Raw genomic sequence first — 94522 nt, 5'->3', positions numbered from 1 at the left:
AACATCCGTCGCCGGAGGCCCTGCCAATACTAATTAGTAACTTTTAGCTGGAAGCCATGTTAGCCGCAGTGCCAGCGGCCTAAAGTTGTGGTTCAAATGCCTCAATGCAGAGCAGTCAGTGCGAGAAGGCCGTTCTCGGACACCCTGTCCTTATTCGGGCTTCCAGCATCCGCACTCTAGGTGGTGGGCAATAGCGGTTTGGCAGTAAGCCCCGCTATTGCCAAACCCTTCCTCAATCGCGTGTCTGACCTGTGCCATTGACCAGGAATTTCTCCGTGGTCAATGACTCCAGTCCCATGGGGCCGTAGGCATGGAGCTTAGTGGTGGCGATACCGATTTCGGCACCGAGCCCAAGCTCGCTGCCGTCGCTGAAGCGCGATGAGGCGTTGACCATCACCACAGAGGCATCGACCCCTTGCTGAAACTGTTGCGCCGCTTGCTGGCTTTCGGTGCAGATCACCTCGGTATGGTGGCTGCCGAAGCGGGCGATATGCTCCATGGCATCCGCCAGCGAGTCGACCTGGCGTACGGCGATTTCCAGGCTCAGGTATTCCTGGCCGAACTCCTCTTCCGTCAGCACAGTGGCCTGGTCGAAGAAGGGCGCCGCCTTCTCATCGGCATTGATCTTCACCCCCTTGTCGGCCAAGGCCTGAGCGGCGATAGGCAGCCATACTTTGGCGATATCCTTGTGTACCAACAGGCCCTCCAGGGCATTACAGACACCGGTGCGCTGGGTCTTGCCGTTGAGCAGCAGGTTGAGCGCCTTTTCCACATCGGCATCTCTGTCGACATAGAGGTGACAAACGCCTTTAAAGTGCTGGATAACCGGGATTTTAGAGTTGTCGCTGACAAAGTTGATCAGGCCTTCGCCGCCTCTTGGGATCACCAGGTCGATGTAGTCGCGCTGCTGCAACAGTTCCAGCATCAAGGCTCGGTCGGGATCCGGTACCACGGATACCAGCGCGGTCGGCAGTTTGAACTCCTGCAGTACTTTGTGCAGCACTTTGGCTATCGCCAGGCTGGAGTTGAGCGCCTCTTTACCGCCGCGCAGTATTACCGCGTTGCCCGATTTGAAACACAGCGCTGCGGCATCCGCGGTCACATTGGGGCGCGCCTCATAGATCATACAGACTACCCCGAGCGGCACTCTGAGCTTGCTTATCTGAATACCGTTGGGGCGGCGGCCCAGCTCGCGGCGCTGACCCACAGGGTCATCCAGCTCGACTATGGTGTCAATGCCACTGGCCATGGCGGCGATCCGCTCTGGCGTCAGGGTCAGACGGTCGAGCATGGCTTCGCTGAGACCTGCGTTACGGGCCGCAAGGAGATCTTCCTCATTGGCCTTGAGAATATTGTCATTTTCAGCGAGAAGCGCCTGGGCCATCGCCTTCAGCACCTGATTTTTGGTTTGGGTATCTATGAGTGCCAGCTCCCTGGCCGCCTTGGCCGCTGAGCTTGCCAGTGTGGTTATCAGACTCATTTGGGTCCTCCTTTGTTCGTTGCGCTACTCTGGTGGCAGGCCGCTGCTATTTTTCCAGTTGCGGCGTTTTACTGAGTAGGGCGATATCTTTTTCCGAGACTATGCCGCCCAGGCTGTCGGTGAAGCTGTCGGCCAGTTCAGGGTTTTCCTGCTCGGCGATAAAACTCAGCAGGCTGCTGCTGTAGTTGCTGCGGGCCTTGGCCAGACGGGTGCCGTCGTCGCTGCGCAGCAGTATGGTATCGCCGGCGGCAAAGTTACCTTTGACCTCAAGTACTTCATTACTGGAAAGCTCGGCGCAATTCTTGGCGCTGTCCATCTCCTCATCGGCGGCGACTATTACTTCCCCTTGAGCCCTGACAGTGTGGGTCAGCCAATGCATCCGCTCCTGCAACGGAGTTTCGGATGCCCGGAACAGGGTGCCGGGATTGCGACCCGACAACAGGGCATTGAAGCTCTCCTCTTTGAAGCCGTTGACTATATAGGTATCAATGCCGTGGGAGCTGGCCTTTTCCGCCGCTTCTATCTTGGTGCGCATGCCGCCGGTGCCGACATCGCTGTGACTGCCGCCGGCCATGGCATAGATGGCGGCATCGATTTTATTGACCTCGGGCAGCAGCTCGGCATCGCTGTGCAGATGCGGGTTCTTGTTGTAGAGGCCATCAATATCCGAGCAGATCACTAAGGTATCAGCGTCGGCCGCGGCTGCCACCATGGCCGATAGGTTATCGTTGTCACCCACCTTGAGTGCATCTGTGGTGACGGTATCGTTTTCGTTGAGGATCGGCAGTATGTCGTGATCCAGCAGGGTAAACACGGTTTCCCTTATCGACAGGTAACGCTCTCTGTCGCGCAGATCGCCATGGGTCAGCAGAATTTGCGCCGTGGGAAAGTCGAAAAACTTATCCCAGGTCGCCATCATCTCAGTCTGCCCGGCGGCGGCCATGGCTTTTTTCAGTACCACCTGGGCCTCAGGGCTATTGGCTTCACTGCCCGGTTTGAGCGGAAATCTGTGGGCTCCGGCGGCAATTGAGCCGGAAGAAACCAGTATGGTTTGAATGCCTTTAGCGCGGCAGCGCACAATGAATTGGGCTATGGCCAGCAGATAGCGCGAGCTACAGCCCTGTCTGTCAGGGGCAATCAGGGCGCTGCCGACTTTTAAAACAATTCGTTGCCTTGGTTGCTTATTCATAACTTCCTTAACCTGTTTGAGGTGTTACTTCGAAGCGGATTGGGGATTGAAGCTAGACCCGGCATCTGCCACCGGGTCTATAACGGGATTTGTACTATCCAGCTATCAGCCGACCTGCTGCAGCTTTTCCCGGGTAGCGTGGAAGGTCTTCTGCACTGAGTGTGAGGGATCCTGGCTAAAGTGGCTGACCAGCACTATGGCCGTAGAGCTTATGATAAAGCCGGGAACTATCTCGTAGATCACGCTGGAGAGTGTCTTGCCATCGGGCAAGACAGGCAGCAGGATCCACAGCAGCACAGTGATGGCGCCGGTGAGGATACCGGCGACGGCACCCGAGTGGGTCATCTTCGACCAGAACAGACTGAACAGCACCAGTGGCCCGAAGGCGGCACCGAAACCGGCCCAGGCGTTACTCACCAGTGACAATATGCTGCTGTCGCTGTCCAGTGCCAGTAAAGTGGCCACGGCAGCAACGGCAAACACCCCGAGGCGACCTATGTTAACCAGCTTCTTCTCGTCTATGTCCTTGTGGAACACGGCGCGGTAGACATCCTCTGTCAGTGAACTGGATGACACCAGCAGCTGTGAGGAGATGGTGCTCATGATGGCCGCCAGAATCGCCGCCAGCAGGAAGCCACTCACCAGAGGGTGGAACAGAATTTCCGAGAACAGAATAAAGATGGTTTCCGGGTCCTGCAGCCCAGGGTGGAACTTGTTGACATAGGCGACACCGATAAGGCCTGTGGCCAGGGCGCCGAGTATGGTCACCAACATCCAGCTCATGCCTATGTTGCGGGCCGTCTTGATATCTTTCACCGAACGAATTGCCATAAAGCGCACTATGATATGTGGCTGGCCGAAATAACCCAGTCCCCAGGCCATGCTGGAAACAATCGCCAGCAGGCTCATTTTCTCCACAGATTCAGACAGAGGCACTATGGTGTGATTGGCCTGCGCCATCATCTCAGTGCCATTGTTGAACTCCTGAAAAGCCACTATAGGCACCATCACCAGGGCGACAAACATAATACAGCCCTGCACAAAGTCGGTCATACTGACGGCCAGAAAGCCCCCCAGCAGGGTGTAGGCCACCACCACTGAAACAGTGATCACCAGGCCTAGCTGGTAACTCAGGCCGAAGGCGGATTCAAACAGTTTGCCCCCGGCGACCAGACCGGCAGAGGTGTAGAGAGTAAAGAAGAGTATGATCACCGCTGCAGAAATCATCCGCACCGAGCCGTTTTTCTTCTCGAAGCGCTTGCTGAAAAAGTCCGGCAGTGTCAGGGCGTCATCGGCTTCCTGGGTATAAACCCTGAGCCTGGGCGCTACCAGCAGATAGTTGAACCAAGCGCCGATAAGCAGGCCAAGCGCAATCCAGATGGTGTCGAAGCCGATAACAAACATGGCGCCCGGCAGACCCATCAGCATCCAACCACTCATATCGGAAGCGCCGGCCGACAGCGCCGTGACCTGAGGGCTGACCTGACGGCCGCCGAGAATATAGCCCGAAATATCATCGGTAGAATTGCGATAGGCAAACAGGCCTATCGCCAGCATGACCACAAAGTAGATGGCCAAAGAGATATAACTCGAATAATCCATAGATTAGTGCCCGTTATTGCCAGTGAAGGCTTGATTGAGTTTTTGTTTGCAGAATGGGTACAGGTAGGTTGAGAGTACGAGCCAGAAACACCCTAATTGGATCAGGTACTTGGCTTTATCTCTGAGGCTGATTTGGTAGCGTGAAAGATGACTGTCAGACTCCTGTGAGCTGTTGGCATTCATCGTGATTCTCCTTCCTTAAGTTTCATCTGAAGTTGGGCTAACGAAAAACCACTTGAAGGCTAACCAATCTATTGATTAGTGTTCAAATGGTTTTGGTTCGAACGATATTATTCATGTTTATCAGAAAATGATCAAGTTTATATCTGAGTTGAATACTAGGTTTTAAACTGGATTTAAATGAGTATTTTCATTTAAATCAGTTGTTTGTGTTGTGGTTTTTTTAGTTTTCTCAATTTTTAATATATTGCATACAATTATAAGGCAAGCGATAGGTTCTATATTTGAGCTATAACAATTTTCTGATTTGGTTCTGAAATAAACCGGAAATAATTAGGGTTTAAAATTAATTTACGATAGCGTCGGCTTCTGCCAAGCGAACCACTGCAAACCCGTGTAACCACTGGGCCAGATCTCCAGTCCCAATCCGATAGACTCCTCAAAATAGCGCTTGAACTATAGGCGTTTTTATATATGATTTAGCACATATCTGTTTATCCATATATCCTCCAGATTACTGAAGGTGCTCATTTGAGTGGCCAACTGAAATGGCAGATGTATGGCTGGCCGATCATTGGCCTTAAGGAGTGGCATTTATCATGGAACTAACCATTTTTTTCAAAGCCTTGGCCGATGAAACCCGGCTGCGCAGCCTGCTGTTGATCCTGCAGCAGGGAGAGCTTTGTGTCTGCGAGTTGACTGAGGCCCTGGCCTTGAGTCAACCGAAGATCTCCCGTCATTTGGCGCAGCTGCGAACTCAGGGGCTGCTGCAGGATAGACGCCGGGGCCAATGGGTGTTTTATCGTCTCAGCCCCGAGCTGGCACCCTGGTGCGAGCAGTTGCTGCGGGACACATTGACGGCCAACCCTGGCTTTATTGCTGATGAGCTGACTCGGCTGGAGGCCATGGCCTCGAGGCCGCAAGCTTGCTGTTGAAACCGGCCGGGATCTATCACTTGAGCGCCGGAAGTTAACCGCCGGGGGACCGGAGAGGGGGATGTATGGGAATTTTTGAACGTTGGCTCAGCCTGTGGGTAGGGCTGTGCATTTTAGCTGGGATAGCACTGGGTTATCTGGCGCCTAATGTATTTGCCGCGGTGGCGGCGCTGGAATACGCCCATGTCAATCTGGTGATCGCCGTACTTATCTGGGTGATGATCTATCCCATGATGGTGCAAATTGACTTTTCCGCTATCAAGGATGTTGGCCGAAATCCTAAGGGATTGCTGCTGACGCTGGTGATCAACTGGTTGGTGAAGCCTTTTACCATGGCGCTGCTCGGCTGGCTCTTTTTCCGTTTTCTGTTTGCCCCTTGGGTGGAGCCGCAAACGGCGCAGGAGTATATCGCCGGGATGATCCTTCTCGGAGTCGCTCCTTGTACCGCCATGGTGTTTGTCTGGAGTCAACTGACCCGGGGCGATGCCAACTACACTCTGGTGCAGGTATCGGTCAATGATGTGATCATGATTTTTGCCTTTGCACCACTGTCGGCACTGCTGCTGGGGGTGAGCGATATTCAGGTACCATGGGAAACCTTGATTCTGTCTGTGGCTTTGTATGTGTTGCTGCCTCTATTGGCGGGGATCTGGACCCGCAAACACCTCAATAGCCGGCCAGAGGCGATTACGGCCTTGCTGTCCAGACTCAAGCCCTGGTCGATATTGGGGCTGCTGCTGACTGTGGTATTGCTGTTTGCATTGCAAGCCGAAACCATAGTGGCCCAGCCGCAAAATATTGTGCTGATAGCCATTCCACTGTTACTGCAGACTTACGGTATTTTCCTGCTGACCTGGTGGTTGGCGAAGCGTTTGCGCCTGCCCCACAACATAGCCGCTCCGGCCTGCATGATAGGGGCATCCAACTTTTTCGAACTGGCGGTTGCCGTGGCTATCTCCCTCTTTGGTCTGCACTCGGGAGCGGCGCTGGCTACAGTCGTCGGGGTACTGGTGGAAGTGCCTGTGATGCTATCCCTGGTGGCGTTTGCCAATCGCCGCCGCGGTAACTGGCCAGCGGCCAATAAATTAACGGAGAACTGAGATGACAATAAAGGTGGGAATTAACGGCTTTGGCCGCATGGGACGGCTGGCCTTGAGGGCTGCCTGGGATTGGCCGGAACTCGAATTTGTGCAGATCAACGACCCTGCCGGCGATGCCGCCACCCTGGCGCACCTGTTGGAGTTTGACTCGGTTCATGGCCGTTGGTCGCACCCAGTCGAGCATGAGGGCAGTACCATAGTTATAGCCGGGCGGCGGATAGCGACCAGTCGCAATCAGGCCATTGCAGACAGCGATTGGTCTCAATGCGATCTGGTGATTGAGGCCTCGGGCAAGATGAAAACCAAGGCGCTGCTGCAGGCCTATCTTGATCAAGGGGTCAAACGAGTGGTGGTGACAGCGCCTGTGAAAGAGGACGGCGTCGCCAATCTGGTGATGGGGGTGAATCATCAGTGTTACGACCCGGCCAGGCATCCGATAGTAACAGCCGCATCCTGTACCACTAATTGTCTGGCGCCTGTGGTCAAGGTCATCCATGAGAACTTCGGTATTCGTCATGGCTCCATGACCACAATTCACGACATCACCAATACCCAGACCATATTGGATGCGCCCCATAAGGATCTGCGCCGTGCCCGCTCCTGTGGCCAGAGTCTGATCCCGACCACCACAGGCAGTGCCACCGCCATTACCCATATCTTCCCTGAGCTGAAAGGCCGCCTCAACGGCCATGCGGTCAGGGTGCCACTGGCCAACGCCTCGCTGACCGACTGTGTGTTTGAACTGGAGCAAACAGTGACAGAGCAACAGGTCAACGACTTGCTGCAACAGGCGGCCGAGACTGAGCTCAAGGGCATTCTCGGCTTCGAGTCGCGGCCGCTGGTGTCGGTGGACTACAAGACAGATCCCCGCTCCTGCATAGTGGATGGGCTGTCTACCATGGTGATCAACGGCACTCAGCTCAAACTCTACTGTTGGTATGACAACGAATGGGGCTATGCCAATCGCACCGCCGAATTGGCTCTGATGGTAGGCCGTTTGGACCGGGATGCCTGAAGGACAACACCATGGCTGAAATGAGTCCGGCGCTGCGCCAATATCTGCTGATCACCGGCAACTACTGGGCCTTTACCCTGACAGATGGTGCGCTACGCATGCTGGTGGTGCTCTATTTCTATCAGTTGGGTTACGGTGCGCTGGCCATTGCCATGCTGTTTCTCTTCTATGAGTTTTTCGGTGTGGTCACCAATCTGTTGGGCGGCTGGCTCGGTGCCCGTTTGGGGCTCAACCGCACCATGAGTATCGGCCTTGGGCTGCAGATAGTGGCGCTGGCCATGCTGTTGGTGCCTCAGGCCTGGCTGACCATTCCCTGGGTAATGGCGGCCCAGGCGCTGTCGGGGATTGCCAAAGATCTCAACAAGATGAGTGCCAAGAGTGCCATCAAGACCCTGGTACCCAAGGATGCGGCCCAAGCGGGGCAGACCCTGTATCGCTATGTGGCGCTGCTGACCGGTTCCAAGAACGCCCTCAAGGGGATAGGTTTCTTCCTCGGCGGCGCCCTGCTTAGCCTGCTGGGGTTTGCCGGTGCCATTGCCGCCATGGCCGCTGTTTTGACCTTGGTGTGGCTGAGCTCGCTGCTGTTTCTCAAGGCGGAACTGGGCCAGGCCAAGAATAAGCCCAAGTTCAGTGAGCTTTTTTCCAAGAGCCGGGCAGTGAACATTCTCTCTGCGGCCAGGCTGTTTCTGTTTGCCGCCAGGGATATCTGGTTTGTGGTGGCCTTGCCCGTGTATCTGGCCAGCCAATTTGGCTGGGATCACTGGCAGGTGGGGGGCTTTCTGGCCGGCTGGATTATCGCCTACGGCTTGGTGCAGGCCCTGGCGCCCAGGCTGACCGCCAAGGCTGACGGCAAGACAGTCGGCAAGCATAAAGGCTCGGCCTTGCCGGGACGGGCGGCGGCGCTCTTCTGGTGCGGCCTGCTCGCTCTGGTGCCCGCACTTATCGCCCTTGGGCTTGGCAGCCAATACTCGCACGCCTGGCTAATCGGCGGCCTGTTGCTGTTCGGCGCCTTGTTTGCGGTGAACTCTTCGCTGCACAGTTTTCTGATTGTCAGTTATGCCCGTGAGGATGGGGTATCCCTGGATGTGGGGTTCTACTACATGGCCAACGCCGCCGGGCGCTTGCTGGGCACAGTGCTTTCCGGTGCGCTGTTTCAGTGGTGGGGGCTGGAGGCTTGTCTTTGGGTTTCCAGCGCCATGTTACTGCTGACATTGGTTATCTCCCGTGGTCTGCCGGAAGAGCATGAGGCGCAATGATCCACTGCAAAATTAGACTATAAGGGAGTGTCACTTTTTTCCATAAGGGCATAGGCTTAGGGAAGGTGCGAACAAGTCCCATGCGTGCTCTGCGTTGGCTTACAGGCCTGTATGCAAGGCGTGGTTCGCAGCAAATGGCTAGTCCTTTACAAGAAGCACAACATAGCAGACAGGTTTGTAAGCCACGCCCTTCGGGGCTTTCACAGCAACCGGCTCTCTGCGTTATCCGACTTCGACAGGCCCCGGTATGCCTTCAGTCAGATGCCTTGAACGCCAATTGCTGTGCAAGCCAGAGTGCCACGAGGACTTATTCGCACCTTCCTTAGGAAGATGCGGCAGAGTTTTCCCGAGATTCTGGCTTAATAGCGTTGGGAGGATTATCCGCAGCTGTATTGGCCGAATTGTTTCAAAGAGGGAAGTGTCATGTCCATGAGTTTGCAGTTTTGGGGCGCCACCCAAGAAGTCACAGGTTCCTGCCATCTGTTGCGGGTCAACGGCGAAAGCTTGCTGTTGGATTGTGGTCTTATTCAGGGAGGGCGGCAGGATGAACTGCGTAACCATGAAGCCTTTCCCTTTGCTCCTGAATCCCTGACTGCCGTGGTGTTGAGCCACGCTCATATTGACCATTCGGGGCGCTTGCCCCTGCTGGTGAAGCAGGGTTTTAGCGGCCCCATCTACACTCATAAGGCTACCATGGAGCTGTGCGCCATCATGCTCAAGGATGCCGCCATGCTGCAGCAGCGTGATGCCGAGCGGCAGAACCGCAAACGTGCCAAGCAAGATCTCGAACCGATAGAGCCGCTATTCACCGAAGAAGATGTCGAACTGGCACTGACCCGTTTTATTCCACTGGACTATGGCACCAAGCTGGATCCCATTCCCGGTGTGACCCTGTGTTTGAGTGATGCCGGCCATATTCTGGGTTCGGCGCTACTGGAGCTGTGGATCAATGATGGCAACACCCAGAAAAAACTGGTGTTCAGTGGCGATCTCGGCCGTGCCGGTATGCCGATTCTGAGAGACCCGACGCTGATCCAGCAGGCCGATCTGGTGCTGATGGAAAGTACCTATGGCGATAGGTTGCACCGTAGTTGGGAGGCGACCCTGGAAGAACTCAAGGGGATCTTCGCTACAGCCATCAGTGAGAGCCGCGGCAATATCCTGATCCCTGCCTTCTCGGTTGGCCGGGCGCAGGAGCTTTTGTATCTGTTTCACCTCTATGCCGGGGAGTGGGATCTGTCACGCTGGAAAATCTGCCTCGACAGCCCCATGGCCATAGAGGCCACCAAGGTGTATATCAATAACTATCCCTTGATGGACGAGGACTTCAAGCGCTTCGTGCATCAACACCCGGGGCAGCACCCGCTGCTGTCTGGAATAGAGTTTATCCAAAGTACCGAAGAGTCGATGGAACTCAACGACGTACACCAGGGGCTTATCATTATTGCCGGCAGCGGCATGTGTAACGGCGGTCGTATCCGCTGTCATCTGGAACACAACCTGTGGCGGCCCGAGTGCGACATTATTATCTGTGGTTTTCAGGCACTGGGAACCCCGGGGCGGCTGTTGGTCGATGGCGCCAGTGAGCTCACCATCAACGGCAATTCGGTGAATGTCGCCGCCAGAATTCACACAGTCGGCGGGCTGTCGGCCCATGCGGATCAGGCCGAACTGCTGCGCTGGTACCGTGAGTTTGAGGGGGCGCCGCCACTCATTCTGGTTCATGGTGAGCCGGATGCCCAGCGGCAACTCCTGAGTGTGCTGGAACATGCCGATGGCGTGCAGCCCAAGCCCAGACCCCAGGCCTCGGCCATAGCGACCGAAGGCGACAAGCTGGATCTCAGCCGTTTACCCGAACTGAGCTGGGTTGTGGGCTAAATTTTAGTGGGAAGTCATAAACTTAACTTTTTGGTTCATTCCCTATGGTAGGCCGAGCGCTATGACGTTGAATCAAAAGAGAATTAACCTGGGCTATTTTTATCTTTGCTATTAACAACAAATAAAGACGCCCCTTGATAAAGGAGCGTTTTTACTGTTGGCGCAAACTTGGCTTTAGCCCTGGTGCTGCCAGAGGATCTCCAGCTCATCGGCTTCGCCCATGGCCGTTTCCAACAGGTTGACGAGCTCGGCATCAGCACCGCTGGCCTTGAAGGTTTCTATTTGAGTGCGGTTCAGCCAGTAATCCTGGTCGGCATCATGCTCTTCTACCAGGTTGTCGATCAGATACTGCAGCTGCTGCTCAGAGATATGGCCGATAAAAGCGCCGGTTTCTTTATTGCTGAGTTTGATCATTCTCTCTCCTTGGGTTGATGTGGCCTCAGTGGCCGGAAATCACAGCTCGCACTATATCTTGTTCAGTAAGTGCGTTGAATCCCATGTTTTGTCATAAAGCTCTCCTCATAAACGACCCCGGCCAGGGTGGCGATAGCCAGGCCAAGTACCAGTGCCAGCAGTAGAGGCTTGCAAACCCCCATGGGCACCAGCCAGATCAGCAGCAGCGCCAATACGCAGATGCCACCGCTTATGGGGTTAAACAGCAGTTCCATGCTGATATCGAAGGCACCCAAGGATTCGGCGTCCTGATAGCGTCGGAAATGGAGCAGGAAATAGAGGGCGGCGCAAAGCAAACTGACACTGGAAAATGCCAACAGCCCGCTGAGGCTGAAAGTTTCTTTGAAGTATAAAGTGGCCTGGTAACCCGCCACAGTCAGTATTGCCAGCCAGATAACAAGCAATGGCGCCAGGATAAATCCCATTACAGTCCCTTGATTAGACGTCCATGTTTACAGGTGACTGTAACCTAAAAGCATTTGCACAACAAATCGCCTGAGGGGATTTGTGGCTTGGTTCGCTTCTCGGCCAGGGTTTGTTTGTGCAGGCGGTTTCAAGAAGGCTATTTCAATCTCTAACGACTTGGTTACTTTTTGGTCTGCTTGCAGGATATACTCAGGCAAGTAATTGTTGTCGGAAGAAAACTTGTTTGGAGAATCCTTATGCGTTTTATCAAGACACTGTTTATCCTGTTGGCACTGATAGTGGCTGTGCCGCTGATTGCCGCCCTGTTTGTCAAAAGCGACTACCAGGTGACCACCAATGTGGTGATAAACCGCCCGGTGGCTGAGGTCTATGACTATGTGAAATATCTGAAAAATCAAGATAACTTCAGCGTCTGGTCCAAGATGGATCCGGCGATGAAACGCAGCTATCGCGGCGTTGACGGCACTGTCGGTTTTGTCTCTGCCTGGAAGAGTGATAACCCGGAGGTGGGCCAAGGCGAGCAGGAGATAGTCGCCATGGAAACTAACAAGCGTATCGATTATGAGCTCAGGTTTCTGACTCCCTTCGAGGCCACTGAACCTGCCTACATGCTATTTGAACCCTATGAAGGCAATAGAACCAACCTCAGTTGGAGCTTTAAGGGGCACCTGGATTACCCGACGAATCTGATGTTTCTGTTTGTTGACTTTGAAACCATGATCGCCACGGATCTGCTGCGCGGGCTCAGCAATCTCAAGATGTTACTCGAATCTGAACCCACGCCGCAGGAACAGATTCAGAGCCCGTAAATCCAGGCCACCCATTGACGGTAAAGATTAAGCCCTATCAACAGGTTAATCGGAAAGGTGACCCCCAGCGAGGCCAGCATGGCCACGCCGATATTGGCCGATGGAATGGCCGCGCGGATCGCCGCCGGTGCTGCAATGTAGGAGGCGCTGGCGCAGAGGCCGGCCAGTACCAGTGCCGAACCGGCGGGCAGCCCCAGGGCGTGACCTGTAATGATCCCCACCCAGGCGAGTACGAAAGGCGTGACGGCAGCGAATGCCAACAGGCGCCAGTGACTCAAGGGCAGCGGAGCACAAACCCTGGCGGTACACAATCCCATCTCCAGCAGGAACAGCGCCAGCAAGGTCTTGAATCCCTGCATCAGCACAGGGCTCAAAGAGGCCAAGCCCTCAGAGCCGTAGCCCCATCCGATAAGCACGCCGCCCCCCAGCAATATCACCCCACGGCTGGTAAGCGCTTCCATCAGGATATTACCGCCGCGTCCCGGCTTATCCCGGTTCAGGCGTCGATAGAGCCACAACATGACTATGATGGATGGCAGCTCCAGCAGTACCAGATAGAGAGTGGTTTCGGGCTTGAGTGGCCAGCCCAGCTGCTCTGTCATGGCGTAGACAACGGCAAAAGTCCCGGCACTGACCGAACCGTAGTGGGCGGCAATACTGATGGCATCGCTCTGTGGCAGGCGAACCACTTTTTTCAATATGGGATACAGCGCCAGCGGGATAGCCAGTCCCAGACCTATCACTAACCCCAGCTCGGCAAAGGACAGCTGATCTGTGTGGCCGTGCAGCGCCATGCCGCCCTTGAGGCCCAGGGTCAGCATTAACAGGATGGAAAGGGTTTCGTAGGTGGATTCGGGGACTCTGAGATCCGATTTGAGCAGACCGGCCAACAGGCCTAGACCGAAAAAGGCAATAACAACATCAGGCATGGGGTTCTCCTTGTTAGACGGCTGGAGATTGTGCTCGCCCGGCGCTATATTGGAAAATAAATTATTCACTACATATATATAGATAATTATCTATGGATCTTCGCCATCTCAGCCTGCGCTTGTTGCAGGTGTATATCGAAGTGGTCCGGCGGCAGAATATTTCCGCCGCTGCCAGACACCTGTATCTGACTCAGCCGACCGTATCGCTGCAATTGAAAAAACTGGCCGAGCTGGTGGGTGAGCCCTTGCTGGAAACCGGCCCGGGGGGACTGAGGCCGACTCAGGTTGGGCAGGAGCTGTACCGGGCCGCCGTCGACGTGATGACCCGTTTGGAAGACTTCAACGGCATGCTGGCCAAGGTGCGGGAAGGGGAGAGCGGCCACATCAATATCGGCCTGGTGACCACGGCCAAGTACGTGGTGCCGCGGATCCTCGGCGCCTTCTATCGTCGTTTCCCCGGTGTCCGAGTCACACTGAACATAGGTAACCGTGCCCATGTGCTGAATCGCTTTGAGCATCTGGAAGACGATCTCTACCTCTTCAGCCATCCTCCCAGGGGCGAAACTGTGCAATCGGCACGGATCATCCGTAACCCACTGCAGCTGATTGCCCCCAGAGATCATTGGGCCGCCGGGCAGAGTGAACTCAAGTTTGAGCAGCTCAGTCGCGAGCGCTTTCTCATCCGTGAGCCGGGGTCGGCTACTCGGTTAATGTTTGAATCCTGGCTCAGCGGTCAGGGGATGGAACTGGGCGACTGTATGCAGATAGAGAGCAATGAGGCCATTCGTCTGGGGGTCGCCTCGGGGCTGGGGTTATCTGTTATCTCGGCCCATACCCTGGAGGAAGGGCGCGAGCGCCCGGCTATTCTGGATGTGAAAGGCTTCCCGCTGGAAAGCAATTGGTATCTGGTGAGCCGTAAAGACAGGCGTATGCCCTATGCGGCGCGGCAATTGGTGCACTTTATGGCAGAGCATCTGCAGCAGTGCATAGAGGCCGAATGGGTGGCCGGTGATATAGCCAAGTTGCCGGCCAACCTGGGATTGGTCGACTGAGTCTTATCCTAATTAATCCAGCTCGCGTTCGCGCCCTTTCTCATAAGGGGGCGTGGACGTTGAGTGTTTTCGCTTCCCGGCGGGAGGTTTAACAGTAGGTTTCCAATTGTTAATCTTTCGTTGTAATCTGGGTGTTCCTTATGCAGTTTTTGCCATCACAGATGGAAACTGCAGCGATAACAATAACTACACGAGGTTGGAATGGAAACAATAATGGAGTGGGTTAGCCAGCTCAACAGCCTGGTTTGGGGTGTGCCCATGCTGGTGATGATCCTGGGGGTAGGACTGTTTCTGTCCATAGGTTTGCGCTTTATGCAGCTTCTCAAGCTGGGGAGAGGCTTCCGTTTACTTTGGTCCGGGCGGATCCCGGATAAAGACACCAATATAAAAGGGGAGATCAGCCCCTTCAATGCGCTGATGACGTCCCTGTCGGCCACCATAGGTACAGGAAATATCGCCGGGGTGGCGACGGCAATATTTCTTGGCGGCCCGGGGGCACTGTTCTGGATGTGGTGCACCGCGCTGGTGGGAATGGCCACCAAGTTTTCTGAAGCCGTGCTGGCGGTCAAGTATCGCGAGGTCGATGATAGTGGCAACCACATAGGCGGCCCCATGTACTACATCAAGAATGGTCTCGGCCAGAAATGGGCCTGGTTGGGAACGCTATTCGCCTTATTTGGTGGTTTTGCCGGTTTTGGTATAGGCAACACAGTGCAGGCCAACTCGGTGGCCGATGCCTTGGACAGCAACTTTGGTGTTCCAGCCTGGGCAACCGGCTTGGCTATGATGATTTTGGTGGGTGCTGTCTTAATGGGCGGCATCAAGCGGATTGCCGACGTTGCCGGTAAGTTGGTACCCCTGATGACTGTGTTTTATATCACCTCAGGTTTGGCTGTGATTGTGGTCTATTTCGATCAGATCCCGGCGGCGCTGGAGCTGGTATTCGAGAGCGCCTTCAATCCAGTGGCGGCCCAGGGCGGTTTCGCAGGTGCGGCAGTGTGGGCCGCCATACGTTTCGGGGTGGCCCGAGGGGTGTTTTCCAATGAGGCAGGTCTTGGCAGTGCGCCGATTGCTCATGCAGCAGCCCAGACCAATAACCCTGTGGCTCAAGGACTGGTGGCCATGTTGGGTACCTTTATCGATACCATAGTGGTCTGCTCCATCACAGGTTTGGCGATTATCGTGTCCGGTGCCTGGACCTCGGGGGAAACCGGCGCAGCCTTAACCTCCTACGCTTTCAGCCATGCCTTGCCCATAGGGCAGTACATAGTGGCCGTGGCACTGGCTATCTTCGCCTTTACCACCATTCTCGGCTGGAGCTTTTACAGTGAAAAATGCGTGCAGTACCTATTTGGTACCAAGGCTATAGTGCCGTTTCGCCTGGTCTGGACTCTGATGGTGCCCGTGGGAGCCATGGCGTCTTTGGACTTTATCTGGCTGGTGGCCGATACCCTGAATGCCATGATGGCGATCCCCAACCTGATAGCCCTGTTACTGCTCAGCCCAGTGGTCTTTGCTTTGACTCGGGAATACTTTATCAAGCAGCGCCAGGCCGAGTTGCAAAAATAGCGAGCCAATTGGTTTAGAACCAAAAACAGGGCAACTCGAGTTGCCCTGTTTCTTTATCAGTCGGCGTTGCTGTCAAACTCAGTGTCTTCCAATAACTCGAACATAGGTTCGGCATTGGGTAACTGTTTGAACAGGCGGCTGAAGTGCCTCTGCACCCCCTTGAGGTCTATCCCGGCCATCCCAGAGGCGAAACCAAACCAGGCGTAGAGGCCACTGAAGTTGTCAAACATGGGCGGCAGATACTTGGGGGCGGCAATAAGCCCCTCCCTGTGGGCTTGATAAAGCACGGGGATATCCTCAATGGCCAGCTTGCCGACAAACAGCATAGGGATAATCTCCGGGATCCCGGCTGTGATGGCGGAGCGGATAAAGTTAATGTTTTCCACATAGCCACGCACATAGGAGATATCCTTGGTGAAGTAGCTGCCACCCTGTACCATGCCGCCGCGAAACACCCGCTGAGTTACCCGGTAACTGTCTCGTTTGCTGAGATTCTGGCCGCAGAAATAGTTGAATACTTCAACAAAGTCGGCACCTTGCTCGGCCATATCGACCGCAGTGATCCTGTCGCTGATACGTCTGGCCCGCCCTGGGTTGGAGCTCAGGGTAATGGTTTCCATCAATACGGCCAGCCCTTCCTGGGCTGCTGCTACTCTGGGAGAGCCGACGCTGAGCCAGGTGGCCCAGGGTTGGGCCCGGCCATTGAGGGTGGTGCCCACGTGCACCCAGCCCTCATGCACCTCGTAGACATCAAGATCCGATTGGCTGAACAGCGCCTTGCTGTTGAGCTTGACCGTATCGCCGCCCACGGCGGCATCCGAGACTATGCCATCACTGAGACGCACCCGAATATCGTCGCTGTGAAAGTAATCTTTCAGGCGGCGGCCGAGTATATCCACCGCCTCAGGCGCGGCGATTTCTTTGGGGTGATGACGATTGCTGCGCAGCGCTGCCGGTAGCGAGAAGATGTAACTCAAACGGTCGCCGAGCTGTCTGAGATTGTGTCTATCACCATGGAGTTTATGGTTGGCGCTGCCGTAGAGGCGACGGCTGAATTCGCCGAAGTCGGCCTTGCCGCGGTGTTGCAGCATGTCGATAACCTGAAGATATTGCTCGATATTGGCTATCAATATCTTGCCCAGCTTGTCGTATCTTCCCAGGCACTTGCGGGTCTGCAGGCGCAGTTCGGATAACTCTTGGCGGGTCTTGTCCGGGTCAAAAGGCAGCGGCAGACGCTGGTAAAACTCGGCGTCTATGGCGGGTAATTGCTTGCCGTTACTCTCGAGAAAACGGGCTTCCATCTCTCTCGGCCACTTGATGGCATCGAGGATTTTTATCGGCGTCTGCAACCGGATCAGCTCGTCCGAGAGGCGCCGCAGATCCTCTTTATAGGCACTTGTGTCTGGCATCAATAGTCTCCTCGGAAGACACAGGTTATTGGCGGCTATCATCTTGGATAACGCGCTGTCTGGCAACAGAATTTATCTTTGCCAGATCTTGGTGCAACCGCTTGGTTATTGAGCATAGTCGTCCCAGATGATTTAAGCTAATTAATTGATATTCATCATGTTGCATTGTTGGCATTCAAGCTGCTTACCTGAGATAGATGGCCGGAATTTCAGGAGCAGTTATGGCAAACATGAGTTACTTGAGTGTGATTGAACGTTTTCATGAGTATCAGCCGCTAATCGATGAACTATTGCAATCGATTCTGACCGGAATGGCCGACTCTCAGCTCTTTGACGACACAGGGCGGGCCATCAGGGTGTTTTCTGAAGTGGCAGCCTGCTATCCCTTCGTGGAATTGATGTATTTACTCGACGAAAATGGTCACCAAGTGAGCCCGAATCTGGCGCTTATCAAGCAAAAGATCAAACTGCTGGCTGTGGGTGAATACCCGGATCGCAGCCAGCGCCCCTATTTTCTCAATGCCAGCGACAAGAGCGGGGTACAGATAACTTCACCTTATCTTTCCAATGCGTCCGGGCAATTATGTCTGTCGGCGTCCCTGGGAGTGAGTCGTTTGGATGCCAGTCGCGGCTTTGTGGTAGTGGATATCAATCTGACCCGGCTGATTGAATTTATGATGGGCGACAGTCACAGGCGCAAGGTGACGCCTTTGTTCAAGGCGGTTTATCTCACTCTGGTAACAGGGTTATTCATTATAGTCGGGGTACTGGTGCTGATTTCGGCCAGGGATATCTGGCACTTGTTGGCGCTGGGGCCGCAGTTGGCTCATGACTCACTCAAGCCGTTCGGGATCATCATCTATATCACCCTGGCGTTGGCGATATTCGATCTCGGCAAGACCATACTGGAAGAGGAGGTGTTGATGCATAAAGACATCTTCCGCCACAGCTCCACCAGGCGCACCATTACCCGGTTTGTTTCCACCATATTGATCGCCATCTCTATTGAGGCCTTGCTGACCATGTTCAAGGCATCACTCGGGCAGGTGGAATATATTCAGGGAGCGATTTTGATGATGCTGGCAGTGGTTGGTTTATTGGTGGCTTTGGGATTATACGTCTGGCTGGGGGCCAAAGCCGAGGCCTTGCTTATCCAAACGCAGTCTTTGCGGGGGCGGCAAGGATAAGGAGGATGTTGCTGACATCCTCCCACATCTGCAAGCCGACGCAGAGCACATGGGACTTGTTCGCACCTTCCCTAAAACATATCGTCATCATCGAGCCCCATGGCTCGTCTGAGTTCCAGGCGCTCCAGGTAATCTTCCAAGCGGCGTTTTACCTGGCGTTTGTGCTGCAGTGCCTTCTCGGCCTGACGGTTTTTGGGGGTGGTCATCGCTTCAATTTCAGCATCGTTGGGCACGAGTTCAACAATATGGGCCATAACGAATTCCTCACGGTTTATCCAAGGATTTTCTAGCCAAAAAAGCATTGGCTGAAAAGCAAAAATTTTTGTCTAACAAAGCAAATGATTCTGTCCGTCCCTCTACTCAATATTAGCCTTGGTTAAACTGAAATCTAGCACTGAGTCGCAACAGGAAGTGAGATCGAGACAACATTTTGACGATCTTTTCCAAGGACCTAAAACTTGGGGATTTTTTGCTGTTTTTGACTTGTTTTTTTCATGATCCTGACCAGAATTAACCTCATAGCATTCGCTTTATTGGCTAAGGACTAGGCTGTTTATGATCCAGGACGATCGTCTCACCGCATCATCCTCCCCTGCAAAAAGCTTCGGTTTTTCCACTCCGGCCTCGGTTTGGCTGATCATGTTGGTGGCGCTTCTGTTCACCTGCCTGGGTTGGTATCTGTTCAATCAATATGCGGAGCAGCGCGGACGTGAGCGCTTTGAGTATCAGGCCATGCTGGTCAAAGATGCCATAAGAGATCGTCTGTTGACCTATGAGCAGGTGCTGCGGGGCGGTGTGGGCCTGTTTATGGCATCCGATGGAGTGACTCGTGAGGAGTGGCATGAGTATGTGACCAACGCCAAGATGGAAAGCTTTTATCCCGGGATCCAGGGGATAGGCTATAGCGTTATTTTGCACCCGGAGCAACTGGCGGCCCATGAGGAGGCCATCAGGGCTGAAGGCTTTGATGAGTATCGGGTGTACCCGTCCGGCGAGCGCGACACTTATCAGGCCATCATCTATCTGGAACCTTTCGATTGGCGTAATCGGCGGGCATTTGGCTATGACATGTATTCCGAGCCGACTCGCCGTGAAGCGATAGACAGAGCCATCAACACAGGGGAGGCGGCGATCTCCGGCAAAATCACCCTGGTACAGGAAACCCAACAGGATATCCAGGCCGGTTTTTTGATGTATTTGGCGCTTTATGATGAATCTGCCGCCGGCCCCAAGGCCGCCAAGGGCGTGGTCTATGCCGCCTTTCGGATGAACAACCTGATGCAAGGCATTTTGGCGGATAAGTTTCCCTCCCTGATTCTGCAGGTATTTGATGGCGATACCGCCTCTGACACTTCGCTGCTGTACAGCACTGAGGAGGAAGGCCAGGCTACCAAAACCTACAACCATGTGTTGCCGCTTAAAGTCGGTAGTCATCAATGGTTGCTGAAAATCGGCGCCGACAAGAGTTTTGTCTCCGAAACCGAGAAGCTGCAAAGCAAGCTGATGCTTGGCATAGGCGTGCTGTTTATCATGGTGTTGTTCTATTTCTTGCTCAATAACGCCAGAGCCAGGTATCAGGAAGGCTTGCTAGCCAATGAGATCCTTGCCAATGAGAAACGCTTCCGTCTGGTTATTGAGGCCTCGCCATCGGCGCTGATCATGGTAGATGGTCATGGACTCATCACTCTGGTGAATGCCCATACAGAGCAACTGTTCGGTTACGCCCGGGACGAACTATTGGGCCGCAGCGTGAATATACTGCTGCCGGAAAGTCTGCATAAGTCGCACAATCGGCACATGGGCGGTTATCTGCAGCAGCCGATTGCCAAGAATATGTCCCAGCGCGATGATCTGTTCGGCCGCGCCAAAGACGGTTCTTTGGTGGCGGTCGAAGTGGGGTTGACCCCAATCCATTTCACCAATGGCCAGTCGATTCTGGCCACTATCAACGATGTGTCGGATCGCAAACGGATTGAAGCCGAAAAAGCCCGCCACACAGAGGAGCTGGAGAAGATCAACCGTGAGCTGGACAGTTTTGCCTACATAGCCTCTCACGATCTCAAGTCGCCGCTGCGTGGCATAGAGCAGTTATCCGAGTGGTTGGCAGAAGATCTCAGCGACAACAGCAGTGAACAGGTGCAAAAGTATCTGCGACTGATCAAGAGCCGGGTACAGCGAATGGTACTCTTGCTGGACGGCCTGCTGACTTTCTCGCGCATAGGCAGGGTGGATACTGAGTTGACGGAAGTGGACAGCAAGCAATTGGTGCAGGATACCTTCAGCCTGGTGGCGCCGCCAACCGGGTTCAAGCTGACTATCCTGTCTGATATGCCGTTGCTGACCACGGCCAGAGTACCGCTGGAGTTGGTTTTCCGAAACCTGTTCAGCAACGCCATCAAACACCACGACAAGGGTGAGGGGGTACTCAGCGTCAGCAGCGAGCGCCAGGGCGACTATTATTGTTTTTGTGTCACGGATGACGGCCCAGGGATAGCTGCCAAGTTTCATCATAAAATTTTCGCAATATTCCAAACGCTTAAGCCAAGAGATGAAGTTGAAGGCAGTGGCCTTGGTCTCTCTTTGGTGAAAAAGTCGGTGGAAAACATGGGCGGCAAGATCTGGGTGAAATCGGAAGGGCGTGGTTGCAGCTTTTACTTCACCTGGCCGGCCCACTTCAAGGAGGAGTCATGAGTCAAACAGCCAGATACAAGGAAGTGACTATTCTGTTGGTGGACGACGACGATGTCGACTTCATGGCGGTGCAGCGGGCGATGCAGCAGCTCAGGCTGCTCAACCCCTTGGTCAGAGCCAGAGATGGGCTGGAGGCCTTGGAGATGTTGGGCGACGGTCGGGTGCGCTGCCCCTATCTTATCTTGCTGGATCTCAATATGCCGCGGATGAATGGCCTGGAGTTTCTCAGCCATATCCGCAATGACCCTGTGCTGTCTCTCTCCGTGGTCTTTGTGTTGACCACCTCAAGCGCCGATGAAGACAAGGTTGAGGCTTATAAGCATCATGTGGCCGGCTATATGGTCAAACATGAAATAAGCGATGGTTTTTATAATATTTTCAATATGCTGGAAAGCTATTGGCGTATTGTTGAGTTGCCGGAAGCCTGAGGGATGGAAAGCATGAATCTGCTGTTGATCGATGATGATGAGATAGACAGAGCCGCTATCATCCGCGCCCTGGATCAATCGTCACTGGCGTTCAAGGTGATGGAGGCCAACTGTGCCCAGAGTGGCTTGGAGTTCGCCTGCCAGCAGCGTTTCGACGGCATACTGCTCGACTATATGTTGCCCGATGCCAATGGTCTGGAAGTATTGAGCCGCCTCAATGAATCGGCCGGAGAGCAAACCGCAGTAGTGATGATCTCCCGTTATGAAGACGACAAGCTGGCGCAGCGTTGCATCGAGTTGGGGGCGCAGGATTTTTTGCTCAAGGATGAAGTGAATACCAGCCGCTTGACCCGTGCTATCCGCAATGCCAAGCAAAGGGCTTCCATGGCGTTGGCATTGCGCCAAAGCCACGAGAAACTCAAAGAGCTGGCCGAACATGATTCCCTGACCAAGCTGGTCAATCGTTACGGTTTTGAGCTCTGTCTGAACCGTACCTTGAGTCAGGTCAAGCGTCATCAGGACATGCTGGCGGTGATCCTCTTGGATCTGGATGATTTCAAGGGTATCAACGACACCTTAGGGCACCAGGTGGGGGATATCCTACTGGTGGAAGTGGCCAACCGTCTCAGTGCGGCGCTCAGGGAAGGGGATCTCATTGCCCGTCTCGGCGGCGATGAATTTGTAGTGCTGGTTACCGAGTCGGAGAACCGTTACTTCCCAATGGCGGTGGCCAACAGGCTGCAAAGGGCCTTTGAAGAGCCTTTCCCTCTGGGGGAACATGATGTGCTTATCGGCGCCAGTATTGGCATTGCAGTGTACAGCGATTCTGTCTGTGACAGCTCTGAGCTGCTCAAGTGTGCCGACATTGCCATGTATCGCGCCAAGAAGGTGGGCCGCAACCAGATCCAGTTCTATTCCGAAGAGTTGGCCAGAGAAGTCAGGTTTCGCAACCGCATCGAGATGGGCCTGAGAACCGCGCTGGAGCGCGATGAATTCAGGGTCTTTTATCAGGGGAAATTCGATGCGATTTCCGGTGAGCTATTGGGAATGGAGGCCTTGCTGCGCTGGCAACATCCGGAAGATGGCCTGCTGGCGCCGGACAGTTTCCTGCCGATAGCCGAAGAGATAGGCCTGGTAGATGAGATAGGCGAGTGGGTGTTGGCACAGGCCTGCGCGCAAACCGTCGAGTGGCTGGCCATGCTGGCTCCGGTAGGCAAGCAGTTATCTGTGGCGGTTAACCTGTCACCGTCGCAGATCATTCGTGAAACCCTGTATCAGACCATAGTCAGGGTATTGCAGCAAACCGGGCTGCCGGCTTCGCTGCTGGAGTTGGAGCTCACCGAAAATGCCTTGATAGAGGAACCGCTGGAGCTGGCCAAGGTACTGGAGCGGATAGCTGCACTGGGAGTTGTTTTCTCTCTGGATGATTTTGGCACCGGCTTTTCATCCCTCGAGCACATCAAGTACTTTCCCATCAATGTGCTGAAAATCGACAAGAGTTTTGTGGCTTCGGTCGAACAGGATGAACGCGGCAAGCGTCTGTTGTCGGCCTTGATCAACTTTGCCAACGGCTTTAACGTGGTGTCAGTGGCCGAGGGCATAGAAACCGAGGCGCAGGCGCAGTTTTGCCGTGAACGGGGCTGTAACCTGCTGCAGGGATATCTCTATTGTCGGCCGATTCAGCCCCAGGATTTTGAAACCCAGCATATTTTACCTTTGCTGGCCGAGGGGGATGTTTGATTTTACTTGCCTATTGGCAAGGGATAGTCAAAGATGCCACTTCTTTTGCTGGGCCATAACTCTTTGGCGGATCACTCAAACATGAAAATCGGTATTCTCTCTCAATTTCCCGAGCTCTATTCTACCCGCAGGCTGGTGGAAGCCTGTGAGGGACGTGGTCATCAGGCCAGGGTGATCAATCCACTCAACTGTTATATGAACATCAACTCGGTGCAGCCCAGTATTCATCTTGAAGGTGAGGAACTCAGCGGTTTTGATGCCATTATCCCGAGGATCCATGCCAGTGTGACTTTCTATGGCTGTGCCCTGGTGCGCCAGTTCGAGATGATGGGGGTGTATGCTGCCAATGACTCTATCTCCATAGCCCGCTCAAGGGATAAGCTGCGGGCACTGCAGTTGCTCTCCCGTAAAGGGGTGGGTATGCCGGTCACAGGTTTTGCCAGCAAGCCGGATGATATTCCTGATCTCATCGCCATGGTGGGTGGTGCGCCGCTGGTGATAAAGCTTTTGGAAGGCACCCAGGGGATAGGCGTGGTGCTGGCCGAAACTAAAAAGGCCGCCGAGAGCGTTATTGAAGCCTTTCTGGGGCTTAAGGCCAATATTCTGGTGCAGGAATATATCAAAGAAGCCAACGGCAGTGATATCCGCTGCTTTGTGGTGGGCGACAAGGTGGTTGCGGCCATGAAACGTCAGGGCCCGGAGGGGGATTTTCGATCCAATCTGCATTTGGGCGGCAGCGCCGAGAAAATCAAGATTACCCCTCAGGAGCGCAAGACAGCCATTGATGCGGTCAAGGCGATGGGGCTGGCTGTTGCCGGGGTGGATATTCTTCGCTCCGAGCGTGGCGCCTTGGTGCTTGAAGTCAATTCAGCTCCGGGTATTGAAGGTATAGAGTTGACCACAGGTATCAAGGTGGCCGAGCCGATAGTGGAGCATATCGAAAAAATGGTTGCCGCCCGTAAACGCAATCGTCCTGTCATCGCCTGATTGCGCCTCGGGCTTTCCCATCCTTAGAATTCGAACTCATAGACATAGCTGAGCACTATCTTGGCATCGTCGTCCGGCAGATCCGTATCGGCCACCATAAAGGAGACTGAGCCTATGCCGGTTTCCTTGCTGATGGCCAAGTGGTAGTCGGCGTAGTCGGAAACCCCGAACCAACTCTGCACCACATCACCGTCTGAATAACCATAGTGTGCCGTCAGCGTCACGGTTTCCGTGATGGGATAGCTGAACCCGGCGTGGATATAGCTCAAATCCTTGTTATCCAGTGGCGCAGCGGCCACGTCATCACCGGCGTTAACCACCTTGGCATAACCCAACTCAAACCACTTCCAGCTGAGAGTCAGAGCCAGCTCACCAAAGTCGATATCGCCTTCGGCATCCGGGTAGCCATAGTAGAGATAGCTGATGTCATAGCCAAAGTCTTCGCCTATGCTGCCGGAGTAACCACCGTAAAAATCGAGCTCGTAACTGGTATCGTCACCAAAGTCGACATTGGAGGCCCAGGTTCCCAGGTAAAAACCCGAGTCGTGGCTATAGTCTATACCGCCTTGAATGGCGACAGAGTCATCCGTCTGGGTGGTGCCGCGCCACAGATAGTTGGAGGCGGCACCTATATTCCCCGATACAGCGGCCTGGGCTTCGCCGGCCACCAACAACAGACCTGCAATAACTGACAGTGAAAACTTGGTGTGTTTCATTCTCATCCCCTCGATGGTTTGGGTTCTGGAGCCGGGCAAGCTTGACCGGTGCAGATACTCATTATTGTCTGTGCGGAATGAGCGAATCCTGTGCCAAGTTTAAATAGGCATTAAATACATGTGGTTAGCTTTTGAGTGTGATGCAGGTTAAGGAAATGTTGCATTTAGCTGGGGCGGGCTGCACTTTTTTTGTGCAATGGAGTGTTGGGAACCTCAGGCAATAAAAAACGCCTCAATATGAGGCGCTTTCATCCGTGAAAAGCGGCTTAGTTGACGCTGTCACGCAGTGCCTTGCCGGCCTTGAACTTGGGAATAGTGGCGGCAGGGATTTGGATCTCTTTACCGGTTTGCGGGTTACGACCAGTGCGGGCTGCACGGGTTGAAGTTTCGAAAGAGCCAAAGCCTACGATGGAGATTTTAGTTCCTTCTTTCATGGCATCGGTCACTGCTACTTCGAACGACTTGAGTGCGCGGGCAGCTTCTGCCTTGGACAGGTTGGCGTGTTCTGCCATTTTAGCGATCAGTTCAGTTTTGTTCATCTGGAGCGTCTCTTCTTTCCGTCGATAAGTTATTATTGCCCATCTAACATGCCATAAGGTTTTTGGCTTGAAAAGGCCTTTCAGCGGGCTTCTTGGGCTTTATCCGCTATTTTTTAACCAAAAAGACACAAAATTGTGAGCCGGTCGCCGATTTCCTTAAATTCAGTGCGATCTAGTCAGACTTTTCCTGCTGCAAAAAGCGCTTGGTCCTGCCGGAAAAAGCCACCCAATACTGGAATAACAGCAAGGCCAGCAACACAGCAGCCAGCGGCAGCAAGGGGATATTTCGCCCAGCCAGCTCCAGTTTGACATCCTGCGGCGTAATCTGCAGTGCAACCAAAGCCGTAGTGGCAAATGCCATGAGTCCCAGAGTCTGAATAAAGAGATAGATACGCAATGCCCACAATGACCAGGATGTGCGCATTACTATGCCTACCAATACAGGGATGACTCCCAAGGTAAACAGATCCACAGCGCCGGTGCTGATGGTGCGCCACAGTGCTACCACAGCCAGTACCAGGTAGAGGATACAAAGCAGTACCAATGGTATTGGTCTTGAAATGGACATAAATGACTCCTGTGAGAAATTGGCCTAAGTCTATGGAAAGCCCTGGGGGGAGTCCAGCCGGATTTTAATCGCTTTTTGCGGTAAAATAACCGCCGACATTTTTGGCAGGATAACACTCAATGACAGAAGAGCAGTTTTGGGAGCTGGTCAGCCGCGACTATCCCGAACAGGACCAACAGCAACTCCAGGCGCGTTTGACCGAAAAACTGCAAGGTCTTAGCGATGATGAACTGGCAGAGTTTGATAAACACTTTGCTCGGCAGCTCAGGCTGAGTTACAGCTGGGATCTCTGGGGAGCTGCTTACATCATCGCCGGAGTCGATTCAGATTATGGCTTTGCCGAGTTTCGCAACTTCCTGGTGACTCTGGGTAAGGAGCGTTATCAGGCGGCCTGCAATGCAGCGGATTCGCTGGGGGAACTGGAAGTTTGGCCGCAGCTGAATGGCTATGCTTATCCTTTTGTTGAGGAGATAGATCTGCTGGCCGGCCAGCTATACGAGACCCGTACCGGGAAAGAGTTGCCTTTTGTGCCTTCGGGGCTGAGTCAGCCCAAGGGTAAGCGTTTCAACGATCAACCCAAGGCACTGCGCAAGCTTTACCCCAAGCTCAGCGCCCGTTTCCCTTTCTAAGCAGGCTTAGTCGTTGCGCATCTGTTCACACTGAAAGCCCTGACGGCGGGAGTCGAAGCGGCAGTAGCTGCCACACTCCCAAGGTGCCCCCTCCGCGGCCTGGGACTTCTCGATGGCAAACGCCTTACAGCTGCCATAGTCGCCAAAATCGTCCTCTTTGATATAACGCCCAGAATCGAAGCCATGGGTATAAATGAAGGCGCTCCAGGTTTCCGGCTCCTTGGGTTTGGCATCCTGATTGATGGCGACGAGAACAATTCCCAGGGCGGTAAATAGTCCCAAGGTAATCAGCAAAGACGGCGAGAATTTCACTGGCGCTCCTGTTGTGACTGGTTTTTTTAGCTCTGCTATTAGATTACTTCCTCGGGCCTGACTCAAGCAGCCTTGTGTTAAAGCTTGTTGGGGCTGCTACAAATTGATACTCAGGTTAACGCATTTTTGTGGGTGTCTATGAAAAATAACAAAATAAAATAATCACTTATAACAGGATGATGTTCGCATATTAGTTTTGCGTTAAGCCCGGATTCAGGTTAAATTTTATACTCTGAGTTTGAACCAAATGCATACTGACATTCGCTCCCAAAGGAGGCTGATATGAAAATCAGATATCTGTTACTTGCTGCAGCCCTGACTTCTGGCTCGGCGCTGGCGGCCGACAAGGTCGATGAAAACCCGGTTACCGAGTCGGGTAAGGTAAAAATTGAGTGGCAGTCACCCAAGGATTTTCGGGACATCAAGTCTGCCAGCGAGCTGCAATCCCGTTACGAAAAACGTCTGTTTGAGACCTTGACCAAAGCCTTGGATAAAGACGTTTCCCCATCTCTAAAAGACAACCAAAAGCTGGAACTGACAGTCACAGACGTGGATTTGGCCGGCGATGTGCGGCCTACTTTTGGCGCTACCGCCAACGATATACGTGTAGTCAAGAACGTTTATCCGCCCAAGATAAGCTTCAGTTATCGCTTGTTGGAAGGCGATCAGGTGGTCGTTGCCGGCGATGAAAAGCTGACTGATATGCAGTTTCTCGACCATGTAGACAGAATTAACAGCGACAGCTTCCGTTATGAAGAAAGAATGCTGAAAGACTGGTTCCAGAAAACACTCAAGCCTAAACTCTAAGCCGTCTTCGGCATCTCCAGCAAGCACAGCCCTTGGGTGCTGTGCTTGGCCTGTTTTTTTGCCAGTGCACACAAGCGGGACAACTCATGCTCGCTGGCGTCCAGACTCAATGGCGGTGGCAGTATTCCGACGCTGAGGCGCAGTAGCGGTTGAAGGCATTCCTGCCCTTGTCTGTCCTGTGCAAACAAGTGTTGTCTTTGCCAGTGCTCGTCACTGAAAAACTGCCTCTTGCCCTGTTCAAACTCTGCCAATATTTGCTGACAAACCCCGAGCAGTTGCGGCTCTGTGCCTATCATTACGAAATCATCCCCACCCACGTGGCCGATAAATTGCGCCTTGCCGTATTGTCTGAGCAGGCCAGCGACTGCCCTTATCACTTCATCACCGCGACTGAAGCCGTAGATGTCGTTATAGGGTTTGAAATGGCATAGATCAAAATAGGCCAGATAGAAATGCTGTCGCAGTTTGCGCAGCCGTTGCAGCTCTTCCTGAATGGGCACATTCCCGGGCAATTCAGTCAATGGGTTGGCGTGGCGCGCCGTCTGTATTCTGTGTTCAGTGATGCGCTGCAGCAGCTCGCGGGTGTGGCCCAGACCGATGAAGTCGCCCTGACGCAGAATAATGAATTCCTGCGCTATTTCGGTACCAGGCTTGGCGGTGAGTTTTTGACTCACCCGCGACAGCGGCGTGGCCGCATCGACCATAAGCACATCTTTGTCCATGAGCTCTGTGACCGCTTGGTGCTCATGAAGGGCGCGGCCATAGGGCCGGGAAAACAGCTCCATCAGTCGATGGCGATAGACCAGCCCCAAGGGATGTTTCTGCTCCAGCACCACTATGCACTGAAGCTCCGGCTGGGAGAGAAAGCGTTCGCTCAACTGCTTGAGTTCGGTATCAGAGCAGCAGGTTTGCGCCTGATGGCACAGGCTCTCTGCTGCCTCGTTGTATCTCGGTTGTTCCTGCTGACGAATGGCGAGATAGCGGGTCTGCAGTTGCCTATCAGGTTGCGCCTCGGGTCTGCCAAGCAAAAAGCCCTGACAATAGGTGATCCCGAGCTGACGCAGTATCGTCAGCTCGGCTTCTGTCTCTATGCCCTCGGCGATGACTTTACAGGTCAGGCTTTGGCACAGTTCTATGATGGAGCGGACAAACTCCTGTTTAACCGGAAACTTATCTATCTGATGGATAAAGTGGCGATCAATTTTGACATAGTCGGGCGAGAGTTCTGACCAGAGGCGCAGGCCTGAGTAGCCGGCGCCAAGGTCGTCGAGTGCGGTCAGAAACCCTTGATTGCGGTAGTGATCCAGACAGGCTTTGAGCTGATCTATGTCATCGGCCGGGTATTGTTCCGACAGCTCTATGACCACATTGGATGGTGCTATGCCGAACTGTTGCAAGAGTTTGAGTGTTTGCCCCTTGGGATGACTTGGATCCAGCAGTGCCTTGGGGGAGATATTGATAAACAGCTTGCCCGGCAGTTGTCTTTGCTGGAATTGTGCTATGGAGACCCGGCGGCACAAGGTCTCCAGCTCGGAGAGGCGCCCCAGTCGTTCGGCGGTACTGAACAGATGAAATGGAGAATGAACGCTGCTGCCGATAGGGCCGCGGCTTAGGGCTTCAAAGCCATGAATACTGTTGCTGTCTATGTTGATAATCGGCTGAAACAGTGCGGTGATATCCTCTTTATCCAACACACTTCTCAGCTCAGCAATCCTGTCTATGGCCATCAAACTGCAATACCTCACCAGGCCCCAAATCGGATAGAGTCTAGGTGTTGCAAGTGACACTAAGATGACAAAGCCGGACTTGACCCGGCTTATCGGGGGGATTTTGCAGTTTGAACCCTTGCTACTTACTCTGCTGTTTAAATTTTTGCAGCGTCTGCAGCAAGACCGCCAGTTTCGGCAGCAGCGCCTCCAGCTGTTCCGGGGTGGGCGCCGTTTCGGCTTCAAGATCCGCTACCGCCTGTGCCAGCTCCTGCACATAAGGGAGGAAGCGATTACTGCATGTGGTAAAGCCTTGCTCTTGGGTGAATACGGCAGAAAACTTTCCATGGCCGGCCTGTTGCAGCTGATCCAGACGGTTATCGGCATCGACAGCCTGACGGTAAGCGGTCTGCAGATTGGCTTTCAGTTGCTCAATGACCTTGGTGTATGGCATAACAGCCTCTAACTGGTGAACTTTGGCTGAAATTATAAGGAACAGGGATGCGCGCAACAAGTCGACTGCTGTGGATCTTCTTCGGATGTGGCTTGCTTTTAAGCGGTATGGCCCAAGCAAGAGATGGCGACAAGCCGCCTTTCCATCAGTTGGAGTTTGCCGGTAAGACGGCTTTTCTCATGGGCTCAGTGCATGTCGGCAAGGCCGACTTCTACCCACTGCCAAACCAGATAGAGCAGGCCTATCGCCACGCCGGTGCTCTGGTGCTGGAAGCCGATGTCCGCGATCCTGCGGCGCAGCAGTTGCTGCAAAAGTATGGCTTGAAGGCCGCAACACCTGATGAGGAAACCCAGACGCTGCTGCAGGGATACTGTGGCGGCAAGCCTTTGTGCCGGCAATTGGCGATGATGTCCCCCTGGTTGCAGTCGGTACAGATCAGTATGCAGCGCTTCGTGGAGCTGGGTTATCAACCCAGTCTGGGTGTTGAGCAGTATCTGTTGGATGGGGTCGGTGATAGACCCGTGCTGGAGCTGGAAAGTACAGAAATGCAGTTGGCACTGCTGGACTCGCTGGCGCTGGAGCACCAGTGGAGTATGGTTAGGGAGAGCATTCGCGGCGAAGATCGGGAGATCCAGGCGCTGATCACGGCTTGGCGTAGCGGTAATGAAAAAGCGTTGGCCGAGTTGATGTTGCATCAGCTGTCCACCGAAGGTGAAGACGTATTGCTGGAAAAACTGCTGTGGCAACGTAACCAAGGCATGGCTGAGCGCCTGCTGAGTTTAATGGACAGCAATCAGGCGTCACTGTTTGTGGCCGTCGGTGCCGGGCATCTGGCCGGCAAAAAGAGCCTACTCGAGTATCTGCATAAAGCCGGAGTCAGCAGCCGTAACTGCTGGCGGCAAAGCTGTGATATACCGCCCGGCGAGGCAAACTGAGGCGCAGAGGTCTATACTTGCTGTGCTTGGACACAGGGAGTTGAGATGCAAGGCATTAGCGATGCGTACAAGGGGTTTGAAGGAACAGTTCGTCAGTGGGATGAACGTTTTGGCAAGGTGGTTGCCAGGGTCGATCCCGGCGATTTTTATATTACAGGTGCCGATGAGTACATTTTTACCCGCTTGGGGTCTTGTGTGGCGGCTTGTATCTGGGACCCCGTACTCGGCATAGGTGGCCTGAATCACTTTCTGTTACCCGAGCGCAAACTTCACGAAGATTGGCACCAACTGACCAGCTACAGCTGCCGCTACGGCAACTGGGCCATGGAGCAGCTGATCAATGCCATACTCTGTGTCGGTGGTCAGCGACACAGATTACAGGCCAAAGTATTCGGCGGCGCCAGAATGGGCCAAAGCAGTGTGCTGAATGTCGGCCAGTCCAACATAGATTTTGTACTGCGTTATCTCGAACTCGAGCAGATCCCTGTGCAGGCGGAGGATTTGGGCGGCCCTTGGCCGCGTAAGGTGATGTTTCACCCCAACAGCGGCAAGGTCTTGCTCAAGCACATGGATCCCGAACGCCTGGCGCAGCTGGTGCCGGAAGAGAACCGTTATCTGGATCAGATAGTGGATGGCAAAGATCAACCCTCGATCGAGTTGTTCGGCCCGGATGCCTTGTGAGCAATGAAATGCACGTAGCGGCCCAGAGAAAGATAGGGCTGCTGGCGTGAGTATTTCAGCTCCATCTCCAGCAGTTGCTGGAAGTCGAAATTATCCGGCAAGCTCTTTTTAAGATAATCATGGATGACCCGTACCCCGGATTCACACCTCAACTCCAGTTGCCACTCGTTAAACCAAGCTTGTACATCGGCTATTTGCAACGGATGTTTCGGGCTGAGGCGGACTTTTTTGCGGGTTTGCAGATCGGCAGCCACATAGTCGAGATTGCCAGACACCAGGGCGTGAAAGCGCATCGCTTCCTTATTGAAAAACATCAGTGAAAACAGGCCGTCATCTTTCAAGAGTGACAGCAAGCCCGCCAGCGTCCCCTTGGCATCATGCAACCATTCGGCAACCGCATGGCAGAGGATAAGGTCGAACTGGCCCAGTTCCGTTACGTTCAGCTCCTGAATGGCGCAGTGCAGCAGTTGAATATCCAAGGGCTCGGCCGAGGCGGCAATCTGCTCTTTGGCTTGTTCCAGCATGGCCGAGGAGATGTCGCAAAGTACGACTTCATGCCCCATGGCCGCCAGTTTTTGACTGAAAAAACCGAAACCGCCACCGGCATCCAGTACTCTGAGTTTACGGCCGGCAAAATAGGGTAACTGTTCCTGCAGATCGCGCCAGAGTACCGCGGCTCTGATCTGCCCTTTGGGGGTTCCATAGATATTGTTGGCGAACTTTTGCGCCAGCTTGTCAAAGTTCTGATCTTGCACTTTGGAGGGTTCTGAATGACTTGAAGGCATATAGTGTCTCACAAGCCGCAGCCCTTGGCATCAGGCTCAAGCGCTTATGGCGGACAGATCGCAAAATCATAGATAGCTCCGAAAACGGCAGGGATGAGGTATAATGCTCGGCTTGGAATACTCAAGGTGGGCTTTTTGGTTATGGAATTCAGTGTCGAACTGCGAACAATGCCTTCGTTGTTTTCGCTGTATCGCAAGATTTTTTTCGGGCGAAAGCCTGGCTGGGACAACCAGCCTTTACCTCGTATCAGCGTTAATACTCCCGGCGTGGTTTTGGAGCCCGGCAAGGTGGCCGACTACGCTCAGGTGTGTGGCTTCGAGTTTGATGGCAAAACTCTGCCGCCTACCTATCTGTATGTGATGGCCTTCAGGTTGCATGCGGTGATCTTTACCCATGACGCCATCACTTTTCCTCTGCTGGGAATGATCCACCTGCGTAACCGTATCAGTCAGTTTCGCAGTGTTACCCTTGATGAGCGTTTCGATATCGACTGTCGCCTCACTGACAGCCGAGAGACAGATTCCGGGCTGGAGTTTGACCTTATTTCCAGGGTGACTGTGGCCGGAGAGCTGGTGTGGGAATCCTTGTCTACTTATCTGTATCGCATAGATAAGCCGGGGCGCAGGGCAAGACCACCCAAGGCCGGGGATATTCAGTGGGAAAACCCCAGTGTCTGGGAGTTGGGTGACGACTTGGGGCGGCGTTATGCCAGAGCCTCGGGTGACTATAACCTGATCCATCTGCATCCCTTGCTTTCCAAGCGTTTTGGTTTCGACCGGGTGCTGGCCCATGGCATGTGGTCCAAGGCCCGCTGCGTGGCTCAGTTGATGCCTGAGCTGGGCAATAGGCCCTGTGTCATTGACGTGGCGTTCAAATTGCCGCTGTTTATGCCGGCCAGTGTTTGCTTCTGCGCCGAGGCCATGGAGCAGGGCTATAAGTTTGAACTCAGAGATCAGAAAGGGCGCAGGCCGCATCTTTGTGGTGAGATCTCCCTGCTCTGAGATGTCGGGGCCTAGGTTTCCCGCCTTGGCCCCTGTTTGGCTCCATGATTCCTGCGTTCGCTATTTTCCCTCCGTTCGGAAACTGTTTTTCGGCCAATTCCGGCCAGAGATTTCTTGACCCAGATTAAGGTATTGCTGAATAACGAGGGCTCCGACTTTAGCTTGAAGCCGGAATGGCCTAGTATGCGGGTCCTTTGATCTATTTGCTTTGGCCCTTGTGGGAGTTTTACTGAATGTTGAAGGACATAGAGATCTCTAGAATGACGCCGAGGCGTCCCATTGAGCATATCGCTACTGAGCTGGGGTTGCGTCCCGGTGAATTCAGCTGTTACGGCGACCACAAGGCAAAAATCCCGCTGTCCTTGCTCGAACGGGTCTATGACTATCTGCCCGGTAAGCTGATTCTGGTGACTGCGATAACGCCTACGTCACACGGTGAAGGCAAGACGGTGACCAGCATAGGTTTGACCCAGGCCCTGCATGCGCTCGAGCACAAGGTTTGCGCCTGTTTGCGCCAGCCCAGTATGGGGCCGGTCTTTGGCGTCAAGGGTGGGGCTGCCGGCGGTGGTTATGCCCAGATAGTGCCGATGGAAGAACTGAATTTGCATCTTACCGGGGACATTCACGCCATTACCAGCGCCCACAACCTGGCCGCCGCCGCGCTGGATGCCAGGCTGCATCACGAGCAGCGCCTCGGGGCGGCAGAGTTCAGCCGTCGCAGTGGCTTGGATGCGCTCAATATCGATCCGGAAAAGCTTTTTTGGCACAGGGTGATGGATCATAATGATCGCAGCCTGCGCCAAATTCAGGTAGGGCTGGGAAATAACAATGGCCCTGAGCATGAGTCTGGCTTTGATATCACCGCCGCCTCGGAGCTGATGGCCATTTTGGCCTTGAGTCGCGATCTTGCCGATATGCGCCGCCGTGTCGGCCAGGTGTTGCTGGCACTCGATACCTCCGGACAGGCCATCACAGCCGAGCGGCTCGGGGTTGCCGGTGCCATGTGCGCCATTTTGCGTCAGGCGCTGGAGCCGACACTGATGCAGACCCTCAACGGCGCCCCTTGTCTTATCCACACCGGGCCCTTTGCCAATATCGCCCATGGCAACTCCTCTATCATTGCCGACGAAATGGCGCTGAAACTCAGCGACTATGTGGTCACTGAAGGCGGCTTTGGCTCGGATATGGGCTTTGAGAAGTTCTGCAACATCAAGGCGCCGATTTCCGGGCGTCAGCCGGATTGCACCGTCTTGGTGGCGACCTTGAGAGCGCTTAAGAGTAATGCCGGGCTCAAGGGGGAGGCAGTAAGCCGGCCTAACCAACAGGCACTGGAGCAGGGCTTTGCCAACCTGGCCTGGCACCTGGCCAATGTGCGCCGCTACGGCACACCTGTGGTGGTGGCCGTCAACCGTTTTCCCGAAGATACCGAGCAGGAGCTTGAGTGGCTGAGGCAGGCCTGCCTCGCCGAGGGCGCCGATGCTTGTGAACTCAGTGAGGCCTTTGCCCTAGGTGCCGATGGCGCCAAGGCTCTGGCCGAGTCGGTATTGACGGCCATAGGCAAGGGCGATGGCTTCAAGCCTCTCTATGACCCTTCGCTTGGACTCGAGGCCAGTCTGGCAACCTTGGCCGAGCTTGGTTATGGTGCGGCCGGGGTAGAGTTGTCGGCCAAGGCCCGTGAGCAACTGGCCGAGATCCGGCGTCTTGGCGCAGACAAGCTGCCTGTGTGTATGGCCAAGACGCCTATGTCTATCAGCCACGATCCCAAACTCAATGGGGCCCCCAGCGGTTTTACCCTGCCAATCACTGAGCTTAGGCTTAACGCCGGAGCCGGTTTTGTCACTGCTTTGGTGGGCAAGGTGATGACAATGCCTGGGCTGGGTTTGAACCCAGGCTACCTGCATATCGATATCAATGAGCAGGGTGAAGTGATAGGGCTTTAACTCGATAACAACCAAGGGCGCAGATGCGCCCTTGGTTGTATTGGATACTGCCGCGCCGATTTAACCGCGATAGAAGTGTACGTCCCGCTGCGGGAATGGAATGCTGATCCCTTCCTCGTCGAAACGCATCTTCACCGCCCGGGTGATGTCCCAGTAAACTTCCCAATAGTCTTCCGGCCTGACCCAAGGGCGCACCACAAAGTCCACCGAGGATTCGCCCAAGAGGTGCAGTTTAACCGTAGGCTCAGGGTGCTTAAGTACTTTGGGATGCTCTTGCACCAGTTGCTCCAGCACGGCTTCGGCCTGTTCAATATTATCGCTGTAGCTGATGCCGAAGGTCATATCTACCCGTCTGTGATGCTCGGCGGTGATATTGTTGATGGTATCGCCCCAAATTTTGTTGTTGGGAATGATCAGCCGCTGGTTGTCCAGGGTCTTGATGGTGGTAGATACCAGGCTCATATGGCTGACTCTGCCTGTGACTCCGGCGGCATGGATCAGATCTCCCACATCGAAGGGACGATAGATAAGGATCATCATCCCTGAGGCGAAGTTGGACAGGGTATCCTGCAGCGCAAAACCGATAATTACCCCGGCAATACCGAAACCGGCCAGTAGTGGGCCGAGTTCGAATCCAAGCTGTGACAAGGCTATCAGCAGCCCTAGGGTGAAAATAACCTTGCCGGAAAGCGAGGTGAAGAAGTCTTGCAGCAGCTTGCTGAACTTGAGTTTGGAGTTACTGACCGCCTTGGCGACGATTCGCTTGGTTAATTTGGCCAGCAAGACGGTAAGTAGCAAGATAAACAAGAAGATAAATATCTTGAATAGTATATCCGGCCCACCTTCAATCAACTGCGCCTTGGCGATATCAAACCACTGTCCGGCCAGACTGGAGACGATATCGATATTGAGGACGTCCTGGGTGATGTCCCCGGAAATGGCAAACAGGGTCTTTTTCAGATCGCTGGTATCTACATCCAGTTTATCCAGCATGCCTATCACTGCGCTCAGGCTGCTGCTGTTGTTTTCCAACTGCTCTTTCAGCAGGGTCAAGGTCTTGCTCTGCTCGCTGCTGACATCTTTGCCCGCCAGTGCATTTTCGGCCATTTGCACGCCCAACTGCTGCTGGTTGTAGCTCACCAGACTCTCGAGCAATTCGGCTCTGACGATAAGACGTTGCTTGAGTGATTCTTTCGCCTGGCTGACATCCTGTCCCAGTTGCTCTGACCAATTGAGCAGTTCCAGCAAGCCTTTTTGAATTTCATCCTTTTCCAGGCTGCGGCGGGAGATCTCAAGCATCAGCTGTTGATCTTCCCCTTTGCCGAGCTTGCCCTGCAGCGACATTATCTCCTTGTCGAGATATTGCACCATCTCCTGCAGGAGTTGCCGCTGCGCTTGCAGGTGCGGCAAAACATTCACCTTGGCATTCTGCTCTGCGCTCCTGTCGCCAATGGCATCTATGCTCTCTTTGAGTTTATTTCTTTGTGCCAGAGTCAGCGCCTTGATCCTAAACTCAGTCACCGCCTTGAGTTCGCCCTTGGCACTGCGAAGCTGTTGGATATTTTGTCTTATGGTTTGCTGCATCAAAGTGAGCTGCTCGGTAGCGAGCGGTTCGGGTTCAGATGCGAAAGATTGCCAGGAAAGAGATAAACACAACACGAGCAAGAGAGTTCTAACCATGTTTTTGTCCGATTTTTATCTGTATTTTTGAAGTGTTGGAGTCAATAAATATGACACGAAATGTCCGATGACGCCCAAAAAGCTCGCGGATTTGTGGTTTTTCACTCATGGGAGATATAAGGCAGACGCCAGCTTTGCTAGAATAGCGCCCCTTTGTTGAGCTCGCCGGAGAACGCTCGAGTGCTATGTTCCAATTGCAATAAAACCTTTAATGTTTCTCAGATAGCCCGGCAGCGGGGCAGTGGTTTTTCCGCGCAGATCCAGTGTCCTCATTGTGAAGCCTGGCTTGGGAAGACGCCTTGGTTATTGAAATTGAAACTGGTGGGTTTTTATCTGGGGGCGGCTGCGGCTATCTGTGCCTGGTTGGTTCCAGAGACCAGACACTTCGGGATACCTGTCGCAATCCTTGGGCTGATCGTCTTGCTGATCAGCCACCTGATGGATCATCTGCACACGGTTGAAGCGCCGGTTAAAGTTGAAGAGGATGATTCGGCGCAGCGGCAGAAGTATCGCTGAGGGCTCAGTCTACCACCTGTACCTGATTGGCCAGGGAGGTTTCTACGTAATAGATGCCGCCCAAAATGGCGCCGCAAAACAGAATGGCAAACAGGATAATCCCCAGGTTATTTTTGAGAAATGCCAACATAGCTTTTCCTTTGGTTAGGCTGCTCCCATGGGCGGGCGCGAGCACAAAGAGTATAGGGTAAACTTTAACCGGCAGAGCTTAAGCAGAACTTAATCTCAGCCAGGCCTGTAAGCTGTAATTAGCGCCGAAACCTTGGCACCGTTACATATCTTGTAACTTTTAGTTTCAGCTTCGCCTTGTTAACCTTGTTGCAACCTCGGGGTAGGCTGGCTTACACTAGCGCCGGATCTATCTGGGGGATGTTAGGTTTGGATATCGCTGTTCGTACAAGAAGCACTATTGCCATATGGCTTGCCGCCATACTGGTGCTCTTGTCTGTGGCTGCATCGGCCCACAGCATTTCCCATCTCGAAGAGGGTCACAAGACCCACTGTACCCTCTGTTTCCATCAGCATCAGCTGAACAAGCTCATGCCCGGCACCGGGCTGCATCTGGATGCTGTCAAACAATCCTATATCAGAGTCAGTTTTACGGCTCCTTCCTGGCAGGCGACCCACGTTCGCCTGTTTAACAGTCGTGCTCCACCTGTAACAGCCTGAATTTAAAGAGACATCTATTTAAATTTTGCTATCGACCGCATGGAATTGCGGTGCGATGACTGCTGTATTTCAGGAGCTAAAATGACTGTTTTTTCAACTCGTATTTCGCCTCTGGCCTTGGCCTGTGGCTTGGTTTCCACCTGTGCAATGGCCCAGGACCCTACGCTGACCAATCCGGCGATCAGTGCGGTTTTGGATGGCTATTATCAAACGGCGGATCGTCCCATGGCCGAGCGTCAGGAAGGTTTTGGTCTGGGGGAAACCGAACTGGCGCTCAGCGCCAATATTGACGATATGTTTTACGGCAAACTCACCACCACCATAGAAAATCATGATGGTGATACCGAAGTGAATCTGGAAGAGGCTTTTATTCAGACCTTGGCGATGCCGGCAGGGTTTGCGGTGCGCGCCGGACGTTTCTTGTCTGATGTGGGCTATCTCAATAACCAACACCCGCACTCGGATGCCTTTACCGACCGACCGGCGGCTTACCGCGCCTTCCTGGGCAATCACTACTTTGATGATGGTATCCGCTTGAACTATGTGGCACCGACAGACCTTTACTGGGTAATGGGTCTGGAAGCTTTCAAGGGCGACAAGATGCGTGCCGAGGATGAACACGGCGAGCGCGAGTTCAAGGATGTGGGTGTTTATACCGCTTACACCAAGATAGGTGGCGATATAGGGACAGACAGTTCCTGGCAGTTGGGGCTGTCATATCTGCGCAATGAAAATGGCCGCATGACCCCTTTTGAAGAGCACGCAGGTGAGGAAGAGGAGCATGATCACGGCCACGACCATGAAGGTCACAGCCATGGTGCCTCTTATACGGGTGAAAACACCTATATTGCCGACTTTGTTTATAAGTGGGCACCCAACGGCAACTACAAGTATCAGCATCTGACTGTGAGTGGTGAATATTTCCGGGTGGCAGATTTCGTTGCCGAGGCCGAGCATGAGCATCACGAGGATGAACACGCCCATGCAGAGCCGAAAGATTACCATCAGGGCTGGTATCTGAGCGGTGTCTACCAATGGAGCCCCAGCTGGTCTACCGGGATCCGCTACGGCGAGCTGGATACCCAGCAGGCCCACGACGATCATTTCCACGGTCAGAAGCTGAAAGAAACCGAAGTTAGCCTGGCTTGGCATCACAGCCACTTCTCTACCGTAAGACTGCAGTACACCAATCAGCGTGGCACTAATTTCGACGGTATCGAAGACGACAATGTTATCACTCTGCAATACGTTATGACTCTGGGGGCCCACGGTGCGCATCAATTCTAAATTTGTCGGCCTGGCCACGGCCGCTTTGACTCTGGTGGCCAGTTGGCAGGCTCAGGCCAGCCTGAATATTTTTGCCTGTGAACCTGAATATGCCGCGTTGGCCAAGAGCTTGGCGCCGGATGCGGACATCTATTCGGCCACAACCGCCTTGCAGGATCCTCACCAGGTGCAGGCTCGGCCCAGTTTAATCGCCAAGATGCGCCAGGCTGATCTGGCGGTCTGCGCCGGTGCGGATCTGGAAATCGGTTGGTTGCCTATGCTGCAGATGAAATCTTCCAACGCCAAGGTGCGCTCTACGGATCAGGGGCTGTTTTTTGCAGCCGATCAGGTTGAGACCCTGGATAAGCTGGATTCGGTCGACCGCAGCATGGGGGATGTGCACGCCAAGGGGAATCCGCATCTGCACTTTGACCCGTATCGGATGCTGGATATCGCCAAGGCGCTGAGCGCCAAGCTGGTGGCCCTGGACCCTCAAGGAAAAGCCGATTACGAGGCTGCGCTCAAGGCATTCAGCGAGCGTTGGCAGCAGGCTATTCCCAAGTGGGAAGCCGAAGCGGCATCACTCAAGGGCAAGAAGGTTATCGCCTATCACACCAGTTTCCGCTATCTGTTCAACTGGTTAGGAGTTTCTCAGGTCGCGGATCTCGAGCCCAAGCCCGGGTTGCCCCCCAGCAGTTCACACTTGGCTTCGCTGCTTGAGCGGGCAGGGCAAGGGGATGTCAGTGCCGTGGTAGTGGCATCCTATCAGGATGAACGTGGCGCCAACTGGTTGGGTGAAAGAGCCAAGTTGCCTGTATTGGTATTGCCCATGTCGGTCGGTGGTAACGCCCAGAGTCAGGATCTTTTCAGCCTGTATGACAGCGCCATCTCGCTGCTCAAGAGCGTGAATTGATTATGGACAGCGGACTGTTCAGCATACTCTTGCCGGCCTTTGCGGCCGGCCTGCTGGTACTCTCAACCCATGTGGTATTGGGGCGTCAGGTGTTGAAGCGCGGGATCATCTTTATCGATCTGGCGATTGCCCAAGTGGCGGCTCTGGGGGCGATAGTGGCGCATCTTAACCATGATCTGGAGGATATTCCTTATTCTCATGTATGGATGCCGGCATTGTTTGCCCTGGCCGGGGCCGGAGTCATAGCCTGGTTGTCACGTAAGATGGCCTCTGAGCTGGAGGCCATGATCGGCTGCTTCTACGTGTTGGCTGCTGTGGCTGCCATGTTGCTGCTCTCCAACGACCCCCATGGTGCCGAGCTGCTCAAGCAACTGATGTCGGGGCAGATCCTTTGGGTCAACTGGCCACAACTGATCTTGCCGGCACTGGTTTATGCTCTGGTGTTGGGGCTATTGCTGTGGCGCCCGTCTTTGCTCAATGGCGCCGTGTTTTATCCCCTGTTTGCCCTGGTGATAACCCTGTCGGTGGAGCTGGTGGGTGTCTATCTGGTGTTTAGCACCTTGATTCTGCCGGCACTGGCGCTGAATAAATACAGCGGCCGTTTCGCACTTGGCTGGGCCTATCTGGTCGGGGTATTGGGTTATGTCGCCGGTCTGTGGGCCTCGGCGAGTTATGACCTGCCTAGTGGGGCCGCGATAGTGGCAACTCTGGCACTGAGCGCTCTGCTGTTCCGTGTGCTGCTTGGCTTCAGCGGCCGCCGCTGAGACTGGCGAGATTGAATGCGGCCCCAGTGGCCGCATTTTTTTATGCTGTTAAAAATCAGCGCACAGATGTAAACAAAAGATTGAGCCACAGCAGGCCTGTAGCTATACTGTCCGCCGTTGCATAAGTGGAGTAAATTTATGCTGTTGATAGTCCGTTCTCTGTTGCTGGCGGTACTCTTATTGCTGGCCTTTGTTTTTGGTGGCATTTTTTGCATCTTGCGTCCAAGACACAGAGACAATGTACACCTGTTTGCCCGACTGTTTTCGGCGGTAGCGCCTATACTGGGTGTTAAAGTCATAGTGCGTGCAGGCAAAACCAACCCGGGTGAGCCCTGTATCTTTCTGGCGAACCATCAAAATAATTTCGATATGTTTACCCACACAGCAGCGGTTCCCAAAGGCACTGTCAGCCTGGGAAAGAAGAGCCTGTTGTGGATGCCGCTGTTTGGTCAGCTTTATTGGCTTTCGGGTAATATTCTCATCGACCGTAAAAACCGTACCCGCGCCTTTGAAACCATGGCCGAGACGGCGCGTAAGATCAAAGAGAAATGCCTCTCTGTATGGATATTTCCTGAAGGCACCCGCAGTCGCGGTCGCGGCTTGCTGCCCTTCAAGGCTGGGGCATTTCATACCGCCATAGCCGCCGGAGTGCCTATGGTACCGGTACTGGCTTCCAATCAGTGCCATATCAAGCTCAACCGCTGGAACAATGGCGTGGTGATCATTGAGATGATGGAGCCGGTGGCGACCAAAGGCCTAAGCAAGGCCAATGTTAAAGAGTTGTCCGATAAGGTCCATGCCACCATGGCCAGCAAACTGAAACAACTCAATGCCGAGGCGGCAGCACTTATGGGTAAAACTGTGCCCGCGGATATCGTATAATACCCTCTGACCTATTTTTTCGGAGACAAGCATGTCCATTGAACGTCTGTTGCAGGCACAGAAGCAGGAAAACCGTGACATTATTCAGTCCTTGCTGGATGACGGTTCTGAGGCCGATGCTGAATACACCATAGAGCACCATTTTTCGTCCACTAACTTTGACCGCCTGGAAAAGGCCGCAGTCGATGCCTTTAAATTGGGCTTTGAGGTTAACGATGCCGAAGAGGTGGAACTGGATGATGGTAGTTTGATTTTCTGTTTTGACGCCATTGCCTACCACCAACTGGAAGCCGAACTTCTGGATAAGGCCTGTGAGCAGTTGCTGCAGCTGGCGGTCAAGCATAAGGTTGACTATGACGGCTGGGGCACCTATTACATAGGTGACGAGCTGGAAGATGAAGACGACGAAGAGCAGGACTAAGTCCTGTTACCAATAAAAACACCGGGTTCTTGGCCCGGTGTTTTTGTCTCTGCCAGTTTTGCCGGCAGATTTATTTTCAGTTGTAGTCAACCGGCTTCTCGCCAATAACGACCGGGAGCTCTATCTGTTTACCGGCGCGGATCACCTGCAGTGTGACCTTGGTACCAGGTGTGGTCTCGGCAATCCTGTCCATCAGCATATAGATGCGGGTAACCTCTTCCCCCTGATACTGAGTGATCACATCTCTGGGCCTCAGACCGGCCAGTGCTGCCGGGCCATTGGGTTCTATGCCGGTTACCACTACGCCGCGAAGATCCGGCAAGTTAAGTATTTGCGCCACAACCGGGCTGACGTCTTCACCCGAGATCCCCAGAGCCCCGCGAATAACCCGGCCGTCCTTGATCAGTTTGCCCATGACAGCGTAGGCCAGCTTGATGGGAATGGCGAAGTTGATGCCATGGCCACCCCCTTCACCGCCTATCTGGAAGGCGGCAGTGTTGATGCCTATCAGGCCGCCATGGGTGTCTATCAGGGCGCCGCCCGAGTTACCGGCATTGATGGCAGCATCGGTTTGCAGAAAGTCCAGGTAGCCTGTGCTCAGGCCGTTACGACCTGTGGCACTGATGATCCCCTGGGTAATGGTTTGCCCCAAGTTATAGGGGTTACCTATGGCAAGCACCACATCGCCCACTTGAGGTGGGCTGTCGAGGTTAACCGGTACGACTGGCAGGTTATCCCCCTGGATCTCCAGCACGGCCAGGTCGGTTTCAGGATCCTGGCCGACTACCTCTGCACCGAATTTTCGGCCATCCTGCAATGCCACCACAATTTCATCGGCCTTCTTGACCACATGATAGTTGGTGAGAATGTAGCCTTCCTTGCTCATGATGACGCCTGAGCCCAGACCCTGCAGAGAACCGCCATTCAGAGGCCGGCTCTGGTTGATACTCAGGCTATAGATATTCACCACCGCCGGCGCGGCGCGGCGTACCGCCTTGGCAAAGGACAGCTCTGCACCACTGTTTCCCCTGAACTGCAACAGGTTGCCACCGAGATTGCCTTCGCCCATAAAACGGTTGGCCAGCAGAAAGACGGCTGCCATTACCAGGCCAAAGACCACAGCTTTGCAGATATAGATCAGGGTTTCTTTCATTATGATGACATTGCTGAATATTAAAAAAGCTCGTTAGATTAGCATGTTTCTTGCTCTTGCGAACAATAGTCAAGGCCCAGGAAGTCAATTTTGCCCTGAATTGGGCACCGGAAATAGAAAAAGCGGGGTTATCCCCGCTTTTTCCGGATGACTGTCAACCTCTGAGGATCAGATACAGGCTGCTGTTGCCCCTGACTATCTTCAGTGCCACTGCGCCTTGTTGCTCTTTGAGTTCTTCTTTCAGCGCTTTGAGAGTGGCAGTCTTGGTACGGTTTACCCCAACAATCAAGTCACCTTTTTGCAAGCCACTCATGGCCGCTGGAGAATTCTGGGCGATATCGGTGATCTCGATACCTTTCTTGCTGTTCTCCAGAGTGGCACCGGCCAACATAGGATGAACGGCGCCGGCCGCAGTTTCTTTCACTTGGCTGGCTTCGCCCAGAGTGACTTTGACTGTCTTGTCATCACCATCACGTATCAGGCCAAGCTCTACCTTGGTGCCGGCACCCATGGTGCCAATCTTGGCTCTCAATTCCTGGAAGCTCTTGATCTTGCGGCCATTAATGCTGACGATAATATCGCCTGCCTTGATGCCCGCCTTATCGGCGGCGCTGCCTTCCATTACTTCGCTGACAAAGCCACCGTGTTGGGTCTTGAGACCGAAGCCCTGAGCCAGTTCATTGTCCAGATCCCGACCCATGACCCCCAGAACGCCGCGGCGGACTTCGCCGTGTTCGATAATCTGATCCACCAGGCTATGAACCATGTTGGCCGGTATCGCGAAGCCGATACCTACGTTACCGCCGCCGGGAGCCACAATGGCGGTATTGATACCGATAAGCTCGCCGCGCAGGTTAACCAAGGCGCCGCCTGAGTTACCGCTGTTAATGGCGGCATCGGTTTGAATGAAGTTTTCCAGCATCTCTATGCCAAGGCCTGTACGCCCCAGAGCACTGACAATACCTGAAGTCACGGTTTGCCCAAGACCGAAGGGGTTACCTATGGCCACGGCAAAGTCGCCAACCCTCAAGTCATCCGAGTCAGCAGACTTGACTGCCGTGAGGTTGTCGGCCTCAATCTGCAGCAGGGCAATATCGGCATCTTTATCTTTGCCTATCAACTTGGCCTTGATTTCGCGGCCGTCGTGCAGCCCCACCTGAATATCATCGGCGCCATCGATTACATGGTTGTTGGTGACTATATAGCCCTTGTCGGCATCTATGATGACACCGGATCCCAAACCGCGAAACGGTCGCTCCTGTACTTGCTCCTGCGGGGCGTTGGGGCCAAAGAAGTAGCGGAATATATCCGGTACCCGTTGGCGGGAAACCTGAGTGCCGGAAACAGCCACGGAGACAACCGCCGGTGTGGTCTGCTCCAACATGGGTGCCAGACTCGGCATGGTTTGGCCGTCTACGGCTTGTGGCAGCGCGGCCTGGGAGACTACAGGGGCCAGTGTCAGGGTGGCCCCGAGGAGGGCGGCGGAAACAAGAGATAACTTGGTCTTCATCTATGCATTGCTCCTAATACGGGATCAAATAACCATGTACTGTTTGCCACCGAGGTGGCTGAATCATAAAGGCTCTTACGAGCGTCCGGTAATTAATCCGACTTTAATCCTGTTTAAAAAGTTCATCATTCATTAACAAAGATTAATTTTTATTGCACGCTGACGGGGGATGCAGTCTCTGGCCGTTCTTCCGTGTCAGGCACACTGGTCAGCATAGCTGGCAAAGGGGCCAGTTGCTCCTCTTTGGCCAATCTTTGGCTGCCCTGATTCCAATGCTGATTGAGGCGATTGATCTGTTCAGTCAGTTGTCCCAGCAGTGCCCTTTGTTCGGCCAGATGATCGCTGACCTCCTGCTTGTGTTGGCTCAATTCCATCTTGCTGCGCTCTATGGCAGCCCCTTTATTGCTCTTGCCGAGCCCCCGGCTGACCAAGGTCTTGCCGATATAACCCAGTATCAACCCCAGAATGAAAGCCGCAAACACCAGTGGCCATTCCATATCGACTCCTTAAGTTTGTCTTTGTGTCTTATGCTCTTGCTCGACCCTATTGGGATACCTGGCAAAATATACCCCGAGCGTGGGTCTCATGATACCATTTGCCGCCCCAACTCTGTTGCGTGAGTTGGGTTAGGTACCCATCAAATAAGGTTAAAAGAGAATAATTCAAGTGTCGCAGTTAACCCCCTGGCAGCATTACCAACAAGATCTCACCCGTGAAGATTTCAGCCATGACCCGGCGCAGGAGCAAGCGGTAAAGGCATTGCAGCGTGTTTATGATGAGCTGCAAAAGCCGCAAAAGTCCGGATGGCGCAATTGGTTCAGCCGGGAAAAAAACAGCAAGGTTCAGGGGCTTTACCTCTGGGGCGGTGTTGGGCGCGGCAAGACCTATCTTATGGATACCTTTTTCGATGCCCTGCCGGGTGAGCAGAAACTGAGAGCGCATTTCCATCGATTTATGCACAGAATTCATCGGGAACTGGACGAGCTCAAGGGAACGCGGGACCCGCTGTTGGTAATAGCCAAACAGATGGCGCAGCAATATCGGGTGATCTGCTTTGATGAGTTCTTTGTTTCAGACATCACTGATGCCATGTTACTGGGCACGCTGTTCGAGGCCCTATTCAAGGAGGGCGTGGTCTTGGTGGCCACCTCCAACATAGTGCCGGACGACCTCTACAAGAACGGTTTGCAGCGGGCCAGATTTTTACCAGCCATCGTCGAAATCAAGGCCAACTGCCAGGTGCTGAATGTCGATTCTGGAATTGACTACAGACTGCGGACCCTGGAACAGGCCGAGATCTACCATCACCCGCTGGATGAAACCGCCGAGTGCAATCTGCAACGCTATTTCACCCAACTGGCGCCTGAGTCTGAAGTCTCTGAAACGCCGCTGGAGATAGATGGGCGCAGCATAGTGATCCGTAAGCAGGCCCAGGGTGTTTTGCTGGCCGACTTCCGCGCGCTGTGTGATGGGCCGCGCAGTCAGCGGGACTATATGGAATTGGCGCAGCTGTTTCACACAGTGTTGCTCAGTGGCTTGGAACAGATGGGCGCCCAGCAGACAGGGGATGATATTGCCCGCCGGTTTCTGGCGCTGGTGGATGAGTTCTACGAGCGGCATGTGAAACTTATCATCTCGGCCGAGGTACCGCTCGAGCAGATTTACACAGATGGGCAGCTGAGTTTTGAATTTCGTCGCTGCCGTTCCCGCCTGATTGAGATGCAGTCCCGGGATTACCTGGCTCTGGAGCACCTGCCATAGGGGATTATTGCGCCCGTTTTGTTGCCGACAATCCAACCGAATGAGCGCGGTGACCAAGGCGTCGATGGTGCTAAAGCGGTAACGACTTGAAAAAGATCGCCTTTTACGGCGGGATCTCAAAAAGCAGGTGATTTTTAGTTCAGCTTTGTCTATAATCCGCCACCTGCCCACGTTACTCCGCCGATTGGGCGGATTTAAAAGCCAGATTCTTTGCTCGAAGGGGCAGAGAAAGGCATTTTTGTGTTATCTGCATCCGCAGGTAGCATGTGACAGAATTTAACTTTGGGTTTTTGTAATAATGAAGACTTTTACTGCTAAGCCAGAAACTGTAGCTCGTGACTGGTACGTTGTTGATGCCGAAGGTAAGACCCTGGGTCGTATCGCCACTGAAATCGCTCTGCGTCTGCGTGGCAAGCACAAGGCTGAGTACACTCCTCACGTAGATACCGGTGACTACATCATCGTGATCAACGCCGAGAAAGTAACTGTGACCGGTAACAAGGCTGCAGGCAAGACGTACTACTCGCACTCAGGCTTCCCAGGTGGCATCAAGCAAATCAGCTTCGAGAAGCTGCAAGCTCACAAGCCAGAAATGATCATCGAGAAAGCAGTCAAGGGTATGTTGCCAAAAGGCCCTCTGGGTCGTGCCATGTTCCGTAAGCTGAAAGTTTACGCTGGCGCAGAGCACAACCACGCTGCACAACAACCTCAAGTTCTTGATATCTAAACGGGATTAAGCAAATGGCTGCAACTCAGTACTACGGCACTGGCCGTCGCAAAACTTCAACTGCTCGCGTATTCGCTAAAGCAGGTAGTGGCAACATCGTTGTTAACCAACGTCCTCTGGATGTTTACTTTGGTCGTGAAACCGCTCGTATGGTTGTTCGTCAACCTCTTGAGCTGGTTGAAATGACTGAAAAGCTGGACATCTATGTAACTGTTAAGGGCGGTGGTATCACTGGCCAAGCCGGCGCTATCCGTCACGGTATCACCCGTGCTCTGATGGAGCTGGACGAAGCTCTGCGTCCTACTTTACGTTCTGCTGGTTATGTAACCCGCGATGCTCGTAAGGTTGAGCGTAAGAAAGTTGGTCTGCGTAAAGCACGTCGTAAGCCACAGTTCTCCAAGCGTTAATATCGCTTTCGAGATACCAAAAACCCAGCGTACGCTGGGTTTTTTTATGGCTGAGATTTATCCCTGGCAGCCCTGTATACTCAGGGTTGTTGTGGCAGGTTTAAATGGGGTGAAACATGAGTTGGCAACTACTGTTGATGGCCTTGGGTTTGGTATTGATCCTGGAAGGGGTGGGGCCCTTGTTATTCCCCAACCGCTGGCGTCGTTACCTGTTGGAAGTGGCTTCCCAACCGACAGCTATCATGCAACGCCTGGGCGGCGTCCTGGTTGTTGCAGGAATTGTCATATTGATTATTTTTTCATAAATACTTGCCCCTTCCATGCCAATATCTGTTAGAATCCTGCTTTAACCGCAACCTTGCAGCAAACAATGGGCAAAAATGTAGTTGTTCTCGGCACTCAATGGGGTGACGAGGGAAAAGGTAAGATTGTCGACCTTCTGACCGAACAGGCAAAATTCGTAGTCCGTTACCAAGGTGGCCACAACGCTGGTCATACTCTGGTTATCGATGGTGAAAAAACCGTTCTTCATCTGATCCCCTCAGGCATTCTGCGCGATAACGTCAAGTGCATTATCGGCAACGGCGTGGTTTTGGCGCCCGATGCTCTGATGAAAGAGATCGGCATGCTGAAAGAGAAAGGTATTCCGGTAGAGGAACGCCTGCTGATCTCTGAAGCTTGTCCTCTGATCCTTCCTTTCCACTGTGCGCTGGATATTGCTCGCGAAAAAGCGCGTGGCAACAAGGCTATCGGTACTACAGGGCGCGGCATCGGCCCGGCTTATGAAGATAAAATTTCCCGTCGCGGCTTGCGCGTAGGGGATCTCTTCAATCCACAACTGTTTGCCGAGAAGCTGAAAGAAGTGATGACCTATCACAACTTTATGCTGACCGAATACTATAAGTGCGAAGCCGTTGATTACCAGAAGACTCTGGATGACGCGCTGGCACTGGCAGACTACCTGAAAGGTCTGTGTGTGGATGTCACCGAATTGCTGGATCAAGCCCGCAAGAATGGCGACAACATACTGTTTGAAGGCGCTCAGGGCACCTTGCTGGATATCGACCACGGTACTTATCCATTTGTAACCTCTTCCAACACTACCGCAGGTGGTGTGGCAACAGGTTCAGGATTCGGCCCACGTCACCTGGACTATGTCTGCGGTATCATCAAGGCTTATACCACTCGTGTGGGTGCCGGCCCATTCCCGACTGAACTGGAATGTGAAATCGGCGATCACCTGGGAACCAAGGGCCAGGAATTTGGTGCGACAACCGGTCGTAAGCGTCGTCCGGGTTGGTTGGACATAGTGGCTATGCGCCGCGCGGTTCAGATCAACAGCATCAGTGGTTTCTGCCTGACCAAGCTCGACGTTTTGGACGGCTTGAAAGAAGTGAAGCTCTGCGTAGGCTATCAGCACCCAGACGGTACTGTGTCCAATGTGACTCCGCTGGCGGCCGAAGGCTACGAGCACGTTACTCCTGTGTATGAGACTATGCCTGGCTGGAGTGAAAACACCTTTGGTGCCACTTCTCTGGAGCAACTGCCGCAGGCAGCAATCAACTATATCAAGCGGATTGAAGAACTGCTGGAAACACCTGTCGATATCATATCAACCGGGCCTGACCGGAATGAGACCATGATTCTGGTGAATCCATTCAGTTAAGTAAAAAGGCCGCCTAAGCGGCCTTTTTCGTTTATGGGGCTTACACTGTTTGCCCTTAAGAATTGGGTTATACTGCCGATGAAAAGACAGTCTATTTGTCATCAGGACAGCTTATGTTGCGTATAGCCCTATTACTCTTGTTAGTAACCAGTGCCAATGTGTTGGCCGAAGAAACCAAGGCCGTGGATATCTACAGCCAGGAAGAACTGCTGGAGCTTATTCGCAGCAAGCAATACCTGACCCGGGTCAAAGCCGATGACTGTCAGCTGGTGCAGGATATTGAGGCGCGCGCCGAAGTGCTCAAGCAGCCGTTGTACCAGTACCTCTGGGGTGAGATGCTTAATTTCGGCATCTGCGTCAAGGCCAATCCGCCCAGAGGAATATCGCTGCTCAGGGATGCCGCCGAGCAGGGCAGTGCCGAAGCCATGGTGCGCATTGCCGAGTATTATAAAGATGGCAAGTTTGTACTGCAGGACAAAGAACGTTCGGTGCAGTACCTGTTACCCGCTGCCGCCAACGGTGACCTGCCGGCCAGAATGATGCTGGTCGAACTGTTTGCCAAGGGTTATGGCAGCCCAAGGGATTATGTCTTGGGGTATCACTGGCTCTACAACCAGGTGTTCAGCGATGAACAGACCCAGCAAGACGCCAAAAGATTATTGCAGCTGTTAGCGGCTAAAATGCCCGCCAGTCAGGTGGAGAAGGCCAAAAAGGAACATCTGCAAAGCCGTTAATTAGCTTGTCGCACTGGATGCGACAACGAAAAAATTGGAAATTGAATGATAAAAGATCCTCATTTTGAGCGAGAACAAGATAAGTACGACAACCCCATCCCCAGCCGGGAATTTATATTGGAATATCTGCGCTCGCAGACCTCTCCCCTGAATCGTGAGCGGATCGCCACGGCCCTCAACATCTCCGACGAAGAACAACTCGAGGCGCTGCGGCGTCGGCTGCGTGCCATGGAGCGCGATGGTCAGCTGGTATTTACCCGCGGCCAGTGTTATGGCCTGCCGGAGCGGATGGACTTGATCCAGGGCACTGTGCTGGGCCACAGAGATGGCTATGGCTTCTTCCGTCCAGATGAAGGCGGTGATGACCTGTTTATCAACCATGGCGACATGCTCAGATACTTCCATGGCGACAAGGTGTTGGCGCAAAAGGCCGGAGTCGATCGCAAGGGGCGCCGCGAAGCTCGCATAGTGCGCTTGGTCGCCGAGCGAACCGCCGCTCTGGTGGGGCGTTTCCATGTCGATTGTGGCATGGCCTTTGTTATTGCCGATGATAAGCGTATTACCCAGGAAATATTGATAGACAACGCTGATCGCAACGGCGCCCGTCAGGGCGATGTCGTGGTGGTGGAACTCACCCGCAGGCCGGGGCGCTATGTCAAAGCCGCCGGTAAGGTGGTTGAGGTGCTGGGTAAAGAGATGGCACCGGGCATGGAGATAGAAATTGCCCTGCGCAACTATGATCTGCCCCATACCTGGTCTGCCGCCATCGAAAAGAAACTGCGCAAAATATCCGATGAAGTGCAGGAAGAGGACAAGGTAGGTCGGGTCGACCTGCGGCAACTGCCCTTGGTCACCATAGACGGTGAAGATGCCCGCGACTTTGACGATGCTGTCTATGCCGAGCGCAAGCGCAGCGGCGGTTGGCGCCTGTGGGTGGCCATTGCCGATGTCAGCTATTATGTGCGTACTCAATCGGCGCTGGATCAAGAGGCCCGTGCCCGAGGCAACTCTGTGTACTTCCCGTCACAGGTGATCCCCATGTTGCCGGAAAAGCTCTCCAACGGCCTGTGTTCCCTGAACCCGGGAGTTGACCGCCTCTGTATGGTGGCCGAGATGACAGTGTCGGAGGCGGGTAAGTTATCCGGCTACAAGTTCTATCCGGCGGTGATGCATTCCCACGCCCGTTTCACCTATACCCAGGTGGCGGCCATGCTGGAAGGCGAAGAAGGCCTGGAAGAGCATAAGCCTTTACTGCCGCATCTCAAGGTGTTGCAGGAGCTGTATCTGGCGCTCGATAGCCAGCGGGCCAACCGTGGCGCCATCGCCTTTGAGACACTGGAAACCCAGTTCATCTTCAATGAGCAGCGCAAGATAGACAAGATAGTACCCAGAGCCCGTAACCAGGCGCACAAGATCATCGAAGAGTGTATGATCCTCGCCAACGTGGCGGCGGCCAAGTTTGTCAAAAAGCACAAGGGTGAAGTCCTCTATCGGGTGCATGAAGCGCCATCCGAGCAGAAGCTGACTCAGTTCAAGGAGTTTCTGGCTGAGCGGGGGCTCTCCATGGGTGGCGGTCTCGAACCCGAACCCAGTGACTACCAGGCTCTGATGGAAAAAGTCCAGGGGCGCGCCGATGCCGAACTCATTCAGGTGATGTTGCTACGCTCCATGCGCCAGGCGACTTACACACCGGACAATGAAGGCCACTTTGGTCTGGCGCTGGAGGAGTATGCTCACTTTACTTCGCCGATTCGCCGTTATCCTGACTTGGTGTTGCACAGGGTGATCCGTTACCTGCTCGCCAAGGAGCGCGGTGAAGCGAGCGACAAGTGGACCCCGGACGGCGGCTATCACTATCAGCTCGATGAGCTGGATCAGCTTGGCGAAGAGTGTTCCAACACCGAGCGCCGCGCCGATGAAGCCACCCGTGACGTCTCCGACTGGCTCAAGTGTGAGTTTATGCAGGACCATGTGGGTGACACCTTCGATGCTGTGGTGGCTTCTGTCACCAGCTTCGGGCTGTTTGTGCGCCTCAATGATTTGTTTATCGACGGCTTGGTGCATATCTCTACCCTGGGCAGCGACTACTTCCAGTATGATCCCATGCGCCAGCGCCTGATAGGTGAGCACTCAGGGCAGATCTACCAGATTGGCGATGCTGTGACGGTTAAAGTCGCCTCGGTCAATCTGGACGACAGACAGATAGACTTGCTGATGGTGGACGAAGAGGGACGCAGCCAGCGCCGTAAAGGCCGCAGCAAGAGTAAGCCGCTGACCGCACGGGAAAGGGTCAATATTGAAGGAGCCCGCCGCTCGGCCAAGGCACAGAAGCCGGCAGGTAAAGGGAGCGCCAAGTCTAAGTCCACAGGCGCATCCGCCAAGAGCAAATCAACCAAGGCTGCCGGCAACGCCGGGGCGAAAAAGCCCAAGGCAGCCAAACGAGTCAAGAGAAAGAAGTAAATGAAAAAACAGGAACTGGTGTTTGGCATTCACGCGGTCGAGTCTTTGCTGAAACACGCTCCGGAGCGGGTACTGGAAATGTGGCTGCTCAGTGGTCGTCAGGATGACAGGGTCAAGCCCTTGTTGGAGATGGCGGCTCAGTGGGGCATTCGCGCCCAGCAGGCATCCCGCAAGACACTGGATGACAAGGCCGAAAGTACTCAGCATCAGGGGATCATCATCCGGGTGCGTCCGGCCAAGGTCTTGACCGAAAACGATCTGGAAGCCTTATTAGACAAGACGGACTCGCCATTTTTGTTGATCCTGGATGGTGTCACAGATCCCCACAATCTGGGGGCCTGTCTGCGAAATGCCGATGCGGCCGGGGTTCACGGCGTCATAGTGCCCAAAGACAACTCAGTGGGGCTGACGCCGACCGTCAGCAAGGTGGCTTGCGGCGCGGCCGAGACAGTGCCGCTGTTTCAGGTGACCAACCTGGCGCGTACCATGAAGCGTTTGCAGGAAAGGGGCGTGTGGATTGCCGGCACCGCAGGCGAGGCAGACAGCACCCTGTATCAGGCTGACCTCAAGGGGGCTCTGGCCATTGCCATGGGCGCCGAAGGCAAGGGGCTGAGACGCCTGAGCCGCGAAAGTTGCGACACCCTGATCTCTATTCCTATGGCGGGCAGTGTCTCCAGTCTGAACGTGTCGGTGGCAACAGGTATCTGCCTGTTCGAAGCTGTGCGTCAGCGTCTCTAACTGCCGAATATGGCAGCCTCTCTTGAGAATACGGGCCATGAACTGTATAGCAGTGCCGGCCCGTATCTCATGCAACTGCAACAAGGCTATCTGGGTGAAATCTATGGCATGGCGTTCTTCGAGCGCCTCGGCCGGGATTATCATTCTCAGGTAACCGAGAGCCAGTTAACAGAAATCCACTTAACTGAAAGCCGGTTAACAGAAAGCCACTTAATAGAAAGCCAAGCCGTGTTTTCTCTACTGTTCAAGGTGGAGCAATATACTGCCAAGGCTTTGCTGAAACTGCTGCCTGAGCTGGCGAGTCTGGATGAGGCGTTGTTGGAGCAAGTGCGCATGCAGGCGCAGAAAGAGGTGGACAGTTGGCTTAAGCTTCCCTGGCATAAACTGCTTGCTGCGCTGCTTCTCTGGGTCGAACCTTACCAGCAAAAATATGCCAAGTGGGCAGATTACGCCCAGAGCAACTCTGAGTACGGCGCAGCCTTTCGTCTGTTGGAGCGGCATGAAACCGCCATCTATCTCTATCTGCAAGCGCTTGAGCGCGGTGAAAAGCGCGCAGCGTTAATCCTGGAGCGTTTTCTTGGAGCTCTTTAGTTGAAAGAGCTCTTCAAGCGCGGGAATTACTGGAAGGTATAGAGCAGGTTGAAGGTGGTGATGGTATCTGTCTGTTTACTGCCTTCCGGCACCACTTCTGTATATTTGACGTTGAAGCCTATCTTAAAGGCCCAGTCCTGAAACAGGGTGTTTTTATAGCCCATGTCCAGTGCCAGAGTATTGTTATTTTCGCCCACCTCGGCGGTCAGGTCGGCAGTGAAGCTGGTGTACTCGTGGATCTTCTGTTCAAACTTGGCCGCGGTCCGTAGGATCACATCTTTCTCGGCCACAGGATCCGGCGCCGCGTCAGTTTCTATCGGCATGTTGTATCGGTAACCCGGGCCGACTTCGAGACTCAACTTGGTACGGCGGGTGCTGATGGCATCGAAACCATAACCGCTGGAAACCGTGTAGATCTCTGTGTAGGAACCGAACTTGTCCCAGATGAATTCACCGCGGCCAAAGATATAGCCGCCGTTGAGTTTGTAGTTGGACTGCAGCTGCAGATCGTATTTTTCGGCAGTGGTTTTTTCAGAGTCAGAGGCGAAATAGGCCTTGAGGGTTCCTTCCTGTTTGGCGTTTTCCGTGTCGTAAACCAACTTGGTACGACCGTTGAAACTGCTTGAGTCTGTGTTACCTGTGTTGAGCTGAAAGCCGGCCTCAATCTCAGCGGTGAAGTCGCTTGGAGGCTCGCGATAATCCGGAGGCACCAAGGCCCACGCCGAAGTCGGTAGCGCAAACAATAACGCCAATACAGAGGATCTTGTCATTATTCTTATGTCTTTTGCTGTGACTGCCATAAATTTAGCGTCACATAATACCTGCTCATGGGGCCGAGGCAAAGTTATTGCTTGAGTTTACCGCGGCCTTTATGTACTATTTCGCGCCTAATTCAGTCACATTAATTTTCGTTCCTTGCCTCAATTTGGTCTGACTGAGCCAACAACGAGGCTAGATAACCGTAAGGAGCACTAAATGCGTCATTACGAAATCGTATTTATGGTTCACCCTGATCAGAGTGAACAAGTACCAGGTATGATTGAGCGCTACACAGGTGTTATCACCGAAGCTGGCGGTCAAATCCATCGTTTGGAAGACTGGGGTCGTCGCCAACTGGCTTACCCAATCCAGGATCTGCACAAGGCTCACTATGTTCTGATGAACGTTGAGACCACTGCAGAGTCTGTTGAAGAGCTGGAAACTGCTTTCCGTTTCAACGACGCCGTTCTGCGTAGCCTGGTGATGCGCACTAAAGCTGCCATCACTGAAGCATCTCCAATGGCCAAAGCTAAAGACGAGCGCGATTCACGTCGCAGCGCCGTTAGCGAAAAAGCTGCTGAAGAAACCCAAGAAAACGCTGAAGCAAGCGCTGAGTAAGTTTTTCTGTGACCACCAATCACTTGGTGTTGTCCGGTACCGTCATTCGGTCCAGACACTTTGATAGCCCGGCTGGAATACCTCACACGGTACTTCAACTGGAACACAGGTCGCAGCGTTTCGAGGCCGATTTGCCCAGAAACGTCTACTGCCAACTTCAAGTGATATTGAGTGGTGAACGCTTCAAGAGCGTAGCAGACAAGCTGAAAGCGGGTGTGGATATCCAAGTCAGTGGTTTTCTGGCTCTACAACAGAGTCGCAATGGCCAAAGCCGACTGGTGTTACACGCCGAAAATGTCGAATTGAAAAATTAGGAGACTGTCAAATGGCACGTTATTTCCGTCGTCGTAAGTTCTGCCGTTTCACTGCTGAAGGTGTTACGGAGATCGATTACAAAGATATCGCTACTCTGAAAAACTACATCACAGAAAGCGGTAAGATTGTTCCAAGCCGTATCACTGGTACTTCTGCCAAGTATCAGCGTCAACTGGCTCGCGCTATCAAGCGTGCTCGTTATCTGTCACTGCTGCCATACACTGATCTGCATCAGTAATCGGCACTGTTCTAGCTAGAGGAATTGATAATGAACGTTATTCTGCTTGATAAAATCGCAAACCTGGGCAACCTGGGTGACCAGGTATCAGTTAAGGCCGGTTACGCTCGTAACTACCTGCTGCCAAAAGGCAAAGCTGTTGTTGCCAACGCTGAGAACGTAAAAGTTTTCGAAGCTCGTCGTGCTGAGCTGGAAGCCAAGCTGGCTGCCGACCTGGCCGCTGCCACTGTTCGTGCAGAGCAGATCTCTGCTCTGGAAGCGGTTGTTATCGCTTCTAAAGCCGGTGACGAAGGCAAGCTGTTCGGTTCTATCGGTACCCGTGACATCGCTGACGCAGTAACTGCTGCCGGCGTTGAACTGGCCAAAGCCGAAGTACGTCTGCCACTGGGCGCTCTGCGCACTACTGGCGACTTCGAAGTTGAAGTTCAGCTGCACACTGAAGTAAAAGCGGTAGTTAAAGTAACTGTTGTTGCTGAAGCTTAATCCCGGCTTTTACTAGAAGAAACACCGCCTTCGGGCGGTGTTTTTTTATGCCTGTTTGCTGGCCGGGGACGACGGGGTTCCCTTTAATTCTCCCGTCTGCGGATGCCAAACTTAAGCACGCTGTCACTTACCCACAGTTACTGTGGCTATCTCTGGCAGAATCGCTGCTGACTTGATTGCCTATAACTACAGAAACACCCGCCGGGGCGGGTGTTTTCTGGGTTATTGCAGATTAGTGGCTATCAGTTGCGCACCAGTTCCAACTCTTTGAGCAGGTTGTCGGCATGATCCACTTCATCCATCATCCACAAAATGTAGCGGATATCCACGTGCACGGCGCGGGTGATGGTGGGGTTGAAGTACCAATCTTTGGTGATGGCTTCATAGGTGGAGTCAAAGTTGAGGCCAACCAGCTCGCCCTTGCCGTTAAACACAGGGGAGCCTGAGTTACCACCTGTGGTATCCACGCTGGAGAGAAAGTTAACCGGTACAGAGTTGAACTCGGCCGGGTTATCCAGACAGGAGAACAGGCGGCACAACCAGCTGCGGGGATCCTGATACAAGTGCTGCACCTTATGCTCGCCCAGTCGTCCCTGCTTGATGGCATCCAGCAGCTTCTGCGGTGCATTGTAGGGCTCGACACCTGTGTGCTTGGCGACTATGCCTTCCAGCTTGGTAAAGGGTTGCTTGTAGAGCGCATCACGGGACTGATAGCCATCGACCATACCATAGCTGATCCTTAAGGTGCCGTTGGCATCCGGATAGACAGGCTTACCCATGGCCTTGTTATAGGCAATGATCGCCTTCATGTAGGCGGGGCGGGCGATGGACAGCTTACCGGCCAGTTCCTTGTCGGCTTTTTCCTGCGCCATATTGGTATCGTACAGGGATACTGCCATGCGAATGAAGGGATCGCTGCTGCTCTCAAAGGCTTCCGGCTTGGCCTGCATCCAGTCGAGGCGTTTCTCTTGGTCGGTCAACTCGGTCAGGGCATACATGCCTTCGAGCTTGTCGCCCAGACTGATACCTTGCTCGGGTGTCAGCAACTGATCCATCACGGCGACCCGGTTATCCTGCGCCAGGTAGGCGTCGATATCCATTTGCCATAGTGTTTTGTCGACGCTGATATCGAAGCTGGAGTCAAGTCGCTTGAGACGGGCGGCGAACATCTTCATGTCACGCTCTTGATAACCCGCTTCGCGCTCGGCATCCGGTTTTTGGTTTTCTTTGGCCAGGCGATAAAGCTGCTTGGCGGCGCCGAGCAGGGCACTGGATTGAGCGTTGTCAAAATAGTAGCTCTGCTGATACTTGTGCTGTTGCTCGGTCAGCAGTTGTTCGAGCTCACTCAGTTGTGCCGTCAGCGGCTGTGCGTCTTTATCTTTGGCCAGCCAGTCGCGGAAGGCATTTTCCTCGACCTGCTTGATAGCGGCAATATCTGTGGCGTGGAAGCCATCCAACAAGCCGTTGAGTTTTTTCATCCGGTTGGCCATGCCGGCCAGAGTACCGGCATACTTGATGGCGATATCCTTGTCGGAAGCGCCCATGCCCTCAATGGTGTCGATTCTGGCCTGATAGCGGGCGGCTTGAGTCGGGTAGAGCCAGTCGCTGGCGAATCTCAACTCTGAGGTCAGGCGGTAGCGGCTGGTTGAACCCGGGTAACCGGCCACAAACACGCCGTCACCGGCCTTAACGCCATCGGCATTGACCTTGAGGAAGCTCTTGGGCTGATAAGGCACGTTATCCTCGGCATAGGCCGCAGGCTTGCCATCCTTGCCGACATAGGCCCTGAGGAAGGTAAAGTCGCCGCTGTGGCGAGGGTATTCATAGTTATCTATGTCGCCACCGTAACCGCCAACACTCTCGGGTGGCGCATAAACCAGGCGCACATCGCGAATAATCAGCTGTTTGATCAGGTAGTATTCAAGTCCATTATGGAAACTACGTACTGAGCAACGGTAGTTGTCGTCGGCTTCACACTCTTTGACCAGCGCCTTGCTGTTGGCCTGGATGGCTTCATAACGCGCCAGTGGCTCGGTCGGCAGATTGGCCGTTATCTTATCTGTGACATCTGTGACCGCTTCGGTGACATAGAGGCGCTCGTTGGGGCCGGCCGAAGGCTCCAGGCGTTGTTCTTTGGCCAAAAAGCCGTCGGCCAGATAGTTGTGTTCTTTGGTGCTGTTGTATTGAATACCCCGATAGGCACAGTGATGATTGGTGACAACCAATCCTTGGGGTGAGACGAAACTGGCGGTACAATAGCCGAGGCCCACCACGGCGTTCATGGGATACTTTCCGAGATCGGCCAGTTGCTCTGCCGGGATGGCGATGCCGCGCTCACTGAGCTTGTCGGCAATAGAGGGCATTTGGTAAGGTTGCCACTGCCCTTCATCGGCTATGGCGAGGCCAGAGGTCAGCGCCAAGGCTGCAGCCAATGCATTGCGCATGTTCATTCCTTATTTATTGTTAGTGTCCGTTTGGATATGAAAAACAGGTTATTGTAGGTGTAAAATTCCTGTTCTGATTGAACCGGGTTTTATATCACATTTTGCCTGATTGTTGGAGAGTTGGAGATTTATGCAACAGCAAGGTGCCTTTAAGGCCAAAGACAAGCGAAGAGACGTCCAGGTTGACGCGCTCAAGCTGCCCCCCCATTCCATTGAGGCGGAACAATCCGTGCTCGGGGGACTGATGCTGGATGCAGAGGCTTGGGACAAGGTGTCCGAGGCCGTGGTCAGAGAAGACTTTTACTCCCGTTCCCACAGGCTGATTTTCGGTGCCATGCAAAAGCTGGTAGAAAACGGCCAACCCATAGATTTGATTACGGTTTCAGAACAACTGGAACTGACTGACGAGCTGGAAGATGCCGGTGGTTTTACCTATCTGGGTGAAATCGCCAAGAATACCCCCAGCGCCGGTAACATTCTCTCCTACGCCGAAATCGTGCGCGAGCGTGCCGTGGTGCGGGAGATGATCCGGGTAGCACATGAGATTGCCGATGCCGGTTACAACCCTGAGGGGCGGGACTCAGGCGCCTTGCTGGACTTGGCCGAAACCAAGGTGTTCAAGATAGCCGAGCAGCGCGCCAACGCCAACGAGGGCCCGGAGGGGATCAAGACCATCCTCGAAAAAACCGTCGACAAGATTGAGCAGCTGTACAACAACCCGCACAACGGTGTGACCGGGGTATCCAGCGGCTTCTCCGATCTGGATAAGATGACTGCAGGTTTCCAGTCCGGTGACCTGATCATTGTCGCGGCCCGTCCTTCCATGGGTAAGACCACCTTTGCGATGAACCTGTGTGAATACGCGGCGCTCAATGAAAACAAGCCGGTGCTTATTTTCAGTCTAGAGATGCCCTCGGAACAGATCATGATGCGTATGCTGGCGTCGCTTGGCCGGGTGGATCAGACCAAGATACGTACCGGCCAACTGGATGATGATGATTGGGCGCGGGTGTCCTCTACCATGGGGATCATGCTCGAGCAGGGCAAGATGTATATCGATGACAGCTCGGGCCTGACGCCGACCGAAGTGCGCAGCAGGGCCAGGCGTATCGCCCGGGAATACGGCGGTCTGTCTATGATCATGGTCGACTATCTGCAGCTGATGCAGGTGCCGGCGCTGGCCGATAACCGGACCCTGGAAATTGCTGAAATCTCACGCTCGCTCAAGGCCTTGGCCAAGGAGCTGGAGATCCCGGTGATCGCTCTGTCGCAGCTGAACCGCTCATTGGAGCAAAGGGCCGATAAGCGCCCGGTAAACTCTGACTTGCGTGAATCCGGCTCTATCGAGCAGGATGCGGACCTTATCATGTTTATTTATCGTGACGAGGTGTATAACGACGATTCGCCCGATAAAGGCACGGCAGAGATCATCATAGGTAAGCAACGTAACGGCCCCATCGGCCGGGTCAGGCTGACTTTCCAGGGGATGTTCTCCCGCTTTGACAATTACGCCGGTCCGCAATTTGAAGAGGACTAAACCTCTGCGGACGGTTTTCCCGGCGCGGCCAGAGAGCGCGCCATCCAATCCAAGATCGAAGGTAAGCTTTGAAACCCTTTCCCAGAGCAGAGATTAGCAGCCGGGCGCTGCAACATAATCTGGCCAGGCTGCGTGAGATCGCACCCGCCAGCAAAGTTATTGCTGTCGTCAAGGCCAACGGCTATGGCCACGGCTCGCTGAACGTGGCCAAGAGCCTGAGCAGTGCCGACGGCTTCGGTCTGGCGCGGCTCGAAGAAGCGTTGGAGCTCAGGGCCGGTGGTGTAACGGCCAAGCTGTTGTTGCTAGAAGGTTTTTTTCGCAGTACTGAGTTGCCTCTGCTGGTTGAGCATGACATAGACACTGTGGTGCATCATAAGTCGCAGTTGCAGATGCTGGAGCAGGCCAAGCTGGATAAGCCGGTAACTGTGTGGCTCAAGGTCGACAGCGGCATGCACAGATTGGGTTTTCGCAGCGACGAGTTTAGCGAGGTGTATCAGCGGCTGCTGGATTGCCCGCAAGTGGCCAAGCCCATCAATTTGATGACCCATTTCGCCTGCGCCGATGAGCCGGACAATGACTATACCCGCAAGCAGTTGGAGCATTTCAATCAGCTCACCGCCGGGTTGGATGGCGACCGCAGTCTGGCCAACTCGGCCGGTGCCCTCTATTGGCCCAGCAGCCAGCAAAGCTGGATTCGCCCGGGTATCGCCCTCTATGGGGTGTCGCCTGTTGTCGGTGACAGAGGCGCCAACCACGAATTGCAACCGGCCATGAGTCTGGTGTCACAGTTGATAGCCGTGCGCGAGCACAAGGCCGGAGAGAGCGTGGGCTACGGGAGTTTTTGGCGCTCATCAAGGGATACCCGTCTCGGCGTGGTGGCCATAGGTTATGGTGATGGTTATCCACGCAATGCCCCCGAGGGCACGCCTGTGCTGATCAATGGTCGCCGGGCACCTGTGGTTGGCAGGGTGTCCATGGATATGCTGACCGTGGATCTGGGGCCGGATGCCCGGGATGCGGTTGGTGATGATGCCCTCTTGTGGGGCCCGGCATTACCGGTGGAAGAGGTGGCGGCTCATATCGAAACCGTGGCCTATGAACTGGTGACCAAGCTAACTCCCAGAGTGGCCGTCTGCCTCGATTGAGTGAGTCATGCCATTGAGTTGGCAAACAATAAAGGGCGCCTGGGCGCCCTTTGTCATTACTGATTCTCGAAGCAGATCTCTATGTAAGCCGAGCCCTTGGGTGCGACAAAAGGCATGATGATCTTCTGGCCCTGGGCCTGATGGGAAATCTTGTGACCTATGCCGGAAACCACTACAGGGGTGGCCATTTCAAACTCATAGCCCTTGTCCGACAGCAGATTTTTGGCGCCGCCGGTCACCATGTTGGTGATTTCCCCCACCAGATCTGTCACTTCTTCATTGATATTGCCGGGATTCTCTCCCAGCATATTTTGCATTATCTCCAGGATCAGCCCTTGTTCAAAGGTGATCGACAGCGACCCTTTGGTCTGCGGGCCCACCATACCGATAAGCCCGGAGACATCGCCCTTGGCCAGGTTGTCTGTCTTGAGTCTGGGCTTACCCGGGGTCAACTGCATGTTGGCCATGGTGGAAACCACATTGAGAAGTGACTGAAGAAAGGGATTGATAAAAGTGACATTCATGCCGGATTTGTTCCTCTTGCTGCCTAGGGAAGTGCAGATAGCGTAAGGCTAATCCATAAGCGGTTTCACTCCCGCCCACTGGATCACACTCTTATTAGCTTAGAACAATGGCTTGGGCTCTGTGGCGATTTCTTGCCCGGAAAAACTGTGCCCGGCATAAAAACCGGGCACAGAGCGAGCTTCAGGAGACTTTTTCGATTTTCGCCGGTAGCCCCTGGCGGGCCGAGGCGCCGCTGGCCCAATCCACCAGAGGGTAGGAACCCGAACGGCTGGGATCCAGCACAGCGAGATCGTTGAGGTTAACCCCGGCGCGGATCAGCGGATTGGCAGCAACCTGCTTGCCATCTATGCTGAATGCCCGCGCGCCGAGCTCCTTGTGGCCAAAGCCGTGTTCGATGGCGATGCACTCCGGGTGCACGCCGGCGACGCACTCCACCAGTGCCAGCACACTGCCGTTGGGGGTGCTGATTTTCACTGTATCCCCTGTGGTTATCCCCAATCTTTGGGCCGTGTCTTTATTGATCCGCACCGGATTATTGGGGTGCACTTGCCTGAGTCTGTCAGAGCCGATACTCATGGAGCTCATGGTGTGTGACTTGTAGCTCGACAGCAACATGGGCCAGGACAGGCGGTCGAAGGCTTGCCTGAGTTCTGTGCCATCGGCCAGACGTTGACCATAGCTGCGCGGACAGCCACTGAGAAACTCGCCGCTCTGGGAGTGACGGCGACTGCCCACCTGAGGGTTCCATAACATCATCGGCTTGGGCCAGACCTTGGCGGGGTTGCCTTCGGCGTCCCTGGCCTTGTTCATTGATTCGAAACGGCCACCGCGGGCATAGAGATAAGCGACTCTCGATGCTTCCTCTTCGCCGAGACGGGCCTTGAGTTCGGGAATGATCCTGGCAACCCCGGACCAATAGAGATCTTCCTTGCCGATGGCGGGGACTTTCTCTCCCAACCAGGCGACGTTAGCGGCGCCGTAGAGAGAAAAGTCGGCGGCACGGGTCAGCGGGTGGCGTGTGCCATCATGGGCCAGCACCGCATTTTCACCGAAGCCGGGCAAGGCCAGCGCCATGGCAATCCGGGTAAGAAAGCTTTCCATGCACACGGGATCGCCATCCACTGTGTGCTCCACCCTGGGTTTGACTATCGGCCAGCGGCCGGTGGCAATCTTGGTCATGGTGCCCTGCCAGGCCGAGGTCCAGCCCCAGGACTCATAGGTGAGGGTGTCAGGCACTATATAGTCGGACAGTGCCGTGGTTTCGTTGATAAAACTGTCGATACTGATAAACAGCGGCAGCACCTTGGGATCTTTGAGCTTATCGCCTATGGCGGCGCCGAGCCCGGCCTGACCATAGACAGGGTTGCCCATATGGTTGATCCAGGCCTTGAGCGAATAGGGGTAACCGTTGACCGCCGCGGTTAGATGTTCGCTCAACATGGGCGCCGAAATCGGGAACCAGGGTTCCCTGGCCGGGTAGGGCGACTCGCCGGCCTGCTGCTTGCGCTTGTATTCCGAGCTTTTTTCATAGGGGAAACGGGAGCGTGACAGGAATACTCCCTTGGGCTGCACCATGCCGTCAAACTCGGCCAGATTGTAGCGTGGGCCTTTGCCGAAGGGGGGGAAAGTACCGCCCTTGGCCAGCGCGCCGCCCTTTTGGTTGATATTGCCTATCATGGCGTTGAGCATCATGATGGCCCAGGCGGTATAGAAGCCATCACTGCTCATGGTGCCGCCGTGGCTGATCACCGCCGCCTTGCTGCCATGGCTGGTGAACTTGTTGGCCAGGGCCTCAATCTCATCGACCGGCACATCGCATTCGGCGCTGTATTGCGCCAATGTCTTGAGCCGGGCCGATTCGGCCAGCAGGCTGAAACTGCTCTTGCAGGCCAGGCTCTGGCCATTTGGGCCTGTGAGTCTGCGGTCCACTTCGAGCTGCGCCTTGGGGCAGACCTCGGCGGCCATGGGTTCACCGCTGACGGCGTCCAGTACCAGCAAGGGGTCTTCATCACCGAAGGGCTTGCCGCTGAAGGCCAAACCCAATTCGCTGGCGTGCAGATACTGGCCGTATCTCGGATGTGCCTTGTCTGAATGCACCAGGAAACCGGCATTACTGAAACCGCGGAAACCGGCGGCTTTGGCGGCCTTGGCATTGGGAGCACTGAGAAACTCGGCGCTGTAGCGCTGATTGTCGATGATCCAGCGCAGCATGGCCATTGCCAGCGAGGCGTCTGTGGCCGGGCGGATCGGCAACCAGGCATTGTCCTGTGCCGACGCCAGGTTGGAGGTGTTGGGCAACATGGGCGAAACCACAACATAGCTGAAGTTGCGGTTGTTGACCCTGGCATTGGCCAGTTGCCGTGCCTGGCGCTTGAAGGGGTTGCCGGACTGCTGCGGTGAAGTGCCGATGAACAGCAGAAACTCGGCATGATCCCAGTCCGGTTTCAAGTGGGCGTACTTTTTCAGATCGTCCAGCAAGGCGCCGGCACCGGCCCGATAGCTGAAGCCACAGTAAGAGCCGTGGTTGGCAAAGTTACGGGTGCCGAAGCTGTTGAAGGTGAAGCGTTTTATCAGCGTGTCCCGCCCTTCATCCGAGGCGTTGCTGACCAACAGCTGATTGGCCTTGGGGCCGTATTCAGGGTTGGCGGGATCCAAAGGCGTATTGAGATCGCGAATCGCCCTGAGTCCATCCACATGGCCTTCACCAAACAGATCGCCGCCTTCGACAACCTCCTTGAGCAACTGCTCGAAGGCTATGCTCTGCCACTGGCCCGAACCTCTTGGGCCGACCCGTTTCAGGCAGCGTGTTACCCGATAGGGGCTGTCCAATAATTCCAGCATGGCGTTACCGCGGGCGCAGGCGGTGGAACGTCCGGCAAGCCCCTGCTCCTGCCAGGCGCTGGTGGACACCAGGGCATCGCGCACCGGGGTGTCAAAGTCCAGGTGTTCACGGGCCGACAGTGGATGATAAGGATTACCACTGATACGGATAATGCTGTCGGTTTCATTATCGATACGGGCCCGTACCCCGCACTTGGTCCAGCAGCCGAAACACATGGTGTTGGCCAGACGCTGGTTGTCATTGGCGCTCAGTTGGCCACTATTCAGGTCGACCTTGAGCTCAGGTGCCAGCGAGTTGCCATGAATCGCTTCTTGGGTATTTCTGCCCGAGCTGCCATTGACCAGGCCCTTGCCCAACTGGGTCAGGGTGTGGCTGTAGCCTGCAACAAACAGTCCGGTACCACCTGTGATGGCAGCCCCTTTGATAAAACGGCGCTTACTCTTGTCCATTATGCGGCTCCTTTCAGTCCGGTGGCAGACTGACGTATCAGTTCGGAAATCAGGGTGATCAGGGCCAGCCATAGGCCAAAGGTACCCAGGATCCCCAGCAGCCCCTGTGGGCCCCAGGGCAGTTCATAGAAGTAGGTGCCGGCGCCATACTTGGGATCTGTCTGCGCCTGGATGAGCACCAGCCAGCGAAAGCCCCAAGCCAGGTGGATGGCGGCAAAGCTGCCAAACAGCAAGGCCCAGCGGGGCAGATGTCTGAAGGCCAGCAGCAGCGCCAACAAGGCCAGGGTTGCCAGCACCCAGATAGCGGCCAGTTGCCAACTGGGGCTGTCGCCGAGCAGTAATCTGGCTTCATTGGCGCTGTTGCCGCCACTGAGAGCCCAGCCGATAAGCAACAGGGCAAACAGGGCGAAGGAGCCACGCAGCCAGAGCAGCAGCTGTTTGTCGGTCTCCTGCTTATGGCCATTGAACAGGCGGTTGAGCCAAATCAACATGCCACTGCCGGCGGCGAGGGCGCTGGCGGCAAACAGGGGAGGCAGCCAGTAACTGTGCCACAGCGGTCTGGCCTTGATGGCCATGGTTTCCATGCCGGTGTAGAGGGCGATACTCAGGCCGCTGAGCAGGGCAACCCAGGCCAGAGGCTTGAGCCAGGGCTCACCTTGCCAGTTCCCCAGGCGTAACCAGTATCCCAGGCGGCTCCAGCCATCTTTGGGCTGAGTCGGAAGGGAAGGGCGCAGCAAGAGGTAGGCAAAGGCCAGCGCCGCTGCCATAAACAGCGGCAGTAACCAGGCGCCATACCACATCCAGGAATCCGGTCTGAGCTGCATATAGAAGTGCCAGGCGCGGGCGGGTTGGTGCAGATCGGCCAAGAGTGCCACAGGTGCCACTATGGCGGTGCTGAGGATCAGGCTGCCGCAGAGTGTCAGCAGGCGCTTATCTTTGGTGCCGGGGCGGATAATGGTCAGCGCCGCAATCCATACCGCGGAATAGGCCAGTCCCATCATAAAGAAGTATTGCACCGCCCAGGGTAACCAGGTGATGGCGATATCCGGGGTCAAGATCTCTTTAATGTCCATGGTGCAACTCCTCTCCAGTGGCGGTCATCAGGCTGCGAACCGGCGCTTCGCCGCGGATCCTTTCTTCAAATGCGGCTGTCATCCCCAGATAGAATACGCAGGGCGAGGTTTCGGCCGAGGGCTTGAGTACCTTGATCTCGTCTCTGTGCTCGGCCAGCATGCGACTGATTTGGCTGCCGGGATCGTTGAGATCGCCGATGATCCTGGCCTCACCGACACAGGTTTCGACGCAGGCCGGCAACAAGCCCGCCTCCAGCCGATGGGCACAGAAGGTGCACTTGTCGGCGGTGTTGGTGTCATGGTTGATAAAGCGTGCATCATAGGGGCAGGCCTGGACACAGTAACCGCAGCCGACACACCAGTGGCTGTCGACCACCACTATGCCGTCCTGGCGCTGGAATGTGGCGCCTGTGGGGCAAACCGGGATGCAGGGCGGGTTTTCGCAGTGGTTGCAGAGCCTGGGCAGCATCATAAAGGCGCTTTCCTGCCCTTGGGTCACTTCATACTGGTTGACTGTGGTACGAAACTGTCCCAGTGGGGGTTGGTTTTCTATGGTGCAGGCGACAGTACAAGCCTGGCAACCGACGCAGCGGCGCAGATCTATCAGCATGCCATAGCGTTTGCCACTGGTTGCCTGGGGCTTGGAAGTCGATGCCTGGGCGACGGGCAAAAACGCAGCTCCGGCGCTGATGGCGGCGATTTGCCCCAGTAGTTGACGTTTACTCTTGTCCATACAGACTCCTGAGTCTTGCGGTGATTGGAAACCCACCGGGCTCCTGTTGCCTGTATTCTCGGCAACTGGCGCCCTTGGTCTCTATAGTGGTTTTCCACATATCGGGGCCGCTATTGATCCAGCGCAAGAAATTGAGGCTAGAATGGCGGGCAGACTGATGCTGACCCAGCCGCTTGTGGCCGCTACATTTCCTAACCGGAGCCAAAATCAAGAGATGAGAACCCTGTATCTGCTGTGTTATCTGTTTGCGACTGTACTGCTCGGCCATTGGCCGTCAGCTGCGGCAGCGACTGAGCCTTTGCCGCTATCAGGCCCAGCCATAACAACTGGAGCGCTGACCGATAAGGCGGTGGTGGATATAGGTGTGTTGGCTACCCGGGGCTACAGCGACAGCATCAACCGCTGGCAACCCACCATGAATTGGCTCGAGCAGCAGATCCCGGGATATTACTTTCGCCTGCACCCTTTGACGCTGGAGCAGCTGTCGCAGGCGGTGGCCGCCCAGGAGCTGGACTTTGTGATCACCAACCCGGGCCAATCTGTGCTGTTGGCGCGGCAATACTCCTTAAGCTGGCTGGCGACCCTCAAGAGCCGCCTCAATGCCGGTGAGCCGATGCAGGTGGGTTCGGCGCTGGTGGTAAGAAGCGAGTCCAGCCTGCAACATCTGCAAGATCTCAGGCACAAGCGCCTGGGGATAGTCTCGACCCAGGCCTTCGGCGGCTACCTGACCTTGGTGTATGAAGCGCGGCTCAAGCAGATAGACCTGCCAAGCTATGTGGCCGAGATCCAATCTTTGGGATTCCCGCTGGATAATCTGCTCTATCGCCTGCGCGATGGCAGCATAGACGCCGCCGTGGTGCCAGTCTGCCAATTGGAGCAGATGGCGGCGGAGGGGCTTATCGATGCCGGGCACTATCGGGTGCTGGACAACCAGGCGCCGGCAGGGTTTGCCTGCGAGGTGTCGACCCGCCTCTATCCCAACTGGTCCATGGCCAAGACCAGCCGTGCCGGCCAGGGGCTGGCCAAGCAATTGACCCTGGCTTTGTTGGCACTGCCGGAGGACAGTGAGGCGGCCAAAATGTCCGGCTCGCTGGGGTGGACCACGGCGGTTAGTCAACTGGCCATTGATAAGCTGCTCAAGGATCTGGACCTGCACCCATTGCAGGCGCCTTGGTGGCAAAGGGCGCTGCAGTGGCTCAAGGCCCACAGTCATTGGGGCTGGAGCTTGCTGGCGCTGCTGGTGCTGCTCAACGGTTATCACTTCTGGCTCGAATACAGTTTCAGCCGCCGCGGCCGGGAACTGGTCAAGGCCCAACGGCAACTGAGTGAAAACCTCAGTCTGCTGGAACATGCCCAGCGGGCGGCGGTGGCCGGTGAACTGGGCGCCAGCCTGGCCCATGAGCTGAACCAACCTTTGGCGGCCATAGGCAACTATTGCCACGGCGCCAGTGTCAGGCTGCAACAGGGGCAACTGGACAAGTTGCCCCTGGCACTGGAACAGATACAGGCGGAAGTGGGCCGCGCCCACGGTATCATTCAAAGGCTCAGGGGGCTTTTGAAAAAGCGCCCGCCGCAAAAACAGTTGCAGCCGTTCAGCCCCTTGCTGAGCGAGACGCTGACTCTGCTGGGGCATGAACTGGAGAAACAAGCGATCCGCGTCGATTGGCAGATTGTCGGCGAAGAAAGCCCCATGCAACTGGATACGGTCGCCATGCAGCAACTCTTGTTGAATCTGCTTAAGAATGCCATCGAAGCCTTGGCTGAAGAGCCTAAAGCCGAGCGAATTATTGCGCTGCGGCTGGATTATCAATCCCAGCCCGGCAAGCTCTTGCTGGAAGTGCAGGATAATGGCCCTGGGCTTAAACAGGATGGCAAGAGCCTGATGCAGGCCTTTACCAGTACCAAGACAGATGGCCTGGGGCTGGGGCTGGTGATCTGCCGCGAAATCGCCGAGAGCCATGGCGGCAGCATCAGTCTGCTGCAGCCGCCTGAGGGCGGTTGTCTGGTCACAGTGGTGCTGGCTTAAACTCGTTTTGCCAAGGAGAAAGAAAAATGCCGGGACAATTTGCTGCCCAAAACAGTTCACCGACCGATGACAAGCGTCAGTCAGTCTATCTGGTGGATGACGATGATTCGGTGCGGCGTTCGTTGGGATTTATGCTGGAAGGCTATGGTTTTGAGGTGCAGGCCTTTGAAGATGCAGAGCATTTTCTCAAGGCGCAGCTGTTGGATCTGCCCGGCTGCCTGATCCTCGATATGCGTATGCCAGGGCTCAGTGGGGCGCAGCTGCAGCAGCTGCTCAACGAGCATAATAGCCCGCTGGCGGTGATCTTTCTCACCGGTCATGGCGACGTGCCGCTGGCGGTGGATGCGCTTAAATCCGGCGCGGTGGACTTTTTTCAAAAACCTGCCGATGGCGCTCGCCTGGCCGAGGCGGTCACCAAGGCACTGAGTCACTCTGCCGAAATCGCCAAACGCCGAAAGCTGCAAGGTATCTACCAGGCGCTGACTCCGAGGGAGAAAGAGATATTGCATCTCATCGCCAAGGGCTATAAGAACCAGCAAATAGCCGACGAACTCTGCATCGCCATGCGCACAGTGGAGATCCACAGATCCAACCTGATGAAGGGCATGCAGGTGAGCTCACTGGCTGAAATGCTGTTGATTTATGCCGGGATAGAGACAGAGTTTGAGTAACTCGGATCAAAAGTCTTCGGCGGCAACAGAATGACCTTTGATTCGGGTTTATGAGCGGGATTTATCTGCAGCTGTCGTTTTATGGCCGCAGAGGGTAAAATAGCGGCCCATTTTTGCGTACCGGATCTGTTAATGCCAAGCCCTATCGATGCCAACCGCCGTTTTTCCATTGCCCCCATGCTGGATTGGACGGACCGCCACTATCGTTACTTTGCCCGGCTGATGTCGAGCCAGACGCTGCTCTACACTGAGATGGTGACCACAGGCGCGATACTGCATGGCAAGGGCGATTATCTGGCTTATAACCAGGAAGAGCACCCGTTGGCATTGCAACTGGGTGGCTCCAATGTTGAGGATCTGGCCCGCTGCGCCGAAATCGCCCAGCAAAGGGGGTATGACGAAGTTAACCTCAATGTGGGATGCCCTTCGGATAGAGTACAGAACGGCCGCTTTGGCGCTTGTTTGATGGAAGAGCCCGAGCTGGTGGCCCATTGCGTCGATGCCATGCGCCAGAAGGTGGATATCCCGGTGACGGTCAAGACCCGCATCGGCATAGACGACAAAGATTCCTACGAATTTCTTTGTGACTTCATTACCAAGGTGAGTGCCGCCGGCTGCGATACTTTTATCGTTCATGCCCGCAAGGCCTGGTTGCAGGGGCTTAGTCCCAAGGAAAACCGTGAGATCCCGCCATTGGATTATCCCAGGGTGTATCAATTGAAGCAGGACTTTCCCGGCCTGCATATCAGCATCAATGGTGGTATCAAGAGCTTTGAAGAGATGCATACCCATCTGGCCCAGCTGGACGGGGTGATGGTGGGGCGCGAAGCCTACCAAAATCCCTATCTGCTGGCTGAGGTGGATCAGAAGATCTTTGGCCTCGATAGCCAGGTTATGAGTCGCGATCAGGTGGTGGATGCCATGTTGCCCTATGTGGAAGCTCATCTGCAGTCGGGTGGCCGCTTGAATCATATCAGCAGACACATGACAGGCCTGTATCAGGGGATCCCCGGTTCTCGCAGTTGGCGCCGTCATCTAAGCGAGAATGCCCACAAGCCGGGTGCCGGCATCGAAGTGCTGCTTAAGGCTCGTGAAATGATGCACAGCGGAGTTTGACCTTGCTGTAATACCCGAGTGGTGAAAATCGCTATGGTGATAGTGCTTTTTACCAACAGATAGGAAATTGCTGTATTTTTGTGCTGTTACGGTTAGTCATTCTGTGTTAATGATTGGCCGTTTTTATTTTTTATTTCATTTAATATCATACTCTTAATTAAAGTTTTTCCCAGTTGGCACGCCCTTTGAATTAGTCATCTTGACCGCTGACCCGTTCAGCTTAACCAGAAAGGGATGACAAGCATGAAAACTTCCAACCTGACTATTAAATCTTTGCTTCTTGGCGTTGTTTTGGCTTCAGCCAGTGTTTCAGCCCAGGCCGATGTACTGCCTACTCAACCTATCCTCAGTGCTGTTGAACAGAACCTGAGTCAACAGGCCCAGACCATGTTGCTCAGTGCCAAGCGTGAAATGCTGGCCTCCCTGCAACAGGAACTTGAGCGTAGTGTGGCCCAACTGAGCGACGAGATGACTCAAGAAACCCTGAGTCAGATCACCGAATTACCCGTGGAGACCAGTGTTCTGACCCAAGCCAACGATTGAGGTGCCTATGTGGATAAATAGCACCTTGGCACTACTGATGTTTCTGCCGTTGCTTGGCTACACCCTGGTGGCGTTGTTAGCCTGCGGTGCCCGGCAGATACAGTTAGCGAGATAATCGGAGTCAGTTATGTTTGATTTGGAACGTACACTCAAGGGAAATTCTTCCATCGTCTGTGGCCTATGCCGCGATATGGCCGAGCGTTTTGACTGGTCGGTATTCTGGACCCGAATTGTTGCCGCAGTCATCACTCTGATGCACCCATTGCTCGGGTTGACGGCTTACTTTGCCCTGGCACTGTTGTGGCCCAAGTGGGTGAAATGAGTATGTATAACAAGAGTCGAAACAAGCACAGAAGATATAGGTTGCTGTCTCAGTTACTGGTATGGAGCATAGTCGGCGCGCTGATCCTTATGGTCTCTCTGCTCAGCCGCGAGTTTATGTCAGTGGGGATTTGGGGTAGCCCGTTTCTATGGCTGGATGCCGAGAACTGGAGCTGGGTGTTGACCCTGATAACCGCGATGCTGGCATTGGTGTGGGCCGCAATGACTTTCAGTGTGTTGGCTGTGGTGTGCGTACTTTGTGTTGCTGCGGCATTACTGATGTTTATCAGCGGCTTTGCAATGATTTGGCCCGTGCTGGTTTTGGCATTGGCAGTATGGGGAATAGGCAAGTCCAGTCAATGGCAGGACTAGTGTTGCTGCGACTGGCTTGGTGTCAGCCCAGCCGCAGCAACATTGGATTCAGCCTCGATGATTTAACCTTTGTTGAGAAACTGGCGGAAAACCGCTTTGGCTTCATCGCTCTGCAGACGCTGGCCGAAGAGTTCCAACTCCTGATGCATCTGGTGTTGTACCCGGCTCTTGTGTGGCCGCATAAGTTGTCTGGTGAGTTGCAGCGCCTGAGGTGGTTTGGAGGCCAGAGCCTTGGCCTTTTCCAGCGCATAAGGGAAGAGCTCCACCGGACTCAACATGCGGTTGATGAGTTTGAGATCCAGCGCCGTTTCGGCATCGAAACTTTCGCCCAGCAACAGCAGTTCAGAGGCCTTTTGATAGCCGACCAATTCAGGTAGTAGCAGGCTGGAGCCGGCTTCAGGCACCAGTGCCAGGTCGATAAAGGGCAAACGGAACTGGGCTGTGTTATCGGCATAGACAAGGTCACAATGCAGCAGCAGCGTGGTGCCGATTCCGACAGCGGCTCCGCTGACAGCGGCGACCAAGGGCTTTTTCAGCTCCAGCAGGCAAAAGAGAAATCGCACCGCAGGGTGGTTAGGCCCCAGATCCGGCTGCTTGAGAAAATCCGCCACATCATTGCCTGAAGTAAAGCAGTTTTCACTGCCTGTCAGCAGAAAGGCACGGATCTCGTTGTCCGCTTCCCCCTGGATCAGGTATTCTGTAAGCTGCTTATACATATCGAGATCGAGGGCGTTACGTTTATCCGGACGGTTAAAACGTATGATGCGTACACCCTGCTCATCCTGAACCTGAATCGTGCTCATTCGTTGTTTCCTTTGCTGACGAAATGGGTTTTACATGGAGTTTAAGACATAGATGGCGATATTCAAACAACTGTTTAAAGTTATCTTGCTGGCCGGCATCAGTGCCAGCGCCTTCGCCTCGAACATAATGCTCGAACAAGGATATATCCGGGCCATGCCCGCTTCTGTTCCCAATACGGCGGCGTATCTGACACTCAGCAACCATGGCGCGGCGACTGAGCTGGTTTCTGCCAGCACCCCTGTGGCCCGTGAAGCCATGCTGCATACCCTGATTGAGGAAGATGGCCTGGTTAAAATGCGCCATGTGGCGGCTTTCCCGCTGCCTGAGCATGGCCAGTTGACGCTGCAAAGCAGCGGCGATCACATCATGATCATGGGCCTCAAGGCACCGTTGCAGCTGGGGCAAAAAGTGCCTATGACACTCAGTTTTGCCAATGGTGAAACCCTCAATATCGAACTCGAAGTAAAATCCCCCAATGATGCTCCTGCAGCCCAAGAGCATCATCACCATCATTAAGGAGAACCCGGGATGCAAATGACATGGAAAAAAGGTGTCGGTGCAGCGGTCATAGTGTTCGTTATCGCATACGGCATCAGTGTTTGGTGGAGTATTGAACCCGAAGTGTTGACGCCCAAGGTGATGACATCGGAAAAGGGCGAGAAAATCACAGGTTATGCCACTACCAGCGCCTTGATTGAAACCATGGAGACCTTGCTGGATAAGCAAGGAGGCTGGTTGTCCAACGACATGATGCCGCCTTCTGTGATGATGGACAACATGCCGGCGTTTGAGTTCGGCGCCCTGGAACAGGTGCGGGATCTCGCCTTGATCATGCGCAAAGAGTTCAGCCGCTCCCAGTCTCAGTCCACCGCCGACAAAGATCTGCTGGAAGCACACTCCAAGCTGAATATCGAGCATACCAGTTGGCTGGTGCCCAGTGCCGAGAGTGAGTATCGCGATGCTATCAAGCTATTGAAGGTTTACCGGGCGCGGATGATGGATCCCAATAACCCGGATGCCCAGTTTTATGCCCGTGCCGATAACCTCAATGAGTGGTTGAAAGAGGTGCAGAAGCGCTTGGGCAGTATGTCACAGCGTCTGGCCGCCAGTGTTGGTCAGGAGAGGCTGAATACCGATCTGGCCGGCGACAGTGCCGCGCGTCAGTCGACCCCCAACCTGGCGAGCCAGCAGATTAAGACCAGCTGGTGGCAAATAGACGATGTCTTCTATGAATCCAGAGGCTCTGCCTGGGCCTTGCTGAATTTCATGAAGGCAGTAGAGGTCGATTTTGCTGACGTACTGAAGAAAAAGAATGCCGAAGTGAGTCTCAAACAGATCATCCGTGAACTGGAAGCGACTCAGCAAACAGTCTGGAGCCCAATGATCCTCAATGGTTCCGGATTCGGTTTGGTGGCCAACCATTCCTTGGTGATGGCCAACTATGTGTCCCGCGCCAATGCCGCGGTGATTGATTTAACCAACTTGCTTTCACAGGGTTAATTTATGAAAAAGACTTTATTGGCGACAGCCTTGCTGGCTTCTTTGATGGCGACCTCCGCCCAGGCAGCAACAGTCGTAGGCTTTAAGGTAGGCGCCGATTACTGGAAAGGAGATGCCAGCGGTACTTTCGCCGAGAAAGGCCAGCCGCAGCAGGAGTTCAACTATGACTCTTCCGCCCAGTACAGCCTTTGGTTCAGCGTTGAGCACCCTGTGCCACTGCTGCCCAACCTGAAGATCCGCGAAAACCGCCTGAAAGAAGATGGCGCTATGAGCAATGCCAACTTCAGTTTCAACGGCCACACCTTCAGCGGTGATGTGTATGCTACGGCCGACCTGAGCAACACAGACTTTATCCTTTACTATGAGCTACTGGACAATGATCTGGTTTCTCTGGATGTGGGTGGGGCCTACAAGTTGATGGATGGTTCTTTCCGGGTGGCAGACAAGGGGCATCCTGAGCAGCGTGATATCGACAGCGGTGTGGTCATGGGTTATGCCAATGCCGAGGTTGGCCTGCCTTTCTTCGGCTTGTACGCCTTTGCCGATGTGTTGGCCGGTATCAATGAATCCAGTGTCTATGACTACCAAGTAGGTCTGGGCTGGGAGTTTGATGGCGTGGCGCTGGATACCCGGGTACGTGCCGGCTACCGCGACTTTAAATTCGACGTGAACGGCTTCAACGGCATGAGCAGCAATATGCAGTTTGACGGCTTCTTTGCCGGTGTTGAACTGGTGTTCTAATTCCGTTTCAGTCGATTAGCCAATAAAAAACCGCCAGTTGGCGGTTTTTTATTGGCTAAGCTTCAGCTTACTGCTGTGCAGGAGCTGTCAGGCCGTTGTTGATTGAGATGACGTCATCTTCATTCAGGGTGCCTGTGGCTTGTTTCAGTGCCAATATTGACTTGATATAGCCGTAACGGGCGTTGGACAGCTGACGCTTGGAATCATACAGATCCCGGGTACGGTTCAGCACGTCGACTATAGTACGGGTACCCACTTCAAAACCGGCTTGAGTGGCTTTCAATGCACTTTCGGAAGAGAGTACTGATTGCTCATAGGCCTTGATGGAGCTGATAGAAGCACCAACGTTGTTGAAGTTGTTGCGAACATTTTTGACTACCTGGCGGTAAGTCTGTTCCAGCTTCTGGCTGGCTTCAACATAGGCGTATTGCGCCTGTTTCACCTGAGAGCTGACCTTGAAACCTTCAAAGATAGGCACCTTCAGGTTAACCCCAACGGTACCGTTATCGAAGTCAGGTTGGCTCTGGCTGCCGATTTCCTGCTCCAGGCCTTTGGTATAACCTGCGCTCAGGCTCAGAGACGGCATATGGCCGGCTTTATAGAGGCTGATGGTTTCCTGGGCGATATCTTTACCGATACGCTGGGTCAGCAGGTCGACACTGTTGGTCTCGGCCATCTTAAGCCAATCGCCTGGCACTGCCGGGGTTGGGCTGGCCGCAGAGAAGCGGTTGGTATCCAGAATGTCGATGCTCTTGTGATCTATACCTGTGATTTCACGCAGGGCTTCATAGCTGTTGATCAACTGATTCTCTGCCAAAATTTCATCGGCGGTCGCCAGATCATACTGAGCCTGTGCTTCATGAACATCGGTAATGGCTGTCAGACCAACGGCAAAGCGTTGCTTGGTTTGTTCCAACTGACGCTCGATGGCACGCTTCTCGGCGCCTTTGAACTCATAGTTGTCCTTGGCGGCCAACACGTCAAAGTAAGCGGTTGTTACCCGGGTGATCAGTGTCTGCAGGGCAGAGGCGTAGACGGCATCGGCCTGTGATGCGGCTTTCTCCGCCAGGCTCAAACCGACCCAGGCAGAATGATCATAGATGACCTGGTCAAGTTTAATCGCACCTGTCAGGCCGCTGGTGTCGGCACTGGGATCGTTCCAGGCTTTGTCATAACCGACATTGGCACTGATAGTTGGCAGCAGTGGTGCGCGATTCTCTTCAATTTTCTCATACAACTGGTCTCTTTGGGCCTTGGCCTGGAGTACCACTGGATCATTGGTTAATGCCTGCTGATATATCTGAAGTAAATCGTCGGCTTGAACGGCCGGGGCAGAAACTGCGAGCGTTAACGCCGCGCATAAAGTGCGGATCTTGAATTTCATTGGCTGTCCTTATAGACAAACACCCTGTGACGGGCGGTTTCAACTTCGTTAGACTGTTAATGCCTTTGATAAAGGCGGTTTGCGCTTCCCGACGCTTCCCGATACAGCAAAACTTAATGGTTTTGATACTAAAAAATCAACCGTTTTCAAGTCAATTCGGAAGTGTAACAGATTTTATTGGCAAATGGTGCCGGGTGGTTTGAAATTGCACCTTTTATAGCTAAAGCGGAGTGAAAATGGCAGCAGAAAAATTCACCAAAGAGGATGTTCAGGTGCTGGGTCAGCGCACGCTATACCGTGGGTTTTTCCGTATGGAGGAATACCGTTTCCGTCATCGGCTGTTTGCCGGGGGCTGGAGCGATGAAGTGACTCGTGAGGTGTTTGAGCGCGGCCATGCCGTGGTGGTTTTACCCTATGATCCGCGAGAAGACAAAGTGGTGTTGATTGAGCAGGTGCGGTTTCCTGCGCTGGAAACCAGTGAATCTCCTTGGCTGCTGGAGTTGGTGGCGGGTATGATTGCCCCCGACGAAGTGGCCGATGAGGTGGCCAAACGGGAACTTTTGGAAGAAACCGGACTCAATGCCAGTGCAATTTCGGCCGTAAGCAGCTATCTTTCCAGCCCCGGAGGTTGCAGTGAACGCTTCTTCTTCTATTGGGCGGCGGTGGATTCATCCAAGGCCAAAGGGCTGCATGGCTTGGCCGAAGAACATGAAGACATTAAGTTGCATGTGCTTTCCCGCAGTGATGCTTATGCCAAGGTGCTTAGTGGCGAAATCGACAATGCTTCGACCGTGCTCGGACTGCAATGGTTGCAGCTTAACTATCAAAGTTTAATCCAGGCCAATGAACAAGAAAGACAGTGACAAGAAATACCAGCCGGATGTCAGCCGCTTTTTAGCCCTGTGTGGCCGCAACTATGGCCATATTCAGCGCTGGTTGCCGGAGCAAGGTGAAGTGGGTGAAAGCTGGCAGGTAGAAGGTGATTTCGGCTGCCTAGATGTCGAGCTGCTGGAAAATACCCGCTATACCCAGTTGGTCAGTATTTCCCGCCATGTAGGGAAGGGCGGATTGATACCTGTCCCCAAGGTCACTGTGCGGATTTATCATGATGCTAAATTAGCAGAAGTGTTAAGCAGCCGACAGATTTACCAATTGCGGCCAGTGTATGATTATCCGAACTTACGCATGTACCACCGCGATGAAAAGTACCAGGTAAACGCCTTCCTGGAGGAGTTATTGAAAATAGACTGTCAGGCGCGCCTCGTTTGTCAGTCCTGAGATTGGGTAATCAAAGTGCTGAAAGAGGCAATCACATACAGTATTCCTGAGGACAAGAGTGTTCGTTTGGTGCAGATCACAGATCCTCACCTGTTTGCCGATCCTGAAGGACAGCTTCTTGGCGTAAATACCGCCAACAGTCTCAATGCCGTTATCAATACCATCCAGGCAGTCAAGTATCCCGCCGACATGCTGCTGGCCAGTGGTGACATTAGCCAGGATTACTCCGGTGAGTCCTACCGCAACTTTGTCGAAGCCATCAAACCGCTGAATCTGCCCTGCCATTATCTGCCTGGCAATCACGATGACCCCAGGATCATGTATCTGCATATGCAGGGTGAGCGTGTCTATGGTCACAGGCGGGTATTGGCCGGGAATTGGCAGATTATCTTGCTGGACTCCACAGTGCGGGGAAAGCCCGGGGGCCATATGGCCGAAAGCGAAATTGAGATCATCCGCAGTGCCATAGCCGCCGAACCGGACAAACATGTGCTGCTGGTGATGCATCATAATCCTGTGCTGGTGGACTGCACTTGGCTGGATCAGCACTGTATGGACAATGGCGCCCATTTCCTCAAAGAGATGGGGCGTTATCCTCAGGTCAAGGGCATGCTCTGGGGCCATGTTCATCAGCAATTGGATACAGAATATCAGGGTGAAACTCACAAGTTATCTCTGATGGCGACACCATCGACCTGTATTCAATTCAAACCCTTGTCTTCCTATTTTGCGCTGGATGCACTGCAGCCTGGCTACCGTTTGCTGGAGCTCAAGCCCGATGGTAGCATGCTCACCAATGTTTATCGGATCCCGGGCGAGCGCTTCGCACCGGATGCTGAGGCCAGCGGCTACTGAATTTGCTTTGGAGCAGTGGCCCCTTGTGAGGAACTATGCTGCTCTACATTCACGGTTTCAACAGTTCTCCCTTGTCTGACAAGGCCGTGCTTACCCGCACCTATATTGAACAACATTTTCCCGGTGTGCGACTGGAGCAGCCACAGCTACCCACTTCGCCCAAGGCGGCGATGGCGTTGCTGATCCAGTTGACCGAAGCGGCCAAAGCCAAGGGCGAGCCACTGGCGTTTATCGGTTCATCCCTCGGCGGGTATTTTGCTTCTTGGCTGGCGGAGCGCTATGGCGGCAAGGCGGTACTGATTAACCCGGCGGTGCGTCCCTTTGAGCTCTTTGGTGATTATTTGGGACCGCAATACAACCCTTATACCGACGAACATTACCAATTATTGCCACAACATCAGCAGCAGCTGATTGAATTTGATACGCCGGTCATTCTCAATCCGGATCGTTTTTTTGTATTATTACAGACTGCCGATGAGGTGCTGGATTATCGCCAGGCCCTGGGCAAATATCACTGCTGTGAGATGCTGCTGGAAAGCGGTGGAAACCATAGTTTTGTGGGTTACGGCGACAAGCTGGACGCAGTCTGCCGTTTTTTACACTTATCTTGACAATCAGATCCTCGCGGCCCACCATGGCCTGAACATAAAAGACAGTGTGCGCTATGACCAATCAATACACCTCCGATGCCATTGAAGTACTGAACGGACTGGATCCGGTAAAACGCCGTCCCGGCATGTATACCGATACCACCCGACCCAACCACTTGGGTCAGGAAGTCATAGATAACAGTGTCGATGAGGCTTTGGCAGGGTTTGCAACCCGAATCGATGTGGTGTTACACACAGACAACTCGCTGGAAGTCACAGACGATGGCCGTGGTATGCCGGTGGATATTCACCCGGAGGAGGGGATCCCCGGGGTCGAGCTGATCCTGACCAAACTGCATGCCGGTGGTAAGTTCTCCAACAAAAACTATCAGTTTTCCGGTGGTTTGCATGGGGTGGGGATCTCTGTGGTTAACGCCCTCTCCAAAAGGGTTGAGATCACGGTTCGCCGCGATGCCAAAGTGTATGAAATGGCCTTTGAGCATGGCGACAAGGCCGAGAGCCTCAGGGAAACCGGTACCTGCGGGCGCCGCAATACCGGCACCCGGGTGCAGTTTTGGCCCGACCCCAGCTATTTTGACTCACCGAACTTTTCGGTCACCAAGCTGACTTATCTGTTGCGGGCCAAGGCGGTACTTTGTCCTGGGCTCAGAATTCGTTTCGCCAACAAACAAAACGGTGAGGTCCATGAGTGGTTTTATGAAGAGGGCCTGACCGATTATCTGAAAGACTCCCTCAAAGAAGCCCCGGCGCTGCCACAGGAGCCTTTTGTCGGCAGTATCAAGACCAATCTGGAAGCCGCTGACTGGGCCATTACCTGGCTGCCTGAGGGCGGCGACAGTATCAGCGAAAGCTATGTCAACCTGATCCCAACGCCGCTTGGTGGTACCCATGTGAACGGTTTCCGTCAGGGACTGCTCGAGTCGATGCGTGAGTTCTGTGAGTTTCGCAACCTGATCCCAAGGGGGATTAAGCTTAGCCCGGAAGATATCTGGGACAAGGCCAGTTTTATTCTGTCGGTGAAGATGCAAGATCCGCAATTTGCCGGCCAGACCAAGGAGAAACTCTCCAGCCGCCAGTGTTCTGCGTTTGTGTCGGGTGTGGTGCGTGATGCCTTCAGCCTCTGGCTCAACAGCAACACAGATCAAGCCGAACTGCTGGCCGAGATGTGCATCAACAACGCCCAGAAGCGCCTCAAGGCGGCGAAGAAAGTCGCCCGTAAGAAGGTCACTTCAGGCCCGGCGCTGCCCGGTAAACTGACCGACTGCACAGGTCAGGATCCGGCGCGTTCCGAGCTGTTTCTGGTGGAAGGGGACTCGGCCGGTGGCAGTGCCAAACAGGCCAGAGACAGAGAGTTTCAGGCGATCATGCCGCTGCGGGGCAAAATTCTCAACACCTGGGAAGTGGAAGCGAGCCAAGTGCTGGCCTCCCAGGAAGTGCACGATATTTCAGTGGCCATAGGCTGCGATCCCGATAGCGATGATATCTCCGAACTCAGATACGGCAAGATCTGTATTCTCGCCGATGCCGACTCGGATGGTTTGCACATAGCAACCTTGCTGTGCGCGCTGTTTTTGAAACATTATCGCACTCTGGTTGAAAAGGGGCATGTGTATATCGCCATGCCGCCACTGTTCCGTATCGATATCGGCAAAGAAGTGTTTTACGCTTTGGATGAGCCTGAAAAGCAAGGCATTCTTGACAGAATTGCCGCCGACAACAAGAAAGGAAAAGTGCAGGTCACCCGCTTTAAAGGTCTGGGTGAGATGAATCCACTGCAACTGAGGGAAACGACCATGGATCCCAACACCCGTAGATTGGTACAACTGACCATAGACGATGTCGACGAGACCGTGGCATTGATGGACATGTTGCTGGCCAAGAAGCGCTCAGGTGATCGTAAGTCGTGGCTGGAAACCAAGGGAGACCTTGCTCAGCTGTAATCGCCCTTGATGTGCCAATAACTATAAAACTTAAAGGCAAGGATATGATGAACCTGAATAACAGAGTCGGTATCGCGGCCGGCGGAGGCTTGCTCCTGCTGGGAGCGGCGTTGCTGAGTGCGGCGGCCAATGCATCTCAGTCGATGATCATTACTGTGACCAAAGGCTTTGGTGTTTCTCTCTATGCCACAGATGTTGGCGATGCCAAGCAGATGGCAGTAGGAGATGAAGGTACCCTGTTTGTCGGTTCTCACAAGAGTGGCACGATTCACGCTTTGGTCGATAGTAACAATGATGGCCGGGTTGATAAGCGTTATCTGATAGCCAAGGGCCTGGATTACCCGGAGGCCTTGGCTTTTCACAAGGGCGATCTCTATGTTGCTCTGGAAGACAGGGTTGTGGTATTCCGTGATATCGAACCCAGGCTCAGGCGCCCTCCGCGGGCACGGGAAGTCTATGATCAACTGCCGGGCAATGGTAAGAAAAGCGCCAGAGCCATGCGCTTTGGCCCGGACGACAGGCTCTATATCGCCATCAGCGCCCCCTGCAATGTGTGTGAGCCCAGTGCCCCTTTTGGCAGCATCATTGCCGTGGATGTGAACTCGGGCAGTAGTCAGCAGATAGCGCTCGGAATACGCAATGTCATAGGTTTTGACTGGTCGCCACTGGATAACCGCCTCTGGTTTGCCGATATGAGCCGCGACTGGATGGGGGATAATCTGCCACCGGATGAAATCAACCGGGTCGATGTTGCCGGGGCGCATTATGGTTTTCCATATGTGCATGGCAAAGCGGTGCAGGAGCCTGCCTATGAAGAGCCCAAGAGCCTGAATATTACCAAGCCAGTCTATGAACTGCCGGCGCATGTGTCTCCTATGGGGATGCTGTTTTATCGGGGAACCCAGTTTCCCGCCGAATATCACAACCAGATTTTATTGGCTGAGAACGGCTCCTGGAACCGTTCCAGTAAGGTGGGCTACCAGATAGTGGTGTTGGAAACCGATGGCCGTCAGGTGAGCAATCGCCGCACCCTGGTGAGTTTTCTCGATGGTGAGTTTCCGGTGGCCAGACCCCATTCACTGGCGATGGCCCCGGATGGCGCCGTCTATATTTCGGATGATCTGAAGGGAAACATCTACCGCCTGTACTACAAAGACACTGATGCAGAAGATGCTGAATCTGAGTCGGACTATGCGCCGACACCTGAACAGGAAAATGAATAATGAGTGATGCGATAGCCTTGAGCCTGGATGGCGTGGAGCAGATGCCGCTCAGGCGCTTCACCGAAGAGGCGTATCTCAACTATTCCATGTATGTGATCATGGACCGGGCCTTGCCCCATATCGGCGATGGTCTCAAGCCGGTGCAACGGCGAATCGTCTACGCCATGAGCGAGCTGGGATTATCGGCGGCGGCCAAATACAAGAAGTCGGCCCGTACCGTGGGTGACGTGCTGGGTAAGTATCACCCGCACGGCGATAGCGCCTGTTACGAAGCCATGGTACTGATGGCGCAGCCCTTTACCTATCGCTATCCCTTGGTGGATGGTCAGGGTAACTGGGGAGCTCCGGACGATCCCAAGTCGTTTGCGGCCATGCGTTATACCGAAGCCAGGCTATCCAAGTTTTCCGAGGTACTGCTCAGCGAGCTAGGTCAGGGAACAGTGGACTGGGGCGTCAACTTCGACGGCACCCTGAAAGAGCCTTTGGTACTGCCTGCCAGACTGCCGCATATTCTGCTCAACGGTATTACCGGTATCGCAGTGGGTATGGCCACGGATATTCCGCCCCATAACGCCCGCGAGTTGGCCAATGCCTGTATCGAGCTGCTGGATAATCCCAAGGCTGACCTGCCGCGGCTAATGGAATTCGTGCCCGGGCCCGATTATCCGACAGCTGCCGAGATCATTACCCCGAGCGCCGAAATCGCCAAGGTCTATGAATCGGGCCGCGGCTCAATCAAGGCCCGTGCGGTTTACACTGTGGAAAATGGTGAAGTGGTGATAACGGCTTTGCCGCACCAGGCCAGCTCCAGCAAGATCCTCGAGCAGTTGGCGGCGCAGATGCAGACCAAGAAGCTGCCTATGGTGACAGACTTGCGCGATGAGTCGGACCATGAAAGTCCGGTGCGGCTGGTGATAGTGCCGAGATCCAACCGGGTCGATATCGAACAGTTGATGGCGCACCTGTTTGCCACTACAGATCTGGAGAAGAGCTACAGGGTCAACCTCAATGTGCTTGGTCTCGATGGTCGGCCTCAGGTCAAGGGGCTCAAGCAACTCTTGAGTGAGTGGCTGGAGTTTCGAATTCATACTGTGCGCCGCCGTCTGGAATTTCGTCTGGATAAAGTCCTGGCCAGGTTGCATATTCTTGAAGCCTTGATGATTGCCTTCCTCAATATTGATGAAGTGATAGAAATCATCCGCTTCCACGACGAACCCAAGGCCGAGTTGATGCGCCGCTTCGGGCTGACAGACAAGCAAGCCGAAGCAATTCTGGACCTCAAGCTGCGCCATCTGGCCAAGCTGGAAGAGATGAAGATCCGTGGTGAGCAGGATGAGCTTGAAGCCGAGCGGGAAAAGTTGCAGCAACTGCTCAGTTCGGAACGCCGCCTGAAGACCTTGATCAAGAAAGAACTGCAGGCAGATGCGGAAACCTATGGTGATGACCGCCGCTCGCCACTGGTGGTGAGAAGCGAATCCAGAGCACTGTCTGAGCAGGAGTTGGTGCCCACCGAGCCCGTGACTGTGGTGTTGTCTGAAAAGGGCTGGGTACGCTGTGCCAAGGGCCATGATATAGACGCCGCCGGGTTGTCCTACAAGGCTGGTGACAGTTTCCTCTGCGCCGCAGCCGGCCGCAGCAACCAGCAATCTGTGTTTATTGACAGCGCCGGGCGCGCCTTCGCCACGGATACCCATACTCTGCCTTCGGCCCGTAGCCAAGGGGAACCTATTACCACCAGATTCAATCTGGCCCCAGGGGAGAGCATGGAGCATGTATTGCTCGGGGATGATGATAACTGCTTCCTACTGGCGAGTGATGCCGGTTACGGCTTTATCTGCGCCTTTAAGGACATGGTGTCGCGCAATAAGGCGGGTAAGGCTTTGCTGACACTGCCGGCCAATGCCAAGGCTTTAACGCCGCGTAAACTGGACAAGTCCAGACCCAGTTCGATTCTGGCCATTACCAATGAAGGGCGGATGCTGATGTTCTCCATGGAGGCGCTGCCGCAGTTGGCCAAGGGTAAGGGCAACAAGATCATCGGCATCCCATCGGAGCGGGCGAAAAACCGCGAAGAGTTGGTGACCCATCTATATCTGGTGCCGGAGGGTGCCAATGTCACCCTCTGGGCCGGCAAGCGTAAGCTGACATTGAAGAGCAGCGATCTGGAGCATTACCGTGGTGAGCGTGGCCGTCGCGGCGCCAAGCTGCCAAGAGGACTGCAAAGGGTCGACAGTGTCGAAGTCAGTTTGGAGGAGCCGGCGTTGTAGCCCGGCCCAGAAATTACAAAAGCCGCATTATGATGCGGCTTTTGTTTTTTTACCCAATATATCAGGCGACTTCGTAATAATTGGGCTCGAGATCCAGCTGATTCTGGATGATTTGCGTCGCCATCCGTACACACTTACCGCATTGATCACCCACACCGAGGCGTTTTTTCACCTCGCTGAGGCTAACATCTCCCTGGCTGACAGCCTGCTTTATCTGGGTATCCGTAATCGCATGACACAGACAAACGTACATTTATCGGGCTCCGGTTGCTGCTGGTAAGTGGAAGGCAATTTTCAGTTTGTAATTCTAAATGAAAACCGTTATCAATACTAATAACGCTTGGGTATATTTTAGGGCAGATCACCCTTTAGTTGGTTATTAGGTCTTTAGTCAGCCAATAGCACCGCGCCCGGAGGAATGGGCGCGCTAGAGTAAGGATTAGTAGCCTCTGTCGAAGTACACCAGGTTCTCCAGCGATTCGGCATTGAGATAGTGGTGATAGTTGCGAGCGAAGATATCGACCACCTGAGACGGGAAGCTGGGCGCCGAAATATGGGGAGTGATTACCGCATTGGGGCAATCCCAGATGGGGTGCAGCGGTGACAGCGGTTCCTGGGCAAACACATCCAGCACGGCTTTGAGCCGGTTTCTGCGGCCGAGTTCGACCACCAGGGCATCCAGATCTAGGGCGTCGCCGCGGCCTATGTTGAACAGTATCGCGCTGTCTTTGAGTTGTGCCAGCTTCTCTTTGCTCAGCAAGCCTCGGCTCTCCTGAGTGCTCGGCAGAGTGTTGACGACCACATCGGCCTGAGGCAAAAGCTCATCGAGCTGGGCTGGGCTGATTATGTAATCAAAGCCCGCGACGGCCCTTTGGCTGCGGTTCATACCCCAGACCTGCATCTTGAAGTACTTGGCGCTGGCGGCCAGGTGCTCGCCGATGGAACCCGTGCCCAGGATCAGCATCTTCATCCCCTGCAGGGTGGCCAGGGAACCTGGGTGCCAGTATTTCTCCTGCTGTTGGTGATGATACAGCGCATGTTGGCGAACTTCGGCGAGCAGATAACCGAACACATATTCACTCATCAAGGGGCCGAAGATACCCTTCACATTGGTCAGCAGGTAGTCTTTCCTGGTTTTAGCGCCAAGCAGTTTATCGACACCGGCGAAGGTTGATTGCAACCAACTGAGATTCTTGCCGTGACTCAGTAGCGGTTGTGCCAGAGCCGGCTCGGCCAGCCAGATATCGGCACTGGCGATATTGGCCGGGTCATCGCCCAGGATAGTAAGGCCAGGAAGTGATTTTTCTGACAACAACTGTCGATATTCAGCATTTTCCCGGGTGAGTAACAGCAGCTTGTATGCCATAGTATCTGTCCTTGTTGTTTTCGTTATTTTTATGGATTTTATATTTTAATGGATTCAGTTACGCAACTGCTGACCCAGCTGGGCAGTCAGCTCTATCCCTGGCTCAATGAGATAGCCACCGCCATGGTTGCCTGCGTCATTTTGGTGTTCGGTGCCGACTTCAACCGTTTTCTGCGCCGTAAGCTCGGGGCTCGCAATTTTGTGCTGCGCACGCTGATCTTTATTCTGGTCAACGCCTTTGGTTACGGCATGCTGATAGTGGCGCTCAGTCCCTGGCTCGCCAGGCAGCTGGCGCACCTACCGGCGCTGTGGACTTTACTCTTGGTCAGCGCCACCTTTATCTTTGTCGGCAGCTGGGCCCAGCGTAATAACCAGAGTTGAACACGCTAATCAGAGAGCATTCAAACGACTAATCACTCAAACCAGTGGCGGTAGTCGGTTTGTGACTCCTGAGTCAATGCGGCGGCGGCTCTGTCTGGATAGTTGGCAAAAATACCATCTACCCCCAGCGCCGCCAGTGCCCTGATATCATCGGCATCATCTACGGTATAGACATACACTTTGGCGCCACGCTGATGAGCATCGGCAACCAGTTCACGGCTGATAAAGCTGATATCCAGATGCAGTGACCAGGCTTTGAGTTCACTGACCACGGCGGCTTGGTTGAGAGCTATCCCTTCGAGCAGTGGCGCCACGGGTACGTCGGGCAACTGCTGTTTTACCTGTTTGAGCCAGAGATGATTGAATGAAGACACCAGCAGCTGCTCTGGCTGGTAGCCGAGTTGCAGTAGCTGCGGGTATTGCTGGATAAAAGGCTCGACGCAACCCACTCCCTTGAGCTCTATGTTGACCGTCATGCGCCCCTCGATAAACTCAAGTACCTGGCGCAGGGTAGGGATAGGTTCTCCCTCGACCCTCAGCTGCCGTAGATAGCTGCTGCTTTGCTGCGCGAGCAGCCCTTTGCCGTCGCTCTTGGGGCTCAGGCGGCGGTCATGGAAGACCCAGAGCTCACCATCGGCATGATGTACATCCAGCTCAACTGCCTCACAACCAAGCTCTAGTGCCAGCGCCATCGCCTTAAGGGTGTTTTCCGGCGCATAACCACTGGCGCCACGGTGCGCGAAAATCAACATCTGCGACTAACCTCTGATAATACCGCTGGTGTCTTTGTTGTGCGTGTTGCTGATATGCACTTCCAACTGAGGGTAAGCCAGCTCCAGCTGGTTCTCCTTGAGCTTCTTGCTGATCCGCTTGTGCAGATCGTGGCGCAGCGGCCAGCGGGAAGACATATCTTTGGCATAAGCCCTGACTTCATAGTCCTGAGTGTGTTTGCCGAAACCGGCAAACCAGACTTCTGGCTCAGGGGTTTCCAGCGCGTTTTCACACTCTTTCACTGCTTGGTAGAGCGCGGCCTCCACCCGGGCAGGATCTGAATCCCTGGCGACCGAAACATAGATGATCACCCGGGTAATGGGATCTGACAGCGACCAGTTAATTAACTGCTCTGTGATAAAGGCCTTGTTGGGGATGATAATCTCTTTCCTGTCCCAATCTATGATGGTGGTTGCGCGAATTTTGATCTTGGAAACCGTGCCTGTGAGCTCACGAATAGTGACGGTATCGCCGATACGCACCGGCTTTTCAAACAGTATGATAAGGCCCGAGATAAAGTTGGCGAAGATCTCCTGCAGACCAAAACCCAGACCCAGAGTCAAGGCCGCAATCAACCATTGCAGCTTGGACCACTCCATCCCCAGGGTGGCAAAGCCGATGACGATACCGATAAAGACCACTAGGTAACGGGTCACAGTGGTGATGGCAAAGCCGGTTCCCGGGGTGAGATCCAGCTTTTGCAGCACAGTCAGCTCCAACAGGCCGGGCAGGTTGGTGGCTATCATCATGGAAAAGCCGACCACAATGGCGCCAAATACCAGCGACTTCATGGTGATGGGCAGAGGTTGCTCGACTCCGCCTACCCCGGTAGTCGTTGTTGTCCAAAGAGTAATGCCGTCGAGGAAGCTGAACAGGGCGGTGTGGGTTTGGGTCCACAGACCGACCAAACAGGCGAGAAACGCCAGCAGCAGCAGGGATCTCACCAAACCCAGTGATTGGCTGGACATGGTTTCCAAATCGACTACCGGCTCTTCATAGGTGTCCTGATGATCGTTGGTGCCCGATGAGGTATCGCCTTTTTCCCGCTGCGCCAGACGCTCGGCTCGGCGGGCCTTGGCGCGATCGAAGGCGATGCGGCGCCTTTCAATCAACATCCAACGTTTCAGCAACTGGTACAGCAACAGGAAGCCGAGTCCCAGCAGTAAAGAAAGCTGCAGCTGCAGCAGCATCTGGAAGGCGGTGAAATAGTAGCCCCTGAATGCCAACACGGCGCTCAGTGGCGGCACCAGCAACAGCAGCAGCCACAGCAGCTTTTGCAGCAGGCGCTTGTTCTTGTCGTCCAGATGGCTTTCACGGTAGCGACGGGACAGAGTCAGTACGTCCCGATAGAGCATAAACAGCATGATACAGAACAGAATAAAGGCACCGCGGCCTATGCTGTTGCGCACCAGAGAGGAGTCGAGAATTTCGGTAAAGCCCATGACGCCCACCAGAGGCATGGCCATGATGACAAAGCGGCGAAAACGCTGTTGACCTTGACGGATCACCTCTTGCGGCCGTTTGAAATGGCCTATGAGCAGGCCCTTGTCCAGCGCCAGCAGATAGATGAAGCGATAGAGCTGGTACAGGCTGCCTATGGCCAGTACACCCATGCCTATGGCCTGAATGGGATTACTGTCGGACTGCAGCATAATCAAGCCGGCAGCCACTATGGGAAAGGGTTTGAACAGACTGTAACCGGCGCTGATCACTAATGTCTGGATGGTGTAGATGAACTTGTCCTGGGTCACCTTGCCGACCGGCGCCTCACATTCGCGCATCATGGTCTTGAATCTGGGGGTGAGAATATCCTGGGCCACCAGACACAACACCACCAGGATGATCCACCAGGACCAGTAAGGACTCAGTTCGGTCAGTCCCTGCTTTATTTCCGGCAGACTGGTTTGTTGCCAGAGCCAGAGACTGGAGCGCTGCAGATCCGTCAGCCACAGCTTGCTGATGCTGTAGGCATTGGGTACCCAGAACAGGTGTTCATTGAGAGTGGACTTGAGCCTCTGGTAGCTGTCGGTGAGCAGCTCATACTTGCTCTTGAGCTTGGCCAGTTCACTGAGGTAAGTATCATAGCCTTTCAATAGTTGATTCAGCAAAGCCTGTTGTGATTCAAGCAATCGCAACTGAGATTCATTGCTGTAGGCCTGGGTAGTTAGCAGTTGCTCATTGGCGGCAAACTGCTGCTCAATCTGATAGCGATTGAGTCTGGCATCGGCTATCTGGGTCTGCAGGTGCTCTTGGTTGGGGGGCTTTGGCAGTGACTGCAGGATCTGCAAAAAGCGCTCACCGAAAACCGGGTTCATCTTGACCCAGCTTATCTGCTCCTTGATGTTGTCCAGTTGCTTGCTGTGGGACTGATCCAGCTTCTCCGCTTGTTCCTGCAGGGCTATGGTCTGCGCGGTCTGCTCCGTCAGTAGCTGCAATTGCTGGCCATATCTCTGGTTGGCCAGACTCAGCTCTGTGGTCAGGCGATCGCGGCCATCAGCCTCGGCATTGAGGGTTTCGGCCAGTGTGGCATTGACCTGCTGCTGCCTGGCATCGGTAATGGCGCGGTTAAGCTGTTCGATAAGCAGCTCTTGTTGCTGCAACTGCTTGCGTACCAGTTGCAGTTGTAACTGATGCAGTTCGCGCTTTTGTTGGCTGACTGCCAACTCGCTTTCCAGCGTGGTGAGTTGTTGCTCCAGCAATAACAGCTGCGCCTGTTGCAGCGCTTTGGCGGCATTGTCACCAGCCACTGCCTGGGCCTTTTGCTGTTGCAGCAGTGCCTGTCTGATTTTGACTATTTCGGCCGGCAATTCGCTGTGGCGCTTGAGCATGGCGCTGTTGGCCTGGCTTAGGCTGGTTTCACTCTCTTTCAGTTCGGAAAGACGCAGGTAGGCCATGGAGGCCTGCTGATCCAGATCCTGATGGAGTTCGGGCTTAAGTGGCGCGGCGGCTTCCTGCAGCTGATCATAAAGATGCTGGCGCCGGCTTTCGAAATTGAGTTGCAGTTCCTGATAACTGCGGTTGGTGTCGGCAAGTTGCTGAATGCTCTTTTCCAGCTGCGCCAGTTGTTGCTCCTGCGACAGGGTTTCAGTGTTTTGTTGGTTGAGACCCAGACGTTTATCCAACCCCAGTGGCGAGTTGGCCTGGGCGGAGGCGATAAATAGACAAAACAGCAGAAGGCAGGCTCGAACCATAGTTAAATTCAAAGAGCTAAATTCAAAGAGTTAATCGACAGCTCATATTAGCTAAGTTAAGCGGGTTTTGATATGTCAGCCAAGGTTCTTTTTCGGGGCTTGTGATTTGTGACTCTGTGATGTTTCAAACAAGGCGGTAGCTACCACTAAAGTGCCACCGATAGCGGTTGCCAGAGTCAGCGATTCATCCAGCAGCAACCAGGCGAGCATGGCGCCATAGAAGGGTTGTAAACAGGCAACCAAACCGACAGTCTTGGCGCTCAGGTATCTGAGTGCCGAAGTAAACAAGGCATGGGGCGCCGCGGTAAAGACGACTCCCAAAAGCAGCAGCAATCCCCAGGTTTGGTTGCTGATGTCACCGATATCAAGACTGTGCCATGGAGCCAACACCAGCACTGCCACTGCGGTTTGATAAAACATCGCCTGCTGGCCGCTGTAGGCGGTGAAGTAGCGTTTGTGCAACAGGTTACGGGCGGTGAACAAGATGGCGGAAACAACGCCGACCAGGATCCCAAGGGTAACGTCGTTGCCCAATGACGGCTCGGGGATCAGCAGAATCACCCCCAGCAGCACCGCCAAACCGCTGACAAGGTCTCTGAGATGTAAGCGACTGCCGGTAAACCAGGGTTCGATCAGCACTGTCATCACGGGATAGGTGAAAAAGGCTATCATGCCGATGGCGACAGAGGAGAGTTGCATCGCCGCAAAGTAGGTCACCCAATGGAGGCTGACAATCACCCCAAGTAACAGAGCAATAAGGTAATCTTTGCCGCGCAGCAAGCGCAGGCGTTGACGGCTGAGTTTAACCAGCAGCGCCAGAACTATGGCGGCGATAACGCAGCGCAGCAGAGTGATATCGAGTGCGCTCAAGGGAATAAGTCGGGAGAACAGGGCGGTTCCCCCGAACAGGAGTACCGCCAGATGCAGTTCTGTCAGGCCTGTACGAGCTTGCCCCTTGGCAGACAAGTTCAGTCCTCTATTTTGGCAAAAGGTGCACCCATACGGGTCACTGCACCTGGCTCAACACCATCGGCAAATTCATCCAGGGCGTCCTTGGCAAACAGCATGACCACGGTACTGCCCAATTTGAAGCGGCCCATCTCGGCACCTTTCTCCAATGTGATCGCATCCGGCCCAGTGGTGGGGTATTCCCAGGTAAAGACGCGTTTGCCTGTCGGCGGTGTGACAGTGCCGGCCCAAACGGTTTCTATACTGGCCACTATGGTGGCACCGACCAATACCATGGCCAGGGGGCCAATCTCGGTTTCGAAGATGGCTACCACTCGCTCGTTACGGGCAAACAGCCCGGGTACATTGCGGGCGGTTAACGGATTGACCGAGAAGAGTTCGCCGGGCACATAAGTCATTTTCGACAGCGTGCCTTTGATGGGCATATGGATTCTGTGATAGTCCTTGGGCGCCAAATAAATGGTAGCAAAGTCACCGTCTTCGAAGCGTTCGGCGTCTTTGGCCTGATTGCCCAGCAGGGTCAGAGCCGAATAGTGGTGACCTTTGGCCTGAAAAATGCGGCCGTCTTCAATGGGACCACACTGACTCACGGCGCCATCGACCGGGTGCACTATATATTCTGAGTCCTGATACAGAGGGCGAACGCCGTCTTTCAGGGCGCGGGTGAAAAAAGCGTTGAAGCTTTTGTAGGCTTCAGGCTCGCTCTGGGCCGCTTCTGACATATCTATCTTGTACTGTTTGATAAACCAGCGAATAGCCCAGGTGGTCAGCTTGCCGGCTTCGGCCGCGGCCAGTTTCCCGACCAGGCGGGACAACAGGTGTTTGGGCAGCATGTACTGCAGTGCAATCTTCACTTTATCCAATTTTTGCTTCCTTCAAATGGGCTTTGCCAGCTTAAATGTCGTCCATGCCGGCGCGAAAGTGGCGGGCGTGACGCTGTTCATCCAGACTGGTGATAATTCTGTGATAATTGTTGAATCTGTCTTCGGCAATTTTGCCTTCCTCTACCGCTTTACGCAATGCGCAGCCGGGATCGTCCAGATGTTTGCAATCGCGGAATTTACAGCCGCCGAGAAAATCCCTGAACTCCACAAAGCACCAGCCGACACGGTCGGCAGGCAAGTGCCAGAGGGCAAATTCTCGAACCCCTGGAGAGTCAATCAGATCGCCGCCGCTGGGAAGGTGAACCAGTTTGGCCGTGGTGGTAGTGTGTTGACCCAGGCCTGAGTTTTCCGAGACTTCCCCGGTTTGCAACTGTGCCTGTGGCAGCAGGGCATTGACAATAGACGATTTACCTACCCCGGATTGCCCGGCAAATACACTGGTTTTGCCTTGCAACAGGGTTTTCAGTTGCTCTATCCCTTCAGCGGTTTTACTGCTGACTTTATAGACCGGGTAGCCGATAGCGCGGTAACGGGCCAGAGCCGTTTCCACTTCAACAGCCTGAGTCTCGTCCAACAAGTCGACCTTGTTGAGAATGATCACCGGCGGGATCTCTGTGTCTTCAGCCGCCACCAGATAGCGGTCAATAATCTGGGTAGTAAAGCTCGGCAGCACAGATGACACTATAAAAATTTGATCTATATTGGCGGCAATGACTTTAACGCCATCATAGAGATCGGGCCGGGTCAGTGACGAGCTGCGCGGGTGGACGGCTTCAACCACACCGGCGACAGTAGTTTGTGGATCGGTCGCCAGACGTACCACTACTTTATCGCCGGTAACCAGGCTGCCTATGGTGCGGCGAAGATTACAACGAACCAGTTGGCCATCATGGGTTTCAATATCGGCATGCTGACCGAAACGGGAAATAACCGTGGCCTCCAGCTCGGGGCCGAGTGAGCTATCCTGTATTTCAGGAGCGGCCTCTGTAGCGTTTTTTCCACGTTGCAGACGCTTCTGATGATTGGCTTTCATACGGCGCAGTTGGCCATGGCTCAATGGTTTCTTTTTACTCACAGGCTGTTCTTCGCGGTATAAGGTGATTTTGTGTCTTGGCAAAAAGCAGTATGATACACGGTCTTAAACAAAAAAGCCTGAATTTAGGCGAACAGGAGCGATAGGCTGAGCTATGGTTGCGGATGCAAATAACCTGATTTGGATAGATCTCGAGATGTCCGGGCTGGAGCCTGAAACCGATAGAGTATTGGAAATAGCCACCTTGGTTACAGACAAGGAGCTGAACATTATCGGTGAAGGGCCTGTGATAGCGATTCACCAGAGCGATGAAGTGTTGGCTGCCATGGATGATTGGAATCAACAGCATCATGGCGCTTCCGGGCTAATTGAGCGGGTGAAAGCTTCGAAACACACAGAGGCTGACGCCATAGCCGAGACCATAGCTTTTTTGAGCCAGTACGTGCCTAAAGGCGTGTCCCCCATGTGTGGCAACAGTGTTGGTCAGGACAGACGCTTTCTGAACAAGTATATGCGTGAGCTGGAAGATTACTTCCATTACCGCAATATCGATGTCAGTACGGTCAAGGAACTGACCAAGCGTTGGCAGCCGGAAATCATGAAGGATTTCAAAAAGCAAAATACTCACCAGGCTTTGATGGATATTCAGGAGTCGATCGCCGAACTGAAATTCTATCGTGAACGGGTATTTAAAATTTGAGCGATCGGTAGATAAATCTGTTTCAGGGGGTTGCAGCAGATGGAAATTTCCATATAATGCGGCCTCACCTTTCCGCTGGTAGTAACCAGTGTGAACGGTTAAAGTAAGTGGAAATGCGACATTAGCTCAGTTGGTAGAGCGGTACCTTGCCAAGGTACAGGTCATCG

At 54.2% G+C, this 94522-nt stretch carries 94 protein-coding genes; 59 read left to right on the top strand and 35 right to left on the bottom strand.

The window, feature by feature from the left end:
• Positions 1-232: 232 nt before the first annotated feature.
• The 3 genes from ON072_RS12035 to putP form a co-directional block, all read right to left on the bottom strand.
• Positions 233-1480, bottom strand: coding sequence for a glutamate-5-semialdehyde dehydrogenase (locus ON072_RS12035; protein ID WP_261752640.1), 1248 nt, complete (start codon positions 1478-1480; stop codon positions 233-235).
• A 46-nt stretch (positions 1481-1526) separates the two neighbouring features.
• The gene (gene proB / locus ON072_RS12030) at positions 1527-2669 is read right to left on the bottom strand and encodes a glutamate 5-kinase (RefSeq protein ID WP_261752639.1); all 1143 of its coding nucleotides are present in this window, start codon (positions 2667-2669) and stop codon (positions 1527-1529) included.
• A 105-nt stretch (positions 2670-2774) separates the two neighbouring features.
• Positions 2775-4271: a sodium/proline symporter PutP gene (putP, locus tag ON072_RS12025; protein ID WP_044733612.1), complete on the bottom strand. Its 1497-nt coding sequence runs from the start codon at positions 4269-4271 to the stop codon at positions 2775-2777.
• 779 nt (positions 4272-5050) lie between these two features.
• Here putP and ON072_RS12020 point away from each other — a divergent pair.
• From ON072_RS12020 to ON072_RS12000, 5 genes are all read left to right on the top strand, one after another.
• Positions 5051-5386: an ArsR/SmtB family transcription factor gene (locus ON072_RS12020; protein ID WP_028779633.1), complete on the top strand. Its 336-nt coding sequence runs from the start codon at positions 5051-5053 to the stop codon at positions 5384-5386.
• Positions 5387-5451: 65 nt separating this feature from the next.
• Positions 5452-6486, top strand: coding sequence for an ACR3 family arsenite efflux transporter (gene arsB, locus ON072_RS12015; protein WP_028779634.1), 1035 nt, complete (start codon positions 5452-5454; stop codon positions 6484-6486).
• A gap of 1 nt (position 6487) precedes the next feature.
• Positions 6488-7501, top strand: a complete 1014-nt coding sequence (locus tag ON072_RS12010; protein ID WP_028779635.1) for an ArsJ-associated glyceraldehyde-3-phosphate dehydrogenase — start codon at positions 6488-6490, stop codon at positions 7499-7501.
• Between the two features lie 11 nt (positions 7502-7512).
• Positions 7513-8757 (top strand): organoarsenical effux MFS transporter ArsJ, encoded by a 1245-nt coding sequence (gene arsJ / locus ON072_RS12005; protein ID WP_037474254.1) that lies wholly within the window; start codon positions 7513-7515, stop codon positions 8755-8757.
• A 423-nt stretch (positions 8758-9180) separates the two neighbouring features.
• Complete coding sequence (locus tag ON072_RS12000; RefSeq protein WP_025009305.1) at positions 9181-10635, top strand: MBL fold metallo-hydrolase RNA specificity domain-containing protein; 1455 nt, start codon at positions 9181-9183, stop codon at positions 10633-10635.
• Between the two features lie 174 nt (positions 10636-10809).
• On the opposite strand, the gene ON072_RS11995 is transcribed toward ON072_RS12000, so the two are convergent.
• Both ON072_RS11995 and ON072_RS11990 read right to left on the bottom strand, forming a co-directional pair.
• Positions 10810-11049, bottom strand: a complete 240-nt coding sequence (locus ON072_RS11995) for a hypothetical protein (RefSeq protein ID WP_025009307.1) — start codon at positions 11047-11049, stop codon at positions 10810-10812.
• Positions 11050-11111: 62 nt separating this feature from the next.
• Complete coding sequence (locus tag ON072_RS11990; protein ID WP_025009308.1) at positions 11112-11513, bottom strand: hypothetical protein; 402 nt, start codon at positions 11511-11513, stop codon at positions 11112-11114.
• A 237-nt stretch (positions 11514-11750) separates the two neighbouring features.
• Here ON072_RS11990 and ON072_RS11985 point away from each other — a divergent pair, with 237 nt between their 5' ends.
• Positions 11751-12323: an SRPBCC family protein gene (locus ON072_RS11985; RefSeq protein ID WP_144379751.1), complete on the top strand. Its 573-nt coding sequence runs from the start codon at positions 11751-11753 to the stop codon at positions 12321-12323.
• Here the strand turns inward: ON072_RS11985 and ON072_RS11980 are convergent.
• Complete coding sequence (locus ON072_RS11980; RefSeq protein ID WP_044733619.1) at positions 12311-13252, bottom strand: sodium-dependent bicarbonate transport family permease; 942 nt, start codon at positions 13250-13252, stop codon at positions 12311-12313. The genes ON072_RS11985 and ON072_RS11980 overlap by 13 nt on opposite strands.
• 92 nt (positions 13253-13344) lie before the next feature.
• On the opposite strand from ON072_RS11980, the gene ON072_RS11975 reads away from it, so the two are divergent.
• Together ON072_RS11975 and ON072_RS11970 are read left to right on the top strand one after the other, a co-directional pair.
• Positions 13345-14304 carry a LysR family transcriptional regulator gene (locus ON072_RS11975; protein WP_107005480.1) on the top strand — a complete coding sequence of 320 codons (960 nt, stop codon included), beginning with the start codon at positions 13345-13347 and terminating at the stop codon, positions 14302-14304.
• A 201-nt stretch (positions 14305-14505) separates the two neighbouring features.
• Positions 14506-15873, top strand: coding sequence for an alanine/glycine:cation symporter family protein (locus ON072_RS11970; protein WP_144379752.1), 1368 nt, complete (start codon positions 14506-14508; stop codon positions 15871-15873).
• Between the two features lie 56 nt (positions 15874-15929).
• On the opposite strand, the gene ON072_RS11965 is transcribed toward ON072_RS11970, so the two are convergent.
• On the bottom strand, positions 15930-17282 hold the full coding sequence (locus tag ON072_RS11965) for a flavohemoglobin expression-modulating QEGLA motif protein (protein WP_144379753.1): 1353 nt from the start codon (positions 17280-17282) through the stop codon (positions 15930-15932).
• Positions 17283-17503: 221 nt separating this feature from the next.
• Between ON072_RS11965 and ON072_RS11960 the strand changes: the two genes are divergently transcribed.
• Positions 17504-18469, top strand: coding sequence for a PDC sensor domain-containing protein (locus ON072_RS11960; protein WP_144379754.1), 966 nt, complete (start codon positions 17504-17506; stop codon positions 18467-18469).
• A gap of 71 nt (positions 18470-18540) precedes the next feature.
• On the opposite strand, the gene ON072_RS11955 is transcribed toward ON072_RS11960, so the two are convergent.
• Positions 18541-18723 (bottom strand): PA3496 family putative envelope integrity protein, encoded by a 183-nt coding sequence (locus ON072_RS11955; protein WP_025886854.1) that lies wholly within the window; start codon positions 18721-18723, stop codon positions 18541-18543.
• 301 nt (positions 18724-19024) lie between these two features.
• On the opposite strand from ON072_RS11955, the gene ON072_RS11950 reads away from it, so the two are divergent.
• The 4 genes from ON072_RS11950 (at position 19025) to rimK (ending at position 24315) form a co-directional block, all read left to right on the top strand.
• On the top strand, positions 19025-21160 hold the full coding sequence (locus ON072_RS11950) for a CHASE domain-containing sensor histidine kinase (RefSeq protein WP_261752638.1): 2136 nt from the start codon (positions 19025-19027) through the stop codon (positions 21158-21160).
• Positions 21157-21588: a response regulator gene (locus ON072_RS11945; RefSeq protein ID WP_025009315.1), complete on the top strand. Its 432-nt coding sequence runs from the start codon at positions 21157-21159 to the stop codon at positions 21586-21588. Before ON072_RS11950 ends, ON072_RS11945 begins: the two co-directional genes overlap by 4 nt.
• Before the next feature lie 12 nt (positions 21589-21600).
• Positions 21601-23328, top strand: a complete 1728-nt coding sequence (locus ON072_RS11940) for a putative bifunctional diguanylate cyclase/phosphodiesterase (protein WP_144379755.1) — start codon at positions 21601-21603, stop codon at positions 23326-23328.
• 81 nt (positions 23329-23409) lie between these two features.
• Positions 23410-24315, top strand: coding sequence for a 30S ribosomal protein S6--L-glutamate ligase (gene rimK / locus ON072_RS11935; protein WP_025009316.1), 906 nt, complete (start codon positions 23410-23412; stop codon positions 24313-24315).
• Positions 24316-24338: 23 nt separating this feature from the next.
• Here the strand turns inward: rimK and ON072_RS11930 are convergent, their stop codons facing one another.
• The 3 genes from ON072_RS11930 to ON072_RS11920 all read right to left on the bottom strand — a co-directional run bounded on the left by ON072_RS11930 (position 24339) and on the right by ON072_RS11920 (position 26138).
• Positions 24339-25031, bottom strand: coding sequence for a TorF family putative porin (locus tag ON072_RS11930; protein ID WP_208251057.1), 693 nt, complete (start codon positions 25029-25031; stop codon positions 24339-24341).
• 266 nt (positions 25032-25297) lie between these two features.
• Positions 25298-25570, bottom strand: coding sequence for an HU family DNA-binding protein (locus ON072_RS11925; protein WP_025009317.1), 273 nt, complete (start codon positions 25568-25570; stop codon positions 25298-25300).
• A 172-nt stretch (positions 25571-25742) separates the two neighbouring features.
• On the bottom strand, positions 25743-26138 hold the full coding sequence (locus ON072_RS11920) for a hypothetical protein (RefSeq protein WP_037436326.1): 396 nt from the start codon (positions 26136-26138) through the stop codon (positions 25743-25745).
• A gap of 119 nt (positions 26139-26257) precedes the next feature.
• Here ON072_RS11920 and ON072_RS11915 point away from each other — a divergent pair, with 119 nt between their 5' ends.
• Positions 26258-26767, top strand: coding sequence for a DUF4240 domain-containing protein (locus ON072_RS11915; protein WP_025009319.1), 510 nt, complete (start codon positions 26258-26260; stop codon positions 26765-26767).
• 6 nt (positions 26768-26773) lie between these two features.
• Here the strand turns inward: ON072_RS11915 and ON072_RS11910 are convergent, their stop codons facing one another.
• Positions 26774-27079 (bottom strand): hypothetical protein, encoded by a 306-nt coding sequence (locus ON072_RS11910; protein ID WP_261752637.1) that lies wholly within the window; start codon positions 27077-27079, stop codon positions 26774-26776.
• A gap of 282 nt (positions 27080-27361) precedes the next feature.
• On the opposite strand from ON072_RS11910, the gene ON072_RS11905 reads away from it, so the two are divergent.
• The gene (locus ON072_RS11905; protein WP_096142024.1) at positions 27362-27886 is read left to right on the top strand and encodes a DUF3016 domain-containing protein; all 525 of its coding nucleotides are present in this window, start codon (positions 27362-27364) and stop codon (positions 27884-27886) included.
• Here ON072_RS11905 and ON072_RS11900 read toward each other — a convergent pair.
• Both ON072_RS11900 and ON072_RS11895 read right to left on the bottom strand, forming a co-directional pair.
• Positions 27883-29616: a GGDEF domain-containing protein gene (locus tag ON072_RS11900; RefSeq protein ID WP_425383261.1), complete on the bottom strand. Its 1734-nt coding sequence runs from the start codon at positions 29614-29616 to the stop codon at positions 27883-27885. The two genes, ON072_RS11905 and ON072_RS11900, sit on opposite strands and share 4 nt — an antisense overlap.
• Positions 29617-29734: 118 nt before the next feature.
• Positions 29735-30046: a hypothetical protein gene (locus tag ON072_RS11895; RefSeq protein ID WP_025009323.1), complete on the bottom strand. Its 312-nt coding sequence runs from the start codon at positions 30044-30046 to the stop codon at positions 29735-29737.
• Positions 30047-30093: 47 nt separating this feature from the next.
• Here ON072_RS11895 and ON072_RS11890 point away from each other — a divergent pair, with 47 nt between their 5' ends.
• Positions 30094-30981: a TraB/GumN family protein gene (locus ON072_RS11890; RefSeq protein ID WP_144438376.1), complete on the top strand. Its 888-nt coding sequence runs from the start codon at positions 30094-30096 to the stop codon at positions 30979-30981.
• Between the two features lie 45 nt (positions 30982-31026).
• Positions 31027-31662 (top strand): chemotaxis protein CheD, encoded by a 636-nt coding sequence (locus tag ON072_RS11885; RefSeq protein ID WP_025886858.1) that lies wholly within the window; start codon positions 31027-31029, stop codon positions 31660-31662.
• On the opposite strand, the gene ON072_RS11880 is transcribed toward ON072_RS11885, so the two are convergent.
• Positions 31623-32417, bottom strand: a complete 795-nt coding sequence (locus ON072_RS11880; protein ID WP_107005578.1) for a methyltransferase domain-containing protein — start codon at positions 32415-32417, stop codon at positions 31623-31625. The genes ON072_RS11885 and ON072_RS11880 overlap by 40 nt on opposite strands.
• A 198-nt stretch (positions 32418-32615) precedes the next feature.
• Here ON072_RS11880 and ON072_RS11875 point away from each other — a divergent pair, with 198 nt between their 5' ends.
• Both ON072_RS11875 and ON072_RS11870 read left to right on the top strand, forming a co-directional pair.
• The gene (locus ON072_RS11875; protein WP_107110230.1) at positions 32616-33449 is read left to right on the top strand and encodes a MaoC/PaaZ C-terminal domain-containing protein; all 834 of its coding nucleotides are present in this window, start codon (positions 32616-32618) and stop codon (positions 33447-33449) included.
• Between the two features lie 233 nt (positions 33450-33682).
• Positions 33683-35389: a formate--tetrahydrofolate ligase gene (locus tag ON072_RS11870; RefSeq protein ID WP_144131863.1), complete on the top strand. Its 1707-nt coding sequence runs from the start codon at positions 33683-33685 to the stop codon at positions 35387-35389.
• 60 nt (positions 35390-35449) lie between these two features.
• Here the strand turns inward: ON072_RS11870 and ON072_RS11865 are convergent, their stop codons facing one another.
• Positions 35450-37069, bottom strand: a complete 1620-nt coding sequence (locus tag ON072_RS11865) for a mechanosensitive ion channel family protein (RefSeq protein WP_274626061.1) — start codon at positions 37067-37069, stop codon at positions 35450-35452.
• Between the two features lie 180 nt (positions 37070-37249).
• Here ON072_RS11865 and ON072_RS11860 point away from each other — a divergent pair, with 180 nt between their 5' ends.
• Positions 37250-37585 carry a hypothetical protein gene (locus ON072_RS11860; RefSeq protein ID WP_025886860.1) on the top strand — a complete coding sequence of 112 codons (336 nt, stop codon included), beginning with the start codon at positions 37250-37252 and terminating at the stop codon, positions 37583-37585.
• 4 nt (positions 37586-37589) lie between these two features.
• On the opposite strand, the gene ON072_RS11855 is transcribed toward ON072_RS11860, so the two are convergent.
• Positions 37590-37715, bottom strand: coding sequence for a hypothetical protein (locus ON072_RS11855; RefSeq protein WP_037436329.1), 126 nt, complete (start codon positions 37713-37715; stop codon positions 37590-37592).
• 239 nt (positions 37716-37954) lie between these two features.
• Here ON072_RS11855 and ON072_RS11850 point away from each other — a divergent pair, with 239 nt between their 5' ends.
• The 6 genes from ON072_RS11850 (at position 37955) to rraB (ending at position 42500) form a co-directional block, all read left to right on the top strand.
• Positions 37955-38254 (top strand): hypothetical protein, encoded by a 300-nt coding sequence (locus tag ON072_RS11850; protein WP_044733628.1) that lies wholly within the window; start codon positions 37955-37957, stop codon positions 38252-38254.
• A gap of 81 nt (positions 38255-38335) precedes the next feature.
• The gene (locus tag ON072_RS11845; protein ID WP_044733629.1) at positions 38336-39541 is read left to right on the top strand and encodes a hypothetical protein; all 1206 of its coding nucleotides are present in this window, start codon (positions 38336-38338) and stop codon (positions 39539-39541) included.
• Positions 39525-40433, top strand: a complete 909-nt coding sequence (locus ON072_RS11840; protein WP_025009328.1) for a metal ABC transporter solute-binding protein, Zn/Mn family — start codon at positions 39525-39527, stop codon at positions 40431-40433. Before ON072_RS11845 ends, ON072_RS11840 begins: the two co-directional genes overlap by 17 nt.
• 2 nt (positions 40434-40435) lie before the next feature.
• The gene (locus ON072_RS11835; protein ID WP_093982046.1) at positions 40436-41197 is read left to right on the top strand and encodes a metal ABC transporter permease; all 762 of its coding nucleotides are present in this window, start codon (positions 40436-40438) and stop codon (positions 41195-41197) included.
• 138 nt (positions 41198-41335) lie between these two features.
• A complete protein-coding gene (locus tag ON072_RS11830) occupies positions 41336-42079 on the top strand; it encodes a 1-acylglycerol-3-phosphate O-acyltransferase (RefSeq protein ID WP_025009330.1) in 744 nt (247 codons plus the stop codon).
• 31 nt (positions 42080-42110) lie between these two features.
• Positions 42111-42500: a ribonuclease E inhibitor RraB gene (gene rraB, locus ON072_RS11825; RefSeq protein WP_025009331.1), complete on the top strand. Its 390-nt coding sequence runs from the start codon at positions 42111-42113 to the stop codon at positions 42498-42500.
• A 76-nt stretch (positions 42501-42576) separates the two neighbouring features.
• Here rraB and degS read toward each other — a convergent pair whose 3' ends face one another.
• From degS to ON072_RS11810, 3 genes are all read right to left on the bottom strand, one after another.
• The gene (degS, locus tag ON072_RS11820) at positions 42577-43659 is read right to left on the bottom strand and encodes an outer membrane-stress sensor serine endopeptidase DegS (protein ID WP_062793558.1); all 1083 of its coding nucleotides are present in this window, start codon (positions 43657-43659) and stop codon (positions 42577-42579) included.
• Between the two features lie 148 nt (positions 43660-43807).
• A complete protein-coding gene (gene degQ, locus ON072_RS11815; RefSeq protein WP_025009332.1) occupies positions 43808-45163 on the bottom strand; it encodes a Do family serine endopeptidase DegQ in 1356 nt (451 codons plus the stop codon).
• A 149-nt stretch (positions 45164-45312) separates the two neighbouring features.
• Positions 45313-45660: a ZapG family protein gene (locus ON072_RS11810; protein WP_044733631.1), complete on the bottom strand. Its 348-nt coding sequence runs from the start codon at positions 45658-45660 to the stop codon at positions 45313-45315.
• Positions 45661-45829: 169 nt separating this feature from the next.
• Here ON072_RS11810 and zapE point away from each other — a divergent pair, with 169 nt between their 5' ends.
• From zapE to ON072_RS11765, 9 genes are all read left to right on the top strand, one after another.
• Positions 45830-46924 carry a cell division protein ZapE gene (zapE, locus tag ON072_RS11805; protein ID WP_044733632.1) on the top strand — a complete coding sequence of 365 codons (1095 nt, stop codon included), beginning with the start codon at positions 45830-45832 and terminating at the stop codon, positions 46922-46924.
• 298 nt (positions 46925-47222) lie between these two features.
• Positions 47223-47651 (top strand): 50S ribosomal protein L13, encoded by a 429-nt coding sequence (rplM, locus tag ON072_RS11800; RefSeq protein ID WP_025009334.1) that lies wholly within the window; start codon positions 47223-47225, stop codon positions 47649-47651.
• A gap of 14 nt (positions 47652-47665) precedes the next feature.
• Positions 47666-48058, top strand: coding sequence for a 30S ribosomal protein S9 (gene rpsI / locus ON072_RS11795; protein ID WP_025009335.1), 393 nt, complete (start codon positions 47666-47668; stop codon positions 48056-48058).
• A 116-nt stretch (positions 48059-48174) separates the two neighbouring features.
• Positions 48175-48363: a DUF2065 domain-containing protein gene (locus ON072_RS11790; protein ID WP_025009336.1), complete on the top strand. Its 189-nt coding sequence runs from the start codon at positions 48175-48177 to the stop codon at positions 48361-48363.
• A gap of 65 nt (positions 48364-48428) precedes the next feature.
• Positions 48429-49724: an adenylosuccinate synthase gene (locus ON072_RS11785; RefSeq protein WP_025009337.1), complete on the top strand. Its 1296-nt coding sequence runs from the start codon at positions 48429-48431 to the stop codon at positions 49722-49724.
• Positions 49725-49837: 113 nt separating this feature from the next.
• Positions 49838-50458 (top strand): tetratricopeptide repeat protein, encoded by a 621-nt coding sequence (locus ON072_RS11780; RefSeq protein ID WP_025009338.1) that lies wholly within the window; start codon positions 49838-49840, stop codon positions 50456-50458.
• A 45-nt stretch (positions 50459-50503) separates the two neighbouring features.
• Entirely contained in the window at positions 50504-52918 is a 2415-nt protein-coding gene (gene rnr, locus ON072_RS11775) for a ribonuclease R (RefSeq protein WP_208241416.1), read from the top strand.
• The gene (rlmB, locus tag ON072_RS11770; RefSeq protein ID WP_025886866.1) at positions 52919-53656 is read left to right on the top strand and encodes a 23S rRNA (guanosine(2251)-2'-O)-methyltransferase RlmB; all 738 of its coding nucleotides are present in this window, start codon (positions 52919-52921) and stop codon (positions 53654-53656) included. It abuts the gene before it with no gap.
• A 69-nt stretch (positions 53657-53725) separates the two neighbouring features.
• Positions 53726-54247, top strand: coding sequence for a hypothetical protein (locus ON072_RS11765; protein WP_221059382.1), 522 nt, complete (start codon positions 53726-53728; stop codon positions 54245-54247).
• Positions 54248-54273: 26 nt separating this feature from the next.
• Here ON072_RS11765 and ON072_RS11760 read toward each other — a convergent pair whose 3' ends face one another.
• Complete coding sequence (locus ON072_RS11760; RefSeq protein WP_025886868.1) at positions 54274-55017, bottom strand: DUF481 domain-containing protein; 744 nt, start codon at positions 55015-55017, stop codon at positions 54274-54276.
• A 205-nt stretch (positions 55018-55222) separates the two neighbouring features.
• Between ON072_RS11760 and rpsF the strand changes: the two genes are divergently transcribed.
• From rpsF to rplI, 4 genes are read left to right on the top strand one after another with little or no spacing between them, the layout of a single operon-like run.
• Positions 55223-55624: a 30S ribosomal protein S6 gene (rpsF, locus tag ON072_RS11755; RefSeq protein ID WP_025009342.1), complete on the top strand. Its 402-nt coding sequence runs from the start codon at positions 55223-55225 to the stop codon at positions 55622-55624.
• Between the two features lie 8 nt (positions 55625-55632).
• Positions 55633-55938, top strand: coding sequence for a primosomal replication protein N (gene priB, locus ON072_RS11750; protein ID WP_028779665.1), 306 nt, complete (start codon positions 55633-55635; stop codon positions 55936-55938).
• Positions 55939-55949: 11 nt separating this feature from the next.
• Positions 55950-56177: a 30S ribosomal protein S18 gene (rpsR, locus tag ON072_RS11745; protein WP_025009344.1), complete on the top strand. Its 228-nt coding sequence runs from the start codon at positions 55950-55952 to the stop codon at positions 56175-56177.
• Between the two features lie 30 nt (positions 56178-56207).
• Positions 56208-56660 carry a 50S ribosomal protein L9 gene (rplI, locus tag ON072_RS11740; protein ID WP_144379762.1) on the top strand — a complete coding sequence of 151 codons (453 nt, stop codon included), beginning with the start codon at positions 56208-56210 and terminating at the stop codon, positions 56658-56660.
• 242 nt (positions 56661-56902) lie between these two features.
• On the opposite strand, the gene ON072_RS11735 is transcribed toward rplI, so the two are convergent.
• Positions 56903-59104: a S46 family peptidase gene (locus ON072_RS11735; RefSeq protein ID WP_101059260.1), complete on the bottom strand. Its 2202-nt coding sequence runs from the start codon at positions 59102-59104 to the stop codon at positions 56903-56905.
• A 130-nt stretch (positions 59105-59234) separates the two neighbouring features.
• On the opposite strand from ON072_RS11735, the gene dnaB reads away from it, so the two are divergent.
• Positions 59235-60641 carry a replicative DNA helicase gene (gene dnaB / locus ON072_RS11730; RefSeq protein ID WP_025009346.1) on the top strand — a complete coding sequence of 469 codons (1407 nt, stop codon included), beginning with the start codon at positions 59235-59237 and terminating at the stop codon, positions 60639-60641.
• A 68-nt stretch (positions 60642-60709) separates the two neighbouring features.
• Complete coding sequence (gene alr / locus ON072_RS11725; RefSeq protein WP_221059383.1) at positions 60710-61786, top strand: alanine racemase; 1077 nt, start codon at positions 60710-60712, stop codon at positions 61784-61786.
• 56 nt (positions 61787-61842) lie between these two features.
• Here alr and ON072_RS11720 read toward each other — a convergent pair whose 3' ends face one another.
• The 4 genes from ON072_RS11720 to dsrO all read right to left on the bottom strand — a co-directional run bounded on the left by ON072_RS11720 (position 61843) and on the right by dsrO (position 67408).
• Positions 61843-62310 carry a chemotaxis protein CheX gene (locus tag ON072_RS11720; RefSeq protein ID WP_028779668.1) on the bottom strand — a complete coding sequence of 156 codons (468 nt, stop codon included), beginning with the start codon at positions 62308-62310 and terminating at the stop codon, positions 61843-61845.
• A gap of 181 nt (positions 62311-62491) precedes the next feature.
• The gene (locus tag ON072_RS11715) at positions 62492-65602 is read right to left on the bottom strand and encodes a tetrathionate reductase subunit A (RefSeq protein WP_274626060.1); all 3111 of its coding nucleotides are present in this window, start codon (positions 65600-65602) and stop codon (positions 62492-62494) included.
• Positions 65602-66675, bottom strand: coding sequence for an NrfD/PsrC family molybdoenzyme membrane anchor subunit (nrfD, locus tag ON072_RS11710; protein ID WP_208193931.1), 1074 nt, complete (start codon positions 66673-66675; stop codon positions 65602-65604). The genes ON072_RS11715 and nrfD overlap by 1 nt, the downstream gene beginning before the upstream one ends.
• Positions 66665-67408: a sulfate reduction electron transfer complex DsrMKJOP subunit DsrO gene (dsrO, locus tag ON072_RS11705; protein WP_025009348.1), complete on the bottom strand. Its 744-nt coding sequence runs from the start codon at positions 67406-67408 to the stop codon at positions 66665-66667. Before dsrO ends, nrfD begins: the two co-directional genes overlap by 11 nt.
• A 214-nt stretch (positions 67409-67622) precedes the next feature.
• On the opposite strand from dsrO, the gene ON072_RS11700 reads away from it, so the two are divergent.
• The 6 genes from ON072_RS11700 (at position 67623) to ON072_RS11675 (ending at position 72457) form a co-directional block, all read left to right on the top strand.
• Positions 67623-69434 carry a sensor histidine kinase gene (locus tag ON072_RS11700; protein WP_261752630.1) on the top strand — a complete coding sequence of 604 codons (1812 nt, stop codon included), beginning with the start codon at positions 67623-67625 and terminating at the stop codon, positions 69432-69434.
• 26 nt (positions 69435-69460) lie between these two features.
• Positions 69461-70105, top strand: a complete 645-nt coding sequence (locus ON072_RS11695) for a response regulator transcription factor (protein ID WP_129979390.1) — start codon at positions 69461-69463, stop codon at positions 70103-70105.
• Positions 70106-70237: 132 nt separating this feature from the next.
• Entirely contained in the window at positions 70238-71221 is a 984-nt protein-coding gene (gene dusA / locus ON072_RS11690) for a tRNA dihydrouridine(20/20a) synthase DusA (protein WP_261752629.1), read from the top strand.
• 243 nt (positions 71222-71464) lie between these two features.
• Entirely contained in the window at positions 71465-71764 is a 300-nt protein-coding gene (locus tag ON072_RS11685) for a hypothetical protein (RefSeq protein WP_025009352.1), read from the top strand.
• A 127-nt stretch (positions 71765-71891) separates the two neighbouring features.
• Positions 71892-72086, top strand: a complete 195-nt coding sequence (locus ON072_RS11680) for a PspC domain-containing protein (RefSeq protein ID WP_261752628.1) — start codon at positions 71892-71894, stop codon at positions 72084-72086.
• Complete coding sequence (locus tag ON072_RS11675) at positions 72083-72457, top strand: hypothetical protein (RefSeq protein WP_144128731.1); 375 nt, start codon at positions 72083-72085, stop codon at positions 72455-72457. The genes ON072_RS11680 and ON072_RS11675 overlap by 4 nt, the downstream gene beginning before the upstream one ends.
• A gap of 62 nt (positions 72458-72519) precedes the next feature.
• Here the strand turns inward: ON072_RS11675 and ON072_RS11670 are convergent, their stop codons facing one another.
• Entirely contained in the window at positions 72520-73260 is a 741-nt protein-coding gene (locus ON072_RS11670; protein ID WP_025886877.1) for an enoyl-CoA hydratase, read from the bottom strand.
• Between the two features lie 52 nt (positions 73261-73312).
• Here ON072_RS11670 and ON072_RS11665 point away from each other — a divergent pair, with 52 nt between their 5' ends.
• Genes ON072_RS11665 through ON072_RS11655 form a run of 3 tightly spaced genes read left to right on the top strand, consistent with a single transcriptional unit; the run spans position 73313 to position 75502 of the window.
• Complete coding sequence (locus tag ON072_RS11665; protein WP_045283159.1) at positions 73313-73777, top strand: copper chaperone PCu(A)C; 465 nt, start codon at positions 73313-73315, stop codon at positions 73775-73777.
• A gap of 12 nt (positions 73778-73789) precedes the next feature.
• Complete coding sequence (locus tag ON072_RS11660) at positions 73790-74761, top strand: DUF2333 family protein (protein ID WP_025009356.1); 972 nt, start codon at positions 73790-73792, stop codon at positions 74759-74761.
• 3 nt (positions 74762-74764) lie between these two features.
• Positions 74765-75502: a TIGR04219 family outer membrane beta-barrel protein gene (locus tag ON072_RS11655; RefSeq protein ID WP_025009357.1), complete on the top strand. Its 738-nt coding sequence runs from the start codon at positions 74765-74767 to the stop codon at positions 75500-75502.
• A gap of 67 nt (positions 75503-75569) precedes the next feature.
• Here ON072_RS11655 and tolC read toward each other — a convergent pair whose 3' ends face one another.
• The gene (gene tolC / locus ON072_RS11650; RefSeq protein WP_028779680.1) at positions 75570-76886 is read right to left on the bottom strand and encodes an outer membrane channel protein TolC; all 1317 of its coding nucleotides are present in this window, start codon (positions 76884-76886) and stop codon (positions 75570-75572) included.
• 236 nt (positions 76887-77122) lie between these two features.
• On the opposite strand from tolC, the gene nudF reads away from it, so the two are divergent.
• The 7 genes from nudF to parC are packed head-to-tail and all read left to right on the top strand — an operon-like array spanning position 77123 to position 85060.
• A complete protein-coding gene (nudF, locus tag ON072_RS11645) occupies positions 77123-77749 on the top strand; it encodes an ADP-ribose diphosphatase (protein WP_156020319.1) in 627 nt (208 codons plus the stop codon).
• Positions 77730-78164, top strand: coding sequence for a DUF1249 domain-containing protein (locus ON072_RS11640; RefSeq protein ID WP_028779682.1), 435 nt, complete (start codon positions 77730-77732; stop codon positions 78162-78164). Before nudF ends, ON072_RS11640 begins: the two co-directional genes overlap by 20 nt.
• Positions 78165-78179: 15 nt before the next feature.
• A complete protein-coding gene (gene cpdA / locus ON072_RS11635) occupies positions 78180-79019 on the top strand; it encodes a 3',5'-cyclic-AMP phosphodiesterase (protein WP_025009361.1) in 840 nt (279 codons plus the stop codon).
• A gap of 35 nt (positions 79020-79054) precedes the next feature.
• Positions 79055-79630, top strand: a complete 576-nt coding sequence (locus ON072_RS11630; protein ID WP_107352378.1) for a YqiA/YcfP family alpha/beta fold hydrolase — start codon at positions 79055-79057, stop codon at positions 79628-79630.
• Positions 79631-79683: 53 nt separating this feature from the next.
• Positions 79684-81570 (top strand): DNA topoisomerase IV subunit B, encoded by a 1887-nt coding sequence (gene parE / locus ON072_RS11625; protein ID WP_025009362.1) that lies wholly within the window; start codon positions 79684-79686, stop codon positions 81568-81570.
• Between the two features lie 47 nt (positions 81571-81617).
• The gene (locus tag ON072_RS11620) at positions 81618-82793 is read left to right on the top strand and encodes a PQQ-dependent sugar dehydrogenase (protein ID WP_093982098.1); all 1176 of its coding nucleotides are present in this window, start codon (positions 81618-81620) and stop codon (positions 82791-82793) included.
• Positions 82793-85060: a DNA topoisomerase IV subunit A gene (gene parC, locus ON072_RS11615; RefSeq protein WP_028779684.1), complete on the top strand. Its 2268-nt coding sequence runs from the start codon at positions 82793-82795 to the stop codon at positions 85058-85060. Before ON072_RS11620 ends, parC begins: the two co-directional genes overlap by 1 nt.
• A gap of 61 nt (positions 85061-85121) precedes the next feature.
• Here parC and ON072_RS11610 read toward each other — a convergent pair whose 3' ends face one another.
• Together ON072_RS11610 and ON072_RS11605 are read right to left on the bottom strand one after the other, a co-directional pair.
• Positions 85122-85313, bottom strand: a complete 192-nt coding sequence (locus ON072_RS11610) for a bacterioferritin-associated ferredoxin (protein ID WP_025009364.1) — start codon at positions 85311-85313, stop codon at positions 85122-85124.
• Positions 85314-85499: 186 nt separating this feature from the next.
• Positions 85500-86426 (bottom strand): D-2-hydroxyacid dehydrogenase, encoded by a 927-nt coding sequence (locus tag ON072_RS11605; protein ID WP_144225991.1) that lies wholly within the window; start codon positions 86424-86426, stop codon positions 85500-85502.
• Between the two features lie 48 nt (positions 86427-86474).
• Here ON072_RS11605 and ON072_RS11600 point away from each other — a divergent pair, with 48 nt between their 5' ends.
• Complete coding sequence (locus ON072_RS11600; RefSeq protein ID WP_025009366.1) at positions 86475-86807, top strand: DUF3392 domain-containing protein; 333 nt, start codon at positions 86475-86477, stop codon at positions 86805-86807.
• A 32-nt stretch (positions 86808-86839) separates the two neighbouring features.
• Here the strand turns inward: ON072_RS11600 and ON072_RS11595 are convergent, their stop codons facing one another.
• The 5 genes from ON072_RS11595 to rsgA all read right to left on the bottom strand — a co-directional run bounded on the left by ON072_RS11595 (position 86840) and on the right by rsgA (position 93697).
• Entirely contained in the window at positions 86840-87559 is a 720-nt protein-coding gene (locus tag ON072_RS11595; RefSeq protein ID WP_129979387.1) for a glycerophosphodiester phosphodiesterase, read from the bottom strand.
• Positions 87560-87565: 6 nt separating this feature from the next.
• Complete coding sequence (locus tag ON072_RS11590; protein WP_261752626.1) at positions 87566-90769, bottom strand: mechanosensitive ion channel domain-containing protein; 3204 nt, start codon at positions 90767-90769, stop codon at positions 87566-87568.
• Between the two features lie 75 nt (positions 90770-90844).
• Positions 90845-91735, bottom strand: a complete 891-nt coding sequence (locus ON072_RS11585; RefSeq protein WP_391564759.1) for a DMT family transporter — start codon at positions 91733-91735, stop codon at positions 90845-90847.
• A 2-nt stretch (positions 91736-91737) separates the two neighbouring features.
• Positions 91738-92601, bottom strand: a complete 864-nt coding sequence (gene asd, locus ON072_RS11580) for an archaetidylserine decarboxylase (RefSeq protein ID WP_044733656.1) — start codon at positions 92599-92601, stop codon at positions 91738-91740.
• A 31-nt stretch (positions 92602-92632) separates the two neighbouring features.
• Positions 92633-93697: a small ribosomal subunit biogenesis GTPase RsgA gene (rsgA, locus tag ON072_RS11575; protein WP_025009370.1), complete on the bottom strand. Its 1065-nt coding sequence runs from the start codon at positions 93695-93697 to the stop codon at positions 92633-92635.
• Between the two features lie 112 nt (positions 93698-93809).
• Between rsgA and orn the strand changes: the two genes are divergently transcribed.
• Positions 93810-94355, top strand: a complete 546-nt coding sequence (gene orn / locus ON072_RS11570; RefSeq protein ID WP_025009371.1) for an oligoribonuclease — start codon at positions 93810-93812, stop codon at positions 94353-94355.
• Positions 94356-94522 lie beyond the last annotated feature (167 nt).

It is taken from the genome of Shewanella sp. K8 (assembly GCF_028823715.1).
Lineage (GTDB): Bacteria > Pseudomonadota > Gammaproteobacteria > Enterobacterales > Shewanellaceae > Shewanella > Shewanella algae.
This window is presented reverse-complemented; position numbering and strand designations above follow the sequence as displayed.

What these genes read in the sequence shown, in the direction of transcription:
- ON072_RS12035 (WP_261752640.1), bottom strand. Translation starts at nt 1,480, where the DNA reads ATGAGTCTGATAACCACACTGGCAAGCTCAGCGGCCAAGGCGGCCAGG.
- proB (WP_261752639.1), bottom strand. Translation starts at nt 2,669, where the DNA reads ATGAATAAGCAACCAAGGCAACGAATTGTTTTAAAAGTCGGCAGCGCC.
- putP (WP_044733612.1), bottom strand. Translation starts at nt 4,271, where the DNA reads ATGGATTATTCGAGTTATATCTCTTTGGCCATCTACTTTGTGGTCATG.
- ON072_RS12020 (WP_028779633.1), top strand. Translation starts at nt 5,051, where the DNA reads ATGGAACTAACCATTTTTTTCAAAGCCTTGGCCGATGAAACCCGGCTG.
- arsB (WP_028779634.1), top strand. Translation starts at nt 5,452, where the DNA reads ATGGGAATTTTTGAACGTTGGCTCAGCCTGTGGGTAGGGCTGTGCATT.
- ON072_RS12010 (WP_028779635.1), top strand. Translation starts at nt 6,488, where the DNA reads ATGACAATAAAGGTGGGAATTAACGGCTTTGGCCGCATGGGACGGCTG.
- arsJ (WP_037474254.1), top strand. Translation starts at nt 7,513, where the DNA reads ATGGCTGAAATGAGTCCGGCGCTGCGCCAATATCTGCTGATCACCGGC.
- ON072_RS12000 (WP_025009305.1), top strand. Translation starts at nt 9,181, where the DNA reads ATGTCCATGAGTTTGCAGTTTTGGGGCGCCACCCAAGAAGTCACAGGT.
- ON072_RS11995 (WP_025009307.1), bottom strand. Translation starts at nt 11,049, where the DNA reads ATGATCAAACTCAGCAATAAAGAAACCGGCGCTTTTATCGGCCATATC.
- ON072_RS11990 (WP_025009308.1), bottom strand. Translation starts at nt 11,513, where the DNA reads ATGGGATTTATCCTGGCGCCATTGCTTGTTATCTGGCTGGCAATACTG.
- ON072_RS11985 (WP_144379751.1), top strand. Translation starts at nt 11,751, where the DNA reads ATGCGTTTTATCAAGACACTGTTTATCCTGTTGGCACTGATAGTGGCT.
- ON072_RS11980 (WP_044733619.1), bottom strand. Translation starts at nt 13,252, where the DNA reads ATGCCTGATGTTGTTATTGCCTTTTTCGGTCTAGGCCTGTTGGCCGGT.
- ON072_RS11975 (WP_107005480.1), top strand. Translation starts at nt 13,345, where the DNA reads ATGGATCTTCGCCATCTCAGCCTGCGCTTGTTGCAGGTGTATATCGAA.
- ON072_RS11970 (WP_144379752.1), top strand. Translation starts at nt 14,506, where the DNA reads ATGGAAACAATAATGGAGTGGGTTAGCCAGCTCAACAGCCTGGTTTGG.
- ON072_RS11965 (WP_144379753.1), bottom strand. Translation starts at nt 17,282, where the DNA reads ATGCCAGACACAAGTGCCTATAAAGAGGATCTGCGGCGCCTCTCGGAC.
- ON072_RS11960 (WP_144379754.1), top strand. Translation starts at nt 17,504, where the DNA reads ATGGCAAACATGAGTTACTTGAGTGTGATTGAACGTTTTCATGAGTAT.
- ON072_RS11955 (WP_025886854.1), bottom strand. Translation starts at nt 18,723, where the DNA reads ATGGCCCATATTGTTGAACTCGTGCCCAACGATGCTGAAATTGAAGCG.
- ON072_RS11950 (WP_261752638.1), top strand. Translation starts at nt 19,025, where the DNA reads ATGATCCAGGACGATCGTCTCACCGCATCATCCTCCCCTGCAAAAAGC.
- ON072_RS11945 (WP_025009315.1), top strand. Translation starts at nt 21,157, where the DNA reads ATGAGTCAAACAGCCAGATACAAGGAAGTGACTATTCTGTTGGTGGAC.
- ON072_RS11940 (WP_144379755.1), top strand. Translation starts at nt 21,601, where the DNA reads ATGAATCTGCTGTTGATCGATGATGATGAGATAGACAGAGCCGCTATC.
- rimK (WP_025009316.1), top strand. Translation starts at nt 23,410, where the DNA reads ATGAAAATCGGTATTCTCTCTCAATTTCCCGAGCTCTATTCTACCCGC.
- ON072_RS11930 (WP_208251057.1), bottom strand. Translation starts at nt 25,031, where the DNA reads ATGAAACACACCAAGTTTTCACTGTCAGTTATTGCAGGTCTGTTGTTG.
- ON072_RS11925 (WP_025009317.1), bottom strand. Translation starts at nt 25,570, where the DNA reads ATGAACAAAACTGAACTGATCGCTAAAATGGCAGAACACGCCAACCTG.
- ON072_RS11920 (WP_037436326.1), bottom strand. Translation starts at nt 26,138, where the DNA reads ATGTCCATTTCAAGACCAATACCATTGGTACTGCTTTGTATCCTCTAC.
- ON072_RS11915 (WP_025009319.1), top strand. Translation starts at nt 26,258, where the DNA reads ATGACAGAAGAGCAGTTTTGGGAGCTGGTCAGCCGCGACTATCCCGAA.
- ON072_RS11905 (WP_096142024.1), top strand. Translation starts at nt 27,362, where the DNA reads ATGAAAATCAGATATCTGTTACTTGCTGCAGCCCTGACTTCTGGCTCG.
- ON072_RS11895 (WP_025009323.1), bottom strand. Translation starts at nt 30,046, where the DNA reads ATGCCATACACCAAGGTCATTGAGCAACTGAAAGCCAATCTGCAGACC.
- ON072_RS11890 (WP_144438376.1), top strand. Translation starts at nt 30,094, where the DNA reads ATGCGCGCAACAAGTCGACTGCTGTGGATCTTCTTCGGATGTGGCTTG.
- ON072_RS11885 (WP_025886858.1), top strand. Translation starts at nt 31,027, where the DNA reads ATGCAAGGCATTAGCGATGCGTACAAGGGGTTTGAAGGAACAGTTCGT.
- ON072_RS11875 (WP_107110230.1), top strand. Translation starts at nt 32,616, where the DNA reads ATGCCTTCGTTGTTTTCGCTGTATCGCAAGATTTTTTTCGGGCGAAAG.
- ON072_RS11870 (WP_144131863.1), top strand. Translation starts at nt 33,683, where the DNA reads ATGTTGAAGGACATAGAGATCTCTAGAATGACGCCGAGGCGTCCCATT.
- ON072_RS11865 (WP_274626061.1), bottom strand. Translation starts at nt 37,069, where the DNA reads ATGGTTAGAACTCTCTTGCTCGTGTTGTGTTTATCTCTTTCCTGGCAA.
- ON072_RS11855 (WP_037436329.1), bottom strand. Translation starts at nt 37,715, where the DNA reads ATGTTGGCATTTCTCAAAAATAACCTGGGGATTATCCTGTTTGCCATT.
- ON072_RS11850 (WP_044733628.1), top strand. Translation starts at nt 37,955, where the DNA reads ATGTTAGGTTTGGATATCGCTGTTCGTACAAGAAGCACTATTGCCATA.
- ON072_RS11845 (WP_044733629.1), top strand. Translation starts at nt 38,336, where the DNA reads ATGACTGTTTTTTCAACTCGTATTTCGCCTCTGGCCTTGGCCTGTGGC.
- ON072_RS11835 (WP_093982046.1), top strand. Translation starts at nt 40,436, where the DNA reads ATGGACAGCGGACTGTTCAGCATACTCTTGCCGGCCTTTGCGGCCGGC.
- ON072_RS11830 (WP_025009330.1), top strand. Translation starts at nt 41,336, where the DNA reads ATGCTGTTGATAGTCCGTTCTCTGTTGCTGGCGGTACTCTTATTGCTG.
- rraB (WP_025009331.1), top strand. Translation starts at nt 42,111, where the DNA reads ATGTCCATTGAACGTCTGTTGCAGGCACAGAAGCAGGAAAACCGTGAC.
- degQ (WP_025009332.1), bottom strand. Translation starts at nt 45,163, where the DNA reads ATGAAGACCAAGTTATCTCTTGTTTCCGCCGCCCTCCTCGGGGCCACC.
- ON072_RS11810 (WP_044733631.1), bottom strand. Translation starts at nt 45,660, where the DNA reads ATGGAATGGCCACTGGTGTTTGCGGCTTTCATTCTGGGGTTGATACTG.
- rplM (WP_025009334.1), top strand. Translation starts at nt 47,223, where the DNA reads ATGAAGACTTTTACTGCTAAGCCAGAAACTGTAGCTCGTGACTGGTAC.
- rpsI (WP_025009335.1), top strand. Translation starts at nt 47,666, where the DNA reads ATGGCTGCAACTCAGTACTACGGCACTGGCCGTCGCAAAACTTCAACT.
- ON072_RS11790 (WP_025009336.1), top strand. Translation starts at nt 48,175, where the DNA reads ATGAGTTGGCAACTACTGTTGATGGCCTTGGGTTTGGTATTGATCCTG.
- ON072_RS11785 (WP_025009337.1), top strand. Translation starts at nt 48,429, where the DNA reads ATGGGCAAAAATGTAGTTGTTCTCGGCACTCAATGGGGTGACGAGGGA.
- ON072_RS11780 (WP_025009338.1), top strand. Translation starts at nt 49,838, where the DNA reads ATGTTGCGTATAGCCCTATTACTCTTGTTAGTAACCAGTGCCAATGTG.
- rnr (WP_208241416.1), top strand. Translation starts at nt 50,504, where the DNA reads ATGATAAAAGATCCTCATTTTGAGCGAGAACAAGATAAGTACGACAAC.
- rlmB (WP_025886866.1), top strand. Translation starts at nt 52,919, where the DNA reads ATGAAAAAACAGGAACTGGTGTTTGGCATTCACGCGGTCGAGTCTTTG.
- ON072_RS11765 (WP_221059382.1), top strand. Translation starts at nt 53,726, where the DNA reads ATGCAACTGCAACAAGGCTATCTGGGTGAAATCTATGGCATGGCGTTC.
- ON072_RS11760 (WP_025886868.1), bottom strand. Translation starts at nt 55,017, where the DNA reads ATGACAAGATCCTCTGTATTGGCGTTATTGTTTGCGCTACCGACTTCG.
- rpsF (WP_025009342.1), top strand. Translation starts at nt 55,223, where the DNA reads ATGCGTCATTACGAAATCGTATTTATGGTTCACCCTGATCAGAGTGAA.
- rpsR (WP_025009344.1), top strand. Translation starts at nt 55,950, where the DNA reads ATGGCACGTTATTTCCGTCGTCGTAAGTTCTGCCGTTTCACTGCTGAA.
- rplI (WP_144379762.1), top strand. Translation starts at nt 56,208, where the DNA reads ATGAACGTTATTCTGCTTGATAAAATCGCAAACCTGGGCAACCTGGGT.
- ON072_RS11735 (WP_101059260.1), bottom strand. Translation starts at nt 59,104, where the DNA reads ATGCGCAATGCATTGGCTGCAGCCTTGGCGCTGACCTCTGGCCTCGCC.
- dnaB (WP_025009346.1), top strand. Translation starts at nt 59,235, where the DNA reads ATGCAACAGCAAGGTGCCTTTAAGGCCAAAGACAAGCGAAGAGACGTC.
- ON072_RS11720 (WP_028779668.1), bottom strand. Translation starts at nt 62,310, where the DNA reads ATGAATGTCACTTTTATCAATCCCTTTCTTCAGTCACTTCTCAATGTG.
- ON072_RS11715 (WP_274626060.1), bottom strand. Translation starts at nt 65,602, where the DNA reads ATGGACAAGAGTAAGCGCCGTTTTATCAAAGGGGCTGCCATCACAGGT.
- nrfD (WP_208193931.1), bottom strand. Translation starts at nt 66,675, where the DNA reads ATGGACATTAAAGAGATCTTGACCCCGGATATCGCCATCACCTGGTTA.
- dsrO (WP_025009348.1), bottom strand. Translation starts at nt 67,408, where the DNA reads ATGGACAAGAGTAAACGTCAACTACTGGGGCAAATCGCCGCCATCAGC.
- ON072_RS11700 (WP_261752630.1), top strand. Translation starts at nt 67,623, where the DNA reads ATGAGAACCCTGTATCTGCTGTGTTATCTGTTTGCGACTGTACTGCTC.
- ON072_RS11695 (WP_129979390.1), top strand. Translation starts at nt 69,461, where the DNA reads ATGCCGGGACAATTTGCTGCCCAAAACAGTTCACCGACCGATGACAAG.
- dusA (WP_261752629.1), top strand. Translation starts at nt 70,238, where the DNA reads ATGCCAAGCCCTATCGATGCCAACCGCCGTTTTTCCATTGCCCCCATG.
- ON072_RS11685 (WP_025009352.1), top strand. Translation starts at nt 71,465, where the DNA reads ATGAAAACTTCCAACCTGACTATTAAATCTTTGCTTCTTGGCGTTGTT.
- ON072_RS11680 (WP_261752628.1), top strand. Translation starts at nt 71,892, where the DNA reads ATGTTTGATTTGGAACGTACACTCAAGGGAAATTCTTCCATCGTCTGT.
- ON072_RS11675 (WP_144128731.1), top strand. Translation starts at nt 72,083, where the DNA reads ATGAGTATGTATAACAAGAGTCGAAACAAGCACAGAAGATATAGGTTG.
- ON072_RS11670 (WP_025886877.1), bottom strand. Translation starts at nt 73,260, where the DNA reads ATGAGCACGATTCAGGTTCAGGATGAGCAGGGTGTACGCATCATACGT.
- ON072_RS11665 (WP_045283159.1), top strand. Translation starts at nt 73,313, where the DNA reads ATGGCGATATTCAAACAACTGTTTAAAGTTATCTTGCTGGCCGGCATC.
- ON072_RS11660 (WP_025009356.1), top strand. Translation starts at nt 73,790, where the DNA reads ATGCAAATGACATGGAAAAAAGGTGTCGGTGCAGCGGTCATAGTGTTC.
- ON072_RS11655 (WP_025009357.1), top strand. Translation starts at nt 74,765, where the DNA reads ATGAAAAAGACTTTATTGGCGACAGCCTTGCTGGCTTCTTTGATGGCG.
- tolC (WP_028779680.1), bottom strand. Translation starts at nt 76,886, where the DNA reads ATGAAATTCAAGATCCGCACTTTATGCGCGGCGTTAACGCTCGCAGTT.
- nudF (WP_156020319.1), top strand. Translation starts at nt 77,123, where the DNA reads ATGGCAGCAGAAAAATTCACCAAAGAGGATGTTCAGGTGCTGGGTCAG.
- ON072_RS11640 (WP_028779682.1), top strand. Translation starts at nt 77,730, where the DNA reads ATGAACAAGAAAGACAGTGACAAGAAATACCAGCCGGATGTCAGCCGC.
- ON072_RS11630 (WP_107352378.1), top strand. Translation starts at nt 79,055, where the DNA reads ATGCTGCTCTACATTCACGGTTTCAACAGTTCTCCCTTGTCTGACAAG.
- parE (WP_025009362.1), top strand. Translation starts at nt 79,684, where the DNA reads ATGACCAATCAATACACCTCCGATGCCATTGAAGTACTGAACGGACTG.
- ON072_RS11620 (WP_093982098.1), top strand. Translation starts at nt 81,618, where the DNA reads ATGAACCTGAATAACAGAGTCGGTATCGCGGCCGGCGGAGGCTTGCTC.
- parC (WP_028779684.1), top strand. Translation starts at nt 82,793, where the DNA reads ATGAGTGATGCGATAGCCTTGAGCCTGGATGGCGTGGAGCAGATGCCG.
- ON072_RS11610 (WP_025009364.1), bottom strand. Translation starts at nt 85,313, where the DNA reads ATGTACGTTTGTCTGTGTCATGCGATTACGGATACCCAGATAAAGCAG.
- ON072_RS11605 (WP_144225991.1), bottom strand. Translation starts at nt 86,426, where the DNA reads ATGGCATACAAGCTGCTGTTACTCACCCGGGAAAATGCTGAATATCGA.
- ON072_RS11600 (WP_025009366.1), top strand. Translation starts at nt 86,475, where the DNA reads ATGGATTCAGTTACGCAACTGCTGACCCAGCTGGGCAGTCAGCTCTAT.
- ON072_RS11595 (WP_129979387.1), bottom strand. Translation starts at nt 87,559, where the DNA reads ATGTTGATTTTCGCGCACCGTGGCGCCAGTGGTTATGCGCCGGAAAAC.
- ON072_RS11590 (WP_261752626.1), bottom strand. Translation starts at nt 90,769, where the DNA reads ATGGTTCGAGCCTGCCTTCTGCTGTTTTGTCTATTTATCGCCTCCGCC.
- orn (WP_025009371.1), top strand. Translation starts at nt 93,810, where the DNA reads ATGGTTGCGGATGCAAATAACCTGATTTGGATAGATCTCGAGATGTCC.